Consider the following 115,343-nt stretch of genomic DNA (forward strand, 5'->3'; position numbering starts at 1 on the left):
GAACATGGTGCTTTATAAGAGTGAGCCTAAGGAAATGGGTAAGTATACTGTTACCTATATCAGTGACACCACTATTGCCCCGAATACCTATTACAAGCTTAACTTTAAAGTTGTCGATAAAAAATCCGGCGAGGTAAAAGAGAATTTTGATTTAAACCCTCATGTTCAGGTCAATGAAAAAATGGGCTTAATCGCTTCTCCGGATACAAAACATTATATTACCACTGATATTTATACCCATATTACCAGTGCTCCTGATAAATCTGCAGAACATGGTGATCATGAAGGGCATACGGAAGAAGAGAACTACAAAGCGCCACGTATTGTAAATGTGAGCGCGGGGGATACCATTCATACCAGCAGTGGAATTATTACCGTTAAAGCACTGAATTTCAAACCTGCTGTTAAGGATTTGAAACTTGATGCAAAAGACATTGCCGTAGGTTTACCATTAGAGATTGACCGGAATGGTGACAAGTTCCAGGCGGAACCATTGTTTTTGGTAAAGGGTAATAATACTTTTGATTTTGCCAGAAATGTTGACCAGTTAGATTTGCGGTTAAGATTTACCAAAATTCTTCCTGAACAAAATAAAGTGGAGTTACAAGTTTATGAAAAGCCACAACAAGCGAAGGATTGGATAGTATTTAAATCTATTGAATTCCCGTTTATTAACCTTTACTGGATTGGTACCATTGTCATGGTCATCGGCTTCTGTATTTCCATCGTAAGAAGGAAAAAAGAATTAAACAGAGGAAGATAAAAAATGAAAATCGTCTGTCTGGGATCTGGAAATGTGGCGACACACCTCGCAAAAGCTTTTAAGGCAAGCGGGGGAGAACTGATACAGATTTGGAGTAAAACACTGGCCAATGCACAAGCATTGGCCAGTGTTTTGAACAGTCAGCCGGTAGATGATTTAAAGGACATCGACCTTAATGCTGATTTATACCTGATTTGTATAAAGGATGATGCCATTGAAGAAGTTGCAGCGCAGCTGGCAGGGGTAAAGGGCCTGGTGGTCCATACATCCGGCGCTACGCCTATTGAAATATTGGAGCGTGCAGGATTAAGTAATTATGGGGTAATGTACCCCTTACAAACTTTTTCTAAGAGCCGCAATATTGATTTTAAGCAGGTTCCTTTGTGTTTGGAAGGTGGATCTGAAAGGACTTTAGCGCAGCTGCATATACTGGCTGGCCGACTTAGTCCGCTGGTTTATGAAGTGAACAGTGACGACCGTAAGTTATTGCATCTGGCGGCCGTTTTTGCCTGTAATTTCACCAATCATTTGTATCACCTGAGCGCAAAGATCCTTCAGCAGCATCAACTGAGTTTTGAAATGCTGCAGCCGCTGATCATGGAAACGGCAGCGAAAGTACAAACAGCATTACCTGAAGGTGTACAAACCGGGCCCGCAGTGAGAAATGATGAATTAACGATGCACAAGCATTTGGAATTGTTAAAAAACATGCCTGAACTTGGAGTCATCTACAAAACTTTAAGTAATAGCATTAAAAAAACATATCTATAACACTATTCCCGTTTTTGGTGCTTATTTTTGAAAACAGATTATGAGTATTTATAAATTAAAATTAAATTTTGAAGAGAAAGGTAAAGAACCCATCGAACTTCCCATTGTGGGTGGGGAATCTGTACTTGACGCTTGCCTTGATCACGGGGTAGAACTGCAACATAATTGTGGTGGTGTTTGCGGTTGCAGTACTTGCCATGTTTATGTGACCGAAGGCATGGACAATATTCAGGAGATCTCCGATAAAGAGGAAGATTTCATTGACCGCGCAGTCCGTCCGAAGATTACCTCCAGATTAGGCTGCCAGTGTGTAGTCATTGATGGCGACATAGAAGTTACCATACCCGATCAATCAGAATTCTTAGGCCATTAATTAGCATAGAAATAAAATATGATACAAGATAAATTTTCTTTACCCTTATACTGGAACGACCACGAAGATATCGCTCAGGAGTTATACGAGAAGTTTGGTGATGAGTTTAACGAAGGTAAAATATACCGCATCAGGTTTACTGAATTATTAAACTGGGTGTTAGAATTACCTAATTTTAAAGGTACCAGAGAAGAAAGTAATGAAGGTCATTTGGAGCAAATCCAATCTGCCTGGGTTTATGAATGGCGTGATAACCAAAATTAACGCTAAAAAATAAACACATGTTCCTGCAAAAACTCAAAGAAATTACCACATTTATTTTTGATGTTGATGGTGTTTTAACCAATGGTGATATTCTCGCTTCTGATAGCGGTGAGTTTTTGCGTACTTTTAATATCAAGGATGGTTATGCCTTGCAGCTCGCTGTAAAAAAAGGATACCATGTTTGTGTGATCTCCGGCGGCAGCGGATCAGCGATGCAGAAACGCTTTGCCGGTTTAGGCATTGAAGCTGCTTACCTCGGTGTTTCAGATAAAGTTAAGGTCTACCAGGATTTTATAGAACAACGACAGTTGAAACATGCTGAAGTGCTGTATATGGGGGATGATATCCCCGACTATAAAGTGATGAAACTCGTTGGCTTACCCACTTGTCCGGCAGATGCCGTAGAAGAAATAAAAGCCCTCTCTGTCTATATTTCTCCCCAGGCAGGAGGTAAATGCGCTGTACGCGATGTCATTGAGAAAGTGATGAAAGTACAGGGCCAGTGGTTTGATGAAAATCCCTCTGCTGCAGACTCTGCAAAATAGGCTTTCTTATTGCAACAAAATTATTACTGAAGGGCGTTAAACCCCTGCGGTACTTTCCCCCTCTAATCCATAACATAACATAGAAACATATGAAAAAGTTATTGATGATTTGCGGGTTGTTATTTGGTGTAGTTACCCTGACCAATGCCCAGGATGGTGGTCGTAAAATGATGTCTCCTGAAGAAAGAGCAAAAAAACAAACAGAAAGGCTAGCAGAGAAGCTAAAGCTTTCTGAAGAACAAAAGTCAAAAGTTTTGGCCATATATACCGAACAGGCCAATGCGATGAATAAAGATGTACAGGCAGAAATGGCGGACAGAAAAGCAAAACATGCTGAAATGAAAGCTGCCAGAGAGGCTAACGAAGCTAAAGTGGAGGCGATTTTAACTGCAGATCAGAAAAAAGCCTATGCAGAATTAAAAGCGGAAAGAAAAGCAGCTATGGAGAAACATGGTGGCAGAGGTAAACGTGCAGACAGGAGTATGTAAGTTTGATTTTTAGAAGTTTAAATTTTAGTTTGATTTTTTGATTGATTTTTTAAAGTTTGATTTTTTTTAATAATAGAAGCGGCTTTGGGCCGCTTTTATTATTTTAGCGAAAATTATAAAAATGTATACCCAAACCCTTCCAATTATACTCGCTTCAAAATCACCACGCAGACAAGAGTTGTTATCACTAATGGACCTTGATTTTAAGGTTGTACTGAAAGAAGTGGAAGAGAGTTATCCCGATGGATTAAGTCCGGCGGAAATTGCCGTTTACATCGCTGAGAAGAAAGCGGCGGCTTTTATGGCCGACTACCCTGAAAGTATCGTGATTACAGCAGATACCATTGTGGCTTATGACGGTGAGATATTAGGTAAACCAGCGGATGCAAAACATGCGCAGGAAATACTGAGCAAGTTATCAGGCAGCCGCCATGAGGTCTTCACAGGAGTCAGCCTCACGTATGCAGATCAGATTTTATCCTTCTATGATGTCACCGAGGTTTATTTCAGAGACCTCACTGGTGAGCAGATTAAATATTACATTGAGAACTATAATCCCTATGATAAGGCTGGTGCCTATGGTGTGCAAGACTGGATCGGTATGGTGGCAGTTGAAAAAATTATAGGCTCCTATACTAATGTAATGGGATTGCCTACGGAGAAGCTTTATGCCGCATTGTCTGCTATATAATTAAAGACAATCAGCAATTAAATAATGTTCAATTTGCTACACTTAAGCCTGATCTGCGATTAAATCTAAATTGAAATTTAATCAAACTCAATTAAATAACGCCTCCCCGCAATAGAATCAAGTCAAGCTGCTTTTGAAAACCTCAGGGTGTTAAAGCGCTTTCCTATTAAACCTTTTGAAGAAGACTATTTAACACACCCATTTTTAAATCGTAGGTCGATAACCAGATTTTCTCCGGTTTAATTTCCTCCAGCACATAATTGGTCAGCACCACGGCCATCACAATCATATCCACCCTCAGGGGAATTAAACCCTCCATCTGCGTTCTTTCCTCATGTGTAGAAGCCAATAGCCGGGCAGCTAACTCTTGGTAGCGCGGGATAGAAATTGTTGCGCTGGCGACGTTTTCTATATCCAGGTCTTTCTGTATCAGGACAGCGAAGGTTTCAAATGCACCAGCTGATCCAATAAGGACCGTAGGCTGGAAGGATTCACACGCCAGTTTGAAGTCTGCCAGCACCTTCGACAGGTGCTCCCGAATGGCGAACTGGTCTGCTTCACTGATGGGATCTGATTTAAAAAAAGCCTGCATCAGCCTTGCCGCACCAATGTTATAGCTTTTCTTCCATAACACCTCATCAGGCCGGCAGATAATAAATTCTGTGCTGCCGCCACCAATATCCATGATCAGGGAGGTGGCGCTGATGGTACCCGTTGCCTGCACACCTTTGAAAATGTACTGTGCTTCTTGTTCCCCATCAATCACGTCGATGGTGATCCCTGTTTTTGCCAGGACTGCTTTCACAAATTCCTCACCATTCACTGCACTGCGCACAGCAGAAGTTGCCGTCGCTTTAATACAGTCAACCCCCTGCTTTTCAATTTCTGCTTTAAACTGGCTTAAAGCCTGTAATCCTCTTTCAAAAGCTTCGGGGATAATGATGTTTTCATTGACACGACCTTCCCCTAATTTTACGGGAACGTTTGTTTTATATATAACCTCCACCTTTCCATCAGCCACGCTGGCGATGATCAGGTGAAAAGTATTGGTGCCCATATCGATAACTGCAGCCTTCATGTAAATGGTCTTTTCAGTAATTAGTTTTTATAAGTAAACCATTTGATCATTTCCTTAAAACTCGCCTTTTTGCCATACATCAAAATACCCACACGGTAAATTCTGGAGGCCATCCAAACCGTTCCTATAAAGCCCAGGACCAGCAAAGCCATCGACAAAGCCAGCTGCCAATCCGGAACACCGTATGGTAATCTCACCATCATGGCGATAGGGGAGGTAAATGGAATAATGGAAAGCCAGAAAGCCATGGATCCATAAGGATCATTGGTCACCACGCTTAAGGACAATACATAGCCCAACAGCAAGGGCATCATCACCGGGAACATGAATTGCTGGGTTTCAGTTTCATTGTCTACTGCAGAGCCGATTGCGGCATACAGTGAACTATAGAAGAGGTAACCACCAATAAAAAAGAACAGAAAGACAATAATGATTTTCGTGAGCTCCAGGTTGGCAAGGCTTTTCTGGATGACCGAAAGTTCAGAATCACTGCTGTTCCCTATAGCTGCAGCAGGTGAGCCTTGTATGGCAGCAGTTGATCCCGGCATTTGAGCCGTGGTGGTCATTGTCGCTTTTTTCATGTCCACCTTATCAATAAACACACTCATGGCAAGCGTGGAAATAGAAGCCGTAAGCACGATCCATAAAACGAATTGAGTTAAGCCAACCAGTGCAATGCCGATAATTTTACCCATCATCAGCTGGAAGGGTTTAACCGAAGAAATCATCACCTCAATAATCCTGCTGGTTTTTTCTTCAATCACACCCCTCATCACCTGTACGCCGTAAAGCATGATGAACATGAACATCAGGATGCCAGAAACATAGGCAATAATGGTACTTGCCCCGGCACTGGAATCTTCTTCCTGGCCCGTATCATTGATCTTTTTCGTATCAATGCTGACCGATGTTTTTAATTTGTCGAGGTCGGTTTGGGAGATCCCGGAGGCTTTAAGTTTCTGAACACTGATCAGCGCTTCAATATCGTCCGCTATATTACCACCCAATACCAGTCCCGCTTGTTTTTTTCCCAGCAATTGTATCCCCTTGGGTTTGTCCAGCTCAAATTGAGGCAGGAATAGTACATAATCGTAAGTAGAATTCTCCAGTGTACCCTTCACTTCATTCAACGATTTGCCAACATATTCGTAAGTACGGTTATTCGATGATGGCAGTTTTTCTGTCAATGCGGTATTTTCCGAAATTACGGCAATTTTGTTTTGAGTGCCTTTAATTCCTTCCATGGAGAAGTAAAACATCATTCCATAAAAAGCAGCAATTAAAACCGGGGTAAGCAAGGTCATGACAATAAAGGATTTCTTTTTAACCCTTGATAAATATTCCCTTTGTATGATGAGTAAGATTTTGTTCATGGCCTTAGTTTTCCTGTTTAACTTTGTCAATAAAAATGTCGTTCATGGTCGGTATCACCTCATCTAACCTGCTTAAGGATACATAAGGTAATAAAGCACCCAATAGTTGATTTGCGTTTTGCTCGGGCCTCAGCTGCACTTTGATCCTGGTATTTCCTTTGGCAACAGCAGTTTCTAAAATATCATATTCAGGCGTAAAATGGGGGAGGTCGTGGATGCCATGGTACTCCACCCAATAGGTATTGTTACGGTAATGATCTTTGATATCATCTACCGAGCCATCCAGAATCTTTTTCGATTTATGAATCAGGGCAATATTGTCGCAAAGCTCTTCCACAGATTCCATTCTGTGTGTGGAAAAGATGAAAGTAGAACCCTGTTTGTTCAGTTCAAGAATTTCATCCTTAATAATTTCAGCATTTACCGGGTCAAAACCCGAGAAAGGTTCATCCAGGATAATGAGTTCCGGGTTATGCAATACCGTGGTCACAAACTGAACCTTTTGCTGCATTCCCTTGCTGAGGTCTTCCACTTTTTTATTCCACCAGCTGCCCATCTCCAGTTTCTCAAACCAGTATTTGATCCGCTTTGTCGCCTCAGCGGTACTCAATCCTTTTAACCTGGCCAGGTAAAGTACCTGCTCACCGATTTCCATCTTTTTATACAGGCCACGCTCTTCGGGGAGGTAACCGATCTGGGCGATATGATCACTGTTCAATCTTTTTCCATTGAACAATACTTCGCCACTGTCTGGGGCAGTAATTTGAGTGATTATTCTGATGAGGGATGTTTTTCCTGCACCATTGGGGCCCAGCAGACCAAAGATTTTTCCTTGTTCAATTTCCAGACTTACATCGTCCAGCGCCAGGTGTGTTGCATACTGTTTTACTATATTATTTACACGGAGCATCATTAATTATTTTTTGTCTATCGTCAACTTGTATACCTTAGTAACAGAAAACCTTAAAACGTTACAGGTTTCTAATTTAAAGTTTGCTAATCGTAAATAATAATCATATTGCCTGAAATTTGTAAAAACAGGACTTGTTTTGTCAAAGTGTAATTAAGTGTTACTGACAGCCTCAATCTGAATAAAACCAGGCGTAACCATTAGCAAAATAATTATTGTGATAAGTGACCCGAAAATCTGGCTGCTAAAGCATTAAACTGATTATTTAATTCAGTGCTAAATTTTGCTTCCCCGTTTGCTGCAGTGATGCGTGCCATTTGGTTCAGAAAAGACATCCCTAATTGTATATCCTGGTCACCAACTATACTATTCTTACTATCTGACACATCTGCTAAGTAGCTGATTTCTTTTTGTAAACTGGCTGATGACCTTTTAAGCAGTTCATTTGCGCGTTGCTTTTCACCTAATAAATAAAGATTTTCAACCATAAAGTATAAACTTGCCGAAGACCGGATTCCATAAAGTTTTTCCGGCATTACTTCAAAATAACGAGCGACTACCTTCTTTGCTTCTTCCTTTCTACCCATGCGGATTAACCCGGATATGGTGTTGTTAAATATATTGGTAAGAATGGAAATGTGTGTCTGTGATTCTGTATCCAGATAACTTGCATTTTTTAAGTTGCCCCATAAAAACTTGTTCATCACGTTATGGTAAAGCACCGGAGTGTTGATTAATTCCTTATTTTGAGAACTGTCTTTTACCAATGGCATTAAACGCAATACCAGGCCCTCATTATATAAATAATTGTCCAGGCCGTTGAACTGTTCAGCGGGCATGCCTTTTGTAAAATAGATTGGTCTTTCCCAATTGTTATGAGCAAGGATGTCGAACATGGCAAGCGTTCCTTTGGTGATAAATTCCTTATTATAGGTCCATTCCATTTCAGAAGCTATTTTTTCCCTGTCAGCAGCGGCCACGGCATTATTTTTAATCACATCGGCTTTATTTACAGTTAGCTTGAAGTTTTTTGTCGGTAGGAAATTTTCATACTGACCATTTTGCCTTTGAAGCTGATCTTCTGTGTTGTCTGATAACAAAAGCTCCATGATTGTTTTTAACTCCACATTCCCGGCTATCTTATAATCCTGGTAATAGATCACATCCCTAACCCCATTCACATATTGATCTATCTTCATAGAAAGTGGTAATGGAGCAGATTCGTTCTGTTTCCGTTTCATCCCATTAAGGTACCAATCGGCATCAAACAGGCTCAGGTTGACCAAACGCACATCAGGCCTTATTTTTTCTACCTCCTGTGCATACCATAGCGGGTAGGTATCGTTGTCACCATAAGTAAACAAAATAGCATTAGGAGCACAGGATTCCAGGTAATTTACAGCAATATCATGGGCCACCATTTTATCTGACCTGTCATGATCATCCCAGCCTTCTACGGCCATTAAAACGGGCGCAGTAAGTAAAGTGATGATCGTTGCACCGATCGCAGCACTTTTAGTGTTGGTCTTCTTGACCAGCCATTCCTGAACTGCCAGGACGCTGATTCCAATCCAAATCGCAAAGGCGTAAAAAGATCCGGCAAAGGCATAGTCGCGCTCTCTAGGTTCTAAGGGAGTTTGGTTGAGATATAATACAATGGCGAGGCCGGTAAAAAAGAAGAGCAGGCAAATGATCCATGCATCTTTCTTGTTACGGTTGAAATGCCATACAGCACCGATGAGACCCAGAATTAGCGGTAAAAAAAAGAAACGGTTATAGGAATTACTTTCTGCTATCGAAGGAGGGAGGTTACTCTGGTTACCCAATCGCAAGGTATCAATGGGTTTAATGCCACTCAACCAGTTGCCATCAACGTAATTACCAAAACCTTGCTGGTCATTTTGTCTTCCGGCAAAATTCCACATAAAATAGCGCATATACATATGTCCTATTTGATAAGAAAAAAGAAAACCTATATTATCGATCACACCAGGGAAATGGCCTTCATCCAACCTCATCCAATTTTTATAAAACGCGGCATGACCATCCCGGTCGCCGTGCATCCGTGGAAATAAGGTGGTTTTATCGTAAACATATGCCCTTTTTATAGTGGCAATTTCATATTTATCTGTTCCTTTTCTATATATATTGCCGCCTTCTTTAATGTCTATTGGATTAGAATTGAAGTTTGGGCCTGACAATAATGGCCGGTCGCCATATTGTACCCTGTTTAAATAACCTAAAAAGGAAAATGCATTATCAGGGTCATTATTGTTCAAATTGGGGTCAGCCTGGGCCCTGATTACGATCATGGCGAAAGAACAATAACCGAAAATAATCAAACTAACAGCCAGTAAGCCAAGGTTCAGCAACCTTCGCTGACGTTTAATCGAATAGAGGATCCCGTATACCAGGCTGGCAATCACCAGGATGGCGAATACAACAACACCGCTGCCAAACCCTAATCCTAAGGTGTTTACAAAGAACAAGTCAAATTGAGCACCTATTGAAACAAGGTATTGAATGATGCCAAATTGGATGACGGCCAATATCAGGACACCAATGATGAAGGTTTTGATGATGCCGGCCCTACTGACCTGAGGTGTCTTTTTAAAATAATAAACAAAGGCTATTGCAGGGATGGTGAGCAGGTTCAACAAATGGATGCCGATCGACAAACCCATGATATAGGCAATGAATAATAACCATTTATCTGCACCAGGCTCCTCGGCTATCGCTTCCCATTTAAATATGGCCCAGAAGACAAGCGCAGTAAATAAAGAAGACAGTGCATAAACTTCAGACTCCACAGCTGAGAACCAGAAGCTATCTGAAAAAGTATAGGCCAACGCGCCGACTATGCCGGCGCCCATGATACTGATTATTTTGGCAACTGGAATTTCATCATTCCCTTTGATCAGTATTTTTTTTGCCAGCGCAGTGATCGTCCAGAACAGAAATAATATGGTAAAGGCACTAGCGAGGGCGGAACCCATATTCATGAAATAGGCAACCTTCGTTTGATCGCCAAAAGCGAATATAGACAGCAACCTTTCAAACATAAGGTATAATGGTGCACCTGGTTGATGCACGATTTGCATTTTGTAAGCAGCGGCAATAAATTCACCAGCATCCCAAAAGCTGACTGAAGGTTCTAAGGTTAACATGTAGGTCACAGCAGCGACTAAAAAGCAAGTCCAGCCAGTAAGATTATTAATTTTAAAATAACTCATTTCTCGAAGATAAATCAACAGTAATGGAAGATAAACTGTAATCTAAAATAAACAATTTAATTGAAAATCAAATGTATTGCGGTGAGTTTAACATTTGTGCGTTGGTTAGGTGATTTTTTGTATTTAATTGCAAATTTACAGCACAAAAAAAAGCTGCACTCATTTTATCAATGAGTGCAGCTTTTAACTTTAATATTTTCTTCTATTATTCGAAATATTCTTTCATCTTTTCAAAGAAGCTCTTATCGTTTTTACCTGGCTGAGGTTTAAAGTTCGGCGACTCTCTTAATTTCTCAAGAAGTGCTCGCTCTTCAGAACTCAACGCCTTAGGCGTCCATATATTCACATGGATGATCTCATCACCACGGTGGTAAGAATTGATTTCAGGGATACCTTTGCCCTTCAGGCGTAACAATTTGCCACTCTGAGTACCCGGTTCAATTTTAATCTTTGCTTTACCATCAATGGTAGGCACTTCAGCACTGTAACCTAAAGCAGCATCAATGATACTTACATGTAAGTCATAAACAATGTTATTACCTTCACGTTTTAAAGTTTCATGAGGGATCTCTTCAATCAGGATGATCAGGTCGCCCGGGATACCGCCGTTAGGCCCCGCATTACCTTTACCGCTCATGCTCAACTGCATACCGTCGCTTACGCCGGCAGGAATATTGATGGTAATGGTTTCCTCTCCACGAATGGTACCTTCACCATGGCATGAATTACATTTTGAAGTGATTTGAGAACCGGAACCATTACAAGCAGGACAGGTTGCTGTAGTTTGCATCTGACCTAAAATGGTATTGGTTACCCTGCGTACAGAGCCATTTCCACCACAAGTACTGCATGTACTGATCGAAGAACGGTCTTTAGCACCGCTTCCATCACATGATTTACAAGCAACTTGTTTATTAACTTTTATTTTCTTCTCTGCCCCGTTAGCAATTTCTTCCAGGGTAAGTTTCACTTTAATCCTTAAATTAGAACCTTTTGCAACACGTCGGCCTCCGCGCGACTGGCCACCGCCACCGCCAAAGAAACTGTCAAAAGGGCTGCCACCGCCGCCACCGAAAATATCACCAAACTGGCTGAAGATATCTTCCATGTTCATTCCGCCACCACCGTAGCCACCACCACCTGATGCACCGCCAACTCCGGCATGACCATAATGATCATAGCGTTGTTTTTTCTCCGGATTACTTAAAACTTCGTAAGCTTCGGCTGCCTCCTTAAATTTATCTTCAGCAGTTTTGTCATCCGGGTTCTTATCCGGGTGAAACTTAATTGCCAGCTTACGGTAAGCTTTTTTTATTTCGTCGGATGAGGTGGTTTTACTTACCCCAAGCACATCATAATAATCTCTCTTGCTCATAATTTAACTACCCACTACCACTTTGGCAAAGCGAATTACTTTGTCATTTAAAGTATAACCTTTTTCTAACACATCTAGAACTTTACCTTTGGCTTCTTCATTTGGCGCAGGAATTTTTGTGATGGCCTCATGCAGGTCCGTGTCAAATGGTGTATTGATACTTTCCATTTCTTTCAGGCCTTTTTGACTTAAAAGGTTTTTTAATTTATTATATATCAATTGAATACCTTCCTGAACAGCTACAACATCTGCAGTGTTTTCCATCGCCTTATTTGCACGATCGAAATCATCTAATACAGTTAATAAGGAAGTGATAACATCTTTACCAGCGGTTTGTAAAAGTTCTGCACGTTCTCTTTGCGTACGACGTTTATAGTTGTCAAACTCAGCGAACAAACGCAAATATTTGTCATTCAATACGGTGATCTCTTCTTCCAATTTCTCTACAGGGGAAATCTCAGGAGGAGGGCCAGGCAGACTAGCTTCTTCAGTGGTATTTTCTGTCTGATCAATTGTCGCTTCTTCGTTAGACTGCTCGACGTTTACCTGCTCTTCAGCCTGGTTACCCGCGAGAGGGGTTTCGTTATCGTTTTTCTTCTTCTTGCTAAACATATTACAGTACAATTTTTTGAGGTTAAACTCAAATCCTTTGCCAACAGTATATATCAGCCACCCTGTCAGTTAAAATTAAAACTTACTGACCAGAATGGCTGAAAAAGTAAAATCTGTCAGCATTTATTTAAACAAATGAGGCGTCTTCATGCACTAATCCACCTTCACATTTGATGATTCGGGAAGGCATCGTACGAATGATGTGATAATCGTGGGTGGCCATTAAAACAGCGGTTCCATTCTGGCTGATTTGTTTTAAAAGCATCACAATTTCTTCAGAAGTATCAGGGTCTAAGTTTCCTGTAGGCTCATCAGCAAGAATGATTTCAGGGTTGTTCAACAAAGCCCTTGCAATTACAATCCGCTGCTGCTCACCACCTGAAATTTCATGCGGCATTTTCTTTATTTTCGAGCGCAAGCCCACCTTATCCAATACATCCTTAATCCTTTCCTGGATCAGGTTATTGTCACTCCATCCGGTAGACTTTAAAACAAATTCCAGGTTTTTTTCTATCGTTCTGTCGGTAAGCAATTGGAAATCCTGGAATACGATACCCAGTTTACGTCTTAGATAAGGTACATCCCTTTCAGCCAGTTTTTTCAGGTCAAATCCTGCAACTTCTCCTTCACCATTGCGTATATGCAGATCGCCGTAAATGATCTTCAATAAACTACTCTTACCAGAGCCGGTTTGTCCGATTAAAAATACAAACTCACCTTTATCAATGCTCAAGTTCACATCGGATAAAACCAGGTGCTTTTGTTGATAAACATCAACATTTTTTAAATTTATAACTGCGTTTCCTGCCATGATTAAATATCTAGTTTCTTGATTTGTCCGAAAGGCAAATCTTTAATAATATCCATTATATAAGGTAGCTTATCGCCCAAGCCCAATTTATCTAATGATTTGTCTGGCCTGTCGACCCTGAAATATGCGAGTAAGGTAAATTTCTCATCACGCAATTGTACATAATCCGGAATTTTGGCGATGCCTTTTACTTTGATAACATACATTGTTCAAAAATAGTATTTCAAAATGAGAAACAGGCATGTAGTTTTCTAAAGGCCATTTAGAAAAGCAATGGTATCAACGTTATCTGCATAATCCCAAAGCTTCGGACTTTGGCTATCTCCGAAACCCACGACACCTGATTTAAGGTTCAGCTTGGCTGAAGTCACAACACATTGGATGTTATTTTCTGCTGCTGCAAGTTCCTGTTCTACTTCTTCCAGGTTCTGGTATCTTTCATAATATAAAACGGCAAGAGGAGAGGCGAGGTTCTTATCTTCCTTTAACAGCAAGAACCCATTATCGAAATGTTTTGCCGCATTCACCAGGTAGATCGATTTATTGTAATCGTAGTTATTGTTGTATTTAAAGTGATTGAAAATTGGTTGAAAAGCTTCTAAAGGCTCAAAGAAGTCTTTGATGTCGTAGTCTTCCGGAATATAGATTTTTGATACGTTACGGCAGCCTAAGCCAAAATAATCAAATATGTCATGGCCTAATTGCTGAATATCTGCTGTGCTTTCCTTTCCGGTGAGCAAGGCAACGCTGTTTCGGTTTTTGCGGATGATGTTGGGCACCTTACCGAAGTAATATTCAAAATACCGCGAACTATTGTTGCTACCGGTAGCTATAATGGCGTTGAAATCCTTTAAACGGTCTGTATAAACAATTTGATCTTCAAATAAAGGTTCAATTTCAATGAGTTTCGCTAAAATAGCAGGCAAGAGCTTATCGTCAGAAGAGCTCAGCTTGATCAGGGCAATATGACCGGTAGCCAAAACGCATAAAATATCATGAAAACCCACCATCGGGATGTTTCCGGCTAAAATTAAACCTACTTTTTTAGCTTGCGCAGTGATTTTTATGTCCTCAAACCATTTTTTTACGTCATTTTCCTGCAACATTGCATGAAATGATGCCAGTGAGCGTTCCACTTCTTCGCTGGTAAACCATGCATTATGGTTGGGTGCACGCAACACAAGGTCTCTCAAATGCTCATCAGGGTGCTTTAAGAAGGTACTGAGTTGGTTAAATGCAATAATTATTTTTTCTGCTGTAAGGAACGACATATTGAAACTATTATTAAAGTATAAGTGTTATATTTGCATGCAAAGTTAACCTTTAGCAAAAGATATACACGAAGACATGGCTATTATAATTACAGACGAATGTATTAATTGCGGAGCATGTGAGCCGGAATGCCCAAATAATGCAATATATGATGCGGGCTCTGCCTGGAGATTTTCTGATGGTACCAATTTAAACGGTATCATTGATTTTGGTGGTAAACAGATTGATGCGGAGGCACCGCAAGAAGCTGTTTCTGATGAAGTCTATTTCATTGTGTCAGATAAATGTACAGAATGTAAGGGCTTCCATGATGAGCCGCAGTGTGCTGCTGTTTGTCCGGTGGATTGTTGTATAGACGACGAGAATGTCCGCGAAACAGAAGAAGAATTACTAGCGAAAAAAGCCTGGTTGCACCAGGAAGGATAATATTGCCTTTTTATTTTTAAAATGAGGGCCGGTTCATGCAAATGAAACCGGCCTTTGTATGCCTACACGTCTGCTTTGTTGGGTACAATTAAAACCGGACAGGCAGATTTTCTAGCCACATGTTCCGCCACACTTCCCATTAGAAAGTGGTATAAACCTGTTCTTCCATAGGTTCCTATCACAATAAGGTCAGAACCCCACTCGTCCGACTGCTGTATAATACCGTGAGCAGCGCTGTCTACCACACTCAGGTAAGTGGTTTTCAGGCCCAGGCTGTATTTGCTTTCAATTTCTTTTAGAAGTAAATGGCTGTTTTCCTCACTGTTGTCGTAAGTCTCCAGGAAAACAGGGGCTAAAGTCAGGTCGGGATTGATATTTGCCGGCATAGGTTCTATGATATTGACTAATGCAACCTCTGCATCGTAATTTTTTGCAATTTCATACCCCGTTTTAGCTGCCTTTTCAGAACACGTACTGTTATCAACAGCAATTAAGATTTTTTTGAGCTTCATGGTTTTCCGATTAGATATCTATAAAAATAACAATTTAACTGCTTACTTTTATGCTTTGCTATAATTATGGAAGAACAATCAGCAGTTTGCAGAATCGCTATTTCCCCAATGCGGGGAGAGCCCAATGACCAGTCAGAAATCGTTTCACAGTTGTTATTCGGTGATGCGGTAACCATTCTTGAAAAAACGGAAAAATGGTGGCGCATCCAAACTGCGTATGATGATTACCAGGGCTGGGTAGATTTCAGGCAACTCACCCCCATTGCTTCCATTGAGCAGAACCACCGTTTTCTTGCACCACCGGCGGTTAATAATACCTTGATCGCAGCGGATGGTAGTAAATTATACCTCGCCGCAAGCAGTTATTTACCCGGTTACGCTGATGGTTACTGTTATGCAGGAGCAGAAAAGTTTAAAGTTGACTTTCAGCCTTTAGTCGTTAATGCGGAAATGCCGCGGTCAGCCCTTAAAGACATTGCCTTTTTCTATCAGAATGCGCCTTATATGTGGGGTGGCCGCACTTTATTTGGCATCGACTGTTCGGGATTTGTACAGGCCGTTTATAAAATGGCTGGCAGGAAGTTAAAAAGAGATGCTTCCCAACAAGTGGAGATGGGTACTACGGTAGATTTTCTGACTGAAGCACAATTGGGTGACCTTGCCTTTTTTGATAACGCCGAAGGGCGGATTACCCATGTGGGACTCCTACTAGGAAGCAATGAAATTATCCACTCTTCAGGCAAAGTAAGAATTGATCCCATCGACGATCAGGGTATCTTCAACAGGGAGCTCCAGAAATACTCACACCAGCTGCGCATCATTAAGCGTATCATTTAAGCATACAGGTGAATTTGTGGTGATTTCTATGAAAAAATACAATGCCCTTATAGAAAATGGTCGCGAGGACCTGAATAGTGAAATCGTACCCTTAACAGAACTCAATCATTTATTTCAAAAAGCAACAACGGGATCAGTAAATCGGTATACACAAATTAGCGAAACTGTTAATCCTGTAGTGCTTCAAAAAGTTTCTAACTGAATCAATAAGTTATGATGAAGCATTTCAAGTCAGGTTTATTTCTCCTTTTGTCATTATTGTCTATTTCAACTTATTCCATTGCCCAAAGCCGTAAGGATAGTTTAATCGTATTTGTCGGACAAAAGCTCAAAGTTGAATACTATCCTGAAGAGAAAAGCCAATGGGTCGTTGATTCAATAACGATTCGAGGGAAGGACACTATTACTGCTAAACACGTGCCGATGAGTATGGACCAAAGATATAAGGCGAAGTATAAGGTTTTGCAACTTGTACATGGTTCATACAAAGCTGATACTATCGAATTTACAGTATATGACCATTACGGGAAGCCAGCATTTTCCCAATTTGAGCATGTGTTGTTGTTTGTGTCTTACTACAATGGCAAACTATATCATGAAAAGTACCAGTACTTCGATGTATACAAAGCTAAAAATGGTAAGTGGGCAAGTCCATATGCTGTTGCCGACTACAATCATCCCTATCGAGATTCGATTACTGTGAAACCCGAGAAAATTCCATTTGAAGAAGAATTGCGATTTTCCGTAAAGCGACAGGGATTTAATTATATGCAACGAGATTATCCGCACCCATTTTATACGCTAAAAGATGGTTACGCAAATCCTGTGTATGGCAATTACGTTAACGATTTGTTTCAATTGAAACTGGAAACAATTTTAAAAGCCCGGGGTATAAAATAATGTATTTTTATAATCCATTAGCACTGCAAAAAGAACGTAGATTCAACGATTGATTACGTCTGTTCAACCAGGCATTCAGCCTCATGTTTGATGGGGAAATTGCAGGAGTTAGCAATAAAACACATGCTATTGGCCTGTTCATGAAGGCTTAAGGCTTTTTCTGTCTGCGAAGAATCAGAGATGGTGACCACGGGATGAAGAATAACTTCCTTAAAGCGGCCGCTGCCATCAGGGTTTTCCAGCATTTTGCCAACCGCTTTGTCGGAATATTCCAACACAATGATGCCGTTTTGAGAGCACAAATGAAGGTACCAAAGCATGTGGCAGGAAGATAAGGAAGCTACCAGTAAATCTTCGGGATTGTATTTGGTTTTATCACCAAGAAACACTGAATCTGAAGAGCCATGGATATTTGGCTTGTTATTGATGGAAATGGTAAAACTCCGGTCATACGATCTGTAATCCATCGTTCCTGAGCCTTTATTACCGGTCCAAACCATGTTTGTCTGGTACTGATGTTCCTTAGCCATAATGTATCCTTATTTTATACCAATTTAAACATTCTGCCGCTTATTTCTAGTTTTTTTAAAATTACTTCATCCGCCAGGTGGCACATACCACTTAACCTCTTTTCGTCCTGAAAATCAGGATATAATGTATGCCGGAAGTAGATGTCGTATCTTTAACCGAGTGAACCAGGTTCAACTTCTCGAGTTTCGCTTTGTTAAGTTCTTCCGCTGTCCCAGAGAATATTTTGTCGTCAATAATGTAGAGCGTTTTTTTGTCAGGCATGTTCTTGTCAATTTCTATTTGATTAATACTACGAATGCGCTGTCTAGATTGTTGCTTCTCTAAATAGCCATTACTTTTGTTTCTTATCTGCTCGTCGCTTTGCGCTTGTAATTGATGACTTGCAACAGTTAACAAAAATAACAGGGTCACTTTCTTTAGCATATTGAAATTTTCCATATAAACTTGTTTCTGAGCGTTGAGGTTAAGATAAGTGAAGATATAAAAAACATTGAAGAAAAAGTTACCTTTTAATAAACAATTAAATATATCTAGCACCGGTCTCACAGGGACCTGCTACCGACCTCGGCCATCACCAAATAAGGCTCATTTTTAATGGTACGGTAAGCGAACCCTAAAAGAACGGCTAAAGAACACTAGACAAACGCCCGGCAGTCTTTTAGCTGTTTCTTAAGATGATCGTACTTGACTTATTGATTCTTTTAGGAGAATTCCCAGATTTTAACCTGCCTGTCGTCACCGGTAGAGATCAGGTACCTGCCGTTTTCAGTCCAGATCATTTTATTGATGGAGTGCGTATGACCATTTACGCCCTTGTCGTTGCTCAGGATTTTCAGCAGTTTGAAGTCTGTGCTGCTCCACAATTTAATGCTTTTATCTTGGCTGCAGGTGGCAAAATAGGGGAGTTTAGGATGGAATGCGATGCTGTAAATGCTAAAAAGATGTGCAGGGATATTCTGGCGCAGGGTATAAGCCGGCAGGTCCCATATTTTAAGCTGGGCATCACGGCTTCCCGAAACCAGGTAACTTCCGGAGGGGTCGTATTGAAGGGAGGTAATGGGCATGGTATGGTGCTCCAATACATTTAATAGCGTAAAATCTTTGGCGTTGTAAATCCGGATCAAGCCGTCTTTGGCACCAAATGCAATCTCCTTTTCATCATTACTGAGGGCAATCACCCGGATGGTATGCTGCACTACGGCAAAGCTGTATAGCAGGGAAAAGTCCTTTAAAGACCATACCGCAACGTTACCATCTTCACCGGTACTCAATATTTCATCTTTTGAGGCGACAGTCTTGATATCAAATACCCCTTTCTGGTGAAAGCTTAAGGTTTTTACGATTTGCTGCTTTTCCAGGTCAAAAACCAGGATGGAGCCGCTCCGTTGACCAATGAAAAGCAGGTGCTGGTAGCGGTGCAGGGCATACACAGAACTCTGTACCGGCACGATCACCTTCACAAAAGTCATATTATCCAGCGACCATTCCACCACCCCTTTGTCGTTTCCTGCACTATAAAAACCATCCGCATTTTCTGCAGGTGCTAAAGCATAGATAGGATTTTGATGACCATTAAGGGTCTGTAAGAGTTTAAGCATTGCCCAGTAATTTTGTTTTATTTTTTGTGTCTGGCTTCCAGGTTTAAAGCAATATCGTTTAAATTTTTCCCTTTTTCCTTCAATAATACCAATAAGTGGAAGATAAGATCTGAACTTTCATTTACAAAATCAACATCCGTTTCCGTCAAAGCAGCAATCACGGTTTCCACACCTTCTTCACCTACCTTCTGCGCAATTTTATTGATTCCTTTTTTCCGGAGCTTATTCACATAAGATTCTTCGGATGGATTTGCATAACGGTCAGCAATGATATTCTCCAGTTCAAAAATGAAATTCTGGTTATAATTGGTCTGGAAACAGCTGCGGCTACCGGTATGGCAGGTAGGGCCAATAGGGTTCACCTTAATTAGCAAAGTATCATTATCGCAATCAAGATGGCTTTCTTTAACCTGCAGGAAGTTGCCACTGCTTTCACCTTTAGTCCAGAGCCGGTTTTTAGTGCGGGAGAAAAACGTGACGATGCCTTCATTTTGGGTTTTAGTCCAGGCCTCCTGGTTCATATAACCCAGCATTAACACTTCCAAGGTCTGTACATCCTGTATAATGACAGGGACCAAACCATTACTTTTTTCAAAATCTATATTCATAACCTTACTGGTATGCGGTGTTTTTTTAGTTCTCTCTTCAAATCCGGGATGGCAATTTCGCCATAATGAAATACCGACGCTGCAAGCGCTGCATCCACACCCGTCTGTGTAAAGACTTCAGTGAAATGTTCCATTTTTCCGGCCCCGCCCGAAGCAATAACGGGGATATTAATACTGCTGCAAACCTTACTTAACAGCTTGCAGTCAAAACCTTGTTTGGTGCCATCATGATCCATGGAGGTGAGTAAAATCTCTCCTGCACCATGTTCTTCCGCCTGCTTAATCCAGGTTTCCGTTTCTATGCTGGTCGCCAGGCGCCCACCGTTTAAATGGACCAGGTTTTTATCGCCAACCAGTTTGGTGTCTACCGCTAAAACGACAAACTGAACGCCGAAGGCTTTCGCCAGTTCTTCAATCAGGACAGGGTTTTTAACGGCAGCAGAGTTGATACTTATTTTATCAGCACCCGCATTTAACAAGGCTTCGGCATCAGCGATGGATGTGATGCCACCACCGATGGTAAAGGGAATGTTAAGCTGTGTGGCGACTGATTTCACCATTTCCAGCATTGTTTTTCTGCGTTCGTTGGTGGCGGTGATGTCCAGGAATACCAGTTCATCTGCGCCCTGCTGTGCATATTGCCAGGCCAGTTCAACCGGGTCACCGGCATCCCTAAGGTCAACAAAGTTCACGCCTTTGACAGTCCGGCCGTCTTTAACGTCCAGACAAGGGATAATACGTTTACTTAACATGGTTATAAAGACGTCATTGCCCTAAGGTTCCATTGCTTAATTTCTTCAATAGAGATCCTGTTTTCATAAATAGCTTTCCCAACCACTACAGAGCGGATATCATATTTAGCCAGTTCTTCAATATCCTGCATGGAACTGATGCCTCCTGAAGCAATTAATTTAATGAACGGAGAGTGGTTCAATAACTTGCGGTACAAGTCCACGGCAGCCCCGCCTAATTTACCATCCTTGTTAATGTCTGTGCATAAAAAGCGGAAAAAGCCCAATTGCAAGCATTTGTCAATGTAATCCATCAGCTTTATCGGAGAGCTTTCCATCCAGCCGGAGTATTTTATGACCTCATCGAGTACATCAATAGCGATGACGATCCTGTTGGCATAATCATATTTCTTGCCTACTTCTTTGCTGAGCTCGGCTAAAAAATCAGGGTTGGTGATGGCCTGTGTGCCTACAATAACGCGGTGGATACCTGCATCAAGCAAGTTGGTTACCTGTTCAATGGTACGGATACCGCCACCATATTGCACACGCATATCCGTCTTTTGAATAATTTCAAATAGTTGCTTTTGGTTGCTGAAATCGCCTTTAGCACCATTTAGGTCAATAATATGTATGAATTCAGTGCCGTTAGAGCGGTAGTTTTCAATCATTTCAGCGATGGAAACATCGTATTCGGTTTTTTGATTGTAGTCGCCCTCTACCAAACGGACAACCTTTCCATCTAAAATATCAATTGCGGGTATTATATACATGTTATAGTTCTAAAGTTGAAAAATTCAATAATAAACGTTCACCGGCGGCACCAGATTTTTCCGGATGAAACTGCACGCCATAAAAATTGTTTTTTTGTATGGCTGCGGAAAATTGTACACCATAGTTTACAGTGGCAGCATCAAAAGTAGGATTATATTCAATAAAGTACGAGTGTACAAAGTAAAATTGTGCCTGACTATCAACACCTTTGAACAGGTTATTGTTTTTAAAGCTCACATTATTCCAGCCCATATGTGGGATTTTAATGTTGTTCGCTTTATCGAATAACCGTGTTTTTAAGGGGATGATGTTCATTAACTCCGCATCACCTTCTTCAGAATGTTGTGTAAGTAATTGCATACCTACACATATACCTAAAACAGGTTTTTTGAGTTGTTTGATCGGCTCCACTAACCCTGTCTGTAACAGTTTTTTCATTGCAGATCCGGCATGGCCGACACCCGGAATGATGATATGGCTGTATTTTTCCAGGTCTGCAGCGGTGTCTATCATGCCATAGGCAATGTTTAACCGTTTTAAAGCAGAAGTAAGGGAGAAAATATTGCCTGCACCGTAGTTTACTATTCCAATCATCTATAATAAGCCTTTTGTACTTGGTAAGACTAATTTCTCTGCATCACGTTTAAGCGCCACTTTAATCGCTTTTGCAAAAGCTTTAAAGATAGCTTCTATTTTGTGATGTTCGTTGTCGCCTTCCGCTTTTATATTTAAATTACATTTTGCAGCATCGCTGAAGGACTTAAAGAAGTGATAAAACATTTCCGTAGGCATGTCGCCCACTTTTTCACGTTTAAATTCAGCATCCCATACAATCCAGGCCCTGCCTCCAAAATCGATGGCCACCTGCGCCAGGCAATCATCCATAGGTAAACAGAAACCATAACGCTCTAAGCCTAACTTGTTGCCGATAGCCTTGGCAAAAGCCTCTCCAAGGGCAATTCCGGTATCTTCAATGGTATGGTGTTCGTCAATATGCAGATCCCCTTTGGTTACAATATCGAGGTCAATGCTGCCATGGCGGGCAATTTGATCCAGCATGTGGTCAAAGAAGTTTAAACCCGTATGGATTGCTGCTTTTCCCGTGCCATCAAGGTCAATTTTGATGCTGATTTTAGTTTCATTGGTATTGCGTTCATGCACTACTGTTCTGCTGCCGGCACGTAGAAAGGTATAGATGTCCATCCAGTTCTGCGTTTTCAAGCCTACGAAATCCGCTAATTCGGAAGTCGATTCCTGGAATTCGGCAGCACCCAGGGTTAGGTTATTGCATAAATAAATCGCTTTTGCACCCAGGTTCTTCGCAAGAATGATGTCATTGATCCTGTCGCCAATCACAAAAGAATTGGCTAAATCATACTCGCCGTTAAAGTATTTCTGTAATAAACCCGTGTTGGGCTTACGCGTTGGGGCATTCTCATGCGCAAAAGTACGGTCTATGATGACGTCGCTGAAGGTGATATCTTCGTTGGCAAGGGTCTGCATAATGAAATTATGCACCGGCCAGAAGTTCAGTTCAGGGTGGGAATCTGTTCCCAATCCATCCTGGTTGGTCACCATCACCAGTTCATAATCCAGTTCCCTGGCAATTTTAGAAAGGTAATATAAGGCTTTCGGGTAGAATACCAGTTTTGCAAAAGAATCGATCTGCTGATCTTCAGGTTCCAGGATCAGCGTGCCGTCGCGGTCTATAAAAAGTAATTTCTTCATGTGGCTTATAGCGATTTTAAAGCTTCAATTAATAGGTCGTTTTCTTCAGGAGTGCCGATGGTGATGCGCAGGCATCCCTCACATAAGGTAACCTTGGAACGGTCCCTTACAATGATACCTTGTTCTACCAGGGCGTTGTAAGTTTGGGTGGCATTATCCACCGCAACGAGGATGAAATTCGCATCCGAAGGATATACCTTTTTCACCAATGGAAGGGCGGTCAAAGCCTCGGTTAAAAGGTCTCTTTCCTGAACGGTTAATTTGATCCAGTCATTCACCTTTGTTACATTTTTCAAGGCTTCCAAAGCAAGGTCTTGTGTTGCCTGATTGATGTTGTATGGCGGCTTCACTTTGTTGAAAATATCGATGACCGGACGGGCAGCAAAAGCCATCCCCAAACGCAGTGCCGCAAGGCCCCAGGCTTTGGAGAAAGTCTGCAAAATAACCAGGTTGGCGTACTCGGTTAATTCGGTAATAAATGTCTTCTGTCGGGCGTAATTTATATAGGCTTCATCGATCACCACCAGCCCCTGAAAATTGGCTAAAATGGTCTCGATATCCGTGCGGATAATGGAGTTGCCGGTGGGGTTATTCGGGGAGCAGATAAAGATGATTTTAGTATGCTCATCTATAGCTTCAGCGATGCCTTCCAGGTTCAGTTGGAAGTTAGGTAAAAGGTTCACTTTCCTTACCTCTACATTGTTGATTTCGGCTGAAACTTCATACATGCCATAGGTCGGTGGAAGGATGATTACGTTGTCGATTCCAGGCTCACAAAAAGCACGGTAAAGCAAGTCAATCGCTTCATCACTTCCATTGCCTAAAAAGGTGTTTTCAATAGGCACTCCCTTGATCCTGCTGATTGCATCTTTAAGATCCAGTTGTAAAGGATCAGGGTAGCGGTTGTAATTTTGTTCCAGCGGTGAGCCATAGCTGTTTTCATTGGCATCAAGGAAAACGCTGGCCTGTCCTTTATATTCATCCCTCGCCGTAGAGTAGGGGCGTAGGTTCTTTATGTTTTCGCGTTGTAGGTTATTGATATCCATCTTGAGATTTTAAACGAATAGTGATTGCATTTTTGTGTGCCTGCAGTCCTTCTGCAGCAGCAAGAACTTCAACAGTGTTGCCGATTTCCTTTAATCCATTGCTACTGATGTGTTGAAAGGTGATCTTCTTTACAAAAGAATCAATTGACACGCCAGAATAAGCTCTGGCAAAGCCGCTTGTCGGTAAAGTATGGTTGGTGCCGGAAGCATAATCACCCGCACTTTCAGGCGTTAAATTGCCCAGGAAAACCGATCCTGCATTGCTGATCAGGGGGATTAAAGGCTCATAAGCCGTTGTGGCTACGATTAAGTGCTCCGGTGCATAACGATTCGAGAAGTTCATTCCATCCTCCATGGTTTCCACTTTAACTGCATAGGAATTGGCGATGGCCTGTGCGGCGATTTCTGCTCTTGGTAACTCTTTCAGCTGAATTTCAATCTGTTCAATTGTTTCAGCTATAAAATGAGTAGAGGTAGAAACCAAAATAGCCTGACTATCAACACCATGTTCAGCTTGTGCAAGGAGGTCAGAAGCGACGTATGACGGATTGGCAGTCTCATCTGCGAGTACTAAAACCTCTGAAGGACCTGCCGGCATGTCAATAGCGGTGAGTGTAACCGACTGCACAACTTGCTTTGCATAGGTGACATATCGGTTGCCGGGACCAAATATTTTATCTGCTTTAGGGATGCTTTCTGTGCCGTAGGCCATGGCTGCGATGGCTTGTGCGCCACCCACAAGGTAGATCTTATCAATGCCCAGCAGGACTGCACAATAGGCGAGGTAACAATTGGTTTTACCGTCCGCCTGTGGCGGGGAGCAAACGGTGATTTCCTTGCAGCCTGCTAATTTAGCCGGGATAGCCAGCATCAAAAAGGTGCTTGGTAAAACCGCTGTTCCACCCGGCACATAAAGGCCCACGCGGTCTATCGCACGGTTTTCGCGCCAGCAGGTCACACCAGGCATGGTTTCCACTGCCGCCTCTTTTATGATTTGTGAGGAATGGAACTTGCTGATATTCTCAAATGCCTGTTCTATAGCGGCTTTTGCCTCGGGTGGAATTGTTGCTGCAATCGCTTTGATCTCTTCCTTGCCGATGAACAGGCTCTGCAGCTGTACCTTGTCAAACGCCAAAGCATATTCCAGTAAGGCCTGGTCACCGGCCGTTTTAACGCGGTCGATGATGGTTCTCACCCGCTCTTCAATGCTTTTATCGTCCTCCAGTTGTCTCAAACATAAGTTATCAACCGCTTGTGTAGATAAGTCTTTAAAACTGTAGATTTTCAATGCTTTATGTTTTGTGATTAACTAATAGTTAATGGTTGATTTACGTTGTTTATGGTAAAATCAGCTCTTTAAGTGATGATTTTTTCGATTGGCATTACCACAATACCTTGGGCACCGGCTGCCTTCAGGCTGTTGATTTTTTCCCAGAAGTCTTGTTCAGCAATGACCGAGTGAACAGCTACCCATCCTTCTTCGTGCAGTGGAACTACAGTTGGACTCTTCACGCCAGGCAATAAACTCACTACCTTTTCAAGGTTAGATTTAGCGACGTTCAAGACTACGTATTTCGTTTCTTTAGCGCGCAACACTGAGCGGATTCTTTGCATTAATTCCAGCACTTCCGGGTTCAGTTCGATGCCTTCTTTTCCGATGAGAACAGCCTCCGATTTCATCACTTCTGCGAATGGTTTTAAGCCATTACTTTTAAGCGTTCCGCCGGTAGAAACGATATCGAAAATGGCATCACTTAACCCTAGTCCCGGACCAATTTCTACGGAGCCGGAAATGGTTCTGATCTGCACATTTTTTACATCATTTTCTTTAAGGTATTTCTCCAGGATAACAGGGTAAGAAGTGGCGATTGCCTGACCTTCCAGTTGCTGTATTTCGGTAAGTTCACTGTGGCTGGGAACAGCAATTTTTAAGGTGCATTTTCCAAATCCAAGCTTCTGCAAATAGGTAACTTTTGCACCAGCTTCGGTGATCACATTTTCACCAACAATTCCTAAATCGGCAATACCGTCCTGAACATATTCCGGGATATCGTCATCTCTTAAGAAAAGAATTTCCAGGGGAAAATTACTTACAGAAGTGATCAATGAACTCTTGTAGTTTTCGAAAGAAAGACCACAGTTTTTTAGAATCTCTACAGATTTTTCGTTTAACCTACCCGATTTCTGGATAGCTATTTTTAGTGTTTTCAATATGATTGATTATAGTAAGGAACAAGAAATTATAAAATTCGGAAACAAGTTTTGAAGTACAAAACATTACATATACATCGCCAATTGGCGATGGTGCAAATGTAAGTGATGGTTCAAGTGTTTATTCATTTTATAAAGTTCCTAATGAGTGATGCGGAGCATCTTAAGATATGGCAAATATATATAAAAAATAATAAAATATTTGCAATTAAATGTGAATTACAATTATTACCTTAACAATCTCAGATTTAACAATCAAGATTATTAACCTTTAAACCAAATGTATGCCTGTTAAAATGCTCTGGAGTGTCCTGCTCCTCTGTTGTTCCATGAACGCTTATAGCCAGTCTGCTCATGTTAACAGCAACAAAAACTGGACAAAGCTATTCAATGGAAAGGATTTATCCGGTTGGAAGCAACTCAACGGTAAAGCCAAATATGAAGTCCGTGGTCAGGAACTAGTAGGTACCACGGTATCCAATACCCCCAACTCGTTTTTAGTGACCGAAAAAGAATATGGCGACTTTATCCTCGAGCTGGAGCTTAAAGCCGATACTTCCATGAATTCAGGGGTACAGTTCCGCAGTTTAAGCAAAGCTGAAGTTCAAGATGGCAGGGTACATGGTTACCAGGTCGAAGTTGATCCTTCGAAAAGACAGTGGAGCGGTGGTATCTATGACGAAGGCCGCCGGGGCTGGCTTTATACTATGGAGGTGAACCCTAAGGCAAAAAGTGCCTATAAAAAAGACGACTGGAATACCTACAGGATAGAGTGTATAGGAAATGTGATCCGTACCTGGGTAAATGGTGTGGCCACAGCTCACCTGGTAGACGCAGAAACCAGTAAAGGCTTTATTGCACTACAAGTACATTCTATCAACAAATCCGAGACGCCGGGGAAAGAAATTCAATGGCGTAACATCAGGATACAAACCACAAACCTGAAACCTACCCCGATGGATGACATCCATGTGGTGAATACCATTCCGAATGACCTTTCCGCACAGGAGAAGAAAAATGGCGTTAAGCTGTTATGGGATGGGAAAACAACCAAAGGCTGGCGTGGTGCCTATAAAACTACCTTCCCTGCAAAAGGTTGGAAAATCGACAATGGGGTACTTTCCATTAACAAATCTGACGGTGCTGAAGGTGGCGTAGGGGGTGATATTGTGACGGAAAAAGAATATGGCGCTTTTATCATGAAGTTTGATTTCAAATTAACGGAAGGCGCTAACAGCGGGGTTAAATATTTTGTGACGGAGAAAGAAAAAGGGGCTTCTGCCATCGGTCTGGAGTACCAGATCCTTGATGACAGTAAACATCCCGATGCCAAACAAGGCAAAAACGGTAACCGTACGCTTGCTTCGTTATACGACCTGATCCCTTCGGATAAAAACCCAAGAGCCCGCAAGCCGATCGGTGAGTGGAACCAGGGCGTGATCATGGTATACCCGGATCATAAAGTGGTCTATATCCTTAACGGCTTTAAAATGCTGGAATTTGAAAGGGGATCTCCTGAATACCTGGAGCTGGTGGCCGGAAGTAAATATAAAGACTGGAAGGATTTCGGAATGGCAGAAAAGGGACATATCCTGCTGCAGGACCATGGAGACACGGTTTCCTTCAGAAGCATTAAAGTTCAGGAATTATAATCTAAAAATATCAACAACATGTCGACTTCAAGAAGATCTTTTATAAAACAATCTAGTATCCTTGCCGCAGGCGTTTATACCGGCACCATGGGCCTGAGTGCCAAAAGTTATGGACGAATCATCGGTGCCAATGACCGGGTTCAGGTAGGGGTAGTCGGTTTCTCCGACCGTTTCAGGACATCCTTGTTCCCGCCCTTTTTACAACTCCACAAAGGAATGAACTTTGAAATTGTAGGGGTTTCAGATTTATGGAAACACAGAAGAGAAGAGGGACAGGCTTTTCTCACAGGAAAACTGGGAAATAAAGTGAAGGCCTGTGCCAATAACGACGAGCTATACGGCATGAAAGATCTTGATGCGGTATTTGTGTCTACGGCAGATTTCCAGCATGCTTTGCATACCATTGAGGCTGTAAATGCAGGTTGTGATGCTTATGTGGAAAAACCTTTTGCTGAAACGATGGAAGATAACCGCGCAGCCTTGAAAGCAGTAAAGGCTACCGATCGCATCATTCAAATCGGCTCACAACGCCGCAGTGGCAGCAATTATATGGCTGCTGATGAGTTTATTAAGGCAGGCAAGTTTGGCGACATCACCATGGTAGAGCTTTCCTGGAATGTGAATCAGCCAGGCAGGTGGCGCCGTCCGGACCTTGTAGCCAAACTAAGAGAAGAAGACATCGACTGGAAGCGCTATTTAATGAACCGTCCCTTCGAAGCTTTCGATCCTAGAAAATACCTGGAGTACCGTTTGTTCTGGCCCTATTCTTCGGGCATGCCTGGGCAGTGGATGAGTCACCAGATTGATACCGTGCATTGGTTTTCAGGTTTAAAACACCCCAGGAGCGTTGTTGCCAACGGTGGAATCTACCAATGGAAAGATGGCAGAAGTAACTGGGATACCACCACAGCGGTATTTGACTACGGCCCAAGTGATAACCAGGACAAAGGCTTCCAGGTAGTGTTCACTTCCAGGATGCACAACGGTGATGAAAGGCCGGCGGAGATCTATTATTCGAATGGCGGTGAGCTGAACCTGATCAATAACACGGTATCACCAAGAGGCGGTTTAACAGAACGTCATGCAAAAGCGATGAACATGCAGGCGAATTTATTGCCAGAGGTGGTGCTGGCCGATAAGTCAGTTAGTGTGAGTGCTGCGGCAACTACCGGCGGTGATCCGGTGGTAACGGCACACGTTCGCAACTGGATGGAATGTATCCGTAGCAGAAAACAAACAAATGCACCGGTGGAAGTGGGTTATTATCACTCCATTGCGAATATTATGACTACTGCTGCTGCCAGAACAGGCTTTAAAGCGACATTTGATGAAAAGGCACAAGAAGTCATGGTTAATGGAAAAGTATTTAAGTATTAAATGCTTATTTTTGGCGTATAATTAATGATTTGAAAAAGACCCTGTATTTATGGCTATGGTTCGGCCTGACGTTACAAGCTTGTAACTGGTTTAAAGAAACACCGGAGACAGGATTGATACTGGCCGAACACTTTGACAATAAGCTTTACAAGAAGTTTGATACAGCGGCCTATTCCCAGGTTTTTAACAGGCATTTTGATTCATTAAGTAAAGGGCTTTCCAACCCAAATACCGTCAGGAATTTTTACCAGCAACGTGGCTGGAACGCTGAATTTGTGACGCGTCACTATGTAAACGGCGATTTGGATACCCTGATCAACTATATCAGCAGGAGTAGTCAACACGGATTTAATCCGGAATATTTCGGCTTGAAACAACTTTCGGTCCTCAAGAACAGGCTCGATGCCAATCAGTTTGAAAACATAGCTGAGGTATACCCTGTTCTTGCTGACCTTGAAATCACTGCTGCAGAAGCGCTGGTTAAATACCATAGCCTGGTTTATTATGGGAGCCTGAACCCGAGAAAACTGCTGAGCAGGTATTATATCAATGTCGAGCGACCAGATAGCGCCAATATGATCAAAGTGTTATCTACGCCTGATCTTGCCCGTTACCTCAAAGAGATACAGCCATCCACTCCCCAATATATTGCTTTTCAAAAAGAGCTGTCGCGACTTCAACAGGGCAGTGGCGACAAAGAGAAACTGAAGACCATCCTGGTGAACATGGAGCGTTTAAGGTGGAAGCTTCCCCCGCCGGAAGAGGAATATGTTGAAGTTAACATTCCTGATTTTTCACTGACCTGGTTTAATGGCAAAGACACTTTGAGCCACATGAAGGTCTGCGTAGGCGCTAAAAGAGAAACAGGGTACGAGGAGAAACTCCAGCAATACCTGAAAACAAAAAACCTGGACGATAAACCCAAGAACCATGAAACACCGGTGTTATACAGCAAGCTGAATTCCATCCAGGTGAACCCCGTGTGGAATATCCCGGTGAGCATTGCCCAGAGTGAGATCTATTACCAGGCCCTGGGAGATCCTTATTACCTTTCCAATAACAACATCAGGGTTTATCATAAAGGTAAACTGGTGGGAGATACCGATACCATTCAATGGAACAAGTATTCAAGGGCCAAGCTCCCTTTTCAATTTAAGCAAGGTTCAGGCGTAGGGAATGCCCTGGGTAAATTTAAGTTCATCTTTGAAAATGGATCGAGCATTTACTTGCATGATACCAATAATAAAAGAGCCTTCAACTACAACAACAGGGCCATCAGCCATGGTTGTATCCGTATAGAAAAGCCTTTGGAGTTTGCTGAACTGCTGGTGAAAAACAAGCACCAATACGACCAATTGCGCATGGAGGTAAATTTACCGCCATTAGACACCACAAGAATGGAAGTCTTTCACAAGAAAATGCAGAAGAAAACCGACACGACGGCGGCATTTGTATTAAAACCAGCCTGGTTTGGAACGAAGAAGCATATTCCTTTGTATATCAATTATGTAACCGCCTGGTGGCAAAACGGAAAGCTGCAGCAGCGGGCGGATGTTTACGGACAGGATGAAGTTCTTTGGGCAAAATTGAAGCGTTTTCTATAAAATTGTATAGTTTTGTGCGCTGTTTACTAGCGGTTGAAATTTGAAGAGCGATTATTTAACGACTAAAGAATAACAAAAAAGATGAACCTTCTGATCACAGGCGTTTCCATTGCCGACCCCAGTAGCCAGTTTAATCAACAAATATGTGATGTACGTGTAGAAGATGGAAAAATAGCTTCCATTGCACCACAACTTACGCCAAAAGACGGCGAAGAGATTTTCGAAGGTAAAGGCGCTTACCTGTCACCTGGCTTTTTTGACCTTAACTGCTCCATAGGCGATCCCGGCTTTGAAACCAGGGAAGATATCGAGTCTGCTACGGCAACTGCTACCGCTGGCGGATTTACCGGACTGGCTGTTTTGCCCCATACACAACCCGTTTTACATTCTAAATCTCAGATTGAGTACATCGTTAACAAATCCAAAGGGAATTTGGTAGATGTATATCCGATAGGGGCCATCAGTCTGGATCTGGAAGGAATAGAAATGGCTGAGCTTTATGACATGCAGCAGGCAGGAGCCGTTGCTTTCTCTGACGGTGAAAAACCCATTAAAGATGATGGCTTCATGAGCAGGGCCTTGCAATATGCAAAAGGATTTGATGCTTTGCTGATGGTTTTTCCTGAAAACAGATCCATTGCCGGAAAAGCACAGATCAATGAAAGCAGCACCAGCGTATTGCTGGGGATGCAAGGCATACCGCCTTTAGCAGAAGAAATGCAGATTTCCAGGGATATTTGCCTTGCAGGTTATCATGATGCGCCGATACATATCCATAATATTTCTACTGCAGGTTCAGTAGCCTTAATTAAGAAAGCAAAAAGTGAGGGCATAAAAATTACTTGTGATGTGGCTGCACATCACCTGGTTTTCACAGAAGAACTGCTGAACGACTTTGACAGTAATTATAAAGTTAAACCACCGTTGAGAGGCGAATCCGATGTCGAAGCTTTAATGAACGGTTTAAAAGAGGGAACAGTTGATGCCATCAGCGCACAGCACCGTCCTCAGGAAATCGAACAAAAGGATGTTGAATTCGGAATGGCTGCCTATGGCATCATTGCTTTGCAGACCGCCTTGCCGCTGTTGGTAAAAGCAGGCCTTACCGCGACGCAGATTGCCGATAAACTGGCGATTGCACCACGCAGGATCCTGAATTTGCCGCTTCCGGTAATCGAAGAGGGCAGACAGGCCAACTTTACCCTTTTCAATACTGATCAGCAATGGTTGTATAATGCCGCCAGTAATCCCTCAAAATCTTCTAATTCACCCTTATTGAATCAAACATTAACCGGAAAGGTAATGTTGGTGTATAATAATAATAAATATCAAGTATATGGATAATAAAGTAGAAGGTGCGCTAATTGCGTCGCTAGACAAATTTTCCGAGAATTCAGGAAAAGAAGCTGCAGATTTAAAAAAGAACCTTCTGGAGGTATTTGACCTTGATCAGGGTTTTTTAGAAAAAGTGGAGGCTTTTGATGCTGCATTTGACGAGCATCCGGAATTTGAAGAACTCAGGGAAGTTTCCTTTGATCTTTTAATGATCAATTTCTTCTCCAATGACATGAAGAAACTGGATGAAGATTACCTTGATTCGGAAGAATGGGCATCCATTGAAGAAGAAACCATTGACCGCGGTACCGAGCTTTTAAATCTTTTATTGTACATCAACGAATGTCGTGATGAACAGATTAAACCAGAGCTAGGAGATTTCTTAAAAGAATTTTTGTTGGTAGAGGAAGATGAGTTCCAGGATGAATTCCACATTTATGAGGACTTGATCAGCAACCAGCAACTTGCAGAAAGCAGCGTCGAAGATATTTGCAGTCACGCAGGGATGGTTGACCTGGGCGAAGAAATGGAAGAACTGTTTGTTCCTTTTATGTCGTTCTTCTATCAGCCAAAATTTGATGAGGCTGTGGTGAACGATTTAAAAGAATATAGCGCAAATCCAGGTTTTGATATTGCGGTTTACACGTTAATTACTAAATTTAACGCTAATTAACGTTTATTAACTCCTTAATAAGATGCAACAACAATTAGTAGAAATGGAAAAAAAGCCTAACATGCTGGCTTTCAAAGCCGCAGGTGCTTATTCTCTTTATTTTCTGGCCCTGCTGTTTATTTTCAAAGCGATTGGAATCGACACCAACAATCCTGACCTTCCCATGGGAGAGAAAATTGTAAGTTCGGCTTTGTCGTATATTCCTTTTATCCTGGCTATTGTTTTTGTACAGATTACACATAAAAAAGAACTGGGTGACTATATCACTTTTGGTCGTGCTTTTTCTGCAGGCTTCAAGGTTGCTGCCTATTCAGGTTTGTTTATTGCGGTGCTGATGATCCTTTATTATAAATTGCTGGACACCAAATCCTATGAGGATGTAATGAACATGGCCATCGAAAATGCGGGCGATGATGAGCAACAAATCAAGGGTGTGGAGATGATGCGCCCGTACATGGTTTACTTTATAGGTTTCGGTGCTGCGGTAGTGTATACTTTCTTCGGACTGATCGTAAGTTTGGTTGGCGCATCGGTGATCAAGAAGGTGAGGCCATTTGATGAGGGAAATTCTGGTTACTAACGGGAAATTTTGGTTACTATTCACCTCCTCAAATCTTTACTGAAAGGAAATTTTGGTTACTACTCGTCTCCTCAAATCTTTGCTGAAGAAGCAAACATTTGGATGTCGGCTCGTAGCAACCAAAATTTCAACATTTACCAAGGTTGGAGCATAGCGTTTATTGTTGACGTATTTGATTTATATGCTTAAATTACTAGCATTTACCAGGGGTTGGAGCATATACGAGGTTATTGTTCGGGGCCAGGATGTTGTTGATTTTAATTTAGACGCTTAATTTCTGACATTCCAAAGCGCTGAGCGGATTCGTAGGTGTTATTCCGGGCTGGGTTTAGCGTTTAATAGATGAACTTTGAATCTTAAATATTATAGAAGGCCGTGTCTTTACTGACATGGCCTTTTTCGCTTCATTCCGTCACCATGACAGCTGGTTTCTCTTCGTTCAAACAATTTTTATTAAAACACGTTAATTAATCATGTCAGAAAATCCTATTGATAGCGCTTCCGATTCCCCTTACGATAATCCTTACCAAAAAGAAGCTTTGCGAAAACACGGCATGGGCTGGATTAAAAACTTATCCTATTTAATGGATGAGCAGTTTAGGTTGCCGGGTACGCGTTTCAGGTTTGGTGTCGATCCCCTGCTCAATTTAATTCCTGTTGTGGGGGACATGTCTGGTTTTTTGGTTTCCGGGGGACTATTACTGGCCATGGCAAAAAAAGGGGCAAGTAACAGACTGGTCGTGCTGATGTGCATCAATATCTTTTTGGATGCGACCATTGGGGCTATCCCGATTTTAGGGCAGATCTTTGATTTCTTCTATAAATCCAATACAAGGAACCTGCGTTTGATGAGTGAATATTATTTGGAAGGAAAACACCAGGGCAGCGGAAAAAATGTGCTTCTTTTAGTGGGAATCATACTCTTGATCCTATTTATTCTCCTGATCTATGTCTTATGGCAAGTAGGGGCGTGGTTATTTGGCTTGTTTTAGATTTTTTCCTATTATGTCATTTTATTTAACAAAATTTGCACCTTAATTACGCGTAATAACTATACATGGATATTTCTATTGTAGTACCCCTATATAATGAAGAAGAGTCTTTGCCAGAATTAACTTCCTGGATAGCCAAAGTGATGACGGCGCATAACTTTTCTTATGAACTTCTTTACGTTGATGACGGCAGTACAGACGAATCCTGGGCGATTATTGAACAGCTCAAATTGGAATATAGCGCCATTAGAGCTATAAAATTCAGAAGGAACTATGGTAAATCGGCAGCTTTGAACGTTGCTTTTGATGCTGCACAAGGTGATGTGGTGATTACCATGGACGCCGACCTGCAGGATAGTCCGGATGAGATCCCTTCCTTGTATAAAAAAATCATGGAGGAGAAGTACGACCTGGTTTCCGGCTGGAAAAAGAAACGTTATGATCCGGTTACCAAAACCATACCTACTAAATTATTCAATGCGGCCACACGCAAAATGTCTGGCATTCATTTAAATGATTTCAATTGCGGCTTAAAAGCCTACAGGAAAGATGTGATTAAAACCATTGAGGTGTATGGTGAAATGCACCGTTATATCCCTGTTATCGCTAAATGGGCAGGTTTTAAAAAGATAGGTGAGCAGGTGGTCGAACACCGTGCCCGCAAATACGGGGTCACCAAATTTGGCATGAGCCGTTTCATCAATGGCTTCCTGGACCTGTTATCCATCTTTTTCGTGGGTAAATTCGGGAAAAGGCCGATGCACTTCTTCGGTACCTTAGGGGTGCTGAGTTTTTTACTGGGTTTGTTTATGGCCATCTGGATGATCGGTGTGAAGTTGTACCATATCTCCTCACATATCCCTTATAAAAGAGAAGTTACTGACCAGCCCTTGTTTTATGTTGCCCTGATTGCCATTGTAGTCGGTTCACAAATGTTTTTAACAGGCTTTGTGGCAGAACTGGTTACCCGTAATGCACCGGAGCGCAACCAATACCTCATTGAAAAAGAAATCATTTAAGGGATGTTTTTTTCAGTAATCATTCCATTATATAATCGCCCGCAGGAGATTGACGAATTATTAGCCACACTCACTAAACAGACCTATACACAGTTTGAAGTTTTAGTGATTGAAGATGGCTCTGTGCATGATGCCAGGGACATTGTTGGTAAATATGCCAATCAGTTAGACCTGCGTTATTTCGTAAAGCCAAATGAGGGTCAGGGTTTTACCCGGAATTACGGGTTTGAACGTGCAAAAGGCGATTACTTTGTGATCTTCGATTCCGATTGCCTGATTCCGGAAGATTACCTGGAAATTGTAAAAGATTACCTTTATGAACATGACCTCGATGCCTACGGCGGCCCTGATGCAGCACATGAAAGTTTTACACCTGTGCAAAAAGCCATCAGTTATGCCATGACATCCCCCTTTACGACCGGAGGCATTAGGGGAAATAAAAAGCATATTGGTCAGTTTCATCCCCGCAGTTTCAATATGGGCCTGTCTCGTGAAGTATGGGAAAAGGTGGGTGGTTTTATTTTGACCCGCTTAGGAGAAGACATCGAATACAGTATCAGGATCCATGAAAATGGTTTTAAAATCGGACTGATCCCTGCGGCGAAGGTTTACCACAAGCGAAGGACCAGTTTTGCCCAGTTTTACAAGCAATTGCATTTCTTTGGCAGGGCGAGGATTAACATTTATAAACACTTCCCCTCGGAGTTAAAACCGGTGCATTTTTTTCCGGCCATCTTTACCCTGGGTTTTGGTTTCACCATCCTGCTGAATGTGCTTTACCCGCCAATTGCATATATTTGTAATTTCTTCATCCTGTTGTACTTCGGGATGATATTTTTCCATTCCTGGAGTATTAACAAATCAATAAAAGTTGCATATTTGAGTGTAATTGCTGCTTTTATTCAATTAACAGCCTATGGCTTGGGCTTTATACAAGATTTAGTGAAAAGAGTAGTCCTTAAACAACAATGATAGAATATTTAAAAGAAAGTACATTTACCGTTAATGAGGTAATTGGAAAAGCGTGGGCGGTGACAAAAAGGAATTACTTCTCTTTAGCCACTTTGTGTTTCATGATGTTTCTCACTTCTAACGCATCCGGAATGATGGCGTTTTTCCTGAAGGACGTTAACAAGGGGTTGAGCCTGCTGATGGCAGCACTTTTTGTGATGTTTTATTTCACCATCAATCTCTCGCTGCTGAAATACATTTTTCACCTGCTGGATGACGAAGAAAATGATGTCAGTATTGTCAGCACTTTGCCCACCCGGCAGCAGATCATCCGGTTTTTAGTGGCCATGTGCTATTTTATGTTTTGTATTGCAGGTGTTTATATAGTGGTCATCCTTGTCGGATTTCCGTTTATCTACACCGGCATTAAGATGTCTGTGGTGACTAACGTGGCCGTTTCCATCGGTACGATCGCTATTTTTATTACCTGGGTGCGGATATCCTTTTTCCCGTTTTTTATTATCGACCGTAACCAGACACCATTTAGGTCCATCAAATTTAGCTTAGCCATCACCAAGGGTAATTTCACCAAGATCTTAATGCTTTCGCTGGTACTAGGCACATTTTATATCCTGTACCTGTTCTTAAGTTACCTGCAATGGCCGGTGATCTCCTTTTTTGTGAATATCTTAAGTTCATTTATCATTGTACCCTTATCGAATGTGGCCTTGACCATTGCCTACCGTAAAATGATGAGTGAATATAAAGGAGATGAAGAACCCGGTATCATTACAAATATTGTATAAAATTTATGGGATTAAAAGCAGCGATCAGTAAGCCATTCGCCGCCTTTATCGTAAGGCGCATAGAGAAATGGAAGAATAATGCAGTTAAGGCACAACATGACACCCTCACTGCCTTAGTTTCCAAAGCACAGCACACAGCTTTTGGTAAAGACCATCGATTCGCAGCGATCAAAAACTACGAAGATTTCAAAAAGCAGGTCCCGGTAAGGGATTATGAAGGCTTAAGAACTTATATAGACCGGGTTGTAGCAGGTGAAGAAAACGTGATGTGGAAAGGCAAGCCAGCCTATTTTGCAAAAACATCCGGCACTACCTCTGGCGCAAAATACATCCCGATTTCTAAAGAATCCATGCCTGAACACCTCAAGGCAGCCCGCAATGCCTTATTAACCTATATCCATGAAACAGGAAAAGCTGATTTCGTGAACGGGAAGATGATCTTTTTGCAGGGCAGTCCGGTGATGGATACCAAAAATGGCATTAAAATCGGCCGTTTATCCGGCATTGTGGCTAACCTTGTTCCCGCTTACCTGCAGAAAAACAGGCTTCCGTCCTTTAAAACAAATTGCATTGAAGACTGGGAAGAAAAAGTAGAAGCCATTGTGGAGGAGACCATCCACCAGGATATGACCTTAATTTCGGGCATACCGCCCTGGGTACAGATGTACTTCGATAAACTGACAGAGAAATCGAAAGGTAAAAAGATCAAAGATATCTTTCCTAATTTTAAACTTTTTGTCTATGGCGGGGTTAATTACGAACCTTACCGTGCTAAAATACAAGCCAGTATTGGCAGAAAAATTGATGCTATAGAAACCTATCCCGCCTCTGAAGGTTTCATTGCCTACCAGGACAGTCAGCAGGAAAAAGGCCTGCTCTTACTTGCCGATGCAGGGATGTTTTATGAATTTATACCGGCAGACGAATATTATAATGATGAGCCGACACGTTTAAGCCTGGGAGAGATTGAACTGGAAACTAATTATGCGCTGATCTTAAATACCAATGCAGGGCTTTGGGGTTACAGCATTGGTGATACTGTGAAGTTTGTTTCCAAAAATCCCTATCGGATCATGGTGACAGGCAGGATTAAACATTTTATATCTGCATTTGGAGAACATGTCATCGGAGAAGAAGTAGAACATGCCTTGTTAAGTGTGGCCAATGAAGAAGGGGTGGGGATTACAGAATTTACCGTAGCACCACAAGTTAATGACCCTGATGGGGGCCTTCCTTACCATGAATGGTTTATTGAATTCTCCAAAAGCCCGCAGGACCTTAGCGCATTCAGCAAAAAGGTAGATGAGGCGCTACAAAAGAAAAATATTTACTATTTTGACCTGATTGAAGGAAAAATTTTACAGCCCCTGGTGATCCGCACCTTGCAGAAAGACGCTTTCGTCAACTATATGCGGGCAGAGGGCAAGCTCGGCGGACAAAACAAAGTTCCGCGTTTAGCTAACGACAGGAAAATTGCAGACAGTTTAAGCAATTTTACGATTAAATAACATCGTCTGGAAAAGGACGTTTATAGGAGATAAAACTATTGACAATTAAAAATATAAGTATACTTGGGTCTACCGGTTCTATTGGTACCCAGGCCCTGGAAGTGGTTAAGGCTAATCCTGAGCGTTACCGTGTGGTTGCATTGACCGCCATGGAGAATGATGCTTTGCTCATTAGCCAGGCTTTGGCATTTAAGCCGGAGCTAGTGGTGATTTGCGGAGCGGGCAAATATCAAAGCGTAAAGGAAGGACTGGCCGGCACCGGAATTAAGGTATTGGGCGGTGAAGTTGCTTTATGTGAAGCCGCCAGTTTGCCGTCGGCAGATTTGGTGCTTACTGCTATCGTAGGTTCCGTAGGCTTAAAGCCCACCATTGCCGCCATTGAGGCTGGGAAGGACATTGGCCTGGCCAACAAAGAAACTTTGGTTGTGGCCGGTGAACTCATTACCGACCTGGCTAAAAAACATGGCGTAAAGATTATTCCTGTAGACTCCGAACATTCCGCTATTTTTCAATGCCTGGTCGGAGAGGAAGAAAATCCATTAGAGAAGATTTATTTAACGGCTTCAGGAGGTCCATTCAGGGGTAAAGACCGGGAGTTTCTGGCGAGCGTCACAAAATTGCAGGCTTTAAAACATCCCAACTGGGTGATGGGGGCAAAGATCACCATAGATTCAGCATCGATGATGAACAAAGGGCTGGAAGTGATTGAAGCCAAATGGCTGTTCAACTTGCATGTTGATCAGATTGATGTCATTATTCACCCCCAATCGATTATTCATTCCATCGTACAATTCCAGGATGGATCGATGAAGGCGCAGATGGGCCTGCCGGATATGAAACTGCCTATACATTATGCATTGGCCTATCCGAAAAGAGTAGAAAGCAAGTTTCCGCGGTTCAATTTCATGGATTATCCTTCATTAACCTTTTTCCAGCCGGATAACGAAAGTTTCAGGAACCTGGATCTGGCATTTACGGCGATGAAACAAGGGGGAAATATGCCTTGCATCGTGAATGCGGCCAATGAAGTTGTCGTAGACGCATTTCTACAGGATAAAATCGGCTTCCTGGAAATGAGCGATATTATTGAAAGGTGCATGGGAGAAATGGAGTTTGTTGACCAGCCAACGCTAAATAATTATTTAGAAACTGATCAACATACCCGTATATTCGCAGGCGAACTTGTAACAAAGTAAAAAATTTTAAATCAAAAACACATTAATATAATATATGAGCGGACTGATTATGGCGGCCCAGTTGTTACTGGGATTATCGATATTAGTAATATTACACGAATTAGGACATTTTTTGGCGGCGAGGGCGTTTGGGATTAAGGTAGAAAAGTTCTATTTGTTTTTCGATGCCTGGGGCGTAAAATTATTCAGCATAAAGCGTGGTGATTGTGAGTACGGCATTGGCTGGCTTCCTTTGGGAGGTTATGTGAAAATTGCCGGTATGATCGATGAATCCATGGATACCGAACAGATGAGCAAGGAACCCCAGCCATGGGAGTTCAGGTCAAAACCAGCTTGGCAGCGTTTAATCGTGATGCTGGGTGGCGTTTTTGTTAACATTGTTGTTGGTATTTTCATCTTCTGGATGATGACCTTTAAATATGGGGAGACTTTTGTGCCGAACAGTTCTGTTCAAAATGGAATCAACCCGGGGTCAATAGGAAGAGAAATTGGCTTACAAAAAGGCGACAGGGTCATTGCTGTCAATGGCACTAAAGTCATCCGTTTTGAAGAATTGATCAGTCCTGAGGTTTTATTGGGAAACACCAACCTAACCGTGGTTAGAAATGGCAAGACCTTATACATCAAAGTACCGGATAACATCCTTAACGAGGTATCAGTTTTAGGGATAGAAGAATTTATCAGTCGCACGCCATTACTCACTTCCACCATTGATACAGTGATCAAGGATAAACCCGCTTATATAGCCGGGATAAAAAAAGGCGACCGGGTTACCGCCGTCAACGATGTTCCTGTTAAATACGATGTAGATGTAAGAGATCAGCTTAAGAAAAATAAAGGTAAGGAAATGGTGTTTACCGTTAACCGTGCCGGAGAAAATTTAGCCTTAAAGCTACCCGCAGATACATCAGGTTTGGTCGGCATTAATTTTAATTTGGATGAAATTAAAATTGAAACTACGCATTACAGCCTGTTAGCAGCTTTACCAATTGGGATAGAACAAGCATGGGTGCAATTTACCACCAATGCTAAAGGGATCGCCAAAGTAATTACGGGTAAAGTGGATGCCAACAAAGCATTTTCAGGTCCTGTGGAGATTGCACGTAAGGTGTATGGTGGTGAATGGATCTGGGCCAGATTCTGGGCTTCTACGGCATTTATATCTATCGCCTTAGCTTTCATGAACCTTTTACCTATTCCTGCCTTAGATGGCGGCCATGTGGTGTTTTTATTAGTTGAAATGATTAAAGGAAAACCACTTGGTGATAAGTTTATGGAAAGGGCACAAATGGTGGGCTTTATCATCCTGCTGTCCCTCATGGTGTTTGTGATGGGGAACGATATCTTTAAAGCCTTCACCGGGTAGCGTCTTATGGATTATTTTGAGTTATACGGTCTGCCGGTTACCTTCAATCCGGATCCCAACGTCATCAAACAGAAGTTTTATGCGTTGAGCAAGGAGTTTCATCCTGACTTTTACATCAATGAAAGTCCGGAGAAACAAGAGGAGGTGCTGGAGTTATCCACCCTCAACAACAAGGCTTACCAGGTTTTAAGCGATCCGCAAAAACGCCTGCAATATATCCTGGATTTAAAAGGATTGATCAAGGAAGGGGAGAACTATGTTCTTCCCCAAACTTTTTTAATGGAAATGATGGACGTGAATGAAGCGCTGATGGAATTGGAATTCGAACCAGATCCCAGTAAGCTGCTGCAGCTGAAGTTACAGGTTGACGAAATTGAAAAGGATTTGTTTGATGAGCTGTATGCTTTAACTGCTTTCTTTGAAAACCTGGTGCCTGAGGCACAGGAAAGTGCGCTTCATTCTATTAAGGATATCTATTACCGGAATAAGTACTTGCTAAGGATCCGGCAGTCGCTGGATAGGATTAAATAGGCTGTTTGGCTGATCAATTAAGCTGTTTGGTCGGTTTGCTCAATTAGCTGTTTGGTTAGTTAATTGTAAACTACAGGTTTGCTGATTGTCAAAATGCGAAGTTTTAATTTTTAAACAGTTAGTTTACTGTATTTTCGACCCGAACAATTAATTCAAAATATGAATACCATATCCGTTTTTAGAAAAATTGCTATTTTAGAGGGGATCTCTTATATCCTTTTGTTGTTTATTGCTATGCCGCTTAAGTATTGGGCTGATATGCCGCTTGCTGTTAAGTATACTGGCTGGGCTCATGGTTTGCTGTTTGTATTGTACATCGCATTTTTCATAATGGCCTGGGTTGAAGCTAAATGGAGTGTTGGCAAGGGTGTGTTAATTGTAGGTGCTTCTTTATTGCCTTTTGCACCGTTTTACGTTGATAAGAAATTGAAAGAAAATAATTAAAATAAATCTTGCTTATACAGGGTGTAAAGAATATATTTGCAACCCCGCAATAAGGGAAATGCCCAGCTGGCGGAATTGGTAGACGCGCTGGTCTCAAACACCAGTGGGAAACCGTGCCGGTTCGACTCCGGCGCTGGGTACAGATCCCTCTTTACGAAAGTAGAGAGGGATTTTTGGTTTAATTATTGCCAATTTTATGTTTATCTGGCGCGTAATCTCGGCTACCGTATTGGTTAGACCTGAGTTACTATGATTCATCCACAATTTCATAAGTGCTAGTACCATCAAGATCATTGAAAGTAAAGTCAATTTCCGCTCCCTTAAAAGGCTCAGGAGAATGCATATCCATTAGCGTAAGTTTCATACGGCCAAACCCATGCTCTAAATCTAACAAGCTTGGAATGTAAGGGATATTCATCTTTAAAGAAGAATCATCCTTCTTACATAAAGGTATTGGAACTTGGAACAAGAAGTTACTGTAAGTGAGTCTAAGCATCATATAGGGCATATCCGCCGGTCCAGTAACATTTTTTTTGACAAGTATAGCCGATAGTTCGGCAAATTGATCTATCGAGGAAGACTTTCCGTGAACCAGCCAAAGGTATTTTAAATTGAAGTCGCCGGACTGGTGGTTTTCTTCGTTAAGCCAGGTGATGGTATCTTTGAAATCGAGAATATCTTCCTCTGGCATAATAGTGACAGCAATCTTTACTAAGCATTTGAACACTGCAAGAGGAATAAACGTTGGCATCTTCTGTTCAATTTTTAACGTTCTTGTCTTCTGATCATAATCCAGATTTTCGTCAGGAATATCTTTCCAATCCACAAATGATCCGGTGGTTTCAATGATTGCATCACTGGATTTGAACTTTGGATAGCCTCTCTTACCACGGACACCAGAAACGGTATGTTCAAGGTGCATGAACCCAGCGAATTGGTTTTCCAACATTCTGCCGAACTTGCCATTACAACCGTCACATTCCCTATCTGTGAATAAAATGTTGTTTCCAATAAAATGTGGGATTGCATGAGCTTTACTTTTGAAGCTAACTTCAGGTTTGGTTTTCCCGCAGTATCGGCATATAAAGACGCCTTTACCTAAAGTTTGTCTAATGCTGGCGTCGTTTATATGGTAAGATGCTACCGGATTATATACCTTCATGATTTCGTTGAGGCCATATAAGGCCTCTTTGTTCATGTCAGTACTGTTGTCGCTATAGTTATAATACATCGGGATATAAATATTAAAATTTGTGGTCAGACATGGTAATAATAAAATAGTATGTAGCAGTTTCAATTTTGATTTATAAAATGAAGATTTTACTGCCAAAAGTCTCGAAGAGAATGATCTTTTCGAATTTATTACTGGTCTGTATTTCCTTAAGCTCTTGAAGATCGAAGCCAGAGAAGCTGCTAACTCCATCAATTATTACCAGCAACCAGCATGAGTTCAGTGCCGTGGCCGAAATATAATTGTCGAATTTTGCTTCTTTCGCCAGAATCCGTGCATTCAGTAAATCAACAAAACCCTCTTTGGCAATATATTCTTCGGCTAAAATCAGGTCGATTCTCGAATCCTGACTCGTTGTAATAACAACATCTTCAATAAATATTGGCTTTTCAAGTGCTCTTTCTAAAAGTAAACTCTCGATATAGTCAGCAATTGCAATTGACATTTGCTTTTTTTCCTTACGTGTGAACTTCCGATTGTGAAAATTACTTCCGTTGATAACCGGTTTAGAAAAATTAATGAAAATGTTAACTGTCCGTTTGTAGTCGAGATTTCTATTCTTTAAAATAATCTCCGCTTCTGTTATAAGCTGTTTTGCACTGTTAAACGCAGCTTTTAAAGTTGGGTTTATTAGCCGAGTATGTTCAATGCCGATTGTTCGGCCAGACAATTGTACTGTAAAGTCCGGATACTCCAAGGGTTCGTCTGGGATAATCAAACCCAGCTTGTCTGGCCAAGCTATAATGAAGCGCCCTATGTCTTTTAACTCTTCAAATTTATCTGCGCTCGTATGAGCCTGGCCTTTTAGAAATGCCTTATAAGGTGCGATAAGTTCAGAAACTTGCATCCAATTATTCCGGTTCCTTTCAAATTCAGATTTTATATCCATAGGCGGAAGTTGATCCACAGAGACACCATACACCTCAGCGATTCTTTGCCTAATTTCTTCTTCAGTGCCTTGGTTTGAAATCTTAAAAGTCTTCCTTATCAGGATTGGCTCAGTGGGTTCTCCCTCAAGATTCTTTAAAAAATCACCGATTAGTGTATCCCGGTCTTCAGGAGACAGTTTTTCAAAAAATGTCATAAAATCTGTTTTCATGGAACCAGTGCTAGTACTATTAAATCTAAGAATATTTACAATACTCGAAACATAATCGGCCGACTTTCTTGTAGCCCTTTTGTTTTTATTGTAGTATAATCTGCATAAACACAATTTCAATTTTCGATAAAAACCGTAATAAATGCGTACCGGAGTAAGTCTTGCGGTTTCAAAAATAGTTCGTAAAGTGCTTTTACATGTCAGAAAAGCATATATTATCTAATACTAGGGATAGTGTGCTAGAAGACTTAGAATCTTTTGGTCGGTGGTTTGGATCCAACCTTATCAAACACTTAAAGATCTTAATCTGACTAGGTCTTTCCGTTTTCAAGTGTTTTAACTTTTGCGTCTGCTGTTAATCTTCCTGTTGCATGATTCTTGATTTTTAATTGTTAATTATTTTTTACGTTTTTCTTTTTTTACCAGCCCCCCGGATGGTTTTGCAATGGAGGAGCGTTAAGAAACTAATCAAGGAATAAGGGGCCGGTAAAGAAAATGAAGGGATTTAAGTCTCGAAGGGTGGCGTAGCGGGAGCGCAGCCATTATGGCCGTTCATTCGGGCGGGCACTTTCCTTCGATGAGGCTTTCTACCACCTCCTTTTGAAAGGCTTCGGATAGTTGGTCGATTAAAAGCGGCCAGCCCATTCCATAGAAAAACTTAATGAGCATCAATGGAATCAATGTCAAAATTTGAATAGCGATTATTTACTTTGGTTTTTCTTATTAGACAGATATCATTACACAAAAATGAAGGTATTTTTTACAGCACGTATGTAGGTATATTAAAATTGATGTTAGCTGTTAGTGGTCTTGTGAGCAGAAAGCTTTTGTTTTTTTGAAAGTCCATTAAGATACCAGAATGTAAGAATTGGTAATGCGAATACCTGAAATAGAAAAGTTAACCACGATAAAACGCCTTGCAATTGGTTTTCATTTGCCCTTACAAACATTGCTTGAAAATTGTTACTGTTAGAGAAAACAACAGTAAAAAACATATTCCACCCGAAATGCAAACCTATTGGCAAGTAAACAGATCCTGTCCTGGCAAATGCGAAAGCCCACGAAAATCCAACAATTGCTGTCATCAAAAAAGTAACGGTCATCATGATTGGATTTCCAAATAAGTTATAAGTGAACCAATGATAAATACCAAAGCAAACCGCCGAGAGAATGCATGCTTTTATAACGCCTAACTTTTTAATTGCGATGTAAAGTAGAGCGCCTCTAAAAATTAATTCTTCATATAAGACGGATATTAAGGTCCACCTTAAACTCTCCAGTATTCCTTTTCCTGTTACTTGTTTATTTAATACCCAGCTATTATTAACAAATGCTGTTGTCATCATTAGATATATAGTACAACAGAATCCTGCTATTAAAAGTCCAAAGGCTAAATCGGTCGTCCTGTTTTTTGTTGGTTTAAACCCTAAAATAGAGAGATGCTTTTTGCAAATAAACCAAAGTAAGAGCCATGAAATGATTAGTTCGCCTATAATTCCTGCCATTGTGATAAGATTAAACTTTTAAAGATTATTAATTGATTACCCTAACATCATGAATAAGCTAGGTCGCTTCCAGGGTGCAAATTAGTATATTAGTTACTGATTTGAATAATTTCACCACAAATGCCGCCCAAATGTCGTTAAATGCCGTACCAGAAATTGCGCTGTTAAATAAACAACAAATTGCTATGATGATTAAAGAAGCGCATCTAAAAAAACCTCTAACACAAAAGGAATTAGCAGATAGGGCAGGCATCAGCCTCCGCTCGCTTCAGCGCATTGAAAAAGCTGATGTATTGCCAAGGAATTATACCTGGCACCAACTGGCAGCACATGTTGACTTGTCGCTATCTTTGCCAGCTGTAGCGGAAGAACCCGTGGTTCAGACTCTGACTCAGCTTAGCACGGCCAGAAAATGGATACTTAGCTTTAGTTCATTTGCTGCACTTGTTTTGTCTTTTGGTGCTTACGTTTTGCAGTCGCTTACTTTTCCGGAAACTCAATTTGAAACCTGCTTAATGTTGTTAGCTGGGTGCGTAATTTATGCTATAATCCTTTATCGCGTATGGAAGTAGATATATCAAGCGCACAAAAACTACACGTTATTAGTTACATAAAAACGAAGCTTTAAGTGTAATCTTGAAATTCATGCCACGTAGGTTTTGGATCTGTAAAATATTACGATAGATAGTTACACAAAAATAGTAATATTGTTATCGATTATTTAGACAAGGGCAATGCGTACATTAGGGTAAGAACCGCACTAAATTACAAAGTGTTTTTAATCACTGCAAGATGTACCTTTGTAATACGTTAATTTCTTTGCCTATCATAAACAGGATGATCAAATCAAAACTCCGAGGCTTGAAAAAGAGGAATGCTACTAGACAACATGGTTTGGATGCCGGATCGCGACCTTAAGGTTGTAGGTGTTTAAGTGATTGTTGTATTCGTCCAAATGGCATACAAGGAGATAATTATTGTATGCCATTTGGTACTTCTTTCCTTTGAGAATTTTATTGATTAACTCGACAGGCACAGTATCCCCGGAGAAAACTTCGTCGAACAGGAGCGTAAAATATTTGACAAAAACCTTGTGAGCATTTCCTTTTTTACTGCGGTCAAAAACTTTTAAAATCAGTTCAATTTGGGTAACCACCGTTTTAGTTCCAGTTACCTCGTATATGATGTCATTGGCAAAATAATCACCTGAAAGATGAAAGGTCGATGATATGGCGCCCCAGGAATCGTCGTAATGATTTACGTATTGACCTGCACCCAGCAAATGGACCTTCATAAAATCCCTGGAAAGATACGGTGACCAGCCATTAGTTAAGAGAACTTCAGGTGGATTCGCCTCAGCCGTTTGGAGTTCTTTAACATCCTTTATTGAATTTAGAACTTCCTGCCTGGTTGTAGGTCGACGAATGAAACACTGCTGCTCCCACCTTTTTATGCCTGCAAGGTTGTTAATGAAATGAAGCACAAGCATCCACTTGGTAAAAACTAAGAGTTGAGGGGGCTTGATTCGGCTGTTGATTGTGGTGAAGGTTTTTTCAAACCTCATGTAGACCGCTAGCAAATACAGAAATGGAATCAGCATCAGAGTAAGCTCTAGAGATAAGGCAAACTGTTCAAAATAAGCGAATGTCCAGTACTGCAAAAAATTTTCATACAGATGTATGCAAACTAACAAAATCATTCCCAAAGAAATTGCTGCGTCGATTTTTTTGAAGATCTTATGAACCTGCACCTGTTCCGGCTTTTGGCTAAAGAAGATCAGGCCTTTTAGAAACAATACAAGGGCCGCTAACAATAATTCCTTCCACAGAGCATAAGTATGCAGCCCCATGACAAATTCCAATAAGATTGTTATCTGGCCCAGCTCGACTAGTGTCGTCTTAAAATACTGCTTTATATCTGGTGCTCGTCCAGCCTTGTACATTGAGGGCAATGCAGCGAAAATCATCCAGACAATCGTGTCTTTGAGCAGGCTAAAATCCCACATCCCGATTTTAGAAAGTAGCGTAACACATATACCAGTATATAATATAGTCAGTGCATAAATAATTAAGAAGTGTTTTATAAACAAAGCACTAAGCACTGGCTTAAAGTCTTTGCTCATGCCCTTGTTGAAGCAGGAAAAAATAAAAAAAACGATGCCTAAAAAGATATAGGCAAGTTCTCTAGTATTGAAAACTTCGGAGAGTGTCATGAACAAAGATACGCATCTCCTTGAAAATGGACAGAAGTTTCCAGCCATACTTTACATCGGTAGGCATTTTGGCAAAAAAGGCCGCACGTTGAATGGTAACTGTTCAATATTTTGAATTAAAATCGTAAATTTATTTTTTATCAATATCTGCGCTCTTGGATAATTTTAATGAAACGGCTTTTGATTTTTTAAAGGAAATATCAAAAGGCTCAACCTACAATCTTCTTTTTCCTGACCCCAGGGCTGGTATTGCTGTGATCTGGCTATATGAGCGGATAGAGAGCGGTTCTTTTCCGGACAAAACCTTTACCGAAAACGATGTCCATCAGGCGCTTTCTTTTGCCGCAAAGGTAAATGGTATTACCGAGAGGAACTCTTGGGAATTCAATAATAGGCTGATCGCAGACCTTCAGGAATATTTTTTATACTATGATGAAACAAGGCAGGTTTACAAATTAAAGGAGTATGCAAACGAGTTCTGCAGGCGGGCCAGTAATACATTGAAGGCAAGCTTTGACCCGACAATCATAGAAAAGATCTGCCTTGCCCTGAGGGAGAAATTAGAAGACCTAAAAATCCGCAATAATCTTGGGGATTGGTTTGCAATTCATTTTCGGACATTTCAGCCCCAGCTCCGCCAACAGATAGATTTTTTGGACCGCCAGATCGATCACTCGGTAATCGAAATGAGACAGAACTTAAGTGCAAAGAGCAGGGATATTACATTAATGCTAAAGCAGATCGATGAGCGGTTTGACCTCATCAGAAAGCAAAACAATGAGCTCAGGGCGGGGTTTAGTGAGATGGATCAGATCAGACGAAAACTGGAATCCATCTCAATAGAAAACGAAGATGACAAGTTGGGCGATCTTATCTAAAGTGCGATCTCATTTTTTCAGGAAATGAAACAGACACTCTCTCTGGTAGATAGTAGGTTAGATAGGGTACAACCCAAAGTTAAACAGCTGTTTTCCAATCTTAACAAACCGCTATTCAACGCCAGGATCGAAAGGTTTTTAACCCACCTTATCGATTACAGCAAGTTGACAACAGTTAAAAAGGCTACTAAGCGGCCCATTGACTTGCCAACTGGAATCCCCGGTTTAAAAGTCTACCAGGATAGAATGAACTTCTGCATTTTTGAGCGTAAACGGGATCTTTTTCCCCTAAAGGCAACAAAACGTTTCGTAGCAGAAGAGGACGAGGAAGCCAGGGCAACAGTGTTTAGGTCATTTAGTAACAAGCTTCAACAACAGGACGCTATATCAATCTGGATCGATAAGATCATGAACGATCTGGTTCCCGCCGGTAAGTTGAAATTTTCCAACTATTTTTTTCTGTGCATGGGGGAAGATGAAACAGAGGATATTGCTCTGGGTATCGGTCTTGCATATAGATGCCTAAAAGTTTTTGGTCAGCATCCCAGATATAACCTAACGGTTACCGATGAACTCGTAATAGGGACAGGAACAAATATTTCCCTTTGGGAGATGATAATTGAAAAGAAATGAATGAAGCACTAAAGTTTTTGATGCATGAGGATGCTCCTCGTCTGTTTTCTAAGGTTGATTATGCGCTAAAAAATGGGATTCATATACAGGATTATAGAACCCAAACTGAAATATTCGGCTTTATAAACGAGAATTTTCAAAGCATGCGGCTCTATTACGAAGAATACTTCGACATCGTGCTAGATCATGGTGGTGAAACGGTTGAAAAATATTTCTTCATTGATTTTATAGCGAAATCAAGGGGGGGCATACCTGAGGACAATAGGCATTTTTTACCAAACGAGTATGTCATTATCGGCTTTCTCTTATTCAAGGTTATTTTTATAGATGGCTACATTGAACTCAATACGGTCAGTCGCTTCCAGCGTATGTTAAGGTTGGATTACGAGGAGCTGAAACCTGGTATCTACAGAACTCTTGCAAAAGCCAGACGGGACAAAAATACCCACATGGATGATGAACGGGTCGATAAGATAATTGCAGGTGCAATGGATGAATTTCGCAAAATTGGCTGGATTGTTTTTGAAGGCGAACTATTTGATGTTATGCCCTCATTTCAGCGTTTGCCAAAGATTTATGGCGACTATATAAATAACATAGAATCATGGCTAAATGAAGAAAAAGATGAAAAGCTATCCTAGAATTTTTAGCCTATCTACACTTGGGCTTATCCACCATCAGGAATTTGATTACCGCTTCCACGAATTCCGTACGGATTTCGTCGGTGAAAGCGGTGCTGGCAAGAGTATGATCGCCGATCTTTTGCAGCTTATCTTCGTCGGCTCAGATGCATTTGAGTCCGCTACAAAAGCAACAGGAGAACGAAAACCCACCGGCATGGTACTTGAAGAATCTGGAAAGTCCCGCTCCAACAGCATAGGGTATGCCTTTTTGAACATTGAGGTCGCAATTCAGAAGTACCTAGTGATCGGAACCTGCATAGAAACAGGAAATCGTTCGACACACAGTTTTATCATCCAGCAGGGGTTTGATTATGATCCGATAATTCCTTTGAGCAATCCCATAGTGTATGCTGATTTCCTAAAGGATGATCAGATCTTGCCTATTGATCTTCTGAAAGACCATGTTCTTGAACGCGGTTATTTTTGTGAATCCTGGCTTAAACCCAAAAAGTTCCACGAGATCCTTTTCAAAGAGCAGATCCTTCCTATGGATCTGGCCTCCGGCGATAGATTGCTTAAAGATTATGCCAGTATCCTGCAGTCTTTCTCCAGGGGAAAGACACTTGATACCCAGAAGAGTGCGAGTATCAAGGACTTTCTGTTCGGACGTGAAAAGGCGCTGGAGATAAACGAAAAATTTAAGCAGGCCGTTCATGAATTGGAAGCCACTATCGGTGAGTATGGTAATAATGTTGAGGAGATCAAAAGGGTGACCCTAAAGCAGGCTGCCCTTATTGATTTGAAGGAAAAAATGAAAGAACGTGACCTGCTGTACTTTGATTACCGCAATAAAAAAATTGCTTATTTAAACCAGGAATATGATCTGGATCTTGATCGCCTGGAAAATATATTTGAAGAATATACTCATGCCAGTAAAAAAATCCCGGAAATCCAGGCTATCATCGAGAAAGGACTTGAAGATTCGGACAGCAATTTGCCTACCTTGTCCGAAAGGTTTCAGGTCATAGAGAACAAGTTGTTGAATCTAAAGCCGGCATATGATGGGGCAATATTCATTGAGGACAAACTATTTAAGCTACAATGTGATTTGAGTGGGCTTAAGGTGATCTATGCCAATAATATATCAAATGCTTCCCTCAAAAAAATCCTCAAAAATAGTTTTAGTACGCTCTCTGTTGAAAAAGTATTATCTCTATTCGAGGAAATTATGGCAGATGGAAATGGTGTCTTCTTTGCCAATTTAGACAGCAGGTTAGTTACAAAGGCTGAAGTTCTTGCCCAACAGATGCTGCTCAGCAGGTATCTGGATATCGATAATCCCGACTCACTTGCTTATTGGGCATTATCTCAAAAGCGTAGCTTTTCTAAAGAGGAGGAGAGTGTCATCCTCTCACTCCAGGAACTACCCCGCCACAAGCCTGATAGCCAGGAAGACTATCTTCCCTTGCCTGCTACCTTATTCCTCGAATTATCGATTTCCGATCGGGAAGATAACGGTTTCTGGATCGATTTACGGGGCATTAGAAAATACATAAAAAATGTTGAGCAACAGATATTGGAAGTTTTTGACCCTGGAAAAATCAGACGCTATTTCGACCAGATCGGGAAATCAACGGCTGAAAGCATCCGCAAGCTATCCAGCGAAGTCAAAGATCTTGAGCATCTTAAAAAGGTATTTCTCTCCCTGGATAATCAAAATGGACTTTTGTCTGCTTATCGCAAAAAAGAAATGCTAGAGGCTTATCATACCATTGATGACTTAAGCTTTGCTCATGAAGAAATGGAAAAGCTACTTGGCTATTTTGATAGAAAAGAAGCAGTTCTGGAAGAGTATAATTCCTATATCCTTGAAAAAAGTGACTTAGCTACGGACATTTTTAATGCCAGGAGTTATAAGACCCAGGTTGAGGGGATCGTAGTTGATCTGACTGAATCTTCGAAGGACCTGTTTCATATTCAGGGTGCAACTGATATCAAAAATTATTCACCGGTCCGTGAACACAGTGGGGATGACTGGTCATATGGAGGTCTTCAACCGGAGATTTCACTATTGCAACTCGATTTAAGACGTATCACCAGAGCGCTCCAGAAAGTAAATGAATGGGAAGAGAAACATACCAATTTTACCAAATCTGAACAAGAACTCACAAGACTTAAGGAGGAATATAAGAAAGATTATCCTGATCAGGATCCAATCGAAATGATTGGCAAACTTCGTGATCCAAAAGAAGCAAATACAGAATACATCAATTCAGAACAGGCCTGTTTGATAACTTATGGAGAGATTATCAAGGATTTTATTCCTTCAGAGGCTTATAAGCTTCATGAAAACGATGATTTTCTCTCGCTCAGTAAATCACTTCTCCCGGAAGCATTTGCCGAAGCGGTTTCCGGAGAAATCGATGGCGATGCTATTGAGGTAATCAGGCGGTACCTCATGCGGATCAACGATAAGAACAGACAGCTTAACGATCGAAAGATCCAAAAGATTAAGGACATTTTAGATGATGTGGATCACGCAATCACTGAACAGATGGAAGTGGTCCGCAGAATAGATAATTTTTTAAAGACAGGACATAATATTGCCGGAGGTTACCATGCAAGGCTCAAGAGAAACTTTGCCTTAGGCTTTCCAAAGGAATGGATGGATGCCTTTAAACAAAAAGTGGAAAAGGAAGTTGGATTATTTGCACCAGAGGACGGACTGGTAAACAGATTATCAAAAAGAGTTGGTCTCACCGAGATGATGATCGATGCCTTCCAGTTGTGTGGAGGTAATAGATCTCCAGATCTCAAGGTCGCTAAATTATTGGACCCAGCAAGTTATTACGACCTGAGCTTTACCATGGAGTCTGATTCCGGAAGGATAAATAAGGGAAGCACTGGCCAGACTTATGCGGCTATTGCGCTTTTGTGTATTGCCCGTTTATCTGTAATGAGCCGAGAAGAAGGAAAGAACCAGGGAAAGGCTGTAAGGGTAATGCCAATTGATGAGGCCGAAGGGCTGGGTTCTAATTATGATATGCTTTACGAAATTGCCCGGGAATTTGATTACCAGATTATCTCCATGTCGATCAACCCAGTGGGAAAATTCAATGAAAGGGATCAATATATTTATATGCTACATAAGAATATGGAAGTCGATGCACCAGTGAATTACCGCCCTGTAGGGATATTTTGTGATAATGATATTAAGAAAGGAATATGAAAGGAAACCAGGGATTGATCTGGCGGCATTACCGCGCGCTGAATGAACTATACCTCAAAGGGCAATCCTCTGCAAAGATATCCGCTAATCCCTTTATCGCTGCGGTACTGATCAGACAAAAAAAACTATTGCGGTTTAGAATGGGGAACCTTAAAATATTAGAAGCGCAACGGGGCTACAAAGAATATTATGAAAAAGAATTCAAGGAGGACTTCGAACGCTTCAATAATTTCTTATCAGCAAATGAACTGAGTCTTGATTCCAGACAAAAATATACAGCCCGGGACATTTTAACGCTAATGTTTATCGAGCAAAACAAGGATACCCTAAAGGACAATTTAACAACGGTTAGGAAATTCTCAAATGTGGTTTTTAAGGGGTTTGGTTCTAAGTATCTTGAGGAGCATCCAAGCCTGCACTCTGCAGTGTGCAAGCTCTTGGATATTTCTGCCTTTCCAGACAAGGATCCCAAGAATCTTCAATGGAGATTCATCGTAGATTGCATAAGCCCAAGGACCATAGTTCTATGTGAAAATCTGGCATTTCTGAAAACGCCATGGATTGCTAGAGAGCATGATGTTGAACTATGGTATGTCGGTGGTAGCAATACTGCAAATTTTGACTATCTCTCTAATGATAAGTTGCTATTGCCGATCTATTACTCTTGTGATTGGGACTATCATGGGCTTCATATATATCAAAATATAAAAGAGAAATTACTGAAAAAGGGCTGTGAGATTAAACTTCTTTATCCAGATAATCCTGACGAGCGGCTACCTGTGTTGATGGAGTATCATAAGAGTAGGTGGATTCCTGAACTGGAGCTATCTGGTTTGAGGCCAGAATTATTTTGTCAATCATATGTCCCACTTATACAGGATCTTATAAAAAATGATCAATGGATAGAAGAAGAATCTTTTGAATTTCTTAAGCTTTTAAAGTGTAATGGAGCAATTTAATTTAACAATGATAGAGGGTTTGAGGGGTGATTTTACTTTTTGGAGAAAAGGCAGTTATTTGCAATTTGAACACTTTCACTCGTAATTTCAGGACAGAACAATACCGCTAGTCCTTTTCAATAAGGAATGTATTTTCATAAACTTCTTGTTAGATCCACAGCTTTAAACATGTTTTACAATGAATTTTTTATATTAGTAAATTTAAAATTTAACGCTCAACCCCAAAATCAATGTTCATAACTAAAGTAAGCTGGAGAGCCGAAAGGAGCGATGCTTGGTCTATAGGAGAGGCCAAAGGATCAGATTTGCCCAAGTTTGCGTTTAGATGCGAGGTGGATGACGTGTAGAACAAATCAATTGGCTTTTTGAAAGTGAATTATCTGAAGCCGTATTATTATTGAAAAGTGATGAACCAGCTCCGATGGATTTTGCCTGGATGCCGCCATAGATATTTAGTTTAATGACCCAAGGCAATTCATTAGAATATACCACGATTTTAAATAGTTATGCTAAGCATTAATTAGGCGTTATTTTTACGAAGACTGGATAAGCAGTTATAGTCTCTGAAGTTGAATTTACATCAATACAAAATTTGCTTCACCTTAGGTAAGGGTCTTTATTCTCTCATCTTGAGATAGTTTCTTATGGGTGTCATTAAAATTCCAAGCGGAAAAAGTGGCATTTCTAGCGCGATTTCAGCGATTATTTTTTGTGTATGCATGGGGTTTATCCATTTGATCGGCCTAGATGTACTAATAGTAACATCGAGCGCGTTAAACTGTCCCTCGGTAGTAGTTGCGAGGATATCAAATTTGTAAATATCTTTGCGATTAAATGGCTTCAAATTGATGTCGAACGAGCTTATTTGATTTTCTAGAGATGGAAGTTGATTAATTTCAGTAACGTGATGTCGATCTGTACTGACAGCTTTCACATGAATTAATTTAACGTTTTGCGGGCATGTGATGCCAAACTCAAACTCTTCATAATCGTGTAAACCAGAGTTTATGATCTCAATGGTGCCGCTATAAAGATTTGAAAATGTGAAAACCTGGGATGACTCTTTTAAAGTGAGTTGAGAGTTTAACAGTTGATTTTCCTGAGCATCAAAGAACGATTTGATTTCAATTGAACGGGTTATTGATTGAATTTTATTCCGTCTGTTGTCAAAAAGTTGCTTTAAAAAAGCCCCGCAAGCTCCACCTCCTACAAGGCTAGCTAAAATTGGAACCCAACTGTAATTTTCAGGAAGCGCCATGGGTAGTTTGTTAATTTAGATTGAAATGTTACAGCTCGAAATTTACGGTAAATTTTCAATTAGATATACCTATTTCTTTGGTTCATTTATTTTCAAGCAGGCGCGGCTGTGTAAATTATATTTGAACTGATAGAGGCCCTAGCAAGGACGGTTTATTCCGGAACATGAGTATTATCTCCCTAATTGCCAAACTTTCATACAAAGAAATGAACCATCCAGTTAATACAAGTGAAATTATTACTTTTAAGGTATGAAAATAAAAGACACCCTTAAAATTCCAATTCATGGCTTTTGAAATTTTTAAAATTCATCAAGAGGTGTTTGAACTGCTGATAGATCTCATAGAAATGGTTGTAAATATTGCTTGGTTATTCTACAATATACTGCAGTTTGCGAATTCAAGATGCTTTTAATTACACATATGCAAGAAAATATCAACATCTGATAAACAGACGCGTCTAGTGGCTTTGCTTGTTTTCTACTATATTTATAAAATGAATAAAAAATATTTCTGTCAAAAGTGTAATGGAGCCAGAAATCATAAGGCTCTCTTCGAACTTAAGAAGTCCGGTGAGGAAGGTTATGGTTCTTTTCAATGGATACATTATCATAGGGTCATAGAATGCTTGGGGTGTGAAAACATTTCCTTTCTTTACGTTTACGGAGACAGTTCTATGATTAGAGAAGGAGAGCATGGTGAGCCGGATTATTACAATGAAGAAGAAATTTTTCCATATCATTTAACTAAAGGCCGCGAACTAACTCATAAATATATGATTCCGCAGAACATTAGGAATATCTATATAGAAACGATTAACGCTTTCAAAATCAAGTCTCTTTTGCTAACGGCGGCTGGATTCCGGGCAATCATTGAGGCGATTTGCAATCATTTGAAAATAAAAAAAGCCAATTTAGAAGAGAGAATTAATCTCTTGCACGATAAAGGTCACCTAACGAAAAGCGAATCTAGAAGATTGCATTCGATCAGGTTCCTAGGGAATAGTGCACTGCATGAAATTGCAATCCCTAAAATGGAACAATTGGATATTTTAGTGGATATCATCAACCATCTCTTGGGGAACCTTTTTATAAATGATAAGTTAATGAAAGATAAGCTAGAGACAGTGATTGATGAATATTTAGAATTCGTTCGGATAATCCAAAATCTGATCAAAAAAGATATGGTCGGTAGAGAAATTGAGTTAGATGAAATCTTAGGTGATTCAAGGAAGTTAATTTCTAAAACCAATTATAACGCTTTTAAAACGGAGTTTGTTAAAGATATTAAAAATGGAAAGTATAATTTTCTTCTAGTGGTAAATGATCAAAAACCAACACTAAGCATTATTAGCGCCCCGGAACTGGTTTTTTATTGGGAGTAGTAAAGTCTTGATGAAAGCAGATTTTCGCGATATTTCGGCATCCCCACATCCCGGAATGAGATCGAATACTCCATTTGCTCAATTTATAGGCTAATAGAGCCCATTACTAAACTAGACTTTTAGCAGTATCTTAGAGCAATCTACCTCTAATTTATTAGCCCATCATCATAAAAAATGGATCAATTGATTACATATGAAAATCTGCCCTTAGACGAAGCCAATACTGCATTAAAACCCGAACCGTTGGCCAATAAATCTTTCCCTTATAATGACTTGGCGGATGATCGGCGTTTTGAAGAAATACTCTACAACTTGGTTGGAGCTAAAATCAAAGCGGGAACTTTTGAGGGCTTTGACAACATTAGCCTGATGAGCGGAGTCCGTGAAAAGGGCCGAGACTGCGCATTGCTACGAGGCGGGAAAAATTATGGACTTATTCAATGTAAGAAGTACAAAAATAATTTGAGTAAAAAGGTCCTTGGTGAAGAAATCACCAAGTTTGTTCTGTATAGCCTGCTAGTCCCTAGTTTAATAGCAGACCGAAACGACTTTAGTTATTATATAGCCGTATCCACAGGCTTTGTATTGGAATGCAGCGATTTTATCGATGATTTCAATACATTAATTGCAGGAGAAAAGGAATTAAATTCTTGGATCGCTAAAAACTTGCGGCATCCAACACTCAGCCCTTTAAAGTTGGATAACATAGAATCTGAAGTCCGAGGTATTCTAACAAAAATCAAACTGTTGAAGATCTTGCCGCAAGATCTGGATGGATATCTCTACGAACCAGCTTGTACCCATTTGCAACCCCTGTTTTTTGAGGTACGCGTCCTTATAGATAATGAACCTGTGGAGAAGCTTATACGGGAAATGCGCACATTCAGCACCAACTATCTAAACAAAGAACAATTGGGCATAGAATTAACCAGGGGATCCTTCAGTTTGAAACATGAACGAAACGAATTTGAAGAAATTCCGGACTCCCATATACTAAGGCAGGAAACCAGTGAACTGCTGAAATGGTTGGAAAGCCCGGTGGAAAAAGACAAAAATGGAAAGAATCTGAATGTTTGCCTGCTTGCCGGCAATGCCGGGATGGGTAAGACAGTAATTCTCAAAGATCTTTATGACGAACTGACCAGCAAAAACGTTTCTGTGCTAGGCTTGAAAGCGGATAAACTGTATGCATCAAGCATAACAGAACTCCAGGAAAAAATAGGTCTGTCTATACCTATTTTTCAGTTTGTTGAACAGTGTAAACAAAAATACCAGCAGGTGGTATTGGTTGTCGATCAGATAGATGCGCTTTCGCAGGCTATGTCAGCTGACCGAAGTTTTCTGAATGTATATAAGTCCTTGATTGATAATTACACGCATGACCCGAATGTTCGTGTGATCATTTCTGTGCGAATATTTGATTTGCATTATGACCCTTCCCTACGAGTGTACAAAAACATTAAAACCGTAAAAGTTGAGTTATTGGATGAAAACGCCGTGCACAGGTTACTTTTGAAGATTGGCATTAAAGCCGATGAAATTTCCACTAAACTATTACGCCTGCTGCGTGTACCGAACCAGTTAAACATCTTTGCACGTATTGCCCCATCATTCAGTGGAAGTTTGGGTATCACCAATATCCAGGAACTCTACTACGAGCTTTGGCGGCAAAAGGTGATCACCAAACCCAGTACCCTGACGTTGAAAACCCAGCGAATAAAGCAACTGCTCTATAAGCTGGTGAAACACATGTTCAAGACTCAGCGAATATCGGTCAGTGAACACCATTTCGAAGATTTCGGTCCGGAGCTTTCGTATCTTGAAAGCGAGCGTCTGCTGAAAAAAGAAACCGGGGAGATCCAGTTCTTTCACCAAACCTTTTATGACTTTGTCTTCGCCAAGCGGTTTGTGGAGAAACGCGATGATCTGATAACCTACATCAAATCCCAGGAACAGTCTATCCTGATCCGTTCAGCAGTGAAAATGATCTTGAACTACTTGCGTGGTTATGACCATGAAAAATACATGCGGCTCATGAGTGGCTTAACGGACGATACGGAAACCTATTACCACATCAAACACATGCTGGTTTCCATGCTTGCCTTTAACGAACAACCAAGCGAAGGAGAAAAACATCTATTCACCAAAATTGTTTCGCAATCCGTTAATTTGACCTCACATTTCTTTGAACAAACGCGGTCAGACGAGTGGTTTAAGGTTTCGATAAGTAGCGGTTTGCTTTCATTTTTGCAAATTGAAGCGGAATTTAATGGCAAAGGATTTACAGATCTTGCTGAAGATGCCGAAAAACAAAAATTGGAACTAGGTTACCACCGGCACGTGGCGCGAATCTTTATGAGTCGTTTCATACAAAAGCAGCTACCAGAAGCCTGGTGTTTTTTGCCAACTATAAAAGATCAGGCGTTTATCAGAGCGATCCTTTATGATTTCAATGACTGGCAACTTGACCGTGCCTATGAAATCCTAGAATCTTGTGAAGATTTTGTCACTGTTGATCCCTTCGGATATTTCCAGATATTGGGAAAAATTGCAGGAGTCAGGCCTGGATATGCCTGGTCTAAAATCAAAGGCCCCTTATTGTCAGAGTCAAGCGACAAATCCTCTGATAAAGATTACGAAGCGCTTCAAGTGCTGAAAGAATTAAGTAAGCAAATTCCAGAACAAATGATCAGTACCCTGTCCCTGATCATAACAAAGAGCCTACATTGGGAAAACACCCTAAACCGACCTCTAGTAGGTGACTATACCTTCACCCGGGTCGATTTAGCCGATTCAGAAGATTTGTACGGACCGCAGTACCTATACCGGTTGCTGGCAGTCTGCCTCAAAAAAGCTGCAAAAGAGGGTGCCAAAGAGTTCCAAGCTTTTCTTTTGAAATATAAGCGATCGAAACACAAAGCGATGCTCCGCCTGATTGTATTTTCGTTATACACAAACGAACTGGAATATACCACAGAGGTATATGACTTGTTTATCTACCTACGGGAAATAGACCATTTAAAGGAAGGTGGAGATTTTAGTATCGAATTTCGAAAGCTGTTTGGAAAAACTTTTCCCTATTTTAATTCAGATCAGCAGGCAGAAGTCATCGATACCTTGAGAAACCTGGTCAATAAGGATGAGGCATTTGTTTTCAAAAGTGGGGCGAAGCCTCATCGTATTCATTATTGGGGCCGTGGAAAATACGCTTTCCTCTTGAAATTGCCACAAGAAACAATGGCTCATGACAAGACCTTGAAACGACAGTTCCAGGAGCTGGCACGAAAATTTGGTTCTTATCATGATAAATCAAGTTTGGGACTGGTTATGGCCGGCATCGTTCACAGCCCCTTGTCAAACGAAGCCTATTCAAAAATGTCAGTCGAACAATGGTTGAACAGTTTTCGTAAATATAACGACGACAGGGACCGATTCAATCCCGATCTTTTGAAGGGAGGCATTGAAGAGCACTCCAACGCATTCCAAGATGTTGCCCGGAAACGACCAGCGGATCTAATATTTTCGATTATTGAGCGTGCCATGGCTGAAAAGGATATTAAAATTATCTACCCCATTAAAGGATTGTGGGGTCTGGCTGAGACCAAAGTAGATCAGTCCCGCATGATTTCCTTATTCAAACGGCTACTCGCAGTTCCAGAAGGCAAAAAAGAAGTTCGGAACCTGTTGTACATTGCAAAACTTTTGGTCAGGAATGATCAGGATGACCCAGAACTTGTCGATTTCTTAATTGAACAGTCCGAAAATTATGAAGACCTCAAGGAAGTAAGGGAAGCGTCAAGCGGAGAGACTCAAATTGGTGGACTTGTTACCAGGGGGATCAATACCATACACGGTTCTGCAGCGCAGGCCTTACTGTTCATCCAGGATCCGGCAATGGAAGAGCGCGTATTTGCTGCGCTGGAAGAATTGCTGCAATCCGGCCCGAGAGAAACACGCGCGGCACTTTATTTTCGATTTGCTTACCTCAACCACCTGAACCGACACCGTGCTTATGAGCTTTTCCGTTCATCGCTGGTTAAGGAGTCAGATGTCTACGTCATAGCATCCTCACTATGGTCGCTTCAATTTATGGGTAATTACGACTTTTCCGGACTCAAACCAGTATATGATAAGTTAGTTCTAGCGGACAACCTCGGCTCTGATGACACGCATTGGCTTTTTTCTATACTCTACTTTTTCTACCTATTCAACAAGCCTGGAGCAGAAGAACTACTGTACAGATTACTCGATCAAAATGTCAAAAGCCGCTCCTGGGCTTTGAGTGAAGCGTGTAAACACTTTTACTTTAACGAGGAGTCGGCCGCCAAAACACGTCCACTGTTAATGCACCTGATCAATAAGTTTGCTAACGACGCAAATGACCCGCTACAAATAAAATTTCTGAACATAGACCACATCAAATTATCAGATATTTTTGATTTTATAGAGGCCTATATTAATTCCAAGAGTTTTAGCTTTTCATCAAGTCTGCTAAGCTACCTGACCCAGCAATGCAATTCCTCTCCCCTTGAGTGTATTAAGCTTTTTAACTGCGCCATTTTAAGAGTGAATCTTGATGGTGAAAATATGGGGCACATGCGGCAGGATGAAGATTTCACAAGGTTCATTGTCGGCGCGTATACAGCAATAAAGGGTACTGACGATATTAGCAAACACTATCGCAAGACCTTATTGCAGTCGTTCAATACCATCCTTAAAGATTATCGTTTTAGGGCGAAGGCAGAAAAGATACTGGAGGAATTGTTGTAAATACCAGTATTAATACTAGGTCGATACATCCGAATAATATAAAGGCAATCCTTAGGATTGGCCTTACACTACTCAGCTATTTACTTAATGATTAACACATTGATTTAGTAAATGCACAATTCATATTGCAAAGTATCTGGCGGGCGAATGTTACTGCACAGAAAAAACTATCTCCGAAAACAACGTTGAAGTTGAGTGTTAACGACCTGTTTTACACAAAGATCAATAAAGGTATTATCAATAACCTGGCACATACAGAAGCGAACTGGATCAACAGAAGTGATTCGAGGAACCTAGTACTTTTATTAAGCTACCGTTTTGGAAAAGTTTTTTCAACCCCGAAAAAACATTAAGGGTCTGGTGCGGACGCCGAAAAAAATAGGGTAAAAGACTAGCGGGGTGCGGTTGTTCAGCTTTTCAGCATTTTAAAAGAAAATCCGGCAAGAACAATGATTATTATTGTCATTAAAGCCCAAAGCCAGATTTTGTTTTCAAACAGCGGTTTGGCTGTTTTGAACTGATAGGCAGGGTTGTTTTCTTCTCTTTCTATATCTGCCGCATTCAACACTGTAGGAATCTTGTCCTCAAACTTGCCGATCTCATAATTAGGGCTACTGGCCTTTTGATCACCATAGTATAAGGCATAGCTGTAAGCCGAATCGTCAAAACGCGCGATCAGGTCAAAAGTATTTCCTTGGAGTTGCACCAGGCCGATCTGTAGGGGAGTATTATTATTGTTTTCAATAATCATGCGCAGCCGGACAGCAACCGTATTTGGAAAGTTAAATTCTGTTTTTTCGAGGGAAGTCAAAGTACCGCTGTACAAGTCGGCATAGTTGTATTGCATTCCCTTGTCAGTTTGGAAACTGTCCGTAGCGTATTCGATGCGGAAAGTACGGTAGAAGTCAAATGTACTAGAAATGTTAAGTTTAACGGCCGATACCGGAACGAGGCCCTTCAGGACCAGGTCTATTGTACTTTCCTTGGTCTCTTTGTTGTTTTTGATCCGCATGGACCTGAGCTTAACCTCCTTGTAGATGCCTTTTACGGTGTCAGTCTTTGCGATTTTGGCCGAGACCAGCTCGGGTTTCAGCTGACTCTTTAGCGAAATTCTAAAATATTGGTATTTGGAATCGGGGAAATTGAGGACGGTAAACTGGTAGTCCGTATGGCTGTTTTTAATCGACAAAATTCGGTAATCTTTCAATAGGGTGAACCAGGTCTTATTGTCGTTGCTGCCTTCAAGAAGTACTTTCCAGTCAAAATTATCCTGCTTGAAATCCAGGCGGATCTGGTTGATCACGCTGGGGTTGGCATCAGGCGACTGGAAAGTAAAGTAATATCCATTTTCTCCGGAACTCTGGTTGATCTGTGCAAAAGGAACTTCCTTGGTGCTCACCTGATCACTGCGTTGTTTCAGGAGGTAGGGAACTTCGACAGTGTCTTTTCCTTTTATCCCGAAAATCCGCAGGTCTTCAAAGCCAGGTTTGGTATGTGCAAAGAGTTCATCTGGCAATTCCGCAATATGCCATGTCGTACTAATTCCAGTTATTGATCTTTTAAATTTATAACCTGCAGTTTGTGCATGCAGTTGAGCCGCAATGGTGCAAAGCAGGACAATTAAGCTAATCTTTAATCTCGGCATCGTCGGTAATCAGGTGTTTATATTTATTATACAGGAAAGAAATAAGGAGCAGCAATACACCCAGTGACACAAAAACAATTGTCTTTGCGATGGTGTTTAGGTGGCCGATGTCATACAGGAACAGCTTCGCCAAAGTAACTGCAAATAAAGTAATTGCGCCAATCCTCAAGTGTTTTTTCTTTTTGGCCAGTCCCATGATGATTAAAAATAAAGCATATAAACCCCAAAGAATACTCAGGCCGAGTTTATAACTGCCGCTTAGTCTTTGCAGAGAAATGATATTGATCAACTCGCTGCTCAGGATCCACAGTAAGGAAATGTACAACACATAGTCAAATCCATTTTTAACCTTTCTTTTGAGTAAACCTGAACGGCTTAAATGGTAACATTGGAAGAGGAGCAGTGCAAAGAATGCCAATGAAACATAGCGAATACCAATATTGATGCCTCCGCTGGTAAAGAATTCGTTGTTTTGAAATAAATAATTATCGCGCAACATGCTCAGGTAATACAATCCCTGTGTCAGAAAAGCAAGTAGGACTACAAGATTAATCACCATACAAACCGTAGCCAGTGTCTCCAGCTTGATTTTTTTGAGGTTAGCTACCGTGAGCAGCGCAGCAAAAAACAAAGTATAAATGTAGATGCATGCTGTCTTTAATAATTCATAGTCAAAGTTAAACCGTCTAATAGGATAATTTGTCGCTCCTGCAGTCTCAATTTTGATCTGCGTTTTGACAAGTAGTCCATCGAAATATTTAACAATCTCCAGCCTGAAAGTCATGTAAGCCGCCACCAGCAAAATGGCTGGAATGAGATAGGTTAGCATGCTTTCTATCCGAACTGACTTTTCCGGATTGTCGTTTACCGTTTTGCTGATCTGGTACATCCAGGCAAATGCAGCGATGAAGATGCAGGCAGTCAGGAAGTCTACATTGAGCAATGGTCTAACAATTTCCTCGCTATACGTATAGGTATCATAGTTCTGCCAGTCATGCAGGAGACTTCCGAAAGCCAGAATAATCAGTGGCAGGGATAATTTCTCATAAATGGCAATATTCCTGATCCGGCCCAGATAAAAAAGCAAGGCAGCTTCGACAGTCCATAAAACGGTCACATAACCGCCATCCAGTTGAACAGGTACCGCCATGGTGATGAAGGTAATGACCATGGCCAGAATGAGGTAAAATATTTTTTTGTCTGCAAGCTTCTTCTTATAGATGACCAGGCTCACCATAAAATGAATGATGGCATTGCCTAATGTAAATAGTCCAAGTAATTGTGCACCTGTTGTATGGCTTTGGAGAATAAAGTAGCCGATGCCGTAATAAATGAAAGCATTCAGCAGGATGAGGGTAACATCACCTAAATCAAAGTTTTCCGCTTTGCTGATTTTGTAAGCCAGGCTGCTGACATAAAAAACCAGGAAGAAAACGGTGGAGAATGCAAGCCCGATGCTGAAATAATCACCTGAGTTAGGCGCGCTCAGCGCCCAGCCGAGGAAGATCAGCCAGCTGAGTCCGAAAGACACATACAATAACGGTTTCCAATACCTTTTAAAACTTACAATTAGAATTCCGATGTTGATGATGGCCATATAGCTAAACAGTACCAGTACGTTGCCAGAGCCATCGCTAAGCAAAAATGGTACGCCATAGGCACCTACGAGCCCAATGTGTGCAATCACTTGCTTGTTGTATTGCGTTGCAGCAATTACCGCGAAGGCAGTAAAGACAACCATTGTGGCAAAGGTGAGCGATTGCGGCATTAAACTATAAAGATCATAGGCAGCGTAGGTGATAAAATACAGGATGGCGATAGCGCCACTAATGAGCACTGCAGAGTAATTCTCATATTTTGCTTTCAATTTAATGGCAAAGCCCAAGAGAGCGGCACCGACGAAGTAGCCCAATATGATGCGGGTTAGTGGGCTGACCATATCGTGATCTATCGCGTATTTAGCACCAATGCCCACACCGATAATGAGGATAAGGATCCCGATCTTACTGATCAGATTCTCACCGACAAATTTCTCAAAGTCAGATTTACCCATGTTTTTGCGGCTAAACTGAGCAGAGAAAGAAGGCTGAGCGGCCACGGCAGCTTTTTGAACCGGCGCAGGTACTGGTGTCGACTGTTGTATTGGGTCTGCATCTGCGCTTAATAGAGACTGTATGTTCCTGATCTCCACTTTAAGCGCCTTGATCTCAGCGCCGAAGCCCTCTTGTCTTACCTGAAGGTTTTCCAGTTGCAGTAAAAGCGAGCCTAATTTATCGGAATGATTCATCCTTTTTCATTTTTGTGAGCATTATATTTTAAATATATCATTATAATATTGGCGGCGACAACGAATTTTATAAACTCAGCTATTTTCTCCGTTCAAACAAGCCGATGTCGAAGACCTTAGATAAAAATGCCGAATGACTGCCCATGGCTTAGGTATTATTAAAGGTTATAGAGGTGAGTTCATTATATATTTGATCTATATACAGGCCAATTCATATCGCAAAATTTCATGCGGGTCTCGCGGGCATTGAACTCCTGATAATCTTCTAGGAGTTAATTTTTATAAATGATAAAGATATTCTATTATCTTTAGGAGACTAGTCGTTTTATTGAGGAATGGCTTGCCCAACGCTTATTTAATAATCACTTCATGTAGGAGATCTTGGAGAAAGGTCTGCTAGAAGCAAATCAAAATATTTATGATTAAAAAAGTACAATTAAATCTTCTTTGCATATGCAGCCTTTTGTTCTTGTTATCATCTAAACAGTCTTTTGGAATGGTGATAGATACACCTACTATAGTAGCAGGTACGTCTAAATTAACAGGAAGGATATTAAGTCCAAACGACACCAACAAGAATAGCATTTTTGTAAATATTACTGTTTCATATCCAATTTCGGGAGAGTATGTTAAATATAAAGCGTTTGTTGATCAATCAGGGAAGTTCGCTATTGATGTTGATGTTGAAACAGCTATTTCTCTGATTAGCTTTAACACAAGTTTAAATCCAGAGAAGTACCTTGTTGTTAGATTGACAAGTGGTGGTGTTACTAACCTTGATATTGCTTATAATTCGGATAATGATATCAAAAGTATTGACGTTATGCCTGCTATGAATCAAAATGATATGACCCAAGGCTTTGTGGTTATGAATAAAATGATTGGATATAGATCGGGCAGGACACCGGAACCTTTGTATAATAAAAGTCCTGATTATTTTCTGAATTATGCTAAGACTATCTTATCGGAAAGATTAGAGATTGTAAAAAATGACACATTGATATCAAAGGAACTAAAAGGAGTTCTGTCTAAAGAAATTCGTATATACCTATATAATGCATTCGTCTTTGATTACGAAGGATATATGCAGCTTAATTATCAAAATACAAATGATGATAAAAGTAAAATGCCTGATATCCCAAAAATTGATAGATCATATTTTCGTTTTTTGAAAGATTTTAATCTTAATGATCCTCAATATTTGCATAGTTTAACATTCCAGGAATTTCAAAAAGAAATTTTTCAAAATGAAAAATTAGGGCTTCCTGTGATAGGTGAAAACGATATTCCCTCCTGGTTAGCAAGTGTGAAAGTTATTTTATCGGATTTAGTCGGATTCCACGATGGTCCATACTATGATATTTTAGTGGCCAATGCCTATGCCAGACAGTTAAATGAAGAAGGAAAACCGCTAACCGAAAATCAAAAAGAGAATATTGTAAATTATTGGAAAAACGGAGAAATTGCAAAGATACTATTTCGAAAAAACCAAAAGGTTGTTGAATTAGACAAATTCAAATCACCTACTGTTGTAAATGATATCTCGTCAGTTTCTGTCGATAAAGTAATGGAAATAATTGTCTCTAAACATAAAAACAAGGTTGTTTTTATTGACCTTTGGGCAACATGGTGTGCGCCTTGCCTGGATGCAATGCAGCAATTCAAAAGCACAAAGGGCGACTTTCGGGATAAGGACGTTGCATTTGTGTATCTAACAAACGGGTCTTCACCTCGAAAGCTATGGGAAGAAAAAATTAAAGGAATAGGAAGTGAACATTATTATCTGACAGCCGCTCAGTGGGAATACATCATGAACCATTTTGGATTCGATAGTATTCCGTCATATCTATTATATAATAAAGAAGGGGTGCTCATCAAAAAATTTACAGGCTTTCCTGGAACGGACGAAGTGAAAGAGATGATAAATGGCCTCTTGTAAAATGAGCGAAGTTTTTCCCTAATACCAGCAAGGATACGCCATGTTTCCTGAAGTATTTGAATATTAATCCAATCTCCTATCTTTGCCAAAATTCAATATTCCCATACTGTGATTAACGTAAATAACATCTCCGTTTCATTTGGCGGAACCACCCTGTTTAGCGACGTAACCTTTCCGATAAACGAGAACGATAAGATTGCCCTGATGGGCAAGAATGGCGCAGGCAAGTCGACCATCCTGAAGATCATTGCTGATGTCACTAAGCCCACATCAGGTAGCGTGACTGGTCCAAAAGACGCGGTAATAGCGTATTTGCCACAGCATTTGCTCACCCAGGATAAGGTGACCGTTTTTGAAGAAACGATGAAAGCTTTCGAAGAGGTCAGCCAGATGCAGAAAGAGCTTGAGGAATTGAATGAGCAGTTAACTATTCGTACCGATTACGAAAGTGATGATTACATGAAGCTGATCGAACGGGTCTCGGAACTGAGTGAGAAATTTTATTCGATTGAAGAGATCAATTATGATGCAGAGGTAGAAAAGGTTTTAAAAGGATTAGGGTTCGGGCGCAAGGACTTTGGTCGTCAAACTTCTGAGTTTTCGGGCGGATGGCGCATGCGTATCGAGCTGGCCAAAATTCTGTTAAGGAAACCTGATCTCATCTTATTGGATGAGCCTACCAACCACATGGATATCGAAAGTATACAGTGGCTGGAGGATTTTCTGATCAACTCGGCTAAGGCGGTTATTGTAATATCACACGACCGTGCCTTTGTAGATAACATTACCAATCGTACCATCGAAGTGACCATGGGCAGAATATACGATTACAAAGCTAAGTACAGCCATTACCTTCAGTTGCGGGCCGATCGGCGTGTACACCAATTGAAAGCTTACGAGGAACAACAACGTTTTATTGCAGATAACCAGGAATTTATAGATCGTTTTAGGGGGACTTATTCTAAAACCTTGCAGGTGCAATCTCGTGTAAAGATGCTCGAAAAGCTCGAAGTTATTGAGATCGATGAAGTAGATACTTCAGCGTTACGGTTGAAATTCCCACCATCGCCACGTTCTGGTCAATATCCGGTAATCGTAGAAGAACTTACTAAAAAGTATGGCGATCATGTGGTATTTGAAAAAGCTTCTATGGTGATCGAGAAGGGAGAAAAAGTGGCTTTTGTTGGTAAAAATGGTGAAGGTAAATCGACCATGATCAAAGCCATCATGAACGAGATCGATTTTGAAGGAAGTTTAAAACTAGGTCACAATGCTAAGATTGGATATTTTGCTCAAAACCAGGCCGCATTGCTTGACGGGAACTTAACGGTATTCGAAACTATTGACCAAATTCCATTAAGCGATGGCACGGTAAAAATTAAAGATCTGTTGGGCGCCTTCATGTTCAGCGGCGATGATACCACTAAAAAAGTGAAGGTGCTATCAGGAGGGGAGAAAACCCGTTTAGCGATGATCAAGTTGCTGTTAGAACCTGTAAATGTGTTAATTCTGGATGAGCCAACCAATCATTTGGACATGAAGACCAAAGACATTATCAAGGATGCCCTTAGGGATTTTGATGGTACTTTGATTCTGGTTTCCCATGATCGCGATTTCTTGGATGGGCTTGTGCAAAAAGTATTCGAGTTTGGCAATAAGCGTGTCCGCGAGCACTTTGAGGATATCAAAGGCTTCCTTGCCTACAAGAAAATGGATAACTTAAAAGAAATCGAACAAAGTTAGTGCAGGCGATTAAAGGAATGTAAAAAATATATCCCTGCTCCACAAATTTCGGCATTCATCCTAATCTCAAGCCTATACCAATAGAGTTACCAAACTAGCCTAAAACATTATTGGTTCCGAAAATTAAGTAAAGTATCCTTTACAAATAGGAAACATAAATAAGGAAAACGATCTTTATGGAATGAACCACCTTTCGAGCATAAATTTAAAACGTTATTTAGCACTTGCTTTTCTTTCCCTTATTATCGTTTCCTGTTCAGCTCAGAAAGAAAAAGCTGCCCAGGACCAATTGAACGCTGTTCCGTATAAGAACCAGGTAGGGGCCATGAATCTTCCTGATCATATTGCGCCTGTTGATGCACCTTTTTTAATGCCCCAGTTCAAAAAACCTTCTTTTCCTGCCTTGACCAGGAGCATCAGAGACAGGGGAGCAAAAGAAGGAATAATGGCCACAAAGGAGATTCAGGGAACGATCGACGATATAAATAGCCAGGGAGGAGGAACCGCCGTTATTCCAAAAGGGAAATGGCTAACCGGCCGCATCAGTTTAAAAAGTAATGTAAACCTTCATCTGGAAGAAGGAGCTGAACTGTATTTTAGCGGGGAGATAAATGATTACCTGCCTGCTGTTTTTACGAGGAACGAAGGCATAGAGGTGATGTCGCTTGGCGCTTGTATTTATGCCAACGGACAAGAAAATATTGCGCTTACGGGTAAAGGGCGTTTAATAGGTCCTGCACAAAATGGATCTGTCCGTAAACGCACCATGACAACCCAGGTGATTGAAGAGTTTGTGGATCTTAGTAAACCGGTTTCACAGCGCATTTATGAAGGACAAAATGGTAGTCCCATTCTTCCGCCGATGTTCATTTCACCGATCAATTGTAAAAATGTTTATATAGAAGGGGTATCACTCGAGAACACCGCATTCTGGAATATCGTTCCTATTTATTGCGAGGGTGTAATCATTCGTGGCGTAACCGTAAATTCTGTGGGGATTCCTCGTGGGGATGGCATAGATATAGAGTCGTCAAAAAACGTGTTGATCGAATACAGTACGCTAAGTAGCGGCGATGATTGTTTTACCATCAAAGCCGGCAGGGGCGAGGATGGAATCCGTGTAAATAAAGCTTCCGAAAATATTGTAATCCGCTATTGTTTAGCCATGCAAGGCCACGGTGCGATTACTGTGGGGAGTGAAACAGCAGGAATGATCCGTAACGTATATGTACATGACTGCGTTTTTGACGAAACAGGCAGCGGTATTCGCTTTAAAACCCGCAGGCCACGCGGTGGCGGTGCCGAAAACATTTATTATAACCGGATCAGGATGTCGCTTACGGGCAATGCTTTTAACTGGGATATGCTGGGTAGTGCTCAACATGTAGGCGAGCTGGCAAACAGGCTGCCGGCCAGAGAAATTAATGAACTTACCCCGGTATTTAAAAATATTGTGGCCCGAAATATAGTGGTGGAACGCTCTAGTCAGTTTGTAAAAGTAACAGGCATTCCCGAAACTCCTTTAAGCAAGGTGCTCATAGAAAACGCAGACATTAAATCAGATAAGCTTTTTACAGCAGCTGATATCAATGATTTTAAAGTTAAAAATGCCAGGATCCAAACAAAAGACCCAAACATCACCTTATTGGGTACACGCAAACTTACTTTCGAAAGTGTGCAGTTTTTAGTGCCTGGGGATACTTTAAATGTATCGGCTTTATCTTCTGAAGCCCCTAAATTCATCAGGAGTACACCGAAGATCTTCCGGCCGTAGGAATGATTCCATTCTATTTTCTTTTCTCTATTTTAGGGCCGAATAATTATGTTAATGTGATTAATTTATGAAGTATATCATTGCAGTCCTCTTATTAGTTGTTGGCCTAAACGCTGTTGCTCAAGAAATTGAAGCTGAAAATCTTAAAAAGCATGTTTATTTCTTAGCAAGCGACAAGATGAAAGGGCGGGGAACAGGGAGTAAGCAAAATCTGAAAGCTGCAAAATATATTGAGAAACAGTTCAAAACCTATAAGTTAAAACCGCTGGGTGATAAAGGATATTTCCAAGAATTTGAGGCCAAAGTCCGAAAAGTAAAAGTTCCGGACAGCATCCGCGCTGCACGAAATGTGATCGGCTTTTTGGATAATAAGGCGTCAAAAACCATTGTCATTGGTGCGCATTACGACCATTTAGGAGAAGGTAAACAAGGAAGTTCATTAGCTAAAGACAGCTACGGGATCATTCACAATGGCGCCGATGATAATTCTTCTGGTGTAGCAGGTTTGTTGGAACTCGCCCGCGTTTATAGTCAAAATCAAGTGAAAGAACCGGTGAATTTTTTATTCATCGCCTTCGGTGCGGAGGAATTAGGACTGGTCGGTTCACGCTATTTCGTGAAACATCCCATTTATGATTTAAACAATGTTCATTGGATGTTAAACATGGACATGATTGGGCGATTGAATAAAGAAACCGGCGTCTCGGTTATTGGTTTTGGAACTTCACCTGCTTTTGAAACGATTTTTAATGATATCAATCCTCAACAATTTGTAAAGTTCTATACGGGTTATGAAGGGCGTGGAGGCTCGGATCAGACCTCATTTTATGAAAAGAATATTCCTGTTTTGTTTTTCCATACAGGTGGACATCCCGATTACCACAAACCTACCGACGATGCCGATAAGGTTGATTTCACTTCACTACAAGGAATCTTAAACCTGGAAAAAGCAGTTATTGAAGGTAGTTTCAAAATACCTCTAATGCCATTTAGAAATACCGATAAAAAGGTGAATTAGTATATAAATTATCAGAATTCATACCTTAGCATTAACCTAGAAAATGACCATGCCTAAAACCTTACCCAACAAAACCCTATTTTTATTATTGCTTTTACTACCTTTCTGCAAGCTGTCTGCTCAAAACATAACCAAAGAAGATCCCGCTGCAAAGGCTAAAAAAATGGAGTGGTTTAAAGACGCCAAACTTGGTATTTTTGTTCATTGGGGTATTTATTCAGTAAATGGGGTTTCTGAATCCTGGTCTTTCTTTAACAATTACCTGAGCCACGACAACTATATGAAGCAGCTCAATGGTTTTAATGCTGCCAATTACAACCCGCAGGAATGGGTTAAACTGATTAAGGAAAGTGGCGCAAAGTATTCGGTAATTACCAGTAAGCATCATGATGGTGTTGCCTTATGGGATACAAAAGCCAATAACCCAACCACAACTTTAAAACACGCTGCAGCAAAAAAAGATCTGCTCAGTCCTTTCGTAACGGAACTAAAAAAATCAGGCTTAAAAACAGGTATTTACTTCTCTCTGCCAGATTGGAGCCATCCTGATTATGATGTGTTCACCAGGGAGCGAAAAAGATATACCTTAGCTGAATCTCCTGCCCGCTGGAACAAATTCATCACCTATTACCATACGCAGCTAAATGAAATATCAACCTCTTTTAAACCTGACCTTTTGTGGTTCGACGGAGACTGGGAGCATAGTGGTGAAGAATGGCAAAGCGCAAAAGTATTAAGCAATCTAAGAAAATACAATCCCAATATCATTGTCAATTCACGCTTAAACCACCATGGAGATTACGAAACACCTGAACAAGGAATTCCTGTTTTAAAACCAGATAATGATTACTGGGAACTTTGTTATACAATGAACGATTCGTGGGGATATCAACCTTATGATGATAAATACAAATCACCCAATATGATCATCAGAACGCTAGTGGATTGTATCAGTATGGGTGGTAATTTATTGCTTGACATTGGACCTAAAGCCGACGGCACCATTCCAGAGGAGCAGGTTAACATCCTTAAACAACTGGGCCGCTGGACAAATAAACATGCTGAAGCAATATATGGCACAAGAGCCGGTATTCCTGCCTCGCATTTCAGCGGAAAAACAGCCTTATCTAAAGATAAAAAGACACTTTATCTTTATGCCGACTGGGCTTCAAAAAGTAATGAGGAATTGCTGTTAAGGAATATCAAATCACAACCTGTTAGTGCGAAGATTGTAGGAAGTAAAATGGCGGCAACCTTCAGCAGAAAAGGGAATGACCTTTTATTCAAAGTTCCTTCTTCAGCTGTAGATCAGGATGTAACCGTTATTGCTTTAAGATTTGATCAGCCGATTCAATTACAAGAGCCTTCGACACCAAACCTCAATTTTGCGAATCTGAAAGATAAAAGCACTGCTGACCAGCTTCAACTTAAAAAACTGGCCAACTCACTGCATGGAGGCAATAATCCTTTCCTGAACACCTCACTTGCAGTGGATGGAATAGGACTTGAAAAAGAGAAAAATACCCTATCTCCGGGAGTGTACAACTGGATCACAAAAAATGCGGAAGCGCTATATAAAACCAGCAAGGGCTTACCTGGCGGTCATTACCAGGGTGCTAGCGCCTTATCGGCAGACAAGCAAACTTTGTTTCTTTTTGTTGAAGGCACACCGACCGGCCCAATCGCCTTAAAAGGTATTAAAAACAAGATCAGTAGAATCAGAGTTGTTGGAGAAGGTACGATGATCGAACCTCAGCTCTTCAATAAGCTTTACTGGAGTGCCGTTCCGGGCATCATTTATATTCCAATACCGCAATCCCGCTTAGATAAAGACCTGACCGTAATTGCAGTATTGCTGGATGGGCCTTTAGATCTGTATCGTGAAAAGGTAGGCGCTATAGAAAGTAATCTATAGCAGCCGCCTCCTACAGGGTCTATAAAATTAAATACTATCATTGGGTCTTATGCAGTAGTTACGAAAGACGACCTTATACCATCAATTCTAACCTATTGCCAGGGACAACATATACAATCTTTGAAATTAAGGGTTGGAAATGTGGCATTTTAATATGTTATGACAATAACGTAATAAAAAACTTTAGGGCAACGACCTTACTTGGTACAGAAATAATCTTTATGCCTCATGTAACGATGTGTACACCATCTCCTCGCCCAGGTGCAGGATTTGTGGACGCGGAGCTTTGGAAAGATTCGTTCTAATCATATGCTAATTATACAACGTTATATGAAAATTTTGTAATACACAAATTGGTTCGATCTCTGGGGATGTTTATTACCTTTACCCCGGTCTCACATAAATTGTGAATTTCAACAAATGATTATATTAAGTAAGATGATTACCTCAAATGGCTAAAGTATTCACGATAACCGAAGGGCTTGAAAATCTCGGTGCGCTACGCACAGGTGGACAAGGCTCTGTTTACAAAGCCAGGCGTGGTGAGCAGATATCAGCTGTTAAAATTCTGCCGACACCTTTACACAGCGAGGACGAAAACGACAAGAACTATAGAGACTTTCAAAACGAAGTATCCAAACTTAAAAAAGTAAACGAGGAACCAAATCCACACGTTGTCAAGATTTTAAGTTCTGGTATTACCGAGAGCGGTTCTCTTCCCTATATTGAAATGGAGTTCATCGAAGGTCCCGATCTGGAAGAACTCATCCAGTCTCCTCGAGATAAAGTGTTTACCATAAGTGAGGCCATCAAAGTTGCCGAACAATTATCCAATGCCTTAGCCCATTGCCATAAGGTAGCTGTTAAACATGGCGACATCAAGAGCAACAATGTAAAGTTTGACACCAAATCGGGTAACTACATGCTTCTGGATTTTGGTTTGTCTGTCATGACTGACGAGCAAAGACGTACCAGTTTAAGGCACGCAGGAGCGATAGAATTTATGGCTCCCGAACAGAACGAAGGAGAGATGCTTTTACAGTCTGATGTGTACAGCTTTGGCATTATTCTATATGAACTCTTAGGGGGAACTGTTCCCTTTCCTTTAAATAACCAAAGCGAAACCTCCAGAAATATGGTTATGGTTTCCCATATGGAGCAACCGGTTCCTGATATACTTGAATTGAGGGAGCAGAATTTGCCTGAAAACTGGCAACAGGACAAACGGGACTTAGAAATGCTTGTGCCCGGTTGGTTGCTTGCTATTATTACCAAATGTTTAGAGAAACGCCCTGTAAACCGATTTGGTTCTGGAATTGAATTACATGAGGCTATTGTAAACAGCATCTCTTCAAATGATGTTTTTGCATATACTCCGGAAAGTGCTGCCGCCGTCTTTGCAGCAAGTGCAGGGAGGTTGGCAGATTTTCCCCAGACAAAAGAAGATAAACATGCTCCCCATCTCTTGAGTCAAAACCGTTTTAAGGCCTTCTTTCCAAATGCCTTACGTGAAATAAAGCCGGTAGTGATTGTTTTAGGAATTTTGTTGGCCTGTTTAGCCTTGTTTGGCAGCTACTCCATCTTAAATAAACCGGAAGCAGAAGTAGTCGATTCAGCCGCGCTTAATTTAGAGAACGAAAGGTTGAAAGATTCAATTGATCATGCAGAAAGTCTAATTGCTCAACCCGTACAGAATCCTAACTTAGAAAGATCTCCAGGAAAATCTAAGGGTAAGGGAAAAGGAAAAGGAAAGGGAAAAGGGCAATCAAAAGGCAAGGGTCACAAAAAAAACAAATGATAACCATAACACCTTTGGTACTTTTGCTTATAATCCCTTCCAGGAAAAGTACTGTTCAAAAGTCCTGAATTGTCGCTCATTCGGCTAAGTCATTCAAATTGGTTTATTATTTGCCTAAGCATATTTGTATTCTTACTTTAGCTAAAAGTAGTTTTTCGTGATATGTCATGTATGCATGGAAAAACGGCAACTTCCGGTCACAGCAGCAACTTGTAAACTAATGGATATGAAAATAATAAAAGGATTAGTATGGCTAACTGTAATCGTTTTTTTGTCGTTAGGGTTTGTATCTGTAAAGCCAGATTATCCACGCATTGGTATTGTGACCGGTTTGAAACAAGATAGCATTGCTTATGCAGCAGGCTTCCGTTCGATCGGCGAGTCTGTTCGGGAAATGATTTCTCCTTCATTGTCTGAGCGTGAACTACGCACGAACCTTGAAGATATAAAATCAGCAAAGTGTAAGGTGCTGATGTGTAATTTGTTCTTTCCAGGCAGCATTAAGATTGCAGGCCCGGCAGTGAATGAAAGGCAAGTACTGGGTTACGTCGATTCTGTCCTTATGATGGCTCATAAAGCGGGTATCAAATATATCGTTTTAGGAAGTTCCGGCTCAAGGAACATTCCCGAAAATTATGATTTGGACAAGGCAAAAGATGATTTTGTTGTGCTATGTAAAAAAATGGGTCAGGTTGCAGCAAAACATAAAGTAATCATATTGCTGGAAAATCTGCAAAAATCTGAAACAAACTTCCTGACTTCTGTGAATGCGGCTGCCGATATTGTAAGGAGGGTGAATGAACCCTATTTTAGGCTCAACGCAGATATTTTTCACATGATGCGCGAAGGAGAGTCTCCAGCGGAAATTATAGCTGCCGGCGATTTGATTAGTTTCTGTGAAATCGCGGAAAAGGAGAAACGCTCCTTGCCGGGTGTTGCAGGTGATGATTTCAGGCCTTACTTGCGGGCGTTGAAACAAATAGGCTATCGGGGATTCATTTTTATAGAAGGAAATACGAATGATCCTGGTAAGGATATCCCAATTTCATTTAAGTACCTTACCAATCAGATTTCGGAAGTGTATGCTGCACCCTAGACAAAGGAGGTAACCATGACCTACTTATATATCTTAGCTTCCCTTGTATCTTTTTGTTGAAGGCACACCGACCGGCCCAATCGCCCTGAAAGATATTAAAAACAAGATCAGCAGAATTAGAATTGTTGGCGAAGGTACAATGATCGAACCTGGATGGGCCGTTAGACCTGTATCGTGAAAAAGTAGGCGCTATAGAAAGTAATCTATAGCCCCTCATAGTAAAGTATGATTGCACCGGAGCTAAAGGATTTTGTCTTTAAGAGTTTAAGCGTAATCTTATCGTTTATGTTTTTAAATAAGGTCAAGCCCTTGCCTAATATAACGGGATGAACACAGAGTTGGTATTGATCAATCAGGCCAAGTTGCGTTAAAGCTACAATTAAACTCGGACTGCCTACTAAAATGTCCTTACCCGGTTGTTGCTTAAGTTCTAAAACTTCTTCTTCTAGGTCACGATTTGCCAACCTTGCACTTTCCCATTCCACATTTTTTAGCGTGCGGGAAAAAACAATTTTGGTAATCTTGTCCATCACCACAGCAAATTCGTCCGTTGATGGGGTACCGGTAGGATTTTTCACTACAGTTCGCCAATATTCCATCAATTGAAAGGTTATCCTTCCATATAAAATAGCGTCTGCGTTATCTAAAAGGTCAGCATAATGTTGATGTAGTTCTTCATCTGCAATACCTGCCGTATGGTCGCAAAACCCATCTATCGTCATGTTGATTGCGGCGATTAATTTTCTCATATCTGAAACTTATTAAGATAGTTTACGCTAAAAATAAATGTTTTAAGTCACTCCTGTGAAATCTTCAATTACTAAAATAACGTAATGGCAGAACTATCACTACCATCCACCGTAAGTCGCTGTACTCCAAAATTATACAAATCTTTTCCGGAATTCTATAACGGCAAGCCCTGCTGTGCGGGATACCTTTGGGTATTGAATCACTTAAAAAAACAATTATGAAAATTAAAAGTCAAAGCGCTCAGAATGTCGCCAACGAAAAATGTAAAAACCCAAATTGCAGATGCGTGAATTGCAATTGCGGAGCCTCCTGCACCTGTGCCAATTGTAATTAGGCAGCCAGGCATCTATAGTCTATATGGTCATTTGTTTGTCCGTTTGATACTGAAAGGAGCTCGCCGTTAATCACTGCTAAAAGGTTGTAATTATTAAAGATTAATTTATTATGAAAGCACTGTTAAGTTTAGTCATCGTCCTGACTTTATTCTCCTGTAAAAAAGAGTTAGAGACAAATCCCAGCCTGGTCAGAGAATTTTCTCTAGCCTCTGTAGAAAAGGGCAAATCCTATGACATATGGGTCCGGTTACCTGAGGATTATAACACATCTACAGAATTATATCCCACAATCTATGTTCTTGATGCGAAAGAAAACCAAGCATATGTTGCTGAAACCTGCGATGAAGTAAGTAGAAGCTTAAATACAAAAAATGTGATCATAGTTGGTATTCACTACGGTGATAACCGCAACGTAGATTATACCCCTACCAGTTCTGGTATGGGTAAAGGAGGCGGCCCTGAATTTATGAGTTTTATTAAAAAGGAGCTTATTCCCCATATCCAAAAGGACTTCAGGGCTGATTTGAGCAGGAATAGCCGGGTAATTATTGGTCATTCTTATGGTGGTCTCTTTGGAGCCTACGCTTTCGCTAAGCATAATGAGGTATTCGGTAACTACCTCCTATTGAGTCCCTCCATGTTCTATGACCACTCCATTGTTCTGCAATATGAGCAGCAAAACAGGCCCATTATAAAAAACGATCCACAGCTGGTTTTCATCGGTGCCGGAAGCAGAGAAACTGCTTTATTGCCCGCAAATGATCTATTCTACCAACGTTTAGCTGATCATTATCCGTTGGCAAAGTCAAGGTTTCAGTTGGTATCGGGAAAGGGCCATACTTCATCTCGCGATACAGATATCGAAAACGCTATTAACTTTTACTTTAAAAACAGATAGGATGTATAAACTATTCATAACATTAATGTTTGCCGTTTCGATAAATTTGGGTATCGCCCAGACAATCCCGGTGACCGAAAACGATGCGTTAAGTAAGTTCACAATTGAACCTGCTATTGGAACTCGTCTCAATTCCTTAATGGGAAACCCAAATCTTCAGGTTGCAAATCTCATTCAATACAACCATAAGAAAAAAATAAGTTTTATAGCCCATACCGCTTTTTCGTCTGATATGAATGTCAGTTATATACCTGACGTCAGGCAAAACTATAGTTATTCCTTCTCTCAAAAAGTTGGATTTGGAACATCATTTAATACCAAAAGAGCAACGAATGCCTTTTTTGTTCTTACTGGGCTAACCTATAGTGCATATTCAGGCGCTATTAAAAATGAACAGTTGCCAGAAAGTATAACGACCAGTACAAAGAGTTTCTTTGCGGATTATGGAGTAATGTATAATTTGAAATCCGGAAGAAAAAAATATTTCTTAAGCAGCCGGCTATACATGCCTCTTCAGGACGGCTTAGTGGGGGTTGTAGAAAATACCACCTTAGAATTGGGTGTCGGTGTCAGGCTAAAAGCAGCCCTCAAATAAACTTCGTAAACCATTTTAAACCTAAAAATATGAAAAAGTTCTTTCTTTTTATCTCCGTCATTTTTTCCTTATCAGCATCTGCCCAGGTGTCAGGCGTTTCTTTAACGGCCAGTGGGTTAACATGCAGCATGTGTAGTAATTCGATTAACAAGGCTTTAAAAACCCTCCCATTTATCGATAAAGTAGAGGCTGATATTAAAAACAGTTCATTTGAAATTTCATTTAAACACGACAATCCTGTTGATTTTGATAAGATGAAAATGAAAGTTGAGAAAGCCGGTTTCTCCGTTTATGAATTTGTAGCGATTATTCAGTTTAATAATGTACCAGTTAAAAGAGGCCAACCGGTGCGCATCGGTGATAAGGTATTTCTTTTCAAAAACATCACTGATCCTGTTTTGAATGGTGAAAAACGAATCAAAGTCTTGAATAGAGGCTTTGTTTCTCCAAAGGAATATAAAAGTAATGCCTTAGTGCAAACTTCAGCCGGCATCTATCACGTAAGCATCTGATAACCATAAGAATCCTTTAAATTTACAGAAATGAAGCTTGTGTTTTCAATAATTCTGTTTCTTGTTTCACTTACGATCAAAGGACAGGAACTATATTCGGTTACAGAACCGGCCAGTAATATCGCCGCCGGATCGATTGCTTTGAGAATTGATAACTCTGTCATGAATGAAAGAAACTCATCCAAGACAAACCTGCACATCATTCCCCAGGTTTTGGTCGGAATTTCAAAAAAATGGATGGTACAGGGAAATGTCTTTTTAAGTAATCGTAGTGAAGCCCTTAGCACCGAAGGGGGAAGCGTGTACGCAAAATACCGTTTTTTGAGTAATGATGGCCAGCACACACATTTCCGTATGGCTGGGTTCGGCAGAATAAGTTATAACAACAGTGACATTCATCAACAGGACATTAATATGTATGGTCACAATTCGGGTTTTGAACTGGGATTAATAGCAACTCAATTAATACGCAAGGTTGCTTTATCTTCCGCAATTTCCTTTTTAAAGGCCACGGATAATGGCAACAACAACAAGTTTATTTATGGCCAAAAAGAAAGCAAAGCCTTTAACCATACGTTGTCTGTGGGTAAATTAGTGCTCCCAAAAGAATACAAAGATTACAATCAAACCAATATAAACCTGATGCTGGAGATATTAAGTCAGTACAACACCGGTTCGGAAAAATTTTATGTGGATATTGCTCCCGCTGTTCAGGCAATAATTAACAGTCGAAGCAGGGTGGATATTGGTTACCGGAGGGAACTATCCAGCTCCATGATCCGAACCGCACCCAACGGTTTCTTTATACGACTGGAGCATAATTTGTACAATGTGCTCTAATCTAGTGTATCTGCTACTCATTTATGACCGAGTGGTTCCGCCAAACCGATGAGCAGTCCTTCGGTTCCGCGAATGTAACAGAGTCGATAGGAGTCTTCATACTGAACCACTTCGCCAACGAGCTGAGCGCCATGTTTGCTGAGCCTGGATACCATCTCATCAATATCCTCAACGGCAAACATAACGCGTAGATAGCCGAGCGAGTTCACTGGAGCAGTCCTGTGATCTGAGATTGTAGGCGGGGTGAGAAATCGCGAGATTTCCAGCCGGTTATGACCATCGGGGGTAACCATCATCGCAATCTCTACGCGCTGAGTGGGCAGTCCGGTAACGCGACCTGCCCATTCTCCCTCGATCGTTGTTCGCCCTTCTAGCTTTAGGCCTATCTCGGTGAAAAAAGAGATCGCGTTATCGAGGGATTCTACAACGATGCCGACATTGTCCATTCGCAGTAATCTGTTTTTTGCCATAGCCTTATTTTTGTTTTTCCATACAGGTGGACATTGCGATTATCACAAACTTACCGATGATGCTGATAAAATATAGTTCTGCCTGCACTTATCATATTACACCCAAATAAGGGCAATACAACTGCAACTAGTAAATATTTAATTTCATTTGAAATCATATCATTGTTTTTGCATCGCGCCTGACCTTCTGATTTATAAGGGTTTGATCTTCCTTCTTAAACAGCAATGCAACCCCACCACTAACTAGACCAAGCATACTGGTAAATATGACCAATATGATTAAAGCAGCAATAAATATAGTGAAAGAATAAGTTTCCAGCTATTGAAATCTTGTGTTGGTTACGCCTTTTTAATGTTTCTATGCTTTACATTGTTTCTCGTTGATTTTCAGTATATTCATATGGTTTGAGACAATGAATTTCATCGTATGAAGAATAAGATTTTATTCTTGATTTTTCTCATTTGTTTCCCTTTGATGTTGAGCGCACAAAGGGTTGTGGTGATAAAGATTGAAGGTACAATCAATCCGGTTTCAGCCTCCTTTATTCATGATGGAATTGAAAAGGCAAGCAGAGAAAAAGCAGCATGTCTGGTTATTCAACTCAATACACCAGGAGGCTTACTGCAATCTACCCGTGCTATTGTTAGCGATATGCTGATGTCACCGGTTCCTGTGGTGGTTCACGTTTCCCCATCCGGTGCACATGCAGGTTCAGCCGGAGTTTTTATCACCCTTGCAGCTCATATTGCCGCCATGGCACCCGGAACCAATATTGGTGCTGCACACCCCATAAATATGGGCGGCAAGACAGATTCAGTGATGAATATAAAAGCCACAAATGATGCCGCCGCCTTTATCCGAAGTATAGCAGAAAAGCGAAAACGAAATCTCGAATGGTCGGAAGATGCAGTAAGAAATAGTTTATCCATTACCGCAAATGAAGCACTCAAAAATAATGTGATCGATTATATCGCTCCAGATGAAACTACATTGCTTAACCAGATAGATGGCCGAAATGTAGAATTAAGCACTGGGAATGTGACCTTACATACAAAAGGAGCAAAAATTCAATATGTGGAGATGAGTACGTCTGAGAAGCTGCTTGACTTTATCAGTAATCCTGATATTGCTTACATTTTACTCATGCTCGGCATGCTTGGGATATATTTTGAATTGTTCAACCCAGGGGCTGTGTTGCCGGGGGTGGTGGGCGTGATTAGTCTGATCCTTGCTTTTTTTGCCATGAATACCTTACCGGTTAATTATGCCGGCTTAATGTTGATCATCTTTTCTTTAGTGTTATTTCTGCTTGAAATTAAAGTGGTTAGTCATGGGGTGTTGGCCATTGGAGGGGTAGTTTCTCTTTTCCTTGGCTCTGTCATGTTATTCAAATCAAGTTCTTCATTGGATATGATCAAAATATCTACCGGAATCATCATTTCGGTTACTGGTATAAGCACAGCTTTCTTTCTCTTTGTAATTGGCTTAGGATTGCGGGCACAGCGACTAAAAACAGTGACGGGGATCCATATCTTACTTGGACAAATTGGAGAAACACTGACACAACTGGACCCTCAGGGACAACTTCAGGTAAATGGGGAAGTGTGGACTGCAGAATCAACCAAAGGAAAAATTAGCAAAGGGGAGCTGGTAAAGGTAATCAAGGTTAGCGGGCTTACTTTATTCGTGGAGCCACTGGAGCATGCCGTATAAATTTATTTCTCAATAAAAGGAGGTGTTTATGTATTACAATGTGTTTATTATAGTGCTCATTTTATTTGCAGTCATCATACTTTCCAGTGCGATCCGTATACTTCGTGAATATGAAAGGGGAGTTATTTTTCGTTTAGGTCGGGTGCTTGACAGGGGGCCAAAAGGACCTGGCCTGATTCTTTTGATTCCTTTTATAGATAAGATGGTACGCATATCCCTGCGTGTTGTCGTGATGGATGTGCCACCACAGGATGTGATTACACGGGACAATGTGTCTATAAAGGTTAATGCCGTAATCTATTTTAGGGTAATAGATCCTCAAAGAGCTGTAGTGGAGGTGGAGAACTATTTAACGGCTACTTCTCAGTTTTCGCAAACAACCCTGCGTAGTGTGCTGGGGCAGTCGGAGCTGGACGATCTGCTCTCGCAGCGGGATAAAATAAACCTGAACTTACAACAGATCATCGATTTGAAAACGGAGCCATGGGGGATAAAGGTAACAGCTGTTGAGGTGAAACAAATAGACCTTCCGCAGGAAATGCAAAGGGCAATGGCTAAACAGGCCGAGGCCGAGCGGGAAAGACGTTCAAAAGTGATTTCTGCAGAAGGGGAGTTCCAGGCCTCACAACGTTTGTCTGACGCTGCAAAAATCTTAAGCGAACAGCCAAGTGCACTTACACTACGCTACCTGCAAACACTTCGTGAAATTGCGACAGAAAATAATTCAACTACCATTTTCCCTGTCCCAATTGATTTATTGAAACCTTTTATGCAGCCAGCTGTAGAGATTCATCCGAAGGAAGATAAGCCAGATATTTCTATATAATGTGACTTTATGGATCGCTTTATGATCTTAATCATAAAGCAAAGCCTTTGGAGCTGATAACTTTGATGATAATTAAAAACCAATAATTATCATCAAAATAACTTATAATGAAACAGCTATTAAATCGTACAGTAATTGCCATTGCCATGAGTATCGTGCTTTTATCTTGTGGAGAAAACTCGAAAAAAGAATCTGCGACAACAACACCTGCAGCAACCCCAACAGTAGAAGCCGAACCAACAAAGCCGGTTGAAGCTAAACTCAGCAATGTGCTGTCCCTGGAAGGAAATGATCAAATGCAGTTCAGTCAGACCGAGTTTAAAATTGCCGCAGGACAGCTTGTCACCTTAACGCTTAAGCATACTGGCACATTAGCTAAGAATGCGATGGGACATAATTTTGTTTTGCTGAAGCCCGGTACTGATATGGCTGCTTTCGCGAAAAAAGCGATGGAGGCTAAAGACAATGAATACATTCCAAAAACTGAAAGTGCCAGTATCATTGCATACACAAAGCTTCTTGGTGGTGGGGAATCAGATACCATAACTTTTACGGTTACTGAAAAAGGTACATACGATTTTATCTGCTCCTTTCCTGGCCACGTTTCTATGATGAAAGGTAAACTGATTGTAGAATAAGCTAAAAAAATACAAGGTGAATAGAGAAAGAAAACTTTGGCTTGGATTTGCCCTGGTAATGGGCATATCCTTTGCGATACTGGGTTATTTTGGTTATGAAATTTATCAGCAGGCCCCGCCAATACCAGCACGAATTGTTTCAGTTGATAACAAAACTATCTTTTCAGAAGCCGAGATAAAAGATGGCCAGAATGTCTGGCAAAGTATGGGAGGGCAGGAAGTAGGTACCATCTGGGGTCACGGAGCATATGTGGCACCAGATTGGACAGCCGACTGGCTACACCGGGAAGCTGTTTTTATTTTAGACTCCTATGCAAAGAAGGATTTTAATAAGCTTTTCAATACATTAACAGAGGAACAACAAGCAGGATTGAAAATCCGGCTACAGCAAGATCTGCGGAAAAACACCTATAATGCGCAGACCAATACCATAACCGTCTCCCAGGACCGGATTGAAGCAATTGCCTACCTGAGCAATTATTATAAGGGACTGTTCATGGATGATCCTAGCTTTGACAAGCTTCGTCATGATTATGCAATTCCGAAAATGTCGATTAAGGATACGGAACGAATGCATAAGATGAATGCCTTTTTCTTTTGGGCAACTTGGGCAACAGTAACCGAAAGGCCCAATTCCAAGGTATCATATACACACAACTGGCCCTCTGATGAACTGGTGGGAAATGTACCCACCTCAAGTTTGTTAATCTGGTCGGGTGTAAGCATCATCTTATTGATTTTCTGTATTGGGATATTGGTTTTTTATCATGTAAAATCAGGTGAAAATGAACACCTCGAAACACCAGTAGCCGATCCATTATTGAAACAGGGAATGACGCCATCTATGTTCAGAATCAAAAAGTATTTCCTTGTGGTCAGTTTGCTCATCGTGCTCCAGGTAGTACTAGGGGTAATCACGGCACATTACGGCGTTGAAGGAAATGGCTTTTATGGGATTCCACTGGATCAGTTTTTGCCTTATGCAGTAACCAGGACCTGGCATACCCAGCTGGCAATTTTCTGGATCGCCACCGCATGGCTTGCAACAGGATTATATATTGCTCCAGCCGTATCTGGTAAGGATCCTAAATTTCAGGTTTTTGGAGTTAATTTTCTCTTCATTGCCTTGATCATTATTGTATTGGGGTCAATGGCCGGACAGTGGCTCGGCGTAATGCAAAAACTTGATTTGATTCAGAACTTCTGGTTTGGTCATCAGGGTTACGAATATGTTGATCTTGGTAGATTTTGGCAGGTGTTTTTGCTGATCGGCTTGTTTTTATGGCTTGCTTTGATGGTCAGACCTTTGTTACCCGTACTCAGGAAAAAAACTGCTGAAAAGAATCTGATCATCATGTTCCTGATTTCCTGCACGGCAATAGCCTTATTTTATGCTGCAGGGTTAATGTGGGGAAGGCAAACCAATTTAGCGATTGCTGAGTATTGGCGTTGGTGGGTTGTTCACCTGTGGGTGGAAGGGTTCTTCGAAGTATTCGCCACGGTCGTTATCGCATTTCTTTTTGTACGTCTGGGCTTACTTAAGACCAAAACTGCAACCCTGAATGTACTCTTTTCGACCATCGTTTTTATGTCGGGAGGTATATTGGGAACCTGTCATCATTTATATTTTTCGGGAACACCGGTTGGCGTCATGGCAATTGGTGCTACTTTCAGTGCGCTGGAGATCGTGCCCCTAGTTCTCATTGGGTATGAAGCCTACCATAATTACCGTCTTTCCAAATCCACAGTGTGGATTCGGGATTATAAATGGCCAATTTATTATATGATTGCAGTCGCTTTCTGGAATTTCCTGGGAGCAGGTGTTTTTGGCTTTATCATCAATCCGCCAATAGCGTTGTACTATGTTCAGGGATTGAATACGACAGCGTTGCATGGACATACCGCTTTATTTGGCGTTTATGGAATGCTGGGGATAGGATTGATGCTCTTCGTTTTGAGAAGTCTCTACAGACATGAAATATGGAACGAGAAGTTGATGAAGTTTATTTTTTGGTCGACCAATATCGGTCTCCTGGCTATGGCGTTACTAAGCCTGTTGCCGGTAGGCATCTGGCAGGCCATAGCAAGCATAGAACATGGAATGTGGTACGCTCGTTCCAGTGAATTGATGCAGCAACCTTTAATGGTAATGCTAAAATGGCTTCGTGCAATTGGTGACACCATTTTCGGCTTTGGAATTTTAGCGCTGTGTTATTTTGTTTTTGAAATATCATTTAGAAAGAAAACTAAAATGGCTTTGAAAGAAAAACAGAATGAAGCCGTGTTGATAGATAATCTATAATTTATTTAAGATGAAAAATAAACTCGAGCCGCTTAAACGCAGCGAACAACTAAAGAGCCTGTCCAGAGAGCATCATGCTGGACTACTGTTCTCTTGGAAGATAAAACAAGGGATTGGAATTGGTGTTTCAGTGGAAAGGTTAAAGAATTATGTAAACTACTTCATGAACGGACACCTGATCGCCCATTTTGAAAAAGAAGAAAGACTGCTGTTTGACGTGGTCGACGCGCCTTTTTGTCTTCAAGCCAAAAAAGAGCATGCAGTACTGAAGGATCATATTCAGACGATCAATCATTCTTCTATAATCAACCCAAATATTTTTATTGAGCTTATCGACATGCTCAATAATCATATTCGGTTTGAGGAACGGGTCGTTTTTCCTACGCTGGAGAAGCTGCTAGATGAACAAACTTTAAGCTCCATTCATGATGAACTTGAAATTGACGATCACAAATTTAAGGATGAATATCCAGATGAGTTTTGGGTGAGGCCAAAGCAGAGCTGAGAGAAAGACCGCTGTTCTATGATGTCCTCTTTGGATTAAAGTGGCCAAACCATGCAAATTTCGATAAGAAGCTGGCTTGATTTTAGATAGCTTAGAAGTGTAATATCTGCTGATCAATCGAATCAATATTTCAAGGTATGGAAACGATTAAAAAACTGGTTCTGAAGACCTTAAAATGGGTTGGGATCTTTATCGCATTTATATTATTTCTGCTGTTTATTATTCCATTATTGTTACCTGAGACTATTTCTAAGCAGGTAAAAATATTAGCCAATAAGCGCCTGGCGGGGGAACTTGAATATAAGAAAATGCACCTTACATTTTTCCGGCATTTCCCCGCCCTTACGGTATCTGTTGATGACTTATTACTTAAAGGATCAAAGCCCTATCAGCAGGATACATTACTGTCAGCAAAAGAAGTGGCAGTAGGAATCAATCTGATAAATATGATTTTTGATGGTGACGTTAAAATCGGCGCGATTTACGTAAATGATGCTTATGCAAATGTTTATGTCGATAGTAAAGGGCAGGCCAATTATAATGTTTATGTATCCAGCCCCGCTAAAAGTCCAGCAGATACCACCGAAAAGGGCACCTCCCTTAAGCTCGGCCTCGTTAAATTAAAGAACTGGCATATTAAATATAAAGACCATACGGCTAAAATACTGGTGGATGCAAAAGGACTTAATTATGTAGGGAAAGGTGGACTGAGTGAGGATATTTTTGATCTCAAAACTGATCTTAAAATTGATCAATTGGATTTTAGCCTCAACAGAGTCTATTATGCCAAACAAAAATCCTTGCGTGCTCACCTGATTACAAGAATCAATACCAATGCGTTGACTTTTGTACTTAAAAAAAATGAACTGAAGATCAATGATCTCCCCTTAAAATTCACTGGTTTAGTGAGTATCCTTAAGGATGGTTATGACCTCGATATCAAAGCTGCTTCGGAAAAAACCACCATTCGTGAAATGATTTCTGTGCTGCCACCAGAATATCTCGATTGGGCGAAGGATACCAAGCTAAGGGGTAACAGCGATCTGTTTTTCAGCCTGAAAGGAAAGTTTAGTAAACCAAGGAACCTGAAGCCGAATTTTACAGCGCATCTGCTGGTTGAGGATGGTGTCATTTCCAGCAAAAAGGCGCCCGTGCCGATGAACAAGCTGAATGTTGATCTGAATATCGATTTCCCCGCATTAGATCCGGAAAAATTGGGATTGGATCTAAAGAAATTAAGCTTCGACCTGGGAGAGAAAAACACTTTCCGGGCGGTTGTTAAAACCAAAGGATTGAGCGAAATGAAAGTAAATGCTGATATCAAAGGTGCTGTCAACCTGCAGACACTGGATGAGGCCTTAGGTTTAAAAGATATGGAGATCAGAGGTCTGGTGAATGCCGACATGAAGGCAAACGGCATCTTCAGCAAGGATAAAAAACTATTTCCGAAAACCAATGGATTTCTTAAGCTGAAGGACGGCTGGTTAAAAACAACAGCTTATCCGAACCCGATAAAGAATATCAATCTGACAGCTAACATCAAAAATACTGACGGAACCTTCAGTAGCCTTGGGGTGAAACTTGCTCCTTTCAAATTTGATTTCGAAGGGAATCCGGTGTTTGTTGACGTGGATTTACAGAATTTCGAAGATCTGCTGTATAAAGTACGCGCTAAAGGGGTTTTGAATGTTGGAAGAATTTACCAGGTATTTGCCAGAAAAGGGTTGGATGTCAGTGGATTAATCAGGGCGGACCTTTCTCTTAATGGGCGACAAAGTTATGCCACCACTGGTCAGTATAGCAAACTTGATCACAAAGGCACCCTGATCCTGAAAAACATAAAAGCACATACTGCCTACCTGCCGAAGACATTTTATGTTAAAGAGGGAAGCTTCGAGTTTAAGAATGAAAAAATGCGGTTTAGGAAGTTTTATGCCACTTATGGAAAATCTGACTTTTCGCTAAATGGTCATCTCTTAAATACGATGAATTATTTTATCGACCGCAAAGGAACCCTTAGTGGAAACTTTACGCTAAATGCTAATTATATTTTGGTCGATGAATTTATGGCGCTGAAGAGTGGTGACAATAATGATAAATCTTTAGAAGTGGAATATGCGAAAGCTGAAAATCCTAAAAGCAGCGGTGTCGTAATCATTCCGAAAAATCTGGATGTTTCCTTAAAGGTCAATGCAAAAAAGGTAGGTTTTAAAGGGTTGGATATCAATCGGGTTCAGGGAGTGGCTTCTATAAATAAAGGCCAGCTATTTTTGAAGAACACGTTATTCGATATTATTGGAAGCAGGATGAAGGTGGATGCCCGTTATCAGGATGAATCGCCCTTAACCGCCAACTTTGATATTGCATTTAAAGTAAAGAACTTCAATGTGCAAAGGGCATACAAAGAAATCGACATGGTGCGGGAAATGGCTACTTCTGCAAAGAATGTGAGCGGAATTGTGTCGCTGGATTATAAGCTAAAAGGTGATTTTGATCAAAATATGAATCCTATCTATCCTTCTTTAGAGGGCGGAGGAATAGTAAACCTACAGGATGTAGCAGTAAAAGACCTAAAAATGCTATCAGTGATCGGCGATAACGTAGGGGCTGATGCGTTCAATAATCCTGATATGGCAGGGGTCAACATTGTCACACACATCAAGAATAATCTGATCTACATTAATGAATTCAAATTTAAAGTCTCCGTTCTCAGGCCTTCCATCAGTGGAACTACAAGTTTCAACGGATTATTGGATGTCCTGGTCAAAGTAGGGCTGCCGCCAGCTGGTTGGGTCAGTGTTCCGGTTGCAGTAACAGGAACAAGTGAAAAGCCGAAAATCAAGTTTTTCAGCAGAAACGGTCAGCGGATTTTAACTGCCGTGTATAATAAGAAAATTAACAAGGTTATCCGCGAAGAGAAACGTGATCAAAAGAGATCAGCAGGAGAGCAGCGCAAAGAGAAAAAGGCGCAGGAAAAGAAAGCTAAAAATGCAGAAAAACAAGTGAACTTAGACGTTAAGGAAAATTAAGGTAGAGATACCTCTCTTTTCTAGAGTTCAGTATAAAACAAGTTAGTGATAGGTGATAATGGATCTAGGGTGGATGTACCATGGATCTACGTTGTATCTACGTTTTACTCAAAAAAGGTAGATCAAGGGTAGGTCCATTCTTGATGAAATTTCCATCAGCTATTATTATAACAACCTTCCGCACCAAATCCCTAATTCCGCGCTCAGTTATTTAATTTTTATAACTCCGTATTTCATCTCAATATAATTAGGCTAAAATTCTAATTTTTAAAGAAATTACTTTACTTTGGTATAAACGTATACGTACACGGATCGTTTTTAAGGGGGCGCTTCTTCGAAAGGAATGGACAAAGCCTCTTGAAATATCTCCAAGTAAATAGAATTTAATGTTATCTAAAAAGAAGTTATTATTCGCTGTGATCTTGTTGATGACAGCGCCTACAAGAGTTTGGTCTAATTTTCAAGAAGAACTTGTCATCATCAAGTTAAAGGCCATTACAGGCTTGCAATATGACCTGGCCCGTTTCAATGTAAAGCCAGGGGCTAAAGTAAAGCTCATTTTAACAAACAGCGACGACATGGTGCACAACCTGATCATTACACTTCCGGGTGAAAGACAAAATGTGGTAGATGCAGCGCTGAAAATGGGCGATAAAGGTCCTGGATTGAGTTATATACCTAATCATAAAGGGGTTTTATGGTCCATTCCTTCGCTTGAACCAGGGGAGAGCCAATCCATTACTTTCACCGTTCCCAAAAAGCCGGGCGTTTTTCCTTTTGTGTGTACTTATCCGGGTCATGGTTTTGTGATGTTCGGCGCAATGTATGTTACCGAAGGCCCGCTTCCAGCCTTAAAGGATGACCTGAATATACCGCCAAACCGTAGGGGGACTGTCGATAAGGGCAGTACTGCGGAACATGCAGGTCATCAAGCTGCAGCTCATCCCTACAAAGAAAAACCGCCTTATTTGTACCGGACTTTTGTTGCCAATAGCGGCCCGGCTACTATTGCAGTTCGTCTACCTCAAAATTTATCCTATTTCTGGGATGCTGGTACCAGCCGCTTGCGTTTTGCCACCGAAGGCGACTTTTTGGATATGAAAGAGTTATGGGCCGGTCATCGGCAAGCCGTAGCAAAAAATCTGGGCACCGTATTTTATCGTGACAGAACCGAATATCCGCTTCGTACGGGGAGCGTCGGGAATATTCCTGAGGTACAATTTAAAGGTTACCGTTTAATCGCGCGTTACCCCGAATTTCATTACCTGATGAACGGTACCAGTGTATATGAACTGATCAAAGAAAAAGCTGATGGAACAGGATTGGTGAGGACCTTCAGGATTCCTGAGGCAAAGCAGCCGGTTTGGTTTGTATTCCGCCCGGATGATGGCATCAAGTATTCCTCTTCTGCAGGCAAATGGTCAGGAGGAAAATTGGAATTAACGCCTGCCGAAGCCAAAAAGTTTACCATCACCATGACGAAAAAGAAAGGGGGATTATATGAATAGGATGAAGTTAATAATCGCGCTGCTACTAGGTGGTTTAGTCCTGTTTGCTGTTTTTTTAATATACAACAAGAACGGTTTTGGTGGCAAAGCATCGAAAGTGGAGGCAAAAACACCATATACTGTAGCGTCTATTGAACTGCCTGAAGGGTTGACCGCTGAAGTAGGAGCCATTGATTTTTTGCCTGACGGCAGACTGGTTGCTTGTTTCCTCAGGGGAGAGGTGATGATTTATAATCCCAAAACAAAAGAGTGGAAATTGTTTGCTGAAGGCTTGCAGGAACCGCTGGGTATTTTACCGGTCAATGCTTCCGAGTTTATCGTGATGCAGCGCCCTGAGTTGACCCGTATCAAAGATACAGATGGCGACGGACTGGCTGATCTTTATGAAACAATGACAGATGATTTCGGTATAACTGGAAATTATCATGAGTTTAACTACGGACCGGTAAAAGATAGAGAGGGTAACCTGTTCATCGGTCTTAACGCCGCATCGTCGGGCGGTGGGATTTTGGAAGAGGTAAGAGGCGTTCTGGATACCACAACGATGGGGCATAAAGGACAAATGTTTTCTGCTGTCCCTTACCGGGGCTGGATGATGAAACTGACACCCGAAGGCGAATTATTGCCCATTGCAAGTGGATTACGTTCTCCTAACGGTATAGGTTTTGATCAGAAAGGCAACTTGTTCGTTACCGAGAATCAGGGCGATTGGGTGGGTACCAGTGCATTATATCATATTCAGGAGGGTAATTTTTATGGACAACCTTCTAGTTTGGTATGGAAGAAGTCATGGAAAAACGAGAATCCTTTAACATTGCCAGTAGGGAAATTGGATAGCATGCGGACGAAAGCGAGCGTTTTGTTTCCTCATGGTATCATGGCAAATTCGCCAACTCAACCGCTGATTGATCACACAAACGGAAAATTTGGGCCTTTTGCGGGACAACTATTTGTTGGAGAGATGAACAGTCCGAGGATCGTAAGGGTGATGCTTGAGGAAATTGACGGGGCAATTCAAGGAGCCTGTATCCCTTTTATAGACGACAACGGCTTGCAGAAAGGGAATAATCGCCTGGCTTTCGCACCAGATGGGAGCCTATGGATTGGTCAGGCTGCACATGGCTGGGCAGGCGCCAAAGGAATTCAAAGGATTGTGTTCACCGGAAAGACACCGGCGGATATATATAGCATGAAGCTTACGGCTACGGGCTTTGACCTTGAATTTACGCAGCCGATGGATGCCGCATCTGCAACCAACCTGGCAAATTACAAGTTCAGGCATTACTATTATCAATACCATAAAAAGTACGGCTCCGACCAGGTTGATGTTCAGGCGATACCGGTTAGGGGCATTAAAATATCCGGCGATCGGAAAAAAGTTTCCCTCACATTGAGTGCTTTGAAACCCGGATATGTTTATGAGTTAAGCCTGGGCGATGTGAAAACTGCTCAGGGAGAACCTCTAGCTAATAAACTGATTTGTTACACCCTCAATAAGCTCGTAATAGCTAAAGCGTCTGAGGCGAAATGAAATTAAGACCTTTATAACTAAAGGAAATAAGGGTATGGCTAAGAGAATGCTGCGGGGCAACCTAAATTCCGGAATTATATGAACAGAAGAAAATTTGTAAAAACTGCTGGTATGATGGCTGCAATGAATTCACTCGATTTAACAAATAGAACGTCTGCTGCTCAGGAGGCTGCAAAGATGATCCGTGTAGTCAATACACGTTCAGATTTTGAACGCGAAAAACTCATACGCCCCTTCGGCGTTAAAGGAGGTTATTTAACGGAGTTATGGCAAATTGCGTCCGGGATGCAATCAGGTTCTGGTAAACTTAAGATTGGGATTGCCACTCAAAGTGTGCTATACGGTGATGCTGATTTGTTTGCTGCTCATTCGGAAGCTAATGGGAACGCACTGATGTATGTGCTGATGAATAAGGCTTTGGAACTGGTCAAACAAACTCCTTTTCTGACACCGGTTGAATTGCTGGATAAAATATTGCCGGCAGTGATGGAGGAAGGGAAAAAAATAACAGGCAAATCCGATCTGAACATCAACTTCGTCTATAATGCCTTAGTGAGCGTGGATAATGCTGCCTGGCTTTTGTATGGCGCAGAGAACAACTTCGGCACCTTTGATGCAATGATCCCCGGGCCTTACAAAAAAGCTTTGTCTCATCAAAATGATAAGATCGCTGTGATGTACCAGATCCCTTATGGGATGCCGATGATGGATGTGAAGAATGCCGCCAATCAGGGGTATTTTGTGTTTAAGATCAAAACTGGTGCACCCGGATCACAGTCCGAAATGCTGGCTGCCGACATGGAACGGCTCAGCCTGATCCATGATACCCTTAAGGGTTTGAGAACTGATCAGACTTCAGATGGGAAGCTCATTTATACCCTTGATGCCAATGGGCGTTATGAGAAGAAGGAAACCTTATTGCGGTACCTGGATCATGCAAAAAAGATAGGGGCCCTTGATCAGATCAAGTTAGTGGAAGAGCCTCTGAATGAACGTAATGAGGAGGATGTAAGGGATACAGGAATAAGAATTGCAGCTGATGAAAGCGTGCATAATGAGGCAGACGCAATCAGCAGATTAGAGCAGGGTTACACGGCCATGGTTTTGAAAGGTATTGCCAAAACCCTGAGTATGAGTATGAAAATCGCAAAGCTGGCTCATGATCGTCATGTTCCTTGCTTGTGTGCTGATTTAACGGTTAACCCGATTTTAATTGACTGGAATAAAAATCTGGCGAGCCGTTTAGCTCCATTCCCTGAAATTGGTATGGGTCTTATGGAAACAAACGGCGATATGAATTATCGTAACTGGAAGAATATGGTGAATTATCATCCTGCTGCCGGCGCTTCATGGATGCAGGTGAAAAATGGGGTCTTTGAATTAAATAAAGATTTTTACGAACGAAGCGGGGGAATCTTTGAGCCATCAGCTCATTATCAGGATATGTTTGCTACGACTAAATAAACTGTTTTTGGTTTGGCGGCACTTCTTTTTCGAAACGACTTAACGATGTGCTAACTGAATAGTAAATAATGTATTGTTATTGGGTAGCTATGAATAAAAAACAATATTAAAGAGGTTCATGAGGATAAAATGATGAACCTCTTTAATTATTTAGAGCAGGATTACCCTGCAGCTTGCTCCAAGGTCTGATCTTCAGTGACCGCCTCTCCAGCATTTTTCATCACAGAAGATATGCCAGCCTCTCTTGAACTTTCACTTTCATACATTTCACTATTGCCGATGACCTGGCCGTTGCTTGCCTTCAGGTTGAAATATGGTTTACCGTTAGTGGATGTTTTACGTTCAAACCGGGTGTCGATCTGCGCATTCTTTTTTACAGATGCAATGCCTGCTTCACAGCTTGTCCGCGTCGTATAGCCCTCACTGCTCAAGATTGATTGGCCATTGCCTGCCTTTAAATTGAATTGAAACTCTCCATTGGTTCTTTTGGTAATGATAAATTTTCCCATGTGTTTTTGTTTAGGGGTAAAAGATGATTGATCAGGCATTCGCCTGAAATAAATATAGGAATTTTACCGAATTTATTTATAGTTAATCAATTTCTACCCAGAACATCATTGATCTTGTCATTACGCATTACGCCTACTGATCGTGGATTATCCACAATAGATCAATTACGACTTTATTTCCCAAAAAGTAATCTCGCTTGTGTTCCCCATTGGCCGATAAAAAGGTCCAGCTTACCATCACCGTTTACATCACCAATCGCAATTCCCCAGCTTCTGCCTACCGTAGATTCAGGCATAACTTCGCTGGTTACCGATTTGAAATTTCCCTGGCCATCGTTTTGCAAGGCTTGTACTTGCATCGCTTCGAATGGTGGGATCTTAAGCGCGCTTAAGATGATATCTGGATGCCCATCGTGGTTGAAGTCAATGATTGCTCCAGCGTAAGTGGAATAGTCCTGCTTAGGGATTCTTTTAGCCGTTTCGTCTTTAAAGTTTCCTTTGCCATCATTGATCAATAAACGAGCGGTCGGATCTTTTTCAAAAGCACCACCATTGCTCGTTAAGTTAAGAAATAGGATGTCTGGGTGTTGATCTCCATTGGCATCGAAGGTTATAACTTCCCTGGTATGTAAAGGAATCAATAGTTCCAGCTTTTCTGCCTGTTCAGTGAAACGTCCTTTTCCATCGTTAAAAAATAAACGATTGGGCGGAACCTCGTTTCCTGTGATTAAATCTAAGTGTTTGTCCCCATTTAAATCAGCTAACTTAACGGATTGCGTTTCTTGATCGATTGCTGGCAAACCCGTTTTGGTATCCTCTAAAAAGTGTCCAGGTTTTTCTGGGTTATTAAGCCATAGGAAGTTTTGTTTTGTAGGTCCTGTATTACCGATGATAACATCCATCAAACCATCTCCGTTGACATCACCGATGTCCAGGCCATTTGCTTCACTTTTTGCAAGCAGGCGCTCGCTTACATTGCTGAAAGTTCCTTTTCCATTCCCTAAATAGAACTCGTGGTGTTGATCGTCTTCAGCGACAAAGATGACATCTAGATTTCCATCTTGATCAAAATCTGCTACACGTACGTGTTCTGTATCGTGCGATTTTTCTGCAAAAACACCTTTTTTCCAGGTGAACTTTCCAGTGCCGTCGTTCAGGTACAATCGATTAGGCTGTTTTTCTAAAGCCAGTATCGCATCTAAATGCCCATCTCCGTTTACATCTGCAATTACCACATCTAAGGTATGTGCTTCCGCAGCTAAGGGTAAATGGGTCGTAGTAACATCCTTAAAATATTTGGTTTCTATGCTTTGTGAACAGGCACTTTGAATGATAACGAAGCACAGTACTGCGGTAATCGCATATAATTTTTGGGATAGGGAGGGCTGCATAATTGTCTTGATTTGATGATGATACAGTTTTTTAATTGTTCGCTATTGGACTTGTTACTCACTTAGTACAGCATGTACAGTTTTTTGTTTGCTTCTTCTTGAACAATCTTATGCACATTTCCCAAATTTGAACCAGTGCCTAAGCTTGGGCATGTACAACGTTAAATTGAGAAGTTAGTTTGAATTAGGGTTGAAATGATTATAGGAGTGTAATCGTTACTAAAATAAACATTTATTTTGATCAGCGTACATATGGTTTTTAATAGATATCAAGCGAAAATGAACAATGTTTCTTTGCTGGCGTCAATTCATTGTTTGCTCTCACATTTTAGATAAGATTGAATCTCTAACAGATAAAAACGAACACACCGATATTATTTTCATCCTATATTGTGTCGCAAATAACCAGTATTTATTTTAACCAAATCCCATGAAATCTCTATACCTCTTGACACTTTGTTTATTAGTGTTGTGCTCCTGTTCAGAAACTACATTGACGAAAAAAAAATCGTCATCAAAACGGGCTGTTCAGTCAGAAATGGTCAAAAATTCTACTGTCTCACCAACAGCATGGAAGCTGGTGTTTTCGGACGAATTTAATTCGACTGGGAATTTTGACACCAGTAAGTGGATGTACTGCAAACGCCAAACGTCTGCATGGAACAAGTATTTAACTTCAAACCCAGATTATGTTTGCCAGGATGGAGGTAATGTAGTATTGAAAATGGATAATGCTGTCATTGACGGAGATCCTATTCCTTACCATTCGGGTGGCATTCAAACTTCTACCAAATTCAGCTTCCGCTATGGCAAGGTCGAAGTACGCGCAAAGTTCAAGAGAGGGCAGGGCTCATGGCCGGCCATATGGATGATGCCTGAGCTGCCAACTGCTTATGGTGGATGGCCAAAAAGCGGTGAAATTGACATTATGGAACAAGTCAATTATGAAAATGTCATTCATCAAACCATACATAACGGTTCGGTAACCAATGCGAAAGGTGCAAGTACCGCCACACACGCGACTAAATACAATACTGAAGATTATAATACTTATGCAGTGATTTGGAGTCCTTCAGCTATCGAATTTTATGTAAATAATGTGCTCCAATATACTTATTCAAAAGTTGCAAATGCGACGCCGCTGCAATGGCCTTTTGACAAACCATTTTACCTGATTTTAAATCAGGCTGGCGGTGCAGGCTGGCCAGGTGCAATCAAAAATGCAGACCTCCCTTTCGAAATGAAAGTGGATTGGGTAAGGATTTACAAGCTTAAATAAACCTAAGGCCGGCGCAGTTTTCGGTTCGCTGTACCGTCCTTCTCATTTCGATCACGGTATTTTTACTTTGTTTTTTTGCCGGTAAAGTGTAGGCGTGGTTTGGTAGAATTGTTTGAAAACAGTACTGAAATATCTTTGGTTAGCAAATCCTACTGCATCTGCAATATCCATGATACTTTTGTCTGTATGACTTAGTAGATAAACCGCTTTCTCCAAACGGAATTTATTGATGTAATCGTTAACTCCAATATCGGCGATGCTTTTCAGTTTGCTGTATAAGCTGGCACGGCTCATGGCCATTTTATCCGTAAGAAAATCTACATGTAGGTTCTCGTTATCCAGGTTGTTGGCAATTAATTGGTTCAGTTTACTCATAAACAATTCATCAGCGCTGCTAAAAGTTCCTTCTTTGACAGCGGTAAATGGACTCGAACTTTTATACTTTGCCTTTACCGCTTCCCGGTTTTTTAACAAGTTACCCAACAGGGTTTGCAAAAAATCCAGTTCAAATGGCTTGGCCATGTAGGCATCTGCACCAAGTTTATAGCCCAGGTTTCTGCTTTCGGCATCCCCTTGTGTGGTTAGCAACACAATAGGAATATGGCTGATATTTACATCTTCTTTGAGGCGTTTACAAAACTCAAATCCATCTAGTTTAGGCATCATTACATCGCTTAATATAATATCTGGATGGTGCCTTTCTGTTAGCTCCAGCGCCTGCAGGCCATCGTCTGCTTCAAACACCTCTTTAAAGTATGGTTTTAAACTATCCACCAGGAACAAACGCAGTTCCAGTTCATCTTCTACGATCATTATCGAATTGCCCGTAGTCGTGAAATCGCTGCCAGGTGGAAAGGACCCAGGTTCAGCGATGGAAATTGAATGACTCAATTCCAGGTCAATAGGTAAATCAAAATAAAAAGTAGCCCCTTTTTTGCTGTTGTTCTCAGCCCCGATATGCCCGCCTTGCATTTCTATTAATATTTTGGAAAACGATAGCCCGATTCCGCTTCCGTGTTGTTGATGTGAGCCCTGGTAAAATGGTTTGAACAACTGACCGATATCTGCATGGTCCAAGCCTATACCTTCATCAGCCACAGCAATACGGATAAATTTTTCCAGTCGGCGGCTGGATATGCTTAAAGTGGTATCAGGCCGACTGAATTTAAGGGCATTGACTAATAAATTTGATAAAATGAGTTTGCATTTTTTCTCGTCAAAAACAAGTTCTCCAATCGTTTCGTCAAGCTGATAATCTACTTGTATGTTTTTACTTTCAAATTCATTGGAAAAATCACCAGCTATTTTGCTTAGCCAGTTATTTAAGTGTTGACGTTCTAATTTAAGCTTTTCATGTCCGAGTTCAATCTTTCGGACATCTAAAACCATATCAATGATTTCTTTCATATGGCTTGCCTGCTGATAAACACTTCTTAGTTTTTTGCCAAGGTCTTCATCAAGTTTTTTATTGCTTAAAATTCTTTGAAGAGGAGAGTAAATAAGGGTGAGCGGTGTTCTTAATTCGTGGCTGATGTGGATCAGGAACCTGATCTTAGCTTCGTAAGTTTTTTGTTCATGCTCTTTCATATTCCATCGCAGCATGCGTTCCCTTTTGGCAATAGCCATCCGGTAAAACGACACGATGGAGGCCGAGGTAACAAGCAAAATCAAACCTATAAACCAGGAGCTTCTGAACCATGGTGGTGGCACATTGATATTTAATACTTCCGAAAATTCACTCCAGCCTCCGTTTTTAAGACCACATGACACCAAAACTTTATAACTACCTATGGGTAAGGAACCGATAGCAAAAGAGTGGTCATAGGTCTCCGTGGTCGGTGCATTCAGGCCGACTATTTTAAACCGGAACATCTTTTTTCGGAAAACATCTTTTTCCCTGGCCATAATTTTGATCACCAATGAGGTATGGTTCCAGGGTATGGTTACCTCATTAGTCGCTGCGGCCCGATCAATAGCCATAACAGCACCATTTAGTTCAAGACCCAGTAACTTGATCACAGGAGCATCTGCAGCTATAGAAGGGATATTCTTTTTGATGTGAAGCAATCCTCTTACACCGCCCAGGTAAATATCTCCGTTAGTTGCAATCAGTGAGGGCTTGTAAAAAAACTCGTTCGGCACTACGCCGTCCGATTCGCCAAAGGCTACAAACTTGTTTTCCTTAATGAGGTATAAAAATACCATGTTCTCTGCGCCGATCCATAACCGCCCGGCGCTGTCGGCAACTACTGTCGAAACTTCACTGAATAGACTGGTTTTTATTCTTTTTAATGCTTTTTGCTGGGGATCGTACTGCATTAGTCCGTCACGGTTTCCAATCCAGAAAATCCCTCGCTGGTCTCGGGCTGCAGCCATGATCGGATTATTGTTGGGCTGAAGCCGAAACACATTCCTGATCTTGTGCTGTGCATGATTGAGCTCGAAGACGCCATAAGGCCCAAAAAGATGAGTTCGTACAGCGTCTGAAGATATCCTCAACATGGCGCTATAGGCATTTGCTGCCGAGTTATAATTGACCGCTGTAAATTTCTGGGTTGGGATATGGTATCGGAAAATTTGATTTGCAAAAAGGTAGATATCATCAGCTGAAACCTTCTTTACGTTCACCGCTATGCCGGAAGACTTAATGATTTCACCCTGATAATTTATTTTATTGCTATGGAAGGGTTGGATGGTGCCCGTTATCTTGTTAAAAAGGTACAGACCTTTACTAAATGCAGAGATGAGCAGTTCTTTATCGTTAAAGCCTGAAATGGAAGCAATTTTTAAACCGTAAGTAGATATATAGTGTTTAAAAACCATTTTCGTTGGATCAAAACGGTTTATTCCGCCCCCGTCGGTGCCAATCCATAGAATGCCCGTCTTTTCTTCATGAATACTCAATACTGTTTTTTCACTAAGTCCATGTACGCTATTGAGCGGGGCATCCTTATAGGTATTGATGAAAGCCTTTCGAATGGAAATAAGACCACCCCTGATACTTCCTGCCCAGAGGTTGTTTTCGCGGTCATGGTACAAAGTTAAAATGGAATTTTCCGGAAGGGATGCCGCATTGCCAGGCACGTGTTTCAGTGCAGAAAAGGTTTTGGTTTTAAGGTCCAGGATATTGATTCCTCCACCATCAGTAGCGATCCATAGTTTGTGGTCGCGTTCAAGGACATCCAGCACAATATCATTGCTGAGTCCCGAATTCCGGCTGTTGTATTGGTAAAGTTGTTTACCATCATGGTCGTAAGCTTTAATTCCCTGACCATAGGGAGCAACCCAAATCTGCTGACGGCTGTCTATATAAAGATCCATTATTTCTCGGTCTTTAATGAAAGAAACAGGCGCCAACGATTTGTCCTGCGGATTGAATAGCCATACTCCACTTCTCCGGGTATACAAAAGAACCTTTTGATTCTCCCATAGTTTCATGCCGGTAAACATTTCCAAAGTAGTCTCTTTACCTGTTGTAGAGATATGCTGTAAACGTTTCTTATTAAAGGTGAATTCGAAAAGTTTTCCTTCCCCACCGAATAGCACACCTCCAGGCAGCTCAACTGCCGAGCGTGCTAAAAGAGCCTTATTGTGGTATTTTATAACATCAAAATTATCTGTACGAGCGTTATATAAAGCAAGGCCATTCTCTGTACCTACCCAGATGTTACCGGTTTTATCCTCCAGAATAAAGTTAATCTGGTTTCCGGGAATAGATTTCGGATCGTTCTTTTTGTATACGTAGCTCTTTAGGTTATACCGGTCAAAACGGTTAAGACCATACCTTGTCCCGATCCAGATAAATCCATTACGATCGTTTAATACACAGCGCACCGTAGATTGGCTCAGCCCTTCATTTAAAGATATTTGTTTAAAATAATAGCCTTGGTCTGCCCGGACTTCCTTACTAATGATCGAAAATAGAAGAAGCAATAGGAAGATCGCTTTTGAGTATTTGTATGCCAAACTGGTTATGAATTACGGTGACCTAAATATATGGAAGAACGACCGCATTGATAAATAATAATCAGCATAATTCGAGAAGTACTTTTGATTTTATGCGTTTTTAGAGCCTCCTGGACAATTTTGGAATAAATTCAGACAATAACAAACATGTTCAATGGGCTTCTGCAACTAGATTTGACCTAAGAATAAAGGTCTCAAATGACATTATTCTTAATCAACTAACAAGAAAAAGCTAACCAAATCAAATCATTATGCAAGGTAATTTTACAACAAATTTATCCCGGCTATTTTTTATGGGTGCATTTTTTGTTTCTTTCTTTTGGCAGGTTGCGGTGTTTGCACAAAACCGTAACATTACAGGGAAGGTAACAGATGTATCCAAACAGGGCATTGCCGGAGCCACCCTACAGATAGAGGGAACAAAACGTTACACAACAACTGATGAAAAAGGAAACTTCAGTATCCAGTCGGCAACGGGCAACGAGATCTTAAAAATATCCTATACTGGATTTTTGACCCAACGAATCACGATAGGTAGCAAGAGTATAATCAACATAACGTTGAACGAAGATGCTCAACTTTTAAATGATGTGGTCGTTATTGGCTATGGGGCAGTAAAAAGAAGTGATGTAACAGGTGCAATTACTTCCATAAAACCAGACGCAAATGAGGCCTCGAAATCACTTTCTGTTGAGAACTTATTGCAGGGCAAAGTCGCAGGTGTTGCAATAGGTGGGTCTGTAGCCACTCCGGGGGCGGCCTCTTCTGTAACCATTAGGGGAGCAAATTCTTTACGTGGTGATAATCAACCGTTATATATTATAGATAATATTCCGCAAGCCTCTACCGGAGCCTTTCCGGCAAGTGCCCTGGGGGGATCTGATTTCCAGATTGCGCAGAATCCATTAACCAACTTAAGCCCTTCTGATATTGAAGATATCCAGATTCTGAAGGATGCCTCAGCTACTGCCATCTATGGTTCAAGAGGTGCAAACGGGGTTATTATTGTGACCACAAAAAAAGGTAAACAAGGAAAAGCGGTGATCAATGCCCGTGCTAACTTTACCACCGCCCAGGCCACTAACTTAAGAGATATGCTTAGTCTTCAGGATTATGCGGCCTACCGCAATGAACGGGTAGGGGCAGCAGCGGCACAGTTTTTTCAGGTTGGTAATGAGACCCGCTATGTTTTTTCTGGAGAGGTATATGATGCTGCAGATCCGGAATCTTTCAGGCTGATCAGTGAACGTAACTGGCAAAAGGAGATTTACAGAAGCGCTTTTTCGCAGAATTACGATGTTTCTATCAGTGGTGGGGAAAGCCGCATTAAATATTACTTATCTGCTGATTATAAAGACATCAGCGGTCTGGTGAAGCAAACTGGCTTAAAACAAAGCGGCCTGCGTTTGAATTTAAGTGGTGATCTCTCAAAAAGCTTAACATTTAATGCTTCCATGAGTGGGACGCTGAAAAAGAACAACATGATGTCAGGGGGGAACACCAGGGGAGGGGTAACAGGTTCAATCACCCGTACTGCCATCGATTCGGCACCTTTCGAGATCCCTTCAGATGATCCGCTTTTACTCAGCAACGAAGAAGCGAAAACCAACACACTTTCCTGGCTAAACGACTACGATGATATTACCGACGAAAAATCTGTACGTGCATCGGCAGATTTAACCTGGAAAATGTCTAAAAACTTCTCTTATAATGTACGTAGTGGCGGAAATCTGATGCTGCAGGATCGCTCCAGGTGGTATGGTGTGGAATTGTTTCAAGGCTTAAATAATAATGGCTTGCTTGGCCTGAGTAATTTAAATAGCAACAATTATACCATAGAGAACCTGATCAATTACAAAGGCTCGATCAGCAAAATTGTAGACATCAGTGCTACAGCAGGCGTAACTTATGACGATTATAATTGGTTAAGCAAGGCAACAACCGGCACCAACTTTCAGTTCAAAAATTTAAGGACGAACGGCATGCATATGGCCTCGGTAATTAATAACCTGCAGCCTATACAAAAAGATTATCAGTTGTTGTCATACCTCGGTCGTTTAAACCTGTCTTTTTTAAACGGGAAGTACCTGGCTACCGTAACGGCAAGAGCTGATGGCAGTAGCAAGTTTAAGTCGGGCAATCGCTGGGCACTTTTCCCATCATTTGCATTGGCATGGCGTGCCGATCAGGAAGAATGGATCAAAAATTTAAATTGGGTGGATCAGTTGAAGTTACGCGCGGGTTATGGGAAAACTGGTAGCCAGTCTATTTCGCCATACAATAGCTTTTATGACTACGGACAAATTGTAGATTACGCTACAGCAGATGGTGTTAAAGCTATGGCTGTTGGCGTGAGTAATTTACAAAATAGCGACCTGAAATGGGAAACAACTTCAGCTTACAATACAGGTTTGGATTTTAGCTTTTGGAAAGGAAAACTGAGTGGAACTATTGATGCTTATTACAAAGAGACAAATGATTTGCTGATTGAAAAGAGCCTGCCGGCCTCTACATCATTCAATACGATGACCATGAACCAGGGGGCATTAAGTAACAAAGGTCTGGAGCTATCCTTGGCATCAGAACTGATCAGCAAAGAACGGTTTAGCTGGAGCATATCAGGAAATATTGGTGTAAACAGATCCGAAATCACGGACCTTGGCTTACCGGAAACGCAGTTTGGAAGCGAAATATACAAGGCTTATTTGGGGAATTCCATCGGCGATCATTTCGGGCCGGCTAATATTTTCATTGTTGGCAAAGCACCGGGCTTGTTCTGGGGCTACAAAACAGATGGGATTATTCAAACTGGTGATACGCGGCCCGCATCAACCATTTTTACGCAGACACCCGGTAACATCAAAGTTGTTGATGTCAACGGCGACGGCGTAATCAATGTAAATGACAAAACGATTATTGGTAATCCGAATCCTGATTTTAACTATGGTTTTCAAACTGAATTAGCCTATAGACAATTTAAGTTTTCAGCAGCGTTTTATGGTGTCCATGGCGGAGAGGTGATCAATGGCAATGTTCGCTATGAACAAATGCCTTCACAGCAAACTTCTAATATGATCAGTGAGGCATATCATGGTGCCTGGCGTACAGATGCTCCTTCGAACCTTTTTCCATCAATAACCAGTGTATTGCAAAATGTGGTTTACGATCGCTATGTAGAGGACGCGAGTTTTCTGAGGAGCAGTGACATTACCCTGGGCTATACCTTTCCTAAAACAACCTTTCAAAATAGTATTGGTAACCTGAATTTATTTGCCTCGGTAAAGAATGCCTTTGTAATCACCAATTATTCTGGATATGATCCTGAAATGAGAACTTTTTCATTTGATGGTCTCAGACCAGGGATTGACCTGAATTCTTATTCTAATCCTCGTCAGTTCATACTGGGACTTAACATTACCTTTTAAAAAATTGCCATGAAAAATAAAAATTACATTTCATATATAGGCTTGATAGCCATAGCGTTAACGATGGCGTCCTGTAAAAAAGCACTAAACGAGGATCCAAAATATTCGGTAAACAGTAAAACGGCTTTTGAGACTGAAACTACAGCAAATCTGGCACTGGCCGGGTGTTATGGCTATATGACGGGCTATAATGCTTATGGACAGGGAATACCCGAAGTTATGGTCGGGGCATCGGGATTAGGCTGGGCACAAACCAATGGTTCAGACCAGGATACTTATGCTTCTTTGGCCGTTCCTACCACCAATGGACTGGTGAATATGATATGGGGAGGCTGGTACAAAGTGATCGGCGAATGTAACTATTTCATCAAAAGTGTTCAGGAAAGTACGCTGAGTGATGCTTACAAAAAACAAGCTATTGCTGAAGCTAAATTTTTAAGAGGATTATGTTATTTCAATCTGGCAAATGTTTTTGGGGGTGTTCCACTAAGAACCGAACCTACCTCATCTTTAAGCATCACCAAGGAGCGCGCTGACAGGCAGGAAGTCTATGATCAGGTTGAAAAAGACTGGCTGGAAGCTGCGGAGGATCTTTCTACGAAAGAACAACTGGGCACGACAGCAGCAGGTAAGGCTAGCAAGTATGCTGCTTATGCTTATTTGGCGAAACTGTACTGGATGTTAGGTAGTCAGGAGAACAGCAGTTCTTCAGTGTACTGGGCAAAGGCTAAGCAAATGGGCGACAGGGTGATTGAATTGGGCAATTACAGCTTAGCACCAAAATTTGCGGCTTTATTTGCCAGGAATGTCAACAATTCGACAGAATCAATTTTTCAACTGAATTTTTCCACTACATCTGCCTATGTAGGAAACAGGGGGAATTGGATATTTGCACCTTCAAATGCCACTACTGGAATCAGCTGGGGAAGAGTTAAAGTTTCCAAAGCCTTTTACGATCAGTTTAAGGGTACCTATCCGGACGACCCAAGGTTGAAAATCACTTTTGCCACCAGTTATTCACAAATTAAGACCAATAACTTCCGAATGTATGCTTATCCTTATGTTGCCGGTGCTGGCGGCGTTAATGCAGTGGCGATAGATTCCATTAAATATTTGAATCTAGCGGATCCTACAAACCCTAAACTGGAAGAGGTATCTGTTGCATTCAAAAATGCTTTTGTCAACAGAACTGGCGATCATCAAGGCTGGCCTTATTATGTGAAGCAAATGGATGTTGCTTCTACTGCACAAAACAGTAATAAAAACGTGATGGTTTACAGGTATGCCGACTTCTTACTCCTGATGGCCGATGTAGAAAATGAACTGGGCAACAGCGGAAAAGCAATGGAATATATTAACCAGGTGCTAACCAGGGCACGCAACTCAGCTAATACAGCTTCTCTATTTCCGAAAAATCTAGTGGTGCCCATGTCTCAAAGTGCGCTGCGTCTTTTTATTTTTAATGAAAGGTTGTTTGAACTCGCAGGTGAATATGAAATGTTCGTTGATGTGCGCAGGCGTGGTGTTGATTTCTTTAAACTGGTCATAGACAGACACAACAACCATCACCTGACCAAGGCTATGGTGGCTGCTGCTACTTCGAATAACAATACCACTCCTTTCAGAGACAGGCTGTTACCAGCCACGCCAGATCTGCTCAAAAAGAATTTGCTGTTACCAATTCCACAGGCTGAACTCAATGCCAATGATGGCATCCCTGATGGCCAACAAAACTTTGGATACTAGTCAATACTATAAACACTATCTATGAATATCAAAAACACAATAAAAATGCTGCTGTTTATCTGCTTATTTTCTGGGATAAACAGCAGTTTTGCCACTAAAATAAGTATCATACCCGAACCGGTTAATATGGAGGTTTATGAGGGTAAGTTTATCCTGAGCGATGGTGCAAAATTATATTTTGATGCCAAGAATCCTTTGCTTGCCAAGCATGCCACCTATCTTACTGATGTGTTAGCTTCAGTTTCAGGTTTTAGAACAGAAAAAAGTAAGAATAAAGGACAAAGCCAAATCCGCTTGCTCATTGAACCAGACAAATTGATTGGTGACGAAGGTTATCATTTGAGAATCAATTTAAATGGAATCACCATTTCAGCAAATACGGATAAGGGGATCTTTTACGGCCTCCAAAGCCTGCTTCAGTTGCTTCCCGTGTATCGTACCAATGCTGAATTGCAATTGCCTTTGTTAAAAGTTGTCGATTATCCACGCTTTAAATGGCGTGGAATGATGCTGGATGTAAGCAGGCATTTCTTTTCTGCTGAAGCGGTAAAAAGTTATATAGACTTACTGGCGATGTATAAAATGAATGTTTTTCACTGGCACCTGACCGATTCTGAAGGCTGGCGCCTGGAAATAAAGAAATACCCTAAGTTGACCACTGTAGGAGCGTGGCGTAAGGAAATTCCGGGGAGCGTATTTTACAAAAAAAACCAGGAGTTGCCAACCGATACTTTCAATTATGGTGGCTTTTACACCCAGCAACAAGCAAGGGACGTGGTAAAGTATGCAGCTGATAGAAATATCATGGTGGTACCGGAAATTGAAATGCCAGGGCATTCCGATGCAGCCCTCGCCGCTTACCCCGAACTATCTTGTACTGGATTGCCGCAACAAGTGCGAAGTTCTTCTGGTGGCGAACCAAATGCACTGGCAAATTATTGTGCAGGCAAAGATGAAAGTTTTGAATTTTTGGAAAACGTGTTGAAGGAAGTGATGACCATCTTTCCTTCTGAGTACATCCATGTTGGTGGGGATGAGGTAAATAAAACGAGTTGGAAAATGTGTAGTGCCTGCCAGAAGAGAATTAAAGAAGAAGGGTTGAAGGACGAGTACGAACTACAAAGTTATTTCATTAAACGCATGGGTGTGTTTTTACACCAAAATAATAAAAGACTTATTGGCTGGGATGAAATCCTGGAAGGCGGACTTGCCCCCGAGGCTACAGTGATGAGCTGGAGAGGTGAAAAAGGTGGTATTCAGGCGGCCAAGTTAAAACATCCAGTGGTTATGGCCCCCGTTGAACCACTTTATTTAAATCGCTACCAGGCGGATACTTTAGTCATTCAGCAACCGCTTGCGGCTAAATACTCTATCAATACCTTAAAAGAGGTCTATGATTATGATCCTATCCCGCTTGAATTAAATCCAGCTGAGTCTGCTTTTATACTGGGGGCACAGGCATGCCTATGGACAGAGTTTATCGGTTCGCCTACGGAGCTTGAGAAAATGGCCCTGCCTAGACTGCTGGCCTTGTCTGAAGTATTGTGGTCGCCTAAAGCTGCAAAAGATTGGATGAAATTTAACAAGAAGTTGTATTTCCATTCCAGAAGATTAGGTGAGTCAGGAAGGAGTGTGTTTAATTCAGTACCATTCTTATATAACAACATGGAAGTCAGATGAAAATAATTAAAACACTCCTATTAATTACTTTAGTCACTTGCCGTGCTTTTCTGTTTGCACAAACATCGAAAACAGAAGTTGCTGCAAAACGGCCGAATATTGTGATTATCATTTCGGACGATCATGCTTATCAGACCATAAGTGCTTATGGGAGTAAACTGATGCAGACGCCCAATATTGATCGAATAGCCAAAGAAGGTATTCGGTTTGACAAGGCCTATGTGACGAATTCCATTTGCGGCCCAAGCAGGGCGGTGATGCTTACGGGTAAATACAGTCATAAAAATGGTTTCAAAGATAATGAGAGCTCCGTTTTTAATGGGGATCAGGACTCCTTCGTCAAGCAATTGCAACGTGGTGGGTATGAAACCGCGTGGATTGGCAAATGGCATTTAGAAAGCAGGCCTCAAGGCTTTAATTTCTGGCAAATCTTGCCCGACCAGGGACAATACTTTAATCCGGACTTTGATTTGATGGACGGGAGCAAAAAGAGAATTGAAGGCTACGTGACGAATATCATTACGGATGAAGCGGAGAACTGGTTAGATAAAAGAGATCAATCAAAGCCATTTTGTGTAGTCATTGGACACAAGGCTACCCATCGGGTTTGGTTGCCGGATACAAGTGATTTAGGCAGGTTTGATCAGGTTAACTTTCCGCTTCCAGCTAATTTTTACGATACCTATCAGAATAGACGTGCTGCTGGATTGCAAGATATGTCTATCGAAAAAACGATGGTCATGGGTTACGACTTAAAGATGTTCGGCTCCGACGAAAATAAAAGCCTGGATGCCAGCTTTAATAGGATGAACCCGGCGCAACGGGCTAAGATTGATGCCTATTACAAGCCTATTGAGGCACAGTTAGAAGCCTTAAAGTTACAAGGTAAAGCACTTACAGAATGGAAATTTCAGCGTTATATGCGTGATTATTTAAGTACGGCGGCTTCTCTTGATAGAAATATTGGACGCACACTGGACTATCTGGATAAAAATGGTCTAAGCCAGAATACAATAGTAATCTATCTGTCTGATCAGGGTTTTTTTATGGGCGAACATGGTTGGTTTGATAAGCGATGGATCTATGAAGAGTCGTTTCGTACCCCTATGGTTATGCGATATCCAGCCTTGATTAAGCCTGGTGCTGTTTCAGATCGTTTTGTGATGAATCTGGACATTGCGCCAACGCTACTTGATGCTGCCGGACTTCCTATTTCTGAAGATATCCAGGGCAAGTCTATGTTACCAGCCATTGAAAATAAAACAGATAAGGGTAGAGAAGTATTGTATTATCATTATTATGAAAATGGTGAACATGCGGTTTCGCCGCACTTCGGGATCCGTACGAAAAGATACAAGTTGATCAGATTTTATAAACGGGTAGCGGGCTGGGAGCTGTATGATCTGGAGACCGATCCGCATGAAATGGACAATAAATATGGTAGAAAAGGCTATAAAGCGATTACTGCCAATTTATACAGAGAACTGAACAGACAAGTAGAGAAGTTTGAAGATCAGGATGCCTTGAAGATTTTAAAAGCAACGCAAACTGTTAAAAACGCAAACTGATAAGCACACAAACTGATAAGAATTAGTATGAAAATAAAAACTTACCACATCGTAGCATCACTTTTGATTTTAACTCAGGCAGTGCAAGCACAAAACAATTATGCTATCATCAATACTGATGATAATGAGGCAGAAATTATCGCTAAGGCTGCAAAGATTACGCCCTCTCCGCGTCAATTGAACTGGCAAAAGCTGGAACTTACGGCATTTTTTCATTTTGGTATAAATACATTTACAAATAAAGAATGGGGAACTGGAAAGGAAGATCCTAAGATTTTTAATCCCGCAAAGTTTGATGCGACGCAATGGGTAAAGGTGGCAAAAGATGCAGGCTTCAAGCAGGTCATTTTAACGGCTAAACATCACGACGGTTTTTGTTTATGGCCAACAAACACAACAGCACATTCTGTAAAAAATAGCCCCTGGAGAATGGGTAAAGGTGACGTTGTGAAAGAGGTTGTGGCTGCTTGCAAAAAGTATGGGATCGGGTTTGGAATTTACCTTTCTCCATGGGATATGAATTCAGCTGTTTATGGCACTGATAGTTATAATGATTTGTTTATAGATCAGCTAACTGAACTCCTTACCCTTTACGGACAGGTAGATGAGGTTTGGTTTGATGGCGCAAATGGGGAAGGGCCCAATGGTAAAAAGCAAGAGTACGATTTTGATCGTTGGTATGCTCACATCCGTAAGTTGCAGCCAAAAGCAACCATTGCAATTATGGGGCCCGATGTACGCTGGGTGGGAACTGAAACCGGTTATGGTAGGGATACGGAATGGAGTGTATTACCGGCAAATAACTTATCTCAAGAAAAAATATCTGCGGAGTCGCAACAAGAGCAGAACAGTAAACCAACCGGCTTTTTAAAAGGCGCAGATATAGGCGGAAGAGATAAAATAAAAAAGGCAAAAGGCTTAGTATGGTATCCGGCAGAAACGGATGTTTCCATCAGACCGGGGTGGTTTTACCATCCAGCGGAAGATGATAAAGTGAAAACCCCTGAAAAACTACTGGATATCTATTACAGTTCGGTTGGTAAAAACAGTGTGCTGTTGTTAAATATTCCTCCCGATACAAACGGATTGATTAATAAAAGTGATGAGGCCAGTTTAAAGGAATGGTCCAGGATCCGAAACGAGACTTTCAAAAAAAACCTGGCCTCAAAGGCCAAAGTTAAATCTTCAAATGGCGTGAATGGAAAAGCGCTTCTGGACGGAAATTATGAAAGTTATTGGACTACAAAAGGAACAGACACCACAGCCATCATAGAATTTGCAATGCCTGTTCCAATAACCTTTGATGTAGTGATGTTGCAGGAGAATATCATGGTTGGCCAAAGAATAGAAAGGTTTACCATCGAATACTGGTCAAAAGGGGCATGGCATGAGTTTACCCATGGAACAACGGTTGGTTATAAGCGCCTGCTTAGGTTTGAGCCAATAACTTCAGCTAAGGTTAGGGTTAAAATATCTGCATCGCGTCTAAACCCGACACTTTCAGAGTTTGGACTGTTTAAGCGCGTTAAAAGTCGGGAGTAATGTTCATCTGCTCAGCAGATGGGAACTTTTTGTATATTACAATGTATCAACTTGCTTTGTAATATGCTTCAAATTCTGGATGTATTTTTCACCTTACTTCACCTGGTGATCATTGGATTTAACCTGACCGGCTGGATATGGGGGAAGACAAGGAGATTCCATTTCTATTGTATTCTTTTAACAGCGGGTTCCTGGTTCGTTCTTGGGATCTGGTATGGCTGGGGTTATTGCCCGATTACAGATTGGCAATGGCAGATCAAAGAAAAATTGGGAGAAGTTAATTTACCGAACTCATTCATTAAATACTTTGCTGATCAGGTGAGCGGCCAATCTATAAACACGCAATTAATTGATATATTAACTGTTGTGTGCTTCTTTTTAGCTGCCGGTATTTCAGTGTATGTGAATTTTATAAAGAAAAGGGCAAATTAAACCATCATGAGCTGATGACACATGATGGTGAATTATTTCTATTTGGAATTGATACCCAATGAAGGATAAACCTTTTGCAACTGTGCAATAGTTTCTTCGCGGAAGCGCTCAATTTGCGCCTGACTTGGTTGTACAAGCTTGGCATTGTTTTTTGAAATAAAATCTAATCCTCTTTCTAACGTTCCTACTCTTAATTCAAGCTCTATTATCGCTTGTAATACATTCATTTCACCTATGTGCATTGTGCTTTTGTTATTTGATGTCCGGTTGCAATAATAAAAATTATATTTCTAAAACGTGCTAACATTTATTTTTCTACTTCCTATATGATCTCTCCATGTGGTGAGTTGTTTCCATTAATTCACGGACTTTTTAAACATTTTTTAAAGAAAGGTTGCAGAGATTATCGGTTTTTCAGGGGTTTAGGATAAGATTGTACACGAACTTGATAAGAGCTTTGAAAGAGTTTCCAACAATCTGATTGATATTTGTTGTAGCAACTGAATTCAGATTTATTTAATGGATGGCGGTTCAGGCTTGCAACACCAGGAGAATATAAACATGAATAGCACAGAAAGACAATTAACATTTGACCCCAAAGGACATTTCTTAAACAACAATCAATGTTTTTCACACAACGGAGGGTGGATAGTCTATGATACGCGTAATGACGATACTAAAATTGGCAGCACTGCTGAAATAGAAATGTTGAACGTGCAGACGGGCGAAGTCAGCCTGCTCTACCGAACACAGAACCAAACAGAGTTTGGTCCGGGAGTGGGTGCGGTTTCCCTTTCACCTGCAGCAGATAAAGTGATTTTTATTCATGGAATCAGGAATGCCAATGAAACAAAGCCTTATAGCTTTACCCGTCGCACGGGTGTAGCAGTCAATATTCATCAACCAGGAGAACCAATATTTATGGATGCCAGAGATATTAAAGCACCCTTTACACCTGGCGCTTTACGTGGTGGCACTCATGCACATTCATGGAGTGGTGATGGAAACTGGATCAGCTTTACTTATAACGACTATATTATCGAACAATTGAGTCAATGTGATTCAACGGTTAAGGACTTAAGAACGGTGGGGGTAATGTTTCCAAGGGTGGTTGAAGTTAAAGAAGTGGGGGATTTAGAAAACAATAGCGGCCAAATGTATGCCGTTATCATTTCTGAGGTGACGGAAAATCCTGTGCCTGATACTGATGAAATTGACAAAGCTTTTGATGAAGGTTGGATCGGAACAAATGGTTATCTAAAATCCGATGGCAGTTGGCAGGGAAAGGCATTAGCGTTTCAGGGAAATGTCAGGGATAAAAAAGGGAATTCCAAAACAGAGATTTTCATAGTTGATCTTCCGGAGGATTTAACGCAATGTGTTCCCGGCCAACCCTTGGAAGGCACCTTAACTACTCGTCCGGGTGTTCCTATTGGCGTCAAGCAAAGGCGGATAACTCATCTTAAGCACGGCATTGAAGGCCCAAGGCATTGGCTGCGAAGTACGCCGGATGGTCAAAAGATTGTATTTCTTTCCAAAGATGATACAGGTTTTATTAATGCTTTCTCTGTTTCTCCTCATGGTGGAATCGTTAAGCAACTAACTAACCATCAATTTGATATCCAATCGGGAGTTAATATTAGTCCTGATGGGCAACACCTGGCGTATGTGGCTGACAATTCTGTTTATACCACAGCAATAGCGACTGGCGAAACTAACAAATTAACGGAGCGGACTTCCGATGATACTAAACCCATGGGATGTGTGATATGGTCGCCCGATAGTAAAACTCTGGCCTATAATCGCTATGTGAATCAAGACAAGGGAAAGTTCTTACAAATCTTCTTGTTGAAAATTAAGTAGCGTTATAATGGTAAGATTTCATATAAAGTAGGTAAGAAGTCGTAGGGATTTCAATTAAAGGCTTGCTATGTTTGTGTTATGCTGATTTTTTCGCTGATCGTATGCAATATATGATCAGTAAAAAAGAGGTGTGAAAACCAAATATGATTTAAACCTTTGACCATGATACCAACTACTGAAAAGCAAGTTTACCTGGTGTGCAGCGGCGATTTACGTCTGTCAGCCAATTTGGATTGCTGGGCCGCCCAACAAGAAATGGAAGAATTGCTCACCAGCGCATTAGCAGCGCAGGGCTGGAAAATAAAAAGAGCCCACGGCTATGATGAAGCTAAAAAACATGGGTTCATTGATTCGCAGCGGATGGGTATCGAAGTATTTAAAAACATTCCGCTTGATGTACCACTGATTGTTGCTGAAAGCGTCTGGCAATATTCCCACCATGTATTGGCAGGACTCACCACTCACAAAGGGCCTATCTTAACTGTTGCCAACTGGAGCGGACAGTGGCCAGGCCTGGTGGGTATGCTGAACCTGAA

At 41.1% G+C, this 115,343-nt stretch carries 97 protein-coding genes and 1 tRNA gene (2 of these 98 running past the window's edge); 64 read left to right on the top strand and 34 right to left on the bottom strand.

Features of this window, described 5'->3' with window-relative positions:
- The 7 genes from ccsA to WG905_RS00515 form a co-directional block, all read left to right on the top strand.
- Positions 1-763, top strand: partial view of a cytochrome c biogenesis protein CcsA gene (gene ccsA / locus WG905_RS00485; RefSeq protein ID WP_339589721.1) — the 3' portion only. Its footprint begins 1,712 nt before the window's first position; only the last 763 of its 2,475 coding nucleotides appear in the window; its start codon lies beyond the left edge, outside the window; the stop codon is at positions 761-763.
- A 3-nt stretch (positions 764-766) separates the two neighbouring features.
- A complete protein-coding gene (locus WG905_RS00490) occupies positions 767-1,534 on the top strand; it encodes a Rossmann-like and DUF2520 domain-containing protein (RefSeq protein WP_339589722.1) in 768 nt (255 codons plus the stop codon).
- Between the two features lie 40 nt (positions 1,535-1,574).
- Positions 1,575-1,907, top strand: a complete 333-nt coding sequence (locus WG905_RS00495; protein WP_339589723.1) for a 2Fe-2S iron-sulfur cluster-binding protein — start codon at positions 1,575-1,577, stop codon at positions 1,905-1,907.
- Between the two features lie 18 nt (positions 1,908-1,925).
- Positions 1,926-2,171: a Fe-S cluster assembly protein IscX gene (gene iscX, locus WG905_RS00500; protein WP_339589724.1), complete on the top strand. Its 246-nt coding sequence runs from the start codon at positions 1,926-1,928 to the stop codon at positions 2,169-2,171.
- Between the two features lie 17 nt (positions 2,172-2,188).
- Positions 2,189-2,716 carry a KdsC family phosphatase gene (locus tag WG905_RS00505; protein ID WP_339589725.1) on the top strand — a complete coding sequence of 176 codons (528 nt, stop codon included), beginning with the start codon at positions 2,189-2,191 and terminating at the stop codon, positions 2,714-2,716.
- Positions 2,717-2,805: 89 nt separating this feature from the next.
- Positions 2,806-3,204: a DUF4890 domain-containing protein gene (locus tag WG905_RS00510; protein WP_339589726.1), complete on the top strand. Its 399-nt coding sequence runs from the start codon at positions 2,806-2,808 to the stop codon at positions 3,202-3,204.
- Positions 3,205-3,325: 121 nt separating this feature from the next.
- Positions 3,326-3,895: a Maf family protein gene (locus WG905_RS00515; protein ID WP_339589727.1), complete on the top strand. Its 570-nt coding sequence runs from the start codon at positions 3,326-3,328 to the stop codon at positions 3,893-3,895.
- A gap of 166 nt (positions 3,896-4,061) precedes the next feature.
- Here WG905_RS00515 and WG905_RS00520 read toward each other — a convergent pair whose 3' ends face one another.
- From WG905_RS00520 to WG905_RS00560, 9 genes are all read right to left on the bottom strand, one after another.
- Entirely contained in the window at positions 4,062-4,973 is a 912-nt protein-coding gene (locus tag WG905_RS00520) for a Ppx/GppA phosphatase family protein (protein ID WP_339589728.1), read from the bottom strand.
- A 20-nt stretch (positions 4,974-4,993) separates the two neighbouring features.
- Positions 4,994-6,346 (bottom strand): ABC transporter permease, encoded by a 1,353-nt coding sequence (locus tag WG905_RS00525; RefSeq protein ID WP_339589729.1) that lies wholly within the window; start codon positions 6,344-6,346, stop codon positions 4,994-4,996.
- A 4-nt stretch (positions 6,347-6,350) separates the two neighbouring features.
- Positions 6,351-7,259 (bottom strand): ABC transporter ATP-binding protein, encoded by a 909-nt coding sequence (locus tag WG905_RS00530; RefSeq protein ID WP_339589730.1) that lies wholly within the window; start codon positions 7,257-7,259, stop codon positions 6,351-6,353.
- 209 nt (positions 7,260-7,468) lie between these two features.
- Positions 7,469-10,489: a glycosyltransferase family 117 protein gene (locus WG905_RS00535; protein WP_339589731.1), complete on the bottom strand. Its 3,021-nt coding sequence runs from the start codon at positions 10,487-10,489 to the stop codon at positions 7,469-7,471.
- A gap of 205 nt (positions 10,490-10,694) precedes the next feature.
- Positions 10,695-11,864 carry a molecular chaperone DnaJ gene (gene dnaJ, locus WG905_RS00540; RefSeq protein WP_339589732.1) on the bottom strand — a complete coding sequence of 390 codons (1,170 nt, stop codon included), beginning with the start codon at positions 11,862-11,864 and terminating at the stop codon, positions 10,695-10,697.
- A 3-nt stretch (positions 11,865-11,867) separates the two neighbouring features.
- Positions 11,868-12,476, bottom strand: a complete 609-nt coding sequence (locus WG905_RS00545) for a nucleotide exchange factor GrpE (protein WP_339589733.1) — start codon at positions 12,474-12,476, stop codon at positions 11,868-11,870.
- A gap of 127 nt (positions 12,477-12,603) precedes the next feature.
- A complete protein-coding gene (locus WG905_RS00550) occupies positions 12,604-13,287 on the bottom strand; it encodes a cell division ATP-binding protein FtsE (RefSeq protein ID WP_339589734.1) in 684 nt (227 codons plus the stop codon).
- Between the two features lie 2 nt (positions 13,288-13,289).
- Positions 13,290-13,493 carry a fructose-6-phosphate aldolase gene (locus tag WG905_RS00555; protein ID WP_196860684.1) on the bottom strand — a complete coding sequence of 68 codons (204 nt, stop codon included), beginning with the start codon at positions 13,491-13,493 and terminating at the stop codon, positions 13,290-13,292.
- Between the two features lie 45 nt (positions 13,494-13,538).
- Positions 13,539-14,558 (bottom strand): acyl-CoA reductase, encoded by a 1,020-nt coding sequence (locus tag WG905_RS00560; RefSeq protein ID WP_339589735.1) that lies wholly within the window; start codon positions 14,556-14,558, stop codon positions 13,539-13,541.
- A 76-nt stretch (positions 14,559-14,634) separates the two neighbouring features.
- On the opposite strand from WG905_RS00560, the gene WG905_RS00565 reads away from it, so the two are divergent.
- Positions 14,635-14,985, top strand: coding sequence for a 4Fe-4S dicluster domain-containing protein (locus WG905_RS00565; protein WP_339589736.1), 351 nt, complete (start codon positions 14,635-14,637; stop codon positions 14,983-14,985).
- A 62-nt stretch (positions 14,986-15,047) separates the two neighbouring features.
- On the opposite strand, the gene WG905_RS00570 is transcribed toward WG905_RS00565, so the two are convergent.
- Positions 15,048-15,497: a universal stress protein gene (locus tag WG905_RS00570; RefSeq protein ID WP_339589737.1), complete on the bottom strand. Its 450-nt coding sequence runs from the start codon at positions 15,495-15,497 to the stop codon at positions 15,048-15,050.
- A 66-nt stretch (positions 15,498-15,563) separates the two neighbouring features.
- On the opposite strand from WG905_RS00570, the gene WG905_RS00575 reads away from it, so the two are divergent.
- Together WG905_RS00575 and WG905_RS00580 are read left to right on the top strand one after the other, a co-directional pair.
- Positions 15,564-16,334, top strand: a complete 771-nt coding sequence (locus WG905_RS00575) for a C40 family peptidase (RefSeq protein WP_339589738.1) — start codon at positions 15,564-15,566, stop codon at positions 16,332-16,334.
- Between the two features lie 213 nt (positions 16,335-16,547).
- On the top strand, positions 16,548-17,234 hold the full coding sequence (locus WG905_RS00580) for a hypothetical protein (RefSeq protein ID WP_339589739.1): 687 nt from the start codon (positions 16,548-16,550) through the stop codon (positions 17,232-17,234).
- A gap of 53 nt (positions 17,235-17,287) precedes the next feature.
- On the opposite strand, the gene WG905_RS00585 is transcribed toward WG905_RS00580, so the two are convergent.
- The 11 genes from WG905_RS00585 to hisG form a co-directional block, all read right to left on the bottom strand.
- Entirely contained in the window at positions 17,288-17,764 is a 477-nt protein-coding gene (locus tag WG905_RS00585) for an OsmC family protein (RefSeq protein WP_339589740.1), read from the bottom strand.
- Positions 17,765-17,855: 91 nt separating this feature from the next.
- Positions 17,856-18,203 (bottom strand): hypothetical protein, encoded by a 348-nt coding sequence (locus tag WG905_RS00590; protein ID WP_339589741.1) that lies wholly within the window; start codon positions 18,201-18,203, stop codon positions 17,856-17,858.
- A 263-nt stretch (positions 18,204-18,466) separates the two neighbouring features.
- Positions 18,467-19,363 (bottom strand): WD40 repeat domain-containing protein, encoded by an 897-nt coding sequence (locus WG905_RS00595; RefSeq protein ID WP_339589742.1) that lies wholly within the window; start codon positions 19,361-19,363, stop codon positions 18,467-18,469.
- Between the two features lie 17 nt (positions 19,364-19,380).
- Positions 19,381-19,971 carry a bifunctional phosphoribosyl-AMP cyclohydrolase/phosphoribosyl-ATP diphosphatase HisIE gene (gene hisIE / locus WG905_RS00600; RefSeq protein ID WP_339589743.1) on the bottom strand — a complete coding sequence of 197 codons (591 nt, stop codon included), beginning with the start codon at positions 19,969-19,971 and terminating at the stop codon, positions 19,381-19,383.
- Positions 19,968-20,723 carry an imidazole glycerol phosphate synthase subunit HisF gene (hisF, locus tag WG905_RS00605; protein ID WP_339589744.1) on the bottom strand — a complete coding sequence of 252 codons (756 nt, stop codon included), beginning with the start codon at positions 20,721-20,723 and terminating at the stop codon, positions 19,968-19,970. Before hisF ends, hisIE begins: the two co-directional genes overlap by 4 nt.
- Positions 20,724-20,725: 2 nt before the next feature.
- Positions 20,726-21,475, bottom strand: a complete 750-nt coding sequence (hisA, locus tag WG905_RS00610) for a 1-(5-phosphoribosyl)-5-[(5-phosphoribosylamino)methylideneamino]imidazole-4-carboxamide isomerase (protein ID WP_339589745.1) — start codon at positions 21,473-21,475, stop codon at positions 20,726-20,728.
- A gap of 1 nt (position 21,476) precedes the next feature.
- Positions 21,477-22,070, bottom strand: a complete 594-nt coding sequence (gene hisH, locus WG905_RS00615; protein ID WP_339589746.1) for an imidazole glycerol phosphate synthase subunit HisH — start codon at positions 22,068-22,070, stop codon at positions 21,477-21,479.
- The gene (gene hisB, locus WG905_RS00620; protein WP_339589747.1) at positions 22,071-23,204 is read right to left on the bottom strand and encodes a bifunctional histidinol-phosphatase/imidazoleglycerol-phosphate dehydratase HisB; all 1,134 of its coding nucleotides are present in this window, start codon (positions 23,202-23,204) and stop codon (positions 22,071-22,073) included.
- Between the two features lie 5 nt (positions 23,205-23,209).
- Positions 23,210-24,250, bottom strand: coding sequence for a histidinol-phosphate transaminase (gene hisC / locus WG905_RS00625; protein ID WP_339589748.1), 1,041 nt, complete (start codon positions 24,248-24,250; stop codon positions 23,210-23,212).
- The gene (hisD, locus tag WG905_RS00630; RefSeq protein ID WP_339589749.1) at positions 24,237-25,538 is read right to left on the bottom strand and encodes a histidinol dehydrogenase; all 1,302 of its coding nucleotides are present in this window, start codon (positions 25,536-25,538) and stop codon (positions 24,237-24,239) included. Before hisD ends, hisC begins: the two co-directional genes overlap by 14 nt.
- 68 nt (positions 25,539-25,606) lie before the next feature.
- Positions 25,607-26,461 carry an ATP phosphoribosyltransferase gene (gene hisG, locus WG905_RS00635; protein WP_339589750.1) on the bottom strand — a complete coding sequence of 285 codons (855 nt, stop codon included), beginning with the start codon at positions 26,459-26,461 and terminating at the stop codon, positions 25,607-25,609.
- Positions 26,462-26,790: 329 nt separating this feature from the next.
- Here hisG and WG905_RS00640 point away from each other — a divergent pair, with 329 nt between their 5' ends.
- The 16 genes from WG905_RS00640 (at position 26,791) to WG905_RS00715 (ending at position 42,635) form a co-directional block, all read left to right on the top strand.
- Positions 26,791-28,113 (top strand): 3-keto-disaccharide hydrolase, encoded by a 1,323-nt coding sequence (locus WG905_RS00640; RefSeq protein ID WP_431844500.1) that lies wholly within the window; start codon positions 26,791-26,793, stop codon positions 28,111-28,113.
- Positions 28,114-28,131: 18 nt separating this feature from the next.
- The gene (locus WG905_RS00645) at positions 28,132-29,490 is read left to right on the top strand and encodes a Gfo/Idh/MocA family protein (RefSeq protein WP_339589752.1); all 1,359 of its coding nucleotides are present in this window, start codon (positions 28,132-28,134) and stop codon (positions 29,488-29,490) included.
- A 29-nt stretch (positions 29,491-29,519) separates the two neighbouring features.
- A complete protein-coding gene (locus WG905_RS00650) occupies positions 29,520-31,094 on the top strand; it encodes a L,D-transpeptidase family protein (protein WP_339589753.1) in 1,575 nt (524 codons plus the stop codon).
- A gap of 81 nt (positions 31,095-31,175) precedes the next feature.
- Positions 31,176-32,438: a dihydroorotase gene (locus tag WG905_RS00655; RefSeq protein WP_339589754.1), complete on the top strand. Its 1,263-nt coding sequence runs from the start codon at positions 31,176-31,178 to the stop codon at positions 32,436-32,438.
- Positions 32,431-33,102: a hypothetical protein gene (locus WG905_RS00660; RefSeq protein WP_339589755.1), complete on the top strand. Its 672-nt coding sequence runs from the start codon at positions 32,431-32,433 to the stop codon at positions 33,100-33,102. The genes WG905_RS00655 and WG905_RS00660 overlap by 8 nt, the downstream gene beginning before the upstream one ends.
- Before the next feature lie 22 nt (positions 33,103-33,124).
- Positions 33,125-33,682 (top strand): DUF4199 domain-containing protein, encoded by a 558-nt coding sequence (locus tag WG905_RS00665; RefSeq protein WP_339589756.1) that lies wholly within the window; start codon positions 33,125-33,127, stop codon positions 33,680-33,682.
- Between the two features lie 473 nt (positions 33,683-34,155).
- On the top strand, positions 34,156-34,674 hold the full coding sequence (locus tag WG905_RS00670) for a DUF4112 domain-containing protein (protein ID WP_339589757.1): 519 nt from the start codon (positions 34,156-34,158) through the stop codon (positions 34,672-34,674).
- Positions 34,675-34,739: 65 nt separating this feature from the next.
- On the top strand, positions 34,740-35,693 hold the full coding sequence (locus WG905_RS00675; protein WP_339589758.1) for a glycosyltransferase family 2 protein: 954 nt from the start codon (positions 34,740-34,742) through the stop codon (positions 35,691-35,693).
- Positions 35,694-35,696: 3 nt separating this feature from the next.
- Positions 35,697-36,665 carry a glycosyltransferase family 2 protein gene (locus tag WG905_RS00680; RefSeq protein ID WP_339589759.1) on the top strand — a complete coding sequence of 323 codons (969 nt, stop codon included), beginning with the start codon at positions 35,697-35,699 and terminating at the stop codon, positions 36,663-36,665.
- Positions 36,662-37,450, top strand: a complete 789-nt coding sequence (locus WG905_RS00685) for a hypothetical protein (RefSeq protein ID WP_339589760.1) — start codon at positions 36,662-36,664, stop codon at positions 37,448-37,450. Before WG905_RS00680 ends, WG905_RS00685 begins: the two co-directional genes overlap by 4 nt.
- 5 nt (positions 37,451-37,455) lie before the next feature.
- Positions 37,456-38,958, top strand: coding sequence for a GH3 auxin-responsive promoter family protein (locus WG905_RS00690; RefSeq protein WP_339589761.1), 1,503 nt, complete (start codon positions 37,456-37,458; stop codon positions 38,956-38,958).
- Positions 38,959-39,002: 44 nt separating this feature from the next.
- A complete protein-coding gene (locus WG905_RS00695) occupies positions 39,003-40,154 on the top strand; it encodes a 1-deoxy-D-xylulose-5-phosphate reductoisomerase (protein ID WP_339590125.1) in 1,152 nt (383 codons plus the stop codon).
- A gap of 34 nt (positions 40,155-40,188) precedes the next feature.
- On the top strand, positions 40,189-41,520 hold the full coding sequence (gene rseP / locus WG905_RS00700; protein WP_339589762.1) for an RIP metalloprotease RseP: 1,332 nt from the start codon (positions 40,189-40,191) through the stop codon (positions 41,518-41,520).
- 6 nt (positions 41,521-41,526) lie between these two features.
- On the top strand, positions 41,527-42,051 hold the full coding sequence (gene hscB / locus WG905_RS00705) for a Fe-S protein assembly co-chaperone HscB (protein WP_339589763.1): 525 nt from the start codon (positions 41,527-41,529) through the stop codon (positions 42,049-42,051).
- Positions 42,052-42,210: 159 nt separating this feature from the next.
- Entirely contained in the window at positions 42,211-42,495 is a 285-nt protein-coding gene (locus WG905_RS00710) for a DUF3817 domain-containing protein (protein ID WP_339589764.1), read from the top strand.
- A gap of 60 nt (positions 42,496-42,555) precedes the next feature.
- Positions 42,556-42,635 (top strand) — tRNA-Leu (locus WG905_RS00715).
- A gap of 107 nt (positions 42,636-42,742) precedes the next feature.
- Here the strand turns inward: WG905_RS00715 and WG905_RS00720 are convergent.
- The 3 genes from WG905_RS00720 to WG905_RS00730 all read right to left on the bottom strand — a co-directional run bounded on the left by WG905_RS00720 (position 42,743) and on the right by WG905_RS00730 (position 46,330).
- Complete coding sequence (locus WG905_RS00720; protein ID WP_339589765.1) at positions 42,743-43,792, bottom strand: HNH endonuclease; 1,050 nt, start codon at positions 43,790-43,792, stop codon at positions 42,743-42,745.
- 7 nt (positions 43,793-43,799) lie between these two features.
- A complete protein-coding gene (locus WG905_RS00725; protein ID WP_339589766.1) occupies positions 43,800-44,825 on the bottom strand; it encodes a hypothetical protein in 1,026 nt (341 codons plus the stop codon).
- A 794-nt stretch (positions 44,826-45,619) separates the two neighbouring features.
- Positions 45,620-46,330 carry a CPBP family intramembrane glutamic endopeptidase gene (locus WG905_RS00730; protein ID WP_339589767.1) on the bottom strand — a complete coding sequence of 237 codons (711 nt, stop codon included), beginning with the start codon at positions 46,328-46,330 and terminating at the stop codon, positions 45,620-45,622.
- A gap of 101 nt (positions 46,331-46,431) precedes the next feature.
- On the opposite strand from WG905_RS00730, the gene WG905_RS00735 reads away from it, so the two are divergent.
- Positions 46,432-46,902 carry a helix-turn-helix domain-containing protein gene (locus WG905_RS00735; protein ID WP_339589768.1) on the top strand — a complete coding sequence of 157 codons (471 nt, stop codon included), beginning with the start codon at positions 46,432-46,434 and terminating at the stop codon, positions 46,900-46,902.
- Between the two features lie 308 nt (positions 46,903-47,210).
- Here WG905_RS00735 and WG905_RS00740 read toward each other — a convergent pair whose 3' ends face one another.
- Positions 47,211-48,590: a hypothetical protein gene (locus tag WG905_RS00740; RefSeq protein WP_339589769.1), complete on the bottom strand. Its 1,380-nt coding sequence runs from the start codon at positions 48,588-48,590 to the stop codon at positions 47,211-47,213.
- Positions 48,591-48,697: 107 nt separating this feature from the next.
- On the opposite strand from WG905_RS00740, the gene WG905_RS00745 reads away from it, so the two are divergent.
- Genes WG905_RS00745 through WG905_RS00765 form a run of 5 tightly spaced genes read left to right on the top strand, consistent with a single transcriptional unit; the run spans position 48,698 to position 54,864 of the window.
- On the top strand, positions 48,698-49,420 hold the full coding sequence (locus WG905_RS00745) for a hypothetical protein (protein WP_339589770.1): 723 nt from the start codon (positions 48,698-48,700) through the stop codon (positions 49,418-49,420).
- Positions 49,421-49,444: 24 nt separating this feature from the next.
- On the top strand, positions 49,445-50,053 hold the full coding sequence (locus WG905_RS00750; RefSeq protein ID WP_339589771.1) for a hypothetical protein: 609 nt from the start codon (positions 49,445-49,447) through the stop codon (positions 50,051-50,053).
- Positions 50,050-50,694, top strand: a complete 645-nt coding sequence (locus WG905_RS00755) for a condensin complex protein MksE (RefSeq protein WP_339589772.1) — start codon at positions 50,050-50,052, stop codon at positions 50,692-50,694. Before WG905_RS00750 ends, WG905_RS00755 begins: the two co-directional genes overlap by 4 nt.
- Positions 50,666-53,905, top strand: a complete 3,240-nt coding sequence (locus WG905_RS00760; protein WP_339589773.1) for a hypothetical protein — start codon at positions 50,666-50,668, stop codon at positions 53,903-53,905. The genes WG905_RS00755 and WG905_RS00760 overlap by 29 nt, the downstream gene beginning before the upstream one ends.
- Entirely contained in the window at positions 53,902-54,864 is a 963-nt protein-coding gene (locus tag WG905_RS00765; RefSeq protein ID WP_339589774.1) for a hypothetical protein, read from the top strand. Before WG905_RS00760 ends, WG905_RS00765 begins: the two co-directional genes overlap by 4 nt.
- Before the next feature lie 616 nt (positions 54,865-55,480).
- On the opposite strand, the gene WG905_RS00770 is transcribed toward WG905_RS00765, so the two are convergent.
- Positions 55,481-56,122, bottom strand: a complete 642-nt coding sequence (locus WG905_RS00770; protein WP_339589775.1) for a hypothetical protein — start codon at positions 56,120-56,122, stop codon at positions 55,481-55,483.
- Between the two features lie 494 nt (positions 56,123-56,616).
- On the opposite strand from WG905_RS00770, the gene WG905_RS00775 reads away from it, so the two are divergent.
- Positions 56,617-57,504, top strand: a complete 888-nt coding sequence (locus WG905_RS00775; protein ID WP_339589776.1) for a DUF4145 domain-containing protein — start codon at positions 56,617-56,619, stop codon at positions 57,502-57,504.
- Between the two features lie 174 nt (positions 57,505-57,678).
- Positions 57,679-62,274 carry an AAA family ATPase gene (locus WG905_RS00780; protein ID WP_339589777.1) on the top strand — a complete coding sequence of 1,532 codons (4,596 nt, stop codon included), beginning with the start codon at positions 57,679-57,681 and terminating at the stop codon, positions 62,272-62,274.
- A 409-nt stretch (positions 62,275-62,683) separates the two neighbouring features.
- Here the strand turns inward: WG905_RS00780 and WG905_RS00785 are convergent, their stop codons facing one another.
- Positions 62,684-63,919 carry a DUF3999 family protein gene (locus WG905_RS00785; protein ID WP_339589778.1) on the bottom strand — a complete coding sequence of 412 codons (1,236 nt, stop codon included), beginning with the start codon at positions 63,917-63,919 and terminating at the stop codon, positions 62,684-62,686.
- On the bottom strand, positions 63,900-66,206 hold the full coding sequence (locus WG905_RS00790; protein ID WP_339589779.1) for a DUF2339 domain-containing protein: 2,307 nt from the start codon (positions 66,204-66,206) through the stop codon (positions 63,900-63,902). The genes WG905_RS00785 and WG905_RS00790 overlap by 20 nt, the downstream gene beginning before the upstream one ends.
- Before the next feature lie 418 nt (positions 66,207-66,624).
- On the opposite strand from WG905_RS00790, the gene WG905_RS00795 reads away from it, so the two are divergent.
- The 8 genes from WG905_RS00795 (at position 66,625) to WG905_RS00830 (ending at position 77,489) form a co-directional block, all read left to right on the top strand.
- Positions 66,625-68,145, top strand: coding sequence for a TlpA family protein disulfide reductase (locus WG905_RS00795; protein ID WP_339589780.1), 1,521 nt, complete (start codon positions 66,625-66,627; stop codon positions 68,143-68,145).
- Positions 68,146-68,253: 108 nt separating this feature from the next.
- Entirely contained in the window at positions 68,254-69,888 is a 1,635-nt protein-coding gene (abc-f, locus tag WG905_RS00800; protein ID WP_339589781.1) for a ribosomal protection-like ABC-F family protein, read from the top strand.
- A 181-nt stretch (positions 69,889-70,069) separates the two neighbouring features.
- The gene (locus WG905_RS00805; protein WP_339589782.1) at positions 70,070-71,662 is read left to right on the top strand and encodes a glycoside hydrolase family 28 protein; all 1,593 of its coding nucleotides are present in this window, start codon (positions 70,070-70,072) and stop codon (positions 71,660-71,662) included.
- A gap of 67 nt (positions 71,663-71,729) precedes the next feature.
- Complete coding sequence (locus WG905_RS00810) at positions 71,730-72,680, top strand: M20/M25/M40 family metallo-hydrolase (RefSeq protein WP_339589783.1); 951 nt, start codon at positions 71,730-71,732, stop codon at positions 72,678-72,680.
- Between the two features lie 49 nt (positions 72,681-72,729).
- Positions 72,730-74,595: an alpha-L-fucosidase gene (locus WG905_RS00815; protein ID WP_339589784.1), complete on the top strand. Its 1,866-nt coding sequence runs from the start codon at positions 72,730-72,732 to the stop codon at positions 74,593-74,595.
- Between the two features lie 26 nt (positions 74,596-74,621).
- Positions 74,622-74,900 carry a nitrilase-related carbon-nitrogen hydrolase gene (locus WG905_RS00820; RefSeq protein ID WP_339590126.1) on the top strand — a complete coding sequence of 93 codons (279 nt, stop codon included), beginning with the start codon at positions 74,622-74,624 and terminating at the stop codon, positions 74,898-74,900.
- Positions 74,901-75,046: 146 nt separating this feature from the next.
- Positions 75,047-76,393 (top strand): serine/threonine protein kinase, encoded by a 1,347-nt coding sequence (locus tag WG905_RS00825; RefSeq protein WP_339589785.1) that lies wholly within the window; start codon positions 75,047-75,049, stop codon positions 76,391-76,393.
- A 226-nt stretch (positions 76,394-76,619) separates the two neighbouring features.
- A complete protein-coding gene (locus WG905_RS00830) occupies positions 76,620-77,489 on the top strand; it encodes a sugar phosphate isomerase/epimerase family protein (protein ID WP_339589786.1) in 870 nt (289 codons plus the stop codon).
- Between the two features lie 203 nt (positions 77,490-77,692).
- Here WG905_RS00830 and WG905_RS00835 read toward each other — a convergent pair whose 3' ends face one another.
- Complete coding sequence (locus WG905_RS00835) at positions 77,693-78,238, bottom strand: dihydrofolate reductase family protein (protein ID WP_339589787.1); 546 nt, start codon at positions 78,236-78,238, stop codon at positions 77,693-77,695.
- A gap of 445 nt (positions 78,239-78,683) precedes the next feature.
- Here WG905_RS00835 and WG905_RS00840 point away from each other — a divergent pair, with 445 nt between their 5' ends.
- From WG905_RS00840 to WG905_RS00855, 4 genes are read left to right on the top strand one after another with little or no spacing between them, the layout of a single operon-like run.
- On the top strand, positions 78,684-79,472 hold the full coding sequence (locus WG905_RS00840) for an alpha/beta hydrolase (RefSeq protein ID WP_339589788.1): 789 nt from the start codon (positions 78,684-78,686) through the stop codon (positions 79,470-79,472).
- 1 nt (position 79,473) lies between these two features.
- Positions 79,474-80,067 carry a hypothetical protein gene (locus WG905_RS00845; RefSeq protein WP_339589789.1) on the top strand — a complete coding sequence of 198 codons (594 nt, stop codon included), beginning with the start codon at positions 79,474-79,476 and terminating at the stop codon, positions 80,065-80,067.
- Positions 80,068-80,096: 29 nt separating this feature from the next.
- Positions 80,097-80,579, top strand: a complete 483-nt coding sequence (locus tag WG905_RS00850) for a heavy-metal-associated domain-containing protein (RefSeq protein ID WP_339589790.1) — start codon at positions 80,097-80,099, stop codon at positions 80,577-80,579.
- A 30-nt stretch (positions 80,580-80,609) separates the two neighbouring features.
- A complete protein-coding gene (locus WG905_RS00855; protein ID WP_339589791.1) occupies positions 80,610-81,419 on the top strand; it encodes a hypothetical protein in 810 nt (269 codons plus the stop codon).
- A gap of 17 nt (positions 81,420-81,436) precedes the next feature.
- Here the strand turns inward: WG905_RS00855 and WG905_RS00860 are convergent, their stop codons facing one another.
- A complete protein-coding gene (locus tag WG905_RS00860; protein ID WP_339589792.1) occupies positions 81,437-81,889 on the bottom strand; it encodes a VOC family protein in 453 nt (150 codons plus the stop codon).
- A gap of 427 nt (positions 81,890-82,316) precedes the next feature.
- Between WG905_RS00860 and WG905_RS00865 the strand changes: the two genes are divergently transcribed.
- From WG905_RS00865 to WG905_RS00905, 9 genes are all read left to right on the top strand, one after another.
- On the top strand, positions 82,317-83,603 hold the full coding sequence (locus WG905_RS00865) for an NfeD family protein (protein WP_339589793.1): 1,287 nt from the start codon (positions 82,317-82,319) through the stop codon (positions 83,601-83,603).
- 28 nt (positions 83,604-83,631) lie between these two features.
- The gene (locus WG905_RS00870) at positions 83,632-84,429 is read left to right on the top strand and encodes a slipin family protein (RefSeq protein ID WP_339589794.1); all 798 of its coding nucleotides are present in this window, start codon (positions 83,632-83,634) and stop codon (positions 84,427-84,429) included.
- A gap of 107 nt (positions 84,430-84,536) precedes the next feature.
- Positions 84,537-85,067, top strand: a complete 531-nt coding sequence (azu, locus tag WG905_RS00875; RefSeq protein WP_339589795.1) for an azurin — start codon at positions 84,537-84,539, stop codon at positions 85,065-85,067.
- A gap of 16 nt (positions 85,068-85,083) precedes the next feature.
- Positions 85,084-87,369 carry a nitric-oxide reductase large subunit gene (locus WG905_RS00880; RefSeq protein WP_339589796.1) on the top strand — a complete coding sequence of 762 codons (2,286 nt, stop codon included), beginning with the start codon at positions 85,084-85,086 and terminating at the stop codon, positions 87,367-87,369.
- Between the two features lie 10 nt (positions 87,370-87,379).
- Positions 87,380-87,874, top strand: a complete 495-nt coding sequence (locus WG905_RS00885) for a hemerythrin domain-containing protein (protein ID WP_339589797.1) — start codon at positions 87,380-87,382, stop codon at positions 87,872-87,874.
- Positions 87,875-88,011: 137 nt separating this feature from the next.
- The gene (locus WG905_RS00890; RefSeq protein WP_339589798.1) at positions 88,012-90,903 is read left to right on the top strand and encodes an AsmA family protein; all 2,892 of its coding nucleotides are present in this window, start codon (positions 88,012-88,014) and stop codon (positions 90,901-90,903) included.
- Positions 90,904-91,289: 386 nt separating this feature from the next.
- On the top strand, positions 91,290-92,411 hold the full coding sequence (locus WG905_RS00895) for a plastocyanin/azurin family copper-binding protein (protein WP_339589799.1): 1,122 nt from the start codon (positions 91,290-91,292) through the stop codon (positions 92,409-92,411).
- Position 92,412: 1 nt separating this feature from the next.
- A complete protein-coding gene (locus WG905_RS00900; protein ID WP_339589800.1) occupies positions 92,413-93,942 on the top strand; it encodes a DUF7133 domain-containing protein in 1,530 nt (509 codons plus the stop codon).
- 78 nt (positions 93,943-94,020) lie between these two features.
- On the top strand, positions 94,021-95,406 hold the full coding sequence (locus WG905_RS00905; protein ID WP_339589801.1) for an enolase C-terminal domain-like protein: 1,386 nt from the start codon (positions 94,021-94,023) through the stop codon (positions 95,404-95,406).
- A 161-nt stretch (positions 95,407-95,567) separates the two neighbouring features.
- Here the strand turns inward: WG905_RS00905 and WG905_RS00910 are convergent, their stop codons facing one another.
- Both WG905_RS00910 and WG905_RS00915 read right to left on the bottom strand, forming a co-directional pair.
- Positions 95,568-95,915: a YegP family protein gene (locus WG905_RS00910; RefSeq protein ID WP_339589802.1), complete on the bottom strand. Its 348-nt coding sequence runs from the start codon at positions 95,913-95,915 to the stop codon at positions 95,568-95,570.
- A 173-nt stretch (positions 95,916-96,088) separates the two neighbouring features.
- Entirely contained in the window at positions 96,089-97,306 is a 1,218-nt protein-coding gene (locus WG905_RS00915; protein ID WP_339589803.1) for an FG-GAP repeat domain-containing protein, read from the bottom strand.
- A gap of 430 nt (positions 97,307-97,736) precedes the next feature.
- Here WG905_RS00915 and WG905_RS00920 point away from each other — a divergent pair, with 430 nt between their 5' ends.
- Positions 97,737-98,585 (top strand): glycoside hydrolase family 16 protein, encoded by an 849-nt coding sequence (locus WG905_RS00920; RefSeq protein WP_339589804.1) that lies wholly within the window; start codon positions 97,737-97,739, stop codon positions 98,583-98,585.
- A gap of 51 nt (positions 98,586-98,636) precedes the next feature.
- Here the strand turns inward: WG905_RS00920 and WG905_RS00925 are convergent, their stop codons facing one another.
- On the bottom strand, positions 98,637-102,551 hold the full coding sequence (locus tag WG905_RS00925) for a hybrid sensor histidine kinase/response regulator transcription factor (RefSeq protein WP_339589805.1): 3,915 nt from the start codon (positions 102,549-102,551) through the stop codon (positions 98,637-98,639).
- A 251-nt stretch (positions 102,552-102,802) separates the two neighbouring features.
- On the opposite strand from WG905_RS00925, the gene WG905_RS00930 reads away from it, so the two are divergent.
- The 6 genes from WG905_RS00930 to WG905_RS00955 all read left to right on the top strand — a co-directional run bounded on the left by WG905_RS00930 (position 102,803) and on the right by WG905_RS00955 (position 112,944).
- A complete protein-coding gene (locus tag WG905_RS00930; protein ID WP_339589806.1) occupies positions 102,803-105,976 on the top strand; it encodes a SusC/RagA family TonB-linked outer membrane protein in 3,174 nt (1,057 codons plus the stop codon).
- Between the two features lie 9 nt (positions 105,977-105,985).
- Positions 105,986-107,722, top strand: a complete 1,737-nt coding sequence (locus tag WG905_RS00935) for a RagB/SusD family nutrient uptake outer membrane protein (RefSeq protein ID WP_339589807.1) — start codon at positions 105,986-105,988, stop codon at positions 107,720-107,722.
- Positions 107,723-107,743: 21 nt separating this feature from the next.
- A complete protein-coding gene (locus tag WG905_RS00940; protein WP_339589808.1) occupies positions 107,744-109,402 on the top strand; it encodes a beta-N-acetylhexosaminidase in 1,659 nt (552 codons plus the stop codon).
- Positions 109,399-110,970, top strand: a complete 1,572-nt coding sequence (locus WG905_RS00945; protein ID WP_339589809.1) for a sulfatase family protein — start codon at positions 109,399-109,401, stop codon at positions 110,968-110,970. The genes WG905_RS00940 and WG905_RS00945 overlap by 4 nt, the downstream gene beginning before the upstream one ends.
- A gap of 27 nt (positions 110,971-110,997) precedes the next feature.
- On the top strand, positions 110,998-112,512 hold the full coding sequence (locus WG905_RS00950; RefSeq protein ID WP_339589810.1) for an alpha-L-fucosidase: 1,515 nt from the start codon (positions 110,998-111,000) through the stop codon (positions 112,510-112,512).
- 63 nt (positions 112,513-112,575) lie between these two features.
- On the top strand, positions 112,576-112,944 hold the full coding sequence (locus WG905_RS00955; RefSeq protein WP_339589811.1) for a DUF2784 domain-containing protein: 369 nt from the start codon (positions 112,576-112,578) through the stop codon (positions 112,942-112,944).
- A gap of 38 nt (positions 112,945-112,982) precedes the next feature.
- Here WG905_RS00955 and WG905_RS00960 read toward each other — a convergent pair whose 3' ends face one another.
- Positions 112,983-113,186, bottom strand: coding sequence for a hypothetical protein (locus WG905_RS00960; RefSeq protein ID WP_339589812.1), 204 nt, complete (start codon positions 113,184-113,186; stop codon positions 112,983-112,985).
- 319 nt (positions 113,187-113,505) lie between these two features.
- Between WG905_RS00960 and WG905_RS00965 the strand changes: the two genes are divergently transcribed.
- Both WG905_RS00965 and WG905_RS00970 read left to right on the top strand, forming a co-directional pair.
- Positions 113,506-114,807 carry a DUF3748 domain-containing protein gene (locus WG905_RS00965; protein WP_339589813.1) on the top strand — a complete coding sequence of 434 codons (1,302 nt, stop codon included), beginning with the start codon at positions 113,506-113,508 and terminating at the stop codon, positions 114,805-114,807.
- A 162-nt stretch (positions 114,808-114,969) separates the two neighbouring features.
- Positions 114,970-115,343: the beginning of a fucose isomerase gene (locus WG905_RS00970; protein ID WP_339589814.1), read on the top strand. The gene runs 1,258 nt beyond the window's last position; the window shows 374 of its 1,632 coding nt (coding positions 1-374); its start codon is at positions 114,970-114,972; its stop codon lies beyond the right edge, outside the window.

Source organism: Pedobacter immunditicola, from assembly GCF_037482985.1.
GTDB classification, from domain to species: Bacteria; Bacteroidota; Bacteroidia; order Sphingobacteriales; family Sphingobacteriaceae; genus Pedobacter; species Pedobacter immunditicola.

What these genes read in the sequence shown, in the direction of transcription:
- WG905_RS00860 (WP_339589792.1), bottom strand. Translation starts at nt 81,889, where the DNA reads ATGGCAAAAAACAGATTACTGCGAATGGACAATGTCGGCATCGTTGTA.
- WG905_RS00670 (WP_339589757.1), top strand. Translation starts at nt 34,156, where the DNA reads ATGTCAGAAAATCCTATTGATAGCGCTTCCGATTCCCCTTACGATAAT.
- WG905_RS00825 (WP_339589785.1), top strand. Translation starts at nt 75,047, where the DNA reads ATGGCTAAAGTATTCACGATAACCGAAGGGCTTGAAAATCTCGGTGCG.
- WG905_RS00550 (WP_339589734.1), bottom strand. Translation starts at nt 13,287, where the DNA reads ATGGCAGGAAACGCAGTTATAAATTTAAAAAATGTTGATGTTTATCAA.
- WG905_RS00755 (WP_339589772.1), top strand. Translation starts at nt 50,050, where the DNA reads ATGAATGAAGCACTAAAGTTTTTGATGCATGAGGATGCTCCTCGTCTG.
- WG905_RS00945 (WP_339589809.1), top strand. Translation starts at nt 109,399, where the DNA reads ATGAAAATAATTAAAACACTCCTATTAATTACTTTAGTCACTTGCCGT.
- WG905_RS00725 (WP_339589766.1), bottom strand. Translation starts at nt 44,825, where the DNA reads ATGAAAACAGATTTTATGACATTTTTTGAAAAACTGTCTCCTGAAGAC.
- hisF (WP_339589744.1), bottom strand. Translation starts at nt 20,723, where the DNA reads ATGTTAAGTAAACGTATTATCCCTTGTCTGGACGTTAAAGACGGCCGG.
- WG905_RS00910 (WP_339589802.1), bottom strand. Translation starts at nt 95,915, where the DNA reads ATGGGAAAATTTATCATTACCAAAAGAACCAATGGAGAGTTTCAATTC.
- WG905_RS00490 (WP_339589722.1), top strand. Translation starts at nt 767, where the DNA reads ATGAAAATCGTCTGTCTGGGATCTGGAAATGTGGCGACACACCTCGCA.
- WG905_RS00805 (WP_339589782.1), top strand. Translation starts at nt 70,070, where the DNA reads ATGAACCACCTTTCGAGCATAAATTTAAAACGTTATTTAGCACTTGCT.
- WG905_RS00565 (WP_339589736.1), top strand. Translation starts at nt 14,635, where the DNA reads ATGGCTATTATAATTACAGACGAATGTATTAATTGCGGAGCATGTGAG.
- WG905_RS00685 (WP_339589760.1), top strand. Translation starts at nt 36,662, where the DNA reads ATGATAGAATATTTAAAAGAAAGTACATTTACCGTTAATGAGGTAATT.
- WG905_RS00900 (WP_339589800.1), top strand. Translation starts at nt 92,413, where the DNA reads ATGAAGTTAATAATCGCGCTGCTACTAGGTGGTTTAGTCCTGTTTGCT.
- WG905_RS00955 (WP_339589811.1), top strand. Translation starts at nt 112,576, where the DNA reads ATGCTTCAAATTCTGGATGTATTTTTCACCTTACTTCACCTGGTGATC.
- WG905_RS00780 (WP_339589777.1), top strand. Translation starts at nt 57,679, where the DNA reads ATGGATCAATTGATTACATATGAAAATCTGCCCTTAGACGAAGCCAAT.
- WG905_RS00580 (WP_339589739.1), top strand. Translation starts at nt 16,548, where the DNA reads ATGATGAAGCATTTCAAGTCAGGTTTATTTCTCCTTTTGTCATTATTG.
- WG905_RS00885 (WP_339589797.1), top strand. Translation starts at nt 87,380, where the DNA reads ATGAAAAATAAACTCGAGCCGCTTAAACGCAGCGAACAACTAAAGAGC.
- WG905_RS00495 (WP_339589723.1), top strand. Translation starts at nt 1,575, where the DNA reads ATGAGTATTTATAAATTAAAATTAAATTTTGAAGAGAAAGGTAAAGAA.
- WG905_RS00665 (WP_339589756.1), top strand. Translation starts at nt 33,125, where the DNA reads ATGCAACAACAATTAGTAGAAATGGAAAAAAAGCCTAACATGCTGGCT.
- WG905_RS00890 (WP_339589798.1), top strand. Translation starts at nt 88,012, where the DNA reads ATGGAAACGATTAAAAAACTGGTTCTGAAGACCTTAAAATGGGTTGGG.
- WG905_RS00770 (WP_339589775.1), bottom strand. Translation starts at nt 56,122, where the DNA reads ATGGCGCTTCCTGAAAATTACAGTTGGGTTCCAATTTTAGCTAGCCTT.
- WG905_RS00575 (WP_339589738.1), top strand. Translation starts at nt 15,564, where the DNA reads ATGGAAGAACAATCAGCAGTTTGCAGAATCGCTATTTCCCCAATGCGG.
- WG905_RS00810 (WP_339589783.1), top strand. Translation starts at nt 71,730, where the DNA reads ATGAAGTATATCATTGCAGTCCTCTTATTAGTTGTTGGCCTAAACGCT.
- hisA (WP_339589745.1), bottom strand. Translation starts at nt 21,475, where the DNA reads ATGTATATAATACCCGCAATTGATATTTTAGATGGAAAGGTTGTCCGT.
- hisIE (WP_339589743.1), bottom strand. Translation starts at nt 19,971, where the DNA reads ATGAATATAGATTTTGAAAAAAGTAATGGTTTGGTCCCTGTCATTATA.
- WG905_RS00950 (WP_339589810.1), top strand. Translation starts at nt 110,998, where the DNA reads ATGAAAATAAAAACTTACCACATCGTAGCATCACTTTTGATTTTAACT.
- WG905_RS00710 (WP_339589764.1), top strand. Translation starts at nt 42,211, where the DNA reads ATGAATACCATATCCGTTTTTAGAAAAATTGCTATTTTAGAGGGGATC.
- WG905_RS00845 (WP_339589789.1), top strand. Translation starts at nt 79,474, where the DNA reads ATGTATAAACTATTCATAACATTAATGTTTGCCGTTTCGATAAATTTG.
- WG905_RS00835 (WP_339589787.1), bottom strand. Translation starts at nt 78,238, where the DNA reads ATGAGAAAATTAATCGCCGCAATCAACATGACGATAGATGGGTTTTGC.
- WG905_RS00515 (WP_339589727.1), top strand. Translation starts at nt 3,326, where the DNA reads ATGTATACCCAAACCCTTCCAATTATACTCGCTTCAAAATCACCACGC.
- WG905_RS00775 (WP_339589776.1), top strand. Translation starts at nt 56,617, where the DNA reads ATGAATAAAAAATATTTCTGTCAAAAGTGTAATGGAGCCAGAAATCAT.
- WG905_RS00790 (WP_339589779.1), bottom strand. Translation starts at nt 66,206, where the DNA reads ATGAATCATTCCGATAAATTAGGCTCGCTTTTACTGCAACTGGAAAAC.
- WG905_RS00730 (WP_339589767.1), bottom strand. Translation starts at nt 46,330, where the DNA reads ATGGCAGGAATTATAGGCGAACTAATCATTTCATGGCTCTTACTTTGG.
- WG905_RS00960 (WP_339589812.1), bottom strand. Translation starts at nt 113,186, where the DNA reads ATGCACATAGGTGAAATGAATGTATTACAAGCGATAATAGAGCTTGAA.
- WG905_RS00530 (WP_339589730.1), bottom strand. Translation starts at nt 7,259, where the DNA reads ATGATGCTCCGTGTAAATAATATAGTAAAACAGTATGCAACACACCTG.
- WG905_RS00525 (WP_339589729.1), bottom strand. Translation starts at nt 6,346, where the DNA reads ATGAACAAAATCTTACTCATCATACAAAGGGAATATTTATCAAGGGTT.
- rseP (WP_339589762.1), top strand. Translation starts at nt 40,189, where the DNA reads ATGAGCGGACTGATTATGGCGGCCCAGTTGTTACTGGGATTATCGATA.
- WG905_RS00870 (WP_339589794.1), top strand. Translation starts at nt 83,632, where the DNA reads ATGTATTACAATGTGTTTATTATAGTGCTCATTTTATTTGCAGTCATC.
- WG905_RS00855 (WP_339589791.1), top strand. Translation starts at nt 80,610, where the DNA reads ATGAAGCTTGTGTTTTCAATAATTCTGTTTCTTGTTTCACTTACGATC.
- WG905_RS00555 (WP_196860684.1), bottom strand. Translation starts at nt 13,493, where the DNA reads ATGTATGTTATCAAAGTAAAAGGCATCGCCAAAATTCCGGATTATGTA.
- WG905_RS00940 (WP_339589808.1), top strand. Translation starts at nt 107,744, where the DNA reads ATGAATATCAAAAACACAATAAAAATGCTGCTGTTTATCTGCTTATTT.
- WG905_RS00930 (WP_339589806.1), top strand. Translation starts at nt 102,803, where the DNA reads ATGCAAGGTAATTTTACAACAAATTTATCCCGGCTATTTTTTATGGGT.
- WG905_RS00505 (WP_339589725.1), top strand. Translation starts at nt 2,189, where the DNA reads ATGTTCCTGCAAAAACTCAAAGAAATTACCACATTTATTTTTGATGTT.
- WG905_RS00815 (WP_339589784.1), top strand. Translation starts at nt 72,730, where the DNA reads ATGCCTAAAACCTTACCCAACAAAACCCTATTTTTATTATTGCTTTTA.
- WG905_RS00895 (WP_339589799.1), top strand. Translation starts at nt 91,290, where the DNA reads ATGTTATCTAAAAAGAAGTTATTATTCGCTGTGATCTTGTTGATGACA.
- WG905_RS00765 (WP_339589774.1), top strand. Translation starts at nt 53,902, where the DNA reads ATGAAAGGAAACCAGGGATTGATCTGGCGGCATTACCGCGCGCTGAAT.
- WG905_RS00545 (WP_339589733.1), bottom strand. Translation starts at nt 12,476, where the DNA reads ATGTTTAGCAAGAAGAAGAAAAACGATAACGAAACCCCTCTCGCGGGT.
- hisC (WP_339589748.1), bottom strand. Translation starts at nt 24,250, where the DNA reads ATGGATATCAATAACCTACAACGCGAAAACATAAAGAACCTACGCCCC.
- WG905_RS00680 (WP_339589759.1), top strand. Translation starts at nt 35,697, where the DNA reads ATGTTTTTTTCAGTAATCATTCCATTATATAATCGCCCGCAGGAGATT.
- WG905_RS00795 (WP_339589780.1), top strand. Translation starts at nt 66,625, where the DNA reads ATGATTAAAAAAGTACAATTAAATCTTCTTTGCATATGCAGCCTTTTG.
- iscX (WP_339589724.1), top strand. Translation starts at nt 1,926, where the DNA reads ATGATACAAGATAAATTTTCTTTACCCTTATACTGGAACGACCACGAA.
- WG905_RS00850 (WP_339589790.1), top strand. Translation starts at nt 80,097, where the DNA reads ATGAAAAAGTTCTTTCTTTTTATCTCCGTCATTTTTTCCTTATCAGCA.
- WG905_RS00865 (WP_339589793.1), top strand. Translation starts at nt 82,317, where the DNA reads ATGAAGAATAAGATTTTATTCTTGATTTTTCTCATTTGTTTCCCTTTG.
- WG905_RS00585 (WP_339589740.1), bottom strand. Translation starts at nt 17,764, where the DNA reads ATGGCTAAGGAACATCAGTACCAGACAAACATGGTTTGGACCGGTAAT.
- WG905_RS00655 (WP_339589754.1), top strand. Translation starts at nt 31,176, where the DNA reads ATGAACCTTCTGATCACAGGCGTTTCCATTGCCGACCCCAGTAGCCAG.
- dnaJ (WP_339589732.1), bottom strand. Translation starts at nt 11,864, where the DNA reads ATGAGCAAGAGAGATTATTATGATGTGCTTGGGGTAAGTAAAACCACC.
- hisB (WP_339589747.1), bottom strand. Translation starts at nt 23,204, where the DNA reads ATGAAGAAATTACTTTTTATAGACCGCGACGGCACGCTGATCCTGGAA.
- WG905_RS00840 (WP_339589788.1), top strand. Translation starts at nt 78,684, where the DNA reads ATGAAAGCACTGTTAAGTTTAGTCATCGTCCTGACTTTATTCTCCTGT.
- hisH (WP_339589746.1), bottom strand. Translation starts at nt 22,070, where the DNA reads ATGATTGGAATAGTAAACTACGGTGCAGGCAATATTTTCTCCCTTACT.
- WG905_RS00535 (WP_339589731.1), bottom strand. Translation starts at nt 10,489, where the DNA reads ATGAGTTATTTTAAAATTAATAATCTTACTGGCTGGACTTGCTTTTTA.
- WG905_RS00510 (WP_339589726.1), top strand. Translation starts at nt 2,806, where the DNA reads ATGAAAAAGTTATTGATGATTTGCGGGTTGTTATTTGGTGTAGTTACC.
- WG905_RS00830 (WP_339589786.1), top strand. Translation starts at nt 76,620, where the DNA reads ATGAAAATAATAAAAGGATTAGTATGGCTAACTGTAATCGTTTTTTTG.
- WG905_RS00785 (WP_339589778.1), bottom strand. Translation starts at nt 63,919, where the DNA reads ATGCCGAGATTAAAGATTAGCTTAATTGTCCTGCTTTGCACCATTGCG.
- WG905_RS00660 (WP_339589755.1), top strand. Translation starts at nt 32,431, where the DNA reads ATGGATAATAAAGTAGAAGGTGCGCTAATTGCGTCGCTAGACAAATTT.
- WG905_RS00675 (WP_339589758.1), top strand. Translation starts at nt 34,740, where the DNA reads ATGGATATTTCTATTGTAGTACCCCTATATAATGAAGAAGAGTCTTTG.
- WG905_RS00750 (WP_339589771.1), top strand. Translation starts at nt 49,445, where the DNA reads ATGAAACAGACACTCTCTCTGGTAGATAGTAGGTTAGATAGGGTACAA.
- WG905_RS00740 (WP_339589769.1), bottom strand. Translation starts at nt 48,590, where the DNA reads ATGGCTGGAAACTTCTGTCCATTTTCAAGGAGATGCGTATCTTTGTTC.
- WG905_RS00570 (WP_339589737.1), bottom strand. Translation starts at nt 15,497, where the DNA reads ATGAAGCTCAAAAAAATCTTAATTGCTGTTGATAACAGTACGTGTTCT.
- WG905_RS00520 (WP_339589728.1), bottom strand. Translation starts at nt 4,973, where the DNA reads ATGAAGGCTGCAGTTATCGATATGGGCACCAATACTTTTCACCTGATC.
- WG905_RS00965 (WP_339589813.1), top strand. Translation starts at nt 113,506, where the DNA reads ATGAATAGCACAGAAAGACAATTAACATTTGACCCCAAAGGACATTTC.
- WG905_RS00595 (WP_339589742.1), bottom strand. Translation starts at nt 19,363, where the DNA reads ATGCTTAAACTCTTACAGACCCTTAATGGTCATCAAAATCCTATCTAT.
- WG905_RS00920 (WP_339589804.1), top strand. Translation starts at nt 97,737, where the DNA reads ATGAAATCTCTATACCTCTTGACACTTTGTTTATTAGTGTTGTGCTCC.
- hscB (WP_339589763.1), top strand. Translation starts at nt 41,527, where the DNA reads ATGGATTATTTTGAGTTATACGGTCTGCCGGTTACCTTCAATCCGGAT.
- WG905_RS00560 (WP_339589735.1), bottom strand. Translation starts at nt 14,558, where the DNA reads ATGTCGTTCCTTACAGCAGAAAAAATAATTATTGCATTTAACCAACTC.
- WG905_RS00690 (WP_339589761.1), top strand. Translation starts at nt 37,456, where the DNA reads ATGGGATTAAAAGCAGCGATCAGTAAGCCATTCGCCGCCTTTATCGTA.
- WG905_RS00935 (WP_339589807.1), top strand. Translation starts at nt 105,986, where the DNA reads ATGAAAAATAAAAATTACATTTCATATATAGGCTTGATAGCCATAGCG.
- WG905_RS00915 (WP_339589803.1), bottom strand. Translation starts at nt 97,306, where the DNA reads ATGCAGCCCTCCCTATCCCAAAAATTATATGCGATTACCGCAGTACTG.
- WG905_RS00760 (WP_339589773.1), top strand. Translation starts at nt 50,666, where the DNA reads ATGAAGAAAAAGATGAAAAGCTATCCTAGAATTTTTAGCCTATCTACA.
- azu (WP_339589795.1), top strand. Translation starts at nt 84,537, where the DNA reads ATGAAACAGCTATTAAATCGTACAGTAATTGCCATTGCCATGAGTATC.
- WG905_RS00590 (WP_339589741.1), bottom strand. Translation starts at nt 18,203, where the DNA reads ATGGAAAATTTCAATATGCTAAAGAAAGTGACCCTGTTATTTTTGTTA.
- WG905_RS00905 (WP_339589801.1), top strand. Translation starts at nt 94,021, where the DNA reads ATGAACAGAAGAAAATTTGTAAAAACTGCTGGTATGATGGCTGCAATG.
- WG905_RS00640 (WP_431844500.1), top strand. Translation starts at nt 26,791, where the DNA reads ATGAACGCTTATAGCCAGTCTGCTCATGTTAACAGCAACAAAAACTGG.
- WG905_RS00645 (WP_339589752.1), top strand. Translation starts at nt 28,132, where the DNA reads ATGTCGACTTCAAGAAGATCTTTTATAAAACAATCTAGTATCCTTGCC.